This window comes from Pseudomonas sp. DCA-1, from assembly GCF_046523955.1.
GTDB lineage: Bacteria > Pseudomonadota > Gammaproteobacteria > Pseudomonadales > Pseudomonadaceae > Aquipseudomonas > Aquipseudomonas putida_Y.
In genome coordinates this window covers 2,272,791-2,388,133 of sequence record NZ_CP169881.1, presented here as the reverse complement: position 1 = coordinate 2,388,133, position 115,343 = coordinate 2,272,791, and the positions used below count along the sequence as shown (strand labels likewise).

The 115,343-nt window shown below is 61.0% G+C and carries 97 protein-coding genes, 1 tRNA gene and 4 pseudogenes (2 of these 102 cut by a window edge); 55 read left to right on the top strand and 47 right to left on the bottom strand.

Features of this window, described 5'->3' with window-relative positions:
- From nosP to ACE4QZ_RS11105, 13 genes and pseudogenes are all read right to left on the bottom strand, one after another.
- Positions 1-894: the 5' portion of a nitric oxide-sensing protein NosP gene (gene nosP, locus ACE4QZ_RS11165; protein WP_003254110.1), read on the bottom strand. Its footprint begins 270 nt before the window's first position; the window shows 894 of its 1,164 coding nt (coding positions 1-894); it begins with the start codon at positions 892-894; its stop codon lies off the left edge, out of view.
- Between the two features lie 140 nt (positions 895-1,034).
- On the bottom strand, positions 1,035-2,222 hold the full coding sequence (locus ACE4QZ_RS11160; protein ID WP_021784015.1) for a porin: 1,188 nt from the start codon (positions 2,220-2,222) through the stop codon (positions 1,035-1,037).
- Positions 2,223-2,613: 391 nt separating this feature from the next.
- Positions 2,614-3,213, bottom strand: coding sequence for a hypothetical protein (locus ACE4QZ_RS11155; protein WP_021784016.1), 600 nt, complete (start codon positions 3,211-3,213; stop codon positions 2,614-2,616).
- On the bottom strand, positions 3,213-3,911 hold the full coding sequence (locus ACE4QZ_RS11150; RefSeq protein WP_021784017.1) for a hypothetical protein: 699 nt from the start codon (positions 3,909-3,911) through the stop codon (positions 3,213-3,215). The genes ACE4QZ_RS11155 and ACE4QZ_RS11150 overlap by 1 nt, the downstream gene beginning before the upstream one ends.
- Before the next feature lie 93 nt (positions 3,912-4,004).
- Positions 4,005-4,790, bottom strand: coding sequence for a phosphate ABC transporter ATP-binding protein PstB (gene pstB, locus ACE4QZ_RS11145; RefSeq protein WP_021784018.1), 786 nt, complete (start codon positions 4,788-4,790; stop codon positions 4,005-4,007).
- A gap of 50 nt (positions 4,791-4,840) precedes the next feature.
- Positions 4,841-5,734: a phosphate ABC transporter permease PstA gene (gene pstA, locus ACE4QZ_RS11140; RefSeq protein WP_003254119.1), complete on the bottom strand. Its 894-nt coding sequence runs from the start codon at positions 5,732-5,734 to the stop codon at positions 4,841-4,843.
- Positions 5,731-6,699 (bottom strand): phosphate ABC transporter permease subunit PstC, encoded by a 969-nt coding sequence (gene pstC / locus ACE4QZ_RS11135; protein ID WP_004574212.1) that lies wholly within the window; start codon positions 6,697-6,699, stop codon positions 5,731-5,733. The genes pstA and pstC overlap by 4 nt, the downstream gene beginning before the upstream one ends.
- 70 nt (positions 6,700-6,769) lie before the next feature.
- Complete coding sequence (gene pstS, locus ACE4QZ_RS11130; protein ID WP_014591398.1) at positions 6,770-7,801, bottom strand: phosphate ABC transporter substrate-binding protein PstS; 1,032 nt, start codon at positions 7,799-7,801, stop codon at positions 6,770-6,772.
- 217 nt (positions 7,802-8,018) lie between these two features.
- Positions 8,019-8,252 (bottom strand): hypothetical protein, encoded by a 234-nt coding sequence (locus tag ACE4QZ_RS11125; RefSeq protein WP_021784019.1) that lies wholly within the window; start codon positions 8,250-8,252, stop codon positions 8,019-8,021.
- Positions 8,253-8,323: 71 nt separating this feature from the next.
- Positions 8,324-8,749 carry an MAPEG family protein gene (locus ACE4QZ_RS11120; RefSeq protein WP_021784020.1) on the bottom strand — a complete coding sequence of 142 codons (426 nt, stop codon included), beginning with the start codon at positions 8,747-8,749 and terminating at the stop codon, positions 8,324-8,326.
- A complete protein-coding gene (locus ACE4QZ_RS11115; RefSeq protein ID WP_021784021.1) occupies positions 8,746-9,060 on the bottom strand; it encodes a hypothetical protein in 315 nt (104 codons plus the stop codon). Before ACE4QZ_RS11115 ends, ACE4QZ_RS11120 begins: the two co-directional genes overlap by 4 nt.
- Positions 9,061-9,236: 176 nt before the next feature.
- A pseudogene (locus ACE4QZ_RS11110) lies at positions 9,237-10,089 on the bottom strand (IS5 family transposase).
- Positions 10,090-10,206: 117 nt separating this feature from the next.
- A complete protein-coding gene (locus ACE4QZ_RS11105; RefSeq protein ID WP_172402874.1) occupies positions 10,207-11,064 on the bottom strand; it encodes an RHS repeat-associated core domain-containing protein in 858 nt (285 codons plus the stop codon).
- A 937-nt stretch (positions 11,065-12,001) separates the two neighbouring features.
- Here ACE4QZ_RS11105 and ACE4QZ_RS11100 point away from each other — a divergent pair.
- The 4 genes and pseudogenes from ACE4QZ_RS11100 to ACE4QZ_RS11085 all read left to right on the top strand — a co-directional run.
- Positions 12,002-12,210, top strand: a pseudogene (locus ACE4QZ_RS11100) (IS630 family transposase); the annotation flags it as partial.
- Between the two features lie 111 nt (positions 12,211-12,321).
- On the top strand, positions 12,322-13,140 hold the full coding sequence (locus tag ACE4QZ_RS11095) for a helix-turn-helix domain-containing protein (RefSeq protein WP_021784950.1): 819 nt from the start codon (positions 12,322-12,324) through the stop codon (positions 13,138-13,140).
- 206 nt (positions 13,141-13,346) lie between these two features.
- On the top strand, positions 13,347-14,222 hold the full coding sequence (locus tag ACE4QZ_RS11090; protein ID WP_021784951.1) for a universal stress protein: 876 nt from the start codon (positions 13,347-13,349) through the stop codon (positions 14,220-14,222).
- Positions 14,223-14,514: 292 nt separating this feature from the next.
- A complete protein-coding gene (locus tag ACE4QZ_RS11085; RefSeq protein ID WP_021784952.1) occupies positions 14,515-15,741 on the top strand; it encodes an MFS transporter in 1,227 nt (408 codons plus the stop codon).
- Positions 15,742-15,847: 106 nt separating this feature from the next.
- Here the strand turns inward: ACE4QZ_RS11085 and ACE4QZ_RS11080 are convergent, their stop codons facing one another.
- The 4 genes from ACE4QZ_RS11080 to ACE4QZ_RS11065 form a co-directional block, all read right to left on the bottom strand.
- Positions 15,848-16,225: a DUF2493 domain-containing protein gene (locus ACE4QZ_RS11080; RefSeq protein WP_003254146.1), complete on the bottom strand. Its 378-nt coding sequence runs from the start codon at positions 16,223-16,225 to the stop codon at positions 15,848-15,850.
- Between the two features lie 21 nt (positions 16,226-16,246).
- A complete protein-coding gene (mgtA, locus tag ACE4QZ_RS11075) occupies positions 16,247-18,961 on the bottom strand; it encodes a magnesium-translocating P-type ATPase (protein ID WP_103444562.1) in 2,715 nt (904 codons plus the stop codon).
- Between the two features lie 740 nt (positions 18,962-19,701).
- Positions 19,702-21,327, bottom strand: a complete 1,626-nt coding sequence (locus ACE4QZ_RS11070; protein WP_279934946.1) for a methyl-accepting chemotaxis protein — start codon at positions 21,325-21,327, stop codon at positions 19,702-19,704.
- A gap of 248 nt (positions 21,328-21,575) precedes the next feature.
- Positions 21,576-23,066 (bottom strand): PLP-dependent aminotransferase family protein, encoded by a 1,491-nt coding sequence (locus ACE4QZ_RS11065; RefSeq protein WP_279934945.1) that lies wholly within the window; start codon positions 23,064-23,066, stop codon positions 21,576-21,578.
- Here ACE4QZ_RS11065 and ACE4QZ_RS11060 point away from each other — a divergent pair, their 5' ends adjacent.
- On the top strand, positions 23,067-24,833 hold the full coding sequence (locus ACE4QZ_RS11060; RefSeq protein WP_279934944.1) for an NAD(P)H dependent flavin oxidoreductase family protein: 1,767 nt from the start codon (positions 23,067-23,069) through the stop codon (positions 24,831-24,833).
- 19 nt (positions 24,834-24,852) lie between these two features.
- Positions 24,853-24,996, top strand: a pseudogene (locus ACE4QZ_RS11055) (GNAT family N-acetyltransferase); the annotation flags it as partial.
- Positions 24,997-25,042: 46 nt separating this feature from the next.
- Here the strand turns inward: ACE4QZ_RS11055 and dapA are convergent.
- Positions 25,043-25,909, bottom strand: a complete 867-nt coding sequence (dapA, locus tag ACE4QZ_RS11050) for a 4-hydroxy-tetrahydrodipicolinate synthase (protein ID WP_021784957.1) — start codon at positions 25,907-25,909, stop codon at positions 25,043-25,045.
- Positions 25,910-26,359: 450 nt separating this feature from the next.
- Here dapA and ACE4QZ_RS11045 point away from each other — a divergent pair, with 450 nt between their 5' ends.
- Complete coding sequence (locus ACE4QZ_RS11045) at positions 26,360-28,213, top strand: ABC transporter ATP-binding protein (RefSeq protein WP_028697022.1); 1,854 nt, start codon at positions 26,360-26,362, stop codon at positions 28,211-28,213.
- Between the two features lie 77 nt (positions 28,214-28,290).
- On the opposite strand, the gene tssM is transcribed toward ACE4QZ_RS11045, so the two are convergent.
- From tssM to vasI, 3 genes are read right to left on the bottom strand one after another with little or no spacing between them, the layout of a single operon-like run.
- The gene (tssM, locus tag ACE4QZ_RS11040; RefSeq protein ID WP_410480445.1) at positions 28,291-31,917 is read right to left on the bottom strand and encodes a type VI secretion system membrane subunit TssM; all 3,627 of its coding nucleotides are present in this window, start codon (positions 31,915-31,917) and stop codon (positions 28,291-28,293) included.
- Positions 31,914-33,380, bottom strand: a complete 1,467-nt coding sequence (gene tssA, locus ACE4QZ_RS11035; protein ID WP_103444686.1) for a type VI secretion system protein TssA — start codon at positions 33,378-33,380, stop codon at positions 31,914-31,916. Before tssA ends, tssM begins: the two co-directional genes overlap by 4 nt.
- Positions 33,368-34,000: a type VI secretion system-associated protein VasI gene (gene vasI, locus ACE4QZ_RS11030; protein ID WP_172402870.1), complete on the bottom strand. Its 633-nt coding sequence runs from the start codon at positions 33,998-34,000 to the stop codon at positions 33,368-33,370. The genes tssA and vasI overlap by 13 nt, the downstream gene beginning before the upstream one ends.
- A 274-nt stretch (positions 34,001-34,274) precedes the next feature.
- On the opposite strand from vasI, the gene tssB reads away from it, so the two are divergent.
- The 13 genes from tssB (at position 34,275) to ACE4QZ_RS10965 (ending at position 48,494) form a co-directional block, all read left to right on the top strand.
- Positions 34,275-34,778, top strand: coding sequence for a type VI secretion system contractile sheath small subunit (gene tssB, locus ACE4QZ_RS11025; RefSeq protein ID WP_028698376.1), 504 nt, complete (start codon positions 34,275-34,277; stop codon positions 34,776-34,778).
- Between the two features lie 17 nt (positions 34,779-34,795).
- The gene (gene tssC / locus ACE4QZ_RS11020; RefSeq protein WP_101196180.1) at positions 34,796-36,283 is read left to right on the top strand and encodes a type VI secretion system contractile sheath large subunit; all 1,488 of its coding nucleotides are present in this window, start codon (positions 34,796-34,798) and stop codon (positions 36,281-36,283) included.
- Complete coding sequence (gene tssE, locus ACE4QZ_RS11015) at positions 36,280-36,690, top strand: type VI secretion system baseplate subunit TssE (RefSeq protein ID WP_028698378.1); 411 nt, start codon at positions 36,280-36,282, stop codon at positions 36,688-36,690. The genes tssC and tssE overlap by 4 nt, the downstream gene beginning before the upstream one ends.
- A gap of 3 nt (positions 36,691-36,693) precedes the next feature.
- Entirely contained in the window at positions 36,694-38,460 is a 1,767-nt protein-coding gene (gene tssF / locus ACE4QZ_RS11010; protein WP_279935527.1) for a type VI secretion system baseplate subunit TssF, read from the top strand.
- The gene (gene tssG, locus ACE4QZ_RS11005; protein WP_101196181.1) at positions 38,424-39,440 is read left to right on the top strand and encodes a type VI secretion system baseplate subunit TssG; all 1,017 of its coding nucleotides are present in this window, start codon (positions 38,424-38,426) and stop codon (positions 39,438-39,440) included. The genes tssF and tssG overlap by 37 nt, the downstream gene beginning before the upstream one ends.
- A complete protein-coding gene (locus tag ACE4QZ_RS11000; RefSeq protein WP_101196182.1) occupies positions 39,437-39,649 on the top strand; it encodes a hypothetical protein in 213 nt (70 codons plus the stop codon). Before tssG ends, ACE4QZ_RS11000 begins: the two co-directional genes overlap by 4 nt.
- Complete coding sequence (gene tssJ, locus ACE4QZ_RS10995) at positions 39,646-40,443, top strand: type VI secretion system lipoprotein TssJ (protein ID WP_101196183.1); 798 nt, start codon at positions 39,646-39,648, stop codon at positions 40,441-40,443. The genes ACE4QZ_RS11000 and tssJ overlap by 4 nt, the downstream gene beginning before the upstream one ends.
- Positions 40,444-40,492: 49 nt before the next feature.
- Complete coding sequence (gene tssK, locus ACE4QZ_RS10990; protein WP_103444690.1) at positions 40,493-41,830, top strand: type VI secretion system baseplate subunit TssK; 1,338 nt, start codon at positions 40,493-40,495, stop codon at positions 41,828-41,830.
- A 1-nt stretch (position 41,831) separates the two neighbouring features.
- Entirely contained in the window at positions 41,832-42,701 is an 870-nt protein-coding gene (icmH, locus tag ACE4QZ_RS10985) for a type IVB secretion system protein IcmH/DotU (protein ID WP_325950606.1), read from the top strand.
- Between the two features lie 133 nt (positions 42,702-42,834).
- Complete coding sequence (locus ACE4QZ_RS10980) at positions 42,835-43,350, top strand: Hcp family type VI secretion system effector (RefSeq protein ID WP_010954872.1); 516 nt, start codon at positions 42,835-42,837, stop codon at positions 43,348-43,350.
- A 77-nt stretch (positions 43,351-43,427) separates the two neighbouring features.
- Entirely contained in the window at positions 43,428-45,413 is a 1,986-nt protein-coding gene (locus ACE4QZ_RS10975; RefSeq protein ID WP_410480444.1) for a type VI secretion system Vgr family protein, read from the top strand.
- Between the two features lie 46 nt (positions 45,414-45,459).
- Complete coding sequence (locus ACE4QZ_RS10970; protein WP_101196324.1) at positions 45,460-45,891, top strand: DcrB-related protein; 432 nt, start codon at positions 45,460-45,462, stop codon at positions 45,889-45,891.
- Positions 45,892-45,944: 53 nt separating this feature from the next.
- Positions 45,945-48,494, top strand: coding sequence for a PAAR domain-containing protein (locus ACE4QZ_RS10965; RefSeq protein WP_410480443.1), 2,550 nt, complete (start codon positions 45,945-45,947; stop codon positions 48,492-48,494).
- Positions 48,495-48,510: 16 nt separating this feature from the next.
- Here the strand turns inward: ACE4QZ_RS10965 and tnpC are convergent, their stop codons facing one another.
- Both tnpC and tnpB read right to left on the bottom strand, forming a co-directional pair.
- Complete coding sequence (gene tnpC, locus ACE4QZ_RS10960) at positions 48,511-50,067, bottom strand: IS66 family transposase (RefSeq protein ID WP_086250438.1); 1,557 nt, start codon at positions 50,065-50,067, stop codon at positions 48,511-48,513.
- An 18-nt stretch (positions 50,068-50,085) separates the two neighbouring features.
- Positions 50,086-50,445: an IS66 family insertion sequence element accessory protein TnpB gene (tnpB, locus tag ACE4QZ_RS10955; RefSeq protein WP_019437365.1), complete on the bottom strand. Its 360-nt coding sequence runs from the start codon at positions 50,443-50,445 to the stop codon at positions 50,086-50,088.
- 86 nt (positions 50,446-50,531) lie between these two features.
- Here tnpB and ACE4QZ_RS10950 point away from each other — a divergent pair.
- The 3 genes and pseudogenes from ACE4QZ_RS10950 to ACE4QZ_RS10940 all read left to right on the top strand — a co-directional run.
- Positions 50,532-52,283, top strand: a pseudogene (locus ACE4QZ_RS10950) (RHS repeat-associated core domain-containing protein); the annotation flags it as partial.
- A gap of 373 nt (positions 52,284-52,656) precedes the next feature.
- Entirely contained in the window at positions 52,657-53,175 is a 519-nt protein-coding gene (locus tag ACE4QZ_RS10945) for an SMI1/KNR4 family protein (protein WP_004576454.1), read from the top strand.
- A 78-nt stretch (positions 53,176-53,253) separates the two neighbouring features.
- Positions 53,254-54,600, top strand: coding sequence for an RHS repeat protein (locus ACE4QZ_RS10940; protein ID WP_157829271.1), 1,347 nt, complete (start codon positions 53,254-53,256; stop codon positions 54,598-54,600).
- A gap of 72 nt (positions 54,601-54,672) precedes the next feature.
- Here the strand turns inward: ACE4QZ_RS10940 and ACE4QZ_RS10935 are convergent.
- The 7 genes from ACE4QZ_RS10935 to ACE4QZ_RS10905 all read right to left on the bottom strand — a co-directional run bounded on the left by ACE4QZ_RS10935 (position 54,673) and on the right by ACE4QZ_RS10905 (position 59,269).
- Positions 54,673-54,748: transfer RNA gene (locus ACE4QZ_RS10935), tRNA-Gly, on the bottom strand.
- A gap of 63 nt (positions 54,749-54,811) precedes the next feature.
- Positions 54,812-55,372 (bottom strand): CDP-diacylglycerol--glycerol-3-phosphate 3-phosphatidyltransferase, encoded by a 561-nt coding sequence (gene pgsA / locus ACE4QZ_RS10930; protein WP_021783204.1) that lies wholly within the window; start codon positions 55,370-55,372, stop codon positions 54,812-54,814.
- 33 nt (positions 55,373-55,405) lie between these two features.
- Positions 55,406-57,229 carry an excinuclease ABC subunit UvrC gene (gene uvrC / locus ACE4QZ_RS10925; RefSeq protein ID WP_064493178.1) on the bottom strand — a complete coding sequence of 608 codons (1,824 nt, stop codon included), beginning with the start codon at positions 57,227-57,229 and terminating at the stop codon, positions 55,406-55,408.
- Between the two features lie 6 nt (positions 57,230-57,235).
- Entirely contained in the window at positions 57,236-57,874 is a 639-nt protein-coding gene (gene uvrY, locus ACE4QZ_RS10920; protein WP_003251380.1) for a UvrY/SirA/GacA family response regulator transcription factor, read from the bottom strand.
- 63 nt (positions 57,875-57,937) lie between these two features.
- Positions 57,938-58,327 carry a helix-turn-helix domain-containing protein gene (locus ACE4QZ_RS10915; protein ID WP_103462287.1) on the bottom strand — a complete coding sequence of 130 codons (390 nt, stop codon included), beginning with the start codon at positions 58,325-58,327 and terminating at the stop codon, positions 57,938-57,940.
- A gap of 106 nt (positions 58,328-58,433) precedes the next feature.
- Positions 58,434-58,877, bottom strand: coding sequence for a GNAT family N-acetyltransferase (locus ACE4QZ_RS10910; protein WP_021783207.1), 444 nt, complete (start codon positions 58,875-58,877; stop codon positions 58,434-58,436).
- Between the two features lie 5 nt (positions 58,878-58,882).
- On the bottom strand, positions 58,883-59,269 hold the full coding sequence (locus ACE4QZ_RS10905) for a DUF488 domain-containing protein (RefSeq protein WP_021783208.1): 387 nt from the start codon (positions 59,267-59,269) through the stop codon (positions 58,883-58,885).
- A 128-nt stretch (positions 59,270-59,397) separates the two neighbouring features.
- Here ACE4QZ_RS10905 and ACE4QZ_RS10900 point away from each other — a divergent pair, with 128 nt between their 5' ends.
- On the top strand, positions 59,398-61,014 hold the full coding sequence (locus ACE4QZ_RS10900) for an inorganic phosphate transporter (RefSeq protein ID WP_279935447.1): 1,617 nt from the start codon (positions 59,398-59,400) through the stop codon (positions 61,012-61,014).
- A gap of 176 nt (positions 61,015-61,190) precedes the next feature.
- On the opposite strand, the gene ACE4QZ_RS10895 is transcribed toward ACE4QZ_RS10900, so the two are convergent.
- The 3 genes from ACE4QZ_RS10895 to ACE4QZ_RS10885 form a co-directional block, all read right to left on the bottom strand.
- The gene (locus ACE4QZ_RS10895; protein WP_021783210.1) at positions 61,191-61,886 is read right to left on the bottom strand and encodes a glutathione S-transferase N-terminal domain-containing protein; all 696 of its coding nucleotides are present in this window, start codon (positions 61,884-61,886) and stop codon (positions 61,191-61,193) included.
- Positions 61,887-61,973: 87 nt separating this feature from the next.
- A complete protein-coding gene (locus tag ACE4QZ_RS10890) occupies positions 61,974-62,471 on the bottom strand; it encodes a PaaI family thioesterase (RefSeq protein WP_003251394.1) in 498 nt (165 codons plus the stop codon).
- A 57-nt stretch (positions 62,472-62,528) separates the two neighbouring features.
- Positions 62,529-63,911, bottom strand: a complete 1,383-nt coding sequence (locus ACE4QZ_RS10885; RefSeq protein WP_101196322.1) for an amino acid permease — start codon at positions 63,909-63,911, stop codon at positions 62,529-62,531.
- Positions 63,912-64,166: 255 nt separating this feature from the next.
- Between ACE4QZ_RS10885 and gcvA the strand changes: the two genes are divergently transcribed.
- On the top strand, positions 64,167-65,063 hold the full coding sequence (gene gcvA / locus ACE4QZ_RS10880; protein ID WP_003251398.1) for a transcriptional regulator GcvA: 897 nt from the start codon (positions 64,167-64,169) through the stop codon (positions 65,061-65,063).
- Between the two features lie 178 nt (positions 65,064-65,241).
- Positions 65,242-66,492, top strand: coding sequence for an aspartate aminotransferase family protein (locus ACE4QZ_RS10875; RefSeq protein WP_021783212.1), 1,251 nt, complete (start codon positions 65,242-65,244; stop codon positions 66,490-66,492).
- 3 nt (positions 66,493-66,495) lie between these two features.
- Here ACE4QZ_RS10875 and ACE4QZ_RS10870 read toward each other — a convergent pair whose 3' ends face one another.
- Positions 66,496-66,798, bottom strand: coding sequence for a hypothetical protein (locus ACE4QZ_RS10870; protein ID WP_021783213.1), 303 nt, complete (start codon positions 66,796-66,798; stop codon positions 66,496-66,498).
- Positions 66,799-67,009: 211 nt separating this feature from the next.
- Between ACE4QZ_RS10870 and ACE4QZ_RS10865 the strand changes: the two genes are divergently transcribed.
- Together ACE4QZ_RS10865 and fusA are read left to right on the top strand one after the other, a co-directional pair.
- Positions 67,010-67,435 (top strand): hypothetical protein, encoded by a 426-nt coding sequence (locus tag ACE4QZ_RS10865; protein WP_021783214.1) that lies wholly within the window; start codon positions 67,010-67,012, stop codon positions 67,433-67,435.
- A gap of 73 nt (positions 67,436-67,508) precedes the next feature.
- Complete coding sequence (gene fusA, locus ACE4QZ_RS10860; protein ID WP_021783215.1) at positions 67,509-69,620, top strand: elongation factor G; 2,112 nt, start codon at positions 67,509-67,511, stop codon at positions 69,618-69,620.
- Positions 69,621-69,749: 129 nt separating this feature from the next.
- Here fusA and ACE4QZ_RS10855 read toward each other — a convergent pair whose 3' ends face one another.
- From ACE4QZ_RS10855 to ACE4QZ_RS10845, 3 genes are all read right to left on the bottom strand, one after another.
- Positions 69,750-71,192, bottom strand: coding sequence for a SulP family inorganic anion transporter (locus tag ACE4QZ_RS10855; RefSeq protein ID WP_021783216.1), 1,443 nt, complete (start codon positions 71,190-71,192; stop codon positions 69,750-69,752).
- Between the two features lie 82 nt (positions 71,193-71,274).
- Positions 71,275-72,984: a S8/S53 family peptidase gene (locus ACE4QZ_RS10850; RefSeq protein ID WP_021783217.1), complete on the bottom strand. Its 1,710-nt coding sequence runs from the start codon at positions 72,982-72,984 to the stop codon at positions 71,275-71,277.
- A 53-nt stretch (positions 72,985-73,037) separates the two neighbouring features.
- On the bottom strand, positions 73,038-74,213 hold the full coding sequence (locus ACE4QZ_RS10845) for a hypothetical protein (RefSeq protein ID WP_279935445.1): 1,176 nt from the start codon (positions 74,211-74,213) through the stop codon (positions 73,038-73,040).
- 125 nt (positions 74,214-74,338) lie between these two features.
- On the opposite strand from ACE4QZ_RS10845, the gene ACE4QZ_RS10840 reads away from it, so the two are divergent.
- The 16 genes from ACE4QZ_RS10840 to nuoN all read left to right on the top strand — a co-directional run bounded on the left by ACE4QZ_RS10840 (position 74,339) and on the right by nuoN (position 93,619).
- The gene (locus ACE4QZ_RS10840) at positions 74,339-75,103 is read left to right on the top strand and encodes a secretin N-terminal domain-containing protein (protein ID WP_172402879.1); all 765 of its coding nucleotides are present in this window, start codon (positions 74,339-74,341) and stop codon (positions 75,101-75,103) included.
- Positions 75,104-75,593: 490 nt separating this feature from the next.
- Complete coding sequence (aceA, locus tag ACE4QZ_RS10835; protein ID WP_014861668.1) at positions 75,594-76,919, top strand: isocitrate lyase; 1,326 nt, start codon at positions 75,594-75,596, stop codon at positions 76,917-76,919.
- A 701-nt stretch (positions 76,920-77,620) separates the two neighbouring features.
- Positions 77,621-78,283, top strand: a complete 663-nt coding sequence (locus ACE4QZ_RS10830) for a lysoplasmalogenase (RefSeq protein ID WP_021783219.1) — start codon at positions 77,621-77,623, stop codon at positions 78,281-78,283.
- Between the two features lie 382 nt (positions 78,284-78,665).
- Complete coding sequence (locus ACE4QZ_RS10825; RefSeq protein WP_021783220.1) at positions 78,666-79,079, top strand: NADH-quinone oxidoreductase subunit A; 414 nt, start codon at positions 78,666-78,668, stop codon at positions 79,077-79,079.
- Between the two features lie 9 nt (positions 79,080-79,088).
- On the top strand, positions 79,089-79,766 hold the full coding sequence (locus tag ACE4QZ_RS10820) for a NuoB/complex I 20 kDa subunit family protein (RefSeq protein ID WP_003251429.1): 678 nt from the start codon (positions 79,089-79,091) through the stop codon (positions 79,764-79,766).
- 79 nt (positions 79,767-79,845) lie between these two features.
- On the top strand, positions 79,846-81,627 hold the full coding sequence (gene nuoC / locus ACE4QZ_RS10815; protein ID WP_021783221.1) for an NADH-quinone oxidoreductase subunit C/D: 1,782 nt from the start codon (positions 79,846-79,848) through the stop codon (positions 81,625-81,627).
- 2 nt (positions 81,628-81,629) lie between these two features.
- On the top strand, positions 81,630-82,127 hold the full coding sequence (gene nuoE, locus ACE4QZ_RS10810) for an NADH-quinone oxidoreductase subunit NuoE (protein ID WP_003251433.1): 498 nt from the start codon (positions 81,630-81,632) through the stop codon (positions 82,125-82,127).
- Complete coding sequence (gene nuoF, locus ACE4QZ_RS10805) at positions 82,124-83,485, top strand: NADH-quinone oxidoreductase subunit NuoF (RefSeq protein ID WP_021783222.1); 1,362 nt, start codon at positions 82,124-82,126, stop codon at positions 83,483-83,485. Before nuoE ends, nuoF begins: the two co-directional genes overlap by 4 nt.
- 132 nt (positions 83,486-83,617) lie before the next feature.
- Entirely contained in the window at positions 83,618-86,332 is a 2,715-nt protein-coding gene (nuoG, locus tag ACE4QZ_RS10800; protein WP_012051769.1) for an NADH-quinone oxidoreductase subunit NuoG, read from the top strand.
- Positions 86,329-87,336 carry an NADH-quinone oxidoreductase subunit NuoH gene (gene nuoH / locus ACE4QZ_RS10795; protein ID WP_003251440.1) on the top strand — a complete coding sequence of 336 codons (1,008 nt, stop codon included), beginning with the start codon at positions 86,329-86,331 and terminating at the stop codon, positions 87,334-87,336. Before nuoG ends, nuoH begins: the two co-directional genes overlap by 4 nt.
- Positions 87,337-87,347: 11 nt before the next feature.
- Positions 87,348-87,896, top strand: a complete 549-nt coding sequence (gene nuoI, locus ACE4QZ_RS10790) for an NADH-quinone oxidoreductase subunit NuoI (protein ID WP_003251442.1) — start codon at positions 87,348-87,350, stop codon at positions 87,894-87,896.
- 10 nt (positions 87,897-87,906) lie between these two features.
- Positions 87,907-88,407 carry an NADH-quinone oxidoreductase subunit J gene (nuoJ, locus tag ACE4QZ_RS10785; RefSeq protein ID WP_103462286.1) on the top strand — a complete coding sequence of 167 codons (501 nt, stop codon included), beginning with the start codon at positions 87,907-87,909 and terminating at the stop codon, positions 88,405-88,407.
- Positions 88,408-88,410: 3 nt separating this feature from the next.
- Positions 88,411-88,719 (top strand): NADH-quinone oxidoreductase subunit NuoK, encoded by a 309-nt coding sequence (gene nuoK, locus ACE4QZ_RS10780; RefSeq protein WP_003251446.1) that lies wholly within the window; start codon positions 88,411-88,413, stop codon positions 88,717-88,719.
- Entirely contained in the window at positions 88,716-90,569 is a 1,854-nt protein-coding gene (gene nuoL, locus ACE4QZ_RS10775; protein ID WP_176682212.1) for an NADH-quinone oxidoreductase subunit L, read from the top strand. The genes nuoK and nuoL overlap by 4 nt, the downstream gene beginning before the upstream one ends.
- Positions 90,570-90,609: 40 nt before the next feature.
- Complete coding sequence (gene nuoM, locus ACE4QZ_RS10770; protein WP_021783224.1) at positions 90,610-92,142, top strand: NADH-quinone oxidoreductase subunit M; 1,533 nt, start codon at positions 90,610-90,612, stop codon at positions 92,140-92,142.
- 7 nt (positions 92,143-92,149) lie between these two features.
- Positions 92,150-93,619, top strand: coding sequence for an NADH-quinone oxidoreductase subunit NuoN (gene nuoN, locus ACE4QZ_RS10765; RefSeq protein WP_279934798.1), 1,470 nt, complete (start codon positions 92,150-92,152; stop codon positions 93,617-93,619).
- 90 nt (positions 93,620-93,709) lie between these two features.
- Here the strand turns inward: nuoN and ACE4QZ_RS10760 are convergent, their stop codons facing one another.
- The gene (locus tag ACE4QZ_RS10760; RefSeq protein WP_010954906.1) at positions 93,710-93,973 is read right to left on the bottom strand and encodes an ogr/Delta-like zinc finger family protein; all 264 of its coding nucleotides are present in this window, start codon (positions 93,971-93,973) and stop codon (positions 93,710-93,712) included.
- Positions 93,974-94,152: 179 nt separating this feature from the next.
- Between ACE4QZ_RS10760 and ACE4QZ_RS10755 the strand changes: the two genes are divergently transcribed.
- Positions 94,153-94,533 (top strand): helix-turn-helix domain-containing protein, encoded by a 381-nt coding sequence (locus ACE4QZ_RS10755; RefSeq protein ID WP_021783227.1) that lies wholly within the window; start codon positions 94,153-94,155, stop codon positions 94,531-94,533.
- On the opposite strand, the gene ACE4QZ_RS10750 is transcribed toward ACE4QZ_RS10755, so the two are convergent.
- Genes ACE4QZ_RS10750 through ACE4QZ_RS10740 form a run of 3 tightly spaced genes read right to left on the bottom strand, consistent with a single transcriptional unit; the run spans position 94,530 to position 95,492 of the window.
- The gene (locus tag ACE4QZ_RS10750; protein ID WP_021783228.1) at positions 94,530-94,892 is read right to left on the bottom strand and encodes a hypothetical protein; all 363 of its coding nucleotides are present in this window, start codon (positions 94,890-94,892) and stop codon (positions 94,530-94,532) included. The genes ACE4QZ_RS10755 and ACE4QZ_RS10750 overlap by 4 nt on opposite strands.
- Positions 94,885-95,232: a head completion/stabilization protein gene (locus ACE4QZ_RS10745; RefSeq protein ID WP_021783229.1), complete on the bottom strand. Its 348-nt coding sequence runs from the start codon at positions 95,230-95,232 to the stop codon at positions 94,885-94,887. The genes ACE4QZ_RS10750 and ACE4QZ_RS10745 overlap by 8 nt, the downstream gene beginning before the upstream one ends.
- 11 nt (positions 95,233-95,243) lie before the next feature.
- On the bottom strand, positions 95,244-95,492 hold the full coding sequence (locus tag ACE4QZ_RS10740) for a helix-turn-helix domain-containing protein (RefSeq protein ID WP_103469853.1): 249 nt from the start codon (positions 95,490-95,492) through the stop codon (positions 95,244-95,246).
- 220 nt (positions 95,493-95,712) lie between these two features.
- Here ACE4QZ_RS10740 and ACE4QZ_RS10735 point away from each other — a divergent pair, with 220 nt between their 5' ends.
- Complete coding sequence (locus ACE4QZ_RS10735) at positions 95,713-97,776, top strand: TonB-dependent receptor family protein (protein WP_279934793.1); 2,064 nt, start codon at positions 95,713-95,715, stop codon at positions 97,774-97,776.
- Positions 97,777-97,880: 104 nt separating this feature from the next.
- On the opposite strand, the gene chrR is transcribed toward ACE4QZ_RS10735, so the two are convergent.
- Positions 97,881-98,441, bottom strand: coding sequence for a class I chromate reductase ChrR (gene chrR / locus ACE4QZ_RS10730; RefSeq protein WP_274119092.1), 561 nt, complete (start codon positions 98,439-98,441; stop codon positions 97,881-97,883).
- Positions 98,442-98,596: 155 nt separating this feature from the next.
- Here chrR and ACE4QZ_RS10725 point away from each other — a divergent pair, with 155 nt between their 5' ends.
- The gene (locus ACE4QZ_RS10725; RefSeq protein WP_003251457.1) at positions 98,597-98,815 is read left to right on the top strand and encodes a hypothetical protein; all 219 of its coding nucleotides are present in this window, start codon (positions 98,597-98,599) and stop codon (positions 98,813-98,815) included.
- On the opposite strand, the gene ACE4QZ_RS10720 is transcribed toward ACE4QZ_RS10725, so the two are convergent.
- The 4 genes from ACE4QZ_RS10720 to ACE4QZ_RS10705 form a co-directional block, all read right to left on the bottom strand.
- Positions 98,799-101,048 (bottom strand): Orn/Lys/Arg decarboxylase N-terminal domain-containing protein, encoded by a 2,250-nt coding sequence (locus ACE4QZ_RS10720; protein ID WP_031322297.1) that lies wholly within the window; start codon positions 101,046-101,048, stop codon positions 98,799-98,801. The genes ACE4QZ_RS10725 and ACE4QZ_RS10720 overlap by 17 nt on opposite strands.
- Before the next feature lie 646 nt (positions 101,049-101,694).
- Entirely contained in the window at positions 101,695-102,453 is a 759-nt protein-coding gene (gene dnaQ / locus ACE4QZ_RS10715; RefSeq protein WP_274102970.1) for a DNA polymerase III subunit epsilon, read from the bottom strand.
- Between the two features lie 50 nt (positions 102,454-102,503).
- On the bottom strand, positions 102,504-102,950 hold the full coding sequence (gene rnhA / locus ACE4QZ_RS10710; RefSeq protein ID WP_003251460.1) for a ribonuclease HI: 447 nt from the start codon (positions 102,948-102,950) through the stop codon (positions 102,504-102,506).
- 15 nt (positions 102,951-102,965) lie between these two features.
- On the bottom strand, positions 102,966-103,739 hold the full coding sequence (locus tag ACE4QZ_RS10705) for a class I SAM-dependent methyltransferase (protein WP_021783275.1): 774 nt from the start codon (positions 103,737-103,739) through the stop codon (positions 102,966-102,968).
- Between the two features lie 85 nt (positions 103,740-103,824).
- Between ACE4QZ_RS10705 and gloB the strand changes: the two genes are divergently transcribed.
- The 7 genes from gloB to ACE4QZ_RS10670 all read left to right on the top strand — a co-directional run bounded on the left by gloB (position 103,825) and on the right by ACE4QZ_RS10670 (position 113,721).
- Positions 103,825-104,604 (top strand): hydroxyacylglutathione hydrolase, encoded by a 780-nt coding sequence (gloB, locus tag ACE4QZ_RS10700; RefSeq protein WP_084852343.1) that lies wholly within the window; start codon positions 103,825-103,827, stop codon positions 104,602-104,604.
- 100 nt (positions 104,605-104,704) lie between these two features.
- Complete coding sequence (locus ACE4QZ_RS10695; RefSeq protein WP_021783277.1) at positions 104,705-106,135, top strand: lytic transglycosylase domain-containing protein; 1,431 nt, start codon at positions 104,705-104,707, stop codon at positions 106,133-106,135.
- A gap of 219 nt (positions 106,136-106,354) precedes the next feature.
- Entirely contained in the window at positions 106,355-108,184 is a 1,830-nt protein-coding gene (locus ACE4QZ_RS10690; protein WP_198554906.1) for an extracellular solute-binding protein, read from the top strand.
- Positions 108,181-110,016 carry an extracellular solute-binding protein gene (locus ACE4QZ_RS10685; protein WP_021783279.1) on the top strand — a complete coding sequence of 612 codons (1,836 nt, stop codon included), beginning with the start codon at positions 108,181-108,183 and terminating at the stop codon, positions 110,014-110,016. Before ACE4QZ_RS10690 ends, ACE4QZ_RS10685 begins: the two co-directional genes overlap by 4 nt.
- A gap of 1 nt (position 110,017) precedes the next feature.
- Positions 110,018-111,091, top strand: a complete 1,074-nt coding sequence (locus ACE4QZ_RS10680; protein WP_021783280.1) for a microcin C ABC transporter permease YejB — start codon at positions 110,018-110,020, stop codon at positions 111,089-111,091.
- A gap of 1 nt (position 111,092) precedes the next feature.
- Positions 111,093-112,112 carry an ABC transporter permease gene (locus ACE4QZ_RS10675; RefSeq protein ID WP_021783281.1) on the top strand — a complete coding sequence of 340 codons (1,020 nt, stop codon included), beginning with the start codon at positions 111,093-111,095 and terminating at the stop codon, positions 112,110-112,112.
- Position 112,113: 1 nt separating this feature from the next.
- Entirely contained in the window at positions 112,114-113,721 is a 1,608-nt protein-coding gene (locus ACE4QZ_RS10670) for an ABC transporter ATP-binding protein (RefSeq protein ID WP_021783282.1), read from the top strand.
- A gap of 85 nt (positions 113,722-113,806) precedes the next feature.
- On the opposite strand, the gene ACE4QZ_RS10665 is transcribed toward ACE4QZ_RS10670, so the two are convergent.
- Positions 113,807-114,091 (bottom strand): hypothetical protein, encoded by a 285-nt coding sequence (locus ACE4QZ_RS10665; RefSeq protein WP_238090219.1) that lies wholly within the window; start codon positions 114,089-114,091, stop codon positions 113,807-113,809.
- 41 nt (positions 114,092-114,132) lie between these two features.
- Here ACE4QZ_RS10665 and ACE4QZ_RS10660 point away from each other — a divergent pair, with 41 nt between their 5' ends.
- A protein-coding gene (locus ACE4QZ_RS10660; protein ID WP_279934786.1) for an aminotransferase crosses the window boundary here: on the top strand, positions 114,133-115,343 show its beginning. It continues 1,720 nt past the right edge of the window; the window shows 1,211 of its 2,931 coding nt (coding positions 1-1,211); its start codon is at positions 114,133-114,135; its stop codon lies off the right edge, out of view.

Genomic DNA, 115,343 nt, shown 5'->3' with positions numbered 1-115,343 from the left:
CATGGCCGTGAGCACGATGCCGTTCTCCACCGCGCAGTAGAAGCTCAAGCTGAGGTCAGGATGCATTTGCTGGATCGCCCGCACGTAGTACTGATCATGAATGCGCACGGCCAGCGGGTGGGCGGCGAACACCCGGTGATCGAGCGCAGCCACTGGCACGCCGATGTGGCGGGCATATTCCTCGGCCGCCGGCTCGGCATTCAGTTCGAAAACCCGGCGCTGGGCGCTGTCGGCACCGGTTACCACCAGCTTTTCCTGGCGCGGCAGGATGTGATGCGTGGTGAACACTTCGAAGTCGAGCCAGGTGTTGACCAGCACCACCACGGCTGCGCCGTTGTGGAATGTACCGCCGTAATACACATGGGTGCGGTTCAGGTAGTTGTCGTCACCGGCCGAGCCGCCGAAGTGCGGGATATCCCCCAGTGCTGCGCTGAGTGCGGCAAGCACCATTTCCTCGCGGCTGGACAAGCCATCGAGCAGTGTGAGTGCAAAACTGTGGCCCTTGATTGGCGCCAGGGTATTGCTGCGGCAGGTGCCGACCAAGCGCTCGACCATCTGCTGCGCGTCGATCAGGCTGAAGCGCTCCATCTCATCGATCAACGCAGTGGCGATCGAAAAGTGCCGGTGATCGAAGCCCACCGCCGTCACGCAATTGCGGCCGTAGCCCAGCGGGGTGATTTCACCGGCGCTGGTGCAGCCGACCAGGCGTATGCCGCCAAAATCCTGCTCCAACGCTTCGCCCAAAGCCTGCAAGTCGTATTCGGCGGAACAGAAGAACAGCACGAAACCCAAATGCGGGTGCAGCAACTGCCGCGCCAGGTCCTGGGCGGCCAGCCGTGCGTCGGTAGCCTGAGACATGGCACTGACCACACCGTCGTTATGAGCCTGTTGCATCGTGGTCTCCGGCACGGGGTGGCTGAGCGATCAGTTTAAGGAGGTGGTAGCGGGTGACGAATGCTACTTGGGTAGCGGGTGGGCGGTTCCATGGGCGTAAAAGGCCGCGTCAATCGGGGCCGCCTTGCGGCCCCGGGCGCTTACCAGGTCAATACCGCGCCCACGGCAAAGGTATCGGTGTCTTCGTTCTGCGCACTGGTGTCATGCCCGTCGATGGAAAACTGGTTGTACTCGGCCACCAGTTTCAGGTTGTCGTTGATGTCATGGAACAGCGCCACACCCCGGGTCTCGTAGTCCGCACCGCTGTCAACCGCACCATTGCCATCGTCCTTGGTCTTGCCATAGGACAGCGCCACGCGGTTCTTGCCGAACTTGTACGAGCCCTGCAGCAGGTAGCCGTCACTGTCGACATTGCGCAAAACCGGTTCGCCGGCATTGTTGGTGAAGAACGGGTTGATGCCCTTGGCCTGGAACCCCGAGCCGGTCAGCGACCAGCCGCCCATCTTTGCCTGCACCCCGTAACCCACCCCCTTGGAAGTGACCGTCTCTACCGTGGAGTCAGTATTGTCCGAGGTCTGGTAACTGCCGTTTATCCAGCTGTAGATCTGCGCCCCACCCAGGTCGAACTGGTAGGTGATCTCGCTCTCGGTGCGTGGGTTTTCCTGGTAGGCCTTTCCGGTCGGGCTGCTGTCGTTGGTGTCCACCGGGTCCATGATGCCCACCGCCACCCGCAGGCCGTCCATCACTGGCGTGCGGTAGGTGATCTGCGAGGTTGGGAACGGGTACGGGTAACCGCTGCCAATGTTGCCGAATGACACCCCGCCGCCGTCCACCAGCCCCAGGGTGTCGCTGACCTGGCCATAGCCGGCCAGCAGTTCGTCGAGCAGGATGTTGGAACGGGCGAACAGCCCGAAGTCCTTGCCGATCAGCACCTCGCCCCACTCGGGGTTGGCCACCGTGCCGTAAAACTGGCGTACGTCGATGGCGGTGTCGGTGCCGTTGGTTTCACTGTCGTTGATGGTTACCCAGAACGAGGCACGCGCGCCGAGCTTCAGGTCATCCACCTGCTTGCCCATGTTGAAGCCCAGGTAGTTGGGCAAGAAGCCCATCTTCACCCGCGACTGGCGGCGGTCAAACTGCTCGCCCTCGCGGTCGACCTTGCTGTTGACGTAGAAGGCGTTGATATAGCCATCGGTGGAAAACGTCGTCTGGTCCTTGTCGTACAGCATGATCTCGGCTTCGGCGACGCTGCTCAGGCCAAGCGCAGAAAAGCTGGCGATGGCGGCTGCGAGAAAACGAGGCGGCAGGTGCTTATTGTTGTTGTGCATGGCGCGCTCCAAACGGGGACGGGATGTCGGAGGCGATTATCAGAAGTGGGCAAATTGCCAGGAACGCTGCTTTGGCGTGGGGTGGCGAGTGCTTTGGGGCGGGAGGGTGTGGCCCGGTGATTTGGTCCCGGTACCTGCTTGGGTCTGGGTTCGAGACTTAGGACTTAGACATGAGTGGTAGGCAGGTATCAGTACCGCTGCATGAGCGGGTTAGTACGGTCAATTGCAGGCGTGGCTGTGTTGAAGATGCGCGGGGGATGGCACCGGCATTGCCGGTGTTCGCGGCTAAAGCCGCTCCTACAGGTGCCGTGCAAGACCCGAAGGTTGCGAGCGTCTGTGGGAGCGGGTTTACCCGCGAAGGATGCTACGCGGTCGCTGGCATTGCGTCCGTTCAGGAAGCCAGTGCCTGCGAACGCTGGCAAGCGGGCATTTCATAACGGTGCGGTTGCTGCCAGGCCAGCCGTGCCTGCACATCCACCACCGCATCCTTCACCTTCTGCGCCCAGTGCTCATCCTTCGGGCACACCACCACCACGCGGAAACCGTGGTCGACACCTTCCAGGCGCACACCTTCGGAATCATCTACGTGCAGATCAATATCAAAAGCCGAAGGCAGCTTGGAGGGAGAGTTTTCCAGCCCACGTTGGGCCAGGATATGCTGGTGCCGATCACTGTTGACCACGCCATCGACATGAATGCCGTAAAGCATCAGCCACCGGCGGATGTAAGCCGGGGTGCGCCCCGACGAGGTGTAGATCCAGATGCTGCAGCCCTGGCGGCGCAGGTCGCGGATCAGTTCACGGGTGCCGCTGCGCAGGGGCTCACCCAGCCAGCGATGGACGAAACCCGGCAGCTTGCTGTCTTCGGCAGCAGCGTGCTCGGGCAGGCAGGCCAGCGTGTCGTCGATATCGAACGAAATGCGTACCTGGCCACGCTTGAGCTTGCGCTCGATGGCTTGCCGCCCTCGGGCGAACAGTGATGAATGTTGCATCAGCGGCTCCCCTCACAGGCAGGCTCGGGCGTGCCGCTCAGGAAGAACTTGCCGGGCTCAGGCGCCTTCGCTTCCAGGAAAGCGGCGTACTTTTTCTTGATCTTGGGGAGTTCGTACAAAGCCTTGACACCGTGTTTGGCGGAGTTGCGTATGACCGAGGACGGGTTGAAGTAACCCTCGGCGTTATCCAGCGACAGCACGAATGGCGGCAGCCCGGCACGCATCAGCAAATAGCTGACAATAAGCGAACCCGTGCGGTTGTTGCCTTCGATGAACAGCTGCGGCTTGCTGAGGATCCGTACATACACACCCGCGGCCCGCTTCCAGATCGAATCGCTGCGGTACGAGCAGTACCAGTTGTACAAATCCTTGATGCCACCTTCCACGTTGTTGAAAAAATGTGCCTCGGTCGCTGCAAGGTGCGGGGCGAACTCCAGGCGACGGGCCGGATCGCTGCCGCATAGCACGGTGGCATTGATTTCCAGCATCAGGTTCAGCTGTTGCAGGTCGAACAGGTCGATACCGCGGGCGACATAGTCGTCAATCAGCGCATAGCCTTCAACCACATTCAGCAGCACCTCGTCGGTAAACGGGTCCCGCGGTTCGGTGAAATGCTGGCTGAGTTCGGTAAAACGGCCCTGCACCTCGCGCAGTGCGCGCTCTACCGCTGACAGATCAAGACGACGCGTCGCTCGCATTGGTAATCCCGGGTAACACTTTAACGGAAGGTAATGCGGCCAGGTGTTGCAACCGTCCTGGCTGCAACACCTGGCCACCTTGGGCTTGATGACTCAGCTGAACTTGCCGCTGATGTAATCGCTGGTCAGCTGCTCGCGCGGGTTCTGGAAAATCTGCGCGGTTGCGCCCATCTCGACCAGATAGCCGGTGCGGGTGCCCTGGGAAATGTCGACCGAGAAGAACGCGGTGGTGTCGGCCACACGAATCGCCTGCTGCATGTTATGGGTCACCAGCGCGATGGTGTAGTCCTTCTTCAGCTCGACCATCAGCTCTTCCACGCGGCGGGTGGCGATCGGGTCGAGTGCCGAGCAGGGCTCGTCCAGCAACAGCACTTCCGGCTCGGTGGCGATGGCACGGGCGATGCACAGGCGCTGCTGCTGGCCACCGGACAGTGACAGCCCGCTGACCTTGAGCTTGTCCTTCACTTCGTCCCACAGCGCGGCGCCTTGCAAGGCGTGCTTCACGCGATCGCCCAGGTCGCCTTTGTAGCGGTTCAGGCGCAGGCCGAAGGCCACATTGTCGAAGATGCTCATCGAGAACGGGTTGGGCTGCTGGAACACCATGCCGATATAGCGGCGCACCACAACAGGGTCGACGCCCTTGCCGTAGACATCCTGCCCAAGAAAGTGCACATGGCCTTCGAAGCGGAAGCCCTTAACCAGGTCATTCATACGGTTCAAGCTACGCAGCACGGTACTTTTGCCACAGCCCGAAGGGCCGATAAAACCGGTGATCTCGTTTTTCCTGATCGGCACATGGCTGTCACGCACGGCCATGAAGTTACCGTAGAAAATCTTGTCGAGCTTGCAGTCCATGACAATGGGGGCTTCGCTGACCATGGGAGCGGCTCTTTGCGCAGTGGATACGTTCAAGTTGGATGCTCCCTTTCTCAATACTTGGGCTTGCCGAAGACTCGGCTCAAAATGTTGATGACCAGCACGATCATGACCAGCACCAGCGAGGCCGCCCAGGCGAGCTCGAGCTGGTTGTCGAACGGCATGCCGGAGAAGTTGTAGATCAGTACCGCAAGCGAGGCTGTGGGGTTCATCACCGCCAGGTCGCCGTCGTGGTAGATCCAGTAGTTGCTGAACAACGCGGTGAACAGCAGTGGCGCGGTTTCGCCAGCGGCGCGAGCTACGGCCAGCATCACCCCGGTAAGGATGGCCGGCAGGCCGGTGGGCAGGACGATCTTCCAGATCACCTGGGCACGGGTGCAGCCCATGCCATAGGCAGCGTCCTTCATGATCTTGGGCACCATCTTCATCGACTCTTCGGCCGTCAGCACCACGATCGGCAGCATCAGCACCGCCAGGGCCACGCCGCCTGCCGGTGCCGAGTAGGTACCGGTGGTCATCACCACCAGGGCGTAGGCAAACACACCGGCCAGGATCGATGGCAGGCCAGTGAGCATCTTGGCGGCAAAGCGCGCAGCATTGGCCAGCTTGCTGTCGGGGCCGAGCTCGGCCAGGAACACCGCTGCCAGGATACCGACCGGCACAGCGATGGCGGCGGCAATGCCGACCATGACGAAGGTACCGGCCATGGCGTTACCGAAACCACCGCCCATCTCGAAGCCGGTCGGTGGCAGCTCGGTGAACACTTCCAGGTTAAGGCGTGCCCCGCCGCGAGTGATCAGCATGTACAGCACGGAAATCAGCGGCACGCTGGCCACCAGTGCCGCAAACCACGCCAGGGTGGTCAGTACCAGGCTGCGCAGGGCGCGGCCTTCCAGCTTGCGCTGCAGGCTGGGCAACGCGGCTACAGGGGTCGTCAGGTCAGTCATTGTTTGTTACCACGCTGGGCGTAGAGCATGATCATCGAGCCGAGGACGTTCACCAGCAGGGTGATGAACATCAGTACCAGTGCGGCGTACATCAGCACTTCGACCTCGTTCGGGCCGGCTTCCGGGAAGTTCAGCGCCAACAGCGCCGCCAGGGTGTTAGCCGGTGCGAACAAGGACAGGGAAATGGTGTTGGCGTTGCCGACCAGCATGGCCAGCGCCATGGTTTCACCGAGTGCACGGCCAAGACCCAGCACCAGCGAACCGAAGATGCCGGTCGCCGCCGAGGGCACCATCACCTTGAGGATGGCTTCCCAGTGGGTGGTACCCATACCGTAGGCAGCCTGCTTGGTTTTCATCGGTACACTGGTCAGCGCATCCTGGGAAACCGCAGCGATGGTCGGCAGGATCATGATCGCCAGTACCAGCGCCGCAGGCAGCAGGCCTGGGCCACTGAGGGAGGTGCCGAAAAACGGGATCCAGCCCAGCTCGCTGTTCAGCCAGGCGGTCAGCGGGCGAATCGCCGGGATGACCACATAGATGCCCCACAGGCCGTACACCACGCTGGGGATGGCGGCGAGCAGCTCGACGATGGTGCGAAACACCGCGGCAAGCTTGGCCGGAAGGAAATCCTGGGTCAGGAAAATGGCCATGCTGACGCCGAAGAAACCGGCGATCAACAGGGCGATCAAGGCGCTGTAAAGCGTACCCCAGATCGCTGGCAGAATACCGTACTTGCCTTGGTTAACGTCCCAGACGCTGCCGAACAACACGTCAAAACCGTGCTTTTCAATCCCAGGCAGTGCCTTGCGGCCGACTTCGTAGACCAGCGCGAAGACCAGCGCCAGCACCAGCACCACGCCAATGCGCGCAAGCGCACGAAAGGTGCGATCGACCAGAAAGTCTTTCGCAGACGGTGGCTGGCACGCGGAGTCGGGGTTATCCGGTATGGCAAAAGGAGTGTTCATTGGCGAGTTCCGGGACAAGGGACAAACACCCCCGGCATGGCTTCATGCCGATACCGGGAGCGCCTGGGTATTACTGGATGTTGGCGGACGCTTTACGCACCTGGTCGACTACCGACGGCGGCAGCGGGATGTAACCCATCGAGTCGGCGATGGTCTGGCCTTTGGTCAGGCTGTACTCGACCATTTCACGCATGGCCTTGGCTTTTTCCGGGTTGCCGTTGTCCTTGCGGAAAATCATCCAGGTATAGGAAGTGATCGGGTAGGACTTGGCACCGTCCGGGTCAGGCAGCCAGGCCACCAGGTTTTCCGGCATTTTCACCGCAGCCAGTGCTTCGGCACCGCTCTCGGCATTCGGCACGACGTATTGGCCAGCCTTGTTCTGCAACATGGCGAAGTCGACCTTGGCCAGCTTGGCGAAGCCGTACTCGATGTAGCCGATAGCGCCCGGGGTCTGGCGGACGGTGGCGGTTACGCCGTCGTTCTTCGGCGACTTGATGAACTTGTCGGTGGCCGGCCAGTTGACGGTGTTGCCTTCGCCCAGCCCTTGCTTGAAGTCAGCGTTGATGGCCGACAGGTGCTTGGTGAAGACGGCAGTGGTGCCGCTGGAGTCGGCACGCACGACCACGGTGATCGGGGTGGCAGGCAGCTTCAGGTCAGGGTTGGCCGCCGCGATTTGCGGGTCGTTCCACTGGGTGATCTTGCCGAGGAAGATATTGGAGTAGACGTCGCGCGGCAGCTTCAGCCCTTTAGGGTTACCCGGCAGGTTGTAAGCCAGGACGATTTCACCGGCGGTCATTGGCAGCAACTGCACGCCTTCGCCAACCTTGGCAATGTCTGCTTCGCTCATAGCCGAGTCACTGGCGGCGAAGTCGACAGTCTTGTTCAGGAAGTCCTGAACGCCCGCACCGCTGCCCTTGGACTGGTAATCGACGGTGACGCCAGCCGTGTTCTTGCTGAAGTCCTTGAACCAGGTCAGGTAGATCGGTGCAGGGAAGCTGGCGCCCGAACCGGTCAAGCGGACGTTTTCTGCAGCAAAGGCTGCCGAGGTGGCGCAAAGGGAAACCGCAACGGCGAGTGCAGCAGACTTCATCAGGCGTTTCATCAAAAAAGTGCTCCGTGTGATGGCCAGCACACTTTGCATCAGCTGTGTTACAACTTTGTGACTGTTGAATGGCAAGCCGCGCGGTAGAGCTTTTTGCCTGTGCCATCAGCCGCTGAGCCGGGACCCTGAAACGGTTCCAGCCTCATCGCAAACGCTTGAATGTGGCGATAGACCCTGCAAAGCAGCACCAGAAACAAGAACGGGCCACAGCAGGCGATCAACCAATACTGGCGAGATCTGCATCACCGGCATCCCCACAGCGGTTGCGGCATGCACATTCGAACTCGGCTTGGGCACGGGTGGAAAAGTTCAGGCTCAGACGCATCTTGTCTTGCGTGTCATAGAGGTCGTACCCCTCCGCCAGTGCGGCAGGAAAGCCAAGCCGTCGAGGATAAGCCTCTTTCTTGGGTGGCACTGCGGGAACCACAACGAAGCGTGTCTGCATGATCATCCCCTTCGGCAGTGCTTAAGTATTAGTACTGCTATGTGAAAGCATCAAGATGACTCATGCAATATTTTGGGTCAGCCGACTATTTTCGCTGCGATGAGTGAGCAGAAGCCCAGCAGGCAAATGACCCCGATGCCATAGAACAACGTTCTCCATGGCTGCAGGCCCCGCAGATAGGCCAGCGTATGCAGGACCCTGGCAACCGTGAACACCGTACTCAGCCACAGCACCGGTTGCGTGGCTGCTTCCAACGCGACAGCCAGCCCGCCGAGGGCAAAGAATATGGGAATGTTCTCCAGATCATTGGCCCATACCTTGGCAGCACGTGTCACCTGCGGGCGTTCAACGGCCTGGGCGACGCGCCTGAACACGGCAGCGTCCTCCGGGTTGGTGAACGCGACGAAGCGCAAGCGGTGATAGCCCTGATAGCAGGAAACCAGGAACATCTTGAGGAACAGCACCACCACGCACAGCGCATAGACCTGCAGAGCACCGCTCATGGCTGGCGCCCCTCGGCAACGCCTCTGGTTACCAGGTACAGCAACGGCCCCAGCGAAACGAACATGACGGTCAGCATCAGGTAAGGCAGCACCGCGATCCCGGCTCTGCCGCGCACGCGGTTGTCTCTCATCATCCAGCAACCGGCCAGCCCGGCCATCAGGTACAGGTCGATGACCACCTGGGCGGTGTCCGGCCGCGCCAGCAGTGCCAACCCGAATGCCAGCAGCGATTGCTCGGCAATCAGCAGCGTCCAGCCGGTGTACAGCGAAAACAGCACCAGTACCGCCAGCGCGCAGATACGCAAGCCCATATGGCTCTCCTTGATAGGGTTTGCCGGCACAGTAGTGATAGGGTTGCTTGCACTCAATGACCCGTGAGGTCATGGACATTGCACTCAAGGACGATCAGGGCAACGTATGATCATCGCCCACTGCCTTTGCTCAATCCAGAAGGCTGCCCAAATTACCGGGCTACTTGAAACCTTCCCTAGGCACTGTATGAAAAGTAATGTCGTAGACACCGCCGCCAGCAAGCCAGCGAGACCATCGCAGCGAAGCTTTCCGCCAGCTTGCAATAGCGTGTACCCAGACGGCGGTGCTCCTTCAATCAACCCAATAGACGTTCGATAGAATTGCGTTGCCGATACTTGGGCCTGTCAAACAGCCGCGGCAAACCCGGCTTCGGCATACGTTTCATGTCACGTAGCGGAATCACCGGTTGCATCCGATAGCGGTCGCAGCATTGCCGCAAGGATTCTGCGTCATACCCTTTGTCGGCCAAGAGCAAACGGCAACGATTGTGTGGCCGGCCTCGACTCGAAGGGATGTGGACACCGTCCAGCAGTCGTTGAACATGGGAGATGTCGCTGGCGTTTCCGCCTGAGAGCGTGAAGTGGAGTGGGATGCCACGAGCGTCACTGACCATGTGAATTTTCGTCGCCAACCCGCCCCGGCTTCGTCCAAGTGCGTGGTCCGTTGGTTCTTCGCCCCCCTTTTTTGCCTGCGCCTGAAGAGGCACGGGTGGCTCTCACGGCGGTTGAGTCGATGCACCAAGTGTTCAAGTCAATCAGGCCCTGCGCATTGAGCTTGAGGTGTAACCGCGTGAGCATCTTGTTGAAAATTCCTTGATTTCGCCAGTCTCGAAATCGTTGATAGACCGTCGACCAAGGCCCGAATCGTTCTGGCATGTCCCGCCAGGTTGCACCGGAGCACAGCACCCATAAAACGCCGTTGAGCATCAAGCGATCATCGACTCTTGGGCGTCCTGTACGTCGATGTGCGGTGAAGAGGTCCGCGACTATTTCCCATTCTGCATCGGAAAGTTCGTATCGCTTGGACATGGCAGAATCCTTCGCCTAAAAAGCGAGAAATCTACGGAAAATCGGCTTCCAGAGACTCCAGTGAGGTTTCAAAGGTCTTCATACAGAACCTAAGCTTACACAAGGTTCCACTGCCCCTCAAAATGGCGCCTCGTTAGGCCTAAGAAGCACTACAGAATCTCTTATACCTGACCGGACTGCAATTAAATGATATGCAGGCTCCCTGATGACAATTTCTAAATTTCTACGCATCTCTGCGACGCCCTCACGCACTCTAATCGAATAGTCTCGCCCTAATTTGAGGCGACTGGCGTATTTGATATAAACTCCGTATAACTCTGGTGTTTTCCCGCGCATCCAAAGACTTCGAGCGTACATAAAAGGGTGGTACGGATCAGGAGCAAGATAGAATCCCTTTCCAAACAGTTGAGCATGGCTGGAACCTTGAAACGCTGGATCAAGCCCTGACATCAAGCTGGGGCCATGCTCCTTCGAACTTCCGTGAGCTCCAAGATAATCCCAGTCACTGATGTCCTCCACACCAGGCGCACTAGAAGCAAGCGACGGTGCGGAGGCAGACCTCGCTCTCGTTTCTCGGGTATATATTTTGGTCTGGCTTGTAGTAACCGCGTTGAATAACCGACCCGCCCCTTTCGCTTCCTTAATGAAGCCAGCTTTTAGGCCAGCCCACCTGAAGAATCGAGATAAAAATGTTGGCACTGGAAAACGCCCGCTCGGGTCTCGTAAATTTATTGGATCCCCAAGGCAATAACAATAAGAATTAGTCCCACCCCGCCCGAACGGACTCATACTGTCTGGGGAGTTGAAACGCATTAAGACAGGATTGAGCCCTCGATGGCCATTACCCAACAGATAGTGCCCAGTTACTGGATCTTCTCGCTCGCCATTAAATGCAATTAACTGTGAACATCCCGAGCAGTATCCATAAGGTGTATAGCTGAGAGCCCGCCACAACTGGCATTGACTTTCATCCATGCTATTTTTAATTTTTCGTGCCATCAGCGTGCACCTCAAAGCTGCCTTTAGCACGACTGTCTCATAACAAGCCTGAAACCACTACTGGCATAAATACCAGTTTTCATGCTGACAAACTCCTGCTATGCGTGTAACGCTTATATAGCCAACGGAGGAAGAAGAGGACAGGATCAGGAGCACCAAGCACCATGATCTATTCGGTGGACCGTTATCTGGTAGAAATCCGAGCCCCATTGAAATCTACCCATTAAATCCAGCATCATTTCAGAAGTCCCCTAGTAGCAGATCTATCAGTTTCTCCTGAGCGACACCCAGGTGGAGATCAACAAACATTATTTGAAAAATTGTGCTTATTTGTTGAACAAGACGGGGGTCCGTCGGAAATTCATACCTGCAATGATAGCGCTGAAGATAAGTATTCCGATCGCGGAAAACATGACCCAGCGAACAACCTGCTTCCAATCGCCAGACCTCCAACAAAGAGGCGTTGGCGCCCCACCCTGTCACCGAGGATGCCCGCACCCAATAGCAAGCCAGCGACGATCGATGGATACATGTTGACGATCAAAAACTTGTCGGTAGTGGATGTATCGAGATGCATGGGTGAGGGTCAGAAGCGCGATCTAGAGAACGGCCATACCGATCGCGACCAACAGCAGCGCAAAAGACAGCACGAATAGTACTAGCCAGCGCCGAGGGTTGTTAGCCAGGAAGTTCTCCTTGCCACCAACACCCGACATCCATGTCGTCATTTCCTCAAGCACATCCAAGGCTAGCTGAGTAGTATCCCATTGCAAAAAACAACGAGACAATCTGTTAATTCATGTTGCACAGCATCAGGAAATCCCGCAGAAGGCGAGTTTGATCGAAAAAACAGCTGAGGGAAACGCCTCTCTTCAAACAGTTATTCAAGCGACATCAACGTATTTCATATACACTCACTCCGACCTTCAACTCCTGGATTAACTTAGTTGAGCGCATTTTTCGGGATATCACTGTTTACCCACGCGACGGCAGCCTCAGTTCGACATGCGAATTGGCCGGTTCCATTAATACATTTTTAGCGCTGCACAACGCTCAGCCCTACCGGTATGTATGGCGCGCAAAAGGCGAAACATCTTGCGCAAGATCCAGAAAGGGGACTGACGAGCCTTCCGATCACGCCTAGGCAGCACTCGCGGCGGCCTGACAACCACCAACACAAACGCCGCGCAAATTGATAGGGTTGCTTGTACTCAAGGACGATCAGGGCAACGCATGAATCATCATCTGTTCCATCGCAGCACCCCTGCCCCACACATCTCAGCGGGCCAGCATCTTCGCGAACTGCGCCGTCAGGCCAAACTCAGCCAGCTGGAACTGGCGCTGCTGACGGGACTGTCGCAGCGTCATCTGAGCTGTGTGGAAACAGGACGCGCCAAAGCCAGCCCAGGCACCTTGCATGCCCTCCTGTCGGCCCTGGATGCACCGCTGGAGCGGTGCAACGAAGTGTTCGTTGCTGCAGGATACGCGCCCCGCTACGCCGCCACACCACTCGATGCGCCTGAACTGGCCTTGGTGAATACTGCCATCGAGCATATTCTGCAGGTGAACAACCCCGCTCCGGCGATCGTCATCGACAGCAACTGGGACGTCATCGCCGCCAATGCCAGTACCGGCCTGCTGCTGGCGATGGCCGGTGTCAGCGCACAGCCGGCGACCGGCCTCAACCTGCTGCAGACACTGCTGTGCCCCGGTGGTCTGGGTGATCATATGGCCAACGCGCCGGAAATCCGCGCTGCTGCCTGGCACCGCGCATCCAGGGAGGCCGCAGGCAATCCGGCACTGGCAGCGCGCTTGCGCGACTTGCCGCCCCCGGCAAGCCCGTGCCAGATGGCAACAGCCACCCCTTTGCTGCTGACCCGCGTGAACACCCCGTATGGCGAGCTGAGGTTCCTGTCCACGTTCACCACCTTCGGCATGCCGCTGGATGTCACCGTGCAGTCACTGCGCATCGAACACCTGATCCCCGCCGACGCACAGACCCGGCAAAGCATGCAGGCAGCGTTCGAGCAGTGGTCGGCCGTTACTGCCTGAACGTCAGGGTCTGGCTGCGCCCGGTTGCGTGCTGTTGCCGGCATGATCCGCCGCCGCACCTACACGTCATTGACCCAAATCAAGCCCTCGCGCCGAGTTCGCGCGACGATGGCTGCACGCAAGGAATGACTCAAGCACCGCCAGGCGCACAGTGCTCAAGGTTTACCGCTTGATCGCTGTGCGCGGCCTTGGCCAAGGAGCCCCACATGAACCCGCTGAAACACATACTGGTTGCCACCGACCTTTCCCCACATGCCCGCAACGCCGCTGAGCGCGCTGCCTACCTGAGCGATGCGCAACAGGCCTCGCTGGACCTGCTCTACGTTGCCAACCCGGCACCCTTCGAGCGCCTCAAACAGTTGGTGACGCCTGATGACGATCTGTTGAAACGCGTACTGGATTGCGCAGGCGAGAAAACCCACGCACTGGCAGCACTGCTGTTCCAGCGTTACGGTATCTCCGCTGGCGTGCAGGTCGCCGGCGGCTCGGTGATCACGGAGATCAACCGGGTGGTGCAGGACAAGCACAGCGACCTGCTGGTGTGTGGGGCCAGGGGCCAGAGCGTGGCGCGGCGCCTGCTGCTGGGTTCAACCGTGCAGAAAATGCTCAACCACATGCCCTGCCCTTTGCTCGTGGTCAAGCCGGCCCCTCGTGATGCCTACCGCACTGTGCTGGTGCCAGTCGATTTTTCGCCCGTTTCACTGCGCACCCTCAAACTGGCCAAGGCCATTGCCCCGCAAGCGGAGATCATTCTGCTGCATGTGTACGAAGCCCCGTTTGAAGCCAGCGTGCGCTTCGCCCATATCGACCACGGCACCCTCACCCACTACCGCAATGTCATTCGCAAGGATGCAGAAGCACAACTCGCGGCGTTGAGTGAGGCTGCCGGCATGGCCGATGCACGGCAGGTCCTGGTGCACGGTAACCCGGGCTGGTGCATTGTCGAGCAGGAGCAGGAGCTGGAGTGCGACCTGATTGTGGTCGGCAAGCAGGGAGCAAGCGCGCTGGAGGAGCTGCTGGTCGGCAGCGTCACCAAGCATGTGCTGAACGAATCACTGTGTGATGTGCTGGTGGCACCATAGGCGGCATAAGCACGCTGCACTGCCGCCTGTTGCACCTGTCCGGGTCAAGCACAAGCGCCCTTGGCTAGCCTGACGGCGAACGGGTTAGGGAATAAAGCCCCCGCCCATAGCATTCGCAAGCGGGACGCCATTGCTCAGAGCAGCCGCTCTACGCAAGACGTTTCATCGATTGCGCTGATGATTACTATCGAGCGGCCTGCCTGTCGGCCAGGCAAGGCCGTCTCTACAATCGCCTGCAAATCCCCCCGCTCTTGCGCCTGCTACAGGCGAGATCCCTCATGGAACCTAACCCATGCCAAGCAACAGCCAGGCCCCTCGCGGCCTTCCCGAACACAATCAACAGAGTGTCACCCAGCAATGGCTGGCAATCCTCTCGGTAGCCGTGGGTGCGTTCGCCCTGGTCACCAGTGAGTTCCTCCCGGTGGGGGTGCTAAACGATGTGGCCAGCGACCTTGGCATCAGTGCAGGCCTTGCCGGCCTGATGGTGACCTTGCCCGGCATCATGGCTGCATTGGCCGCCCCATTGATTTCCGTAGGCGTGGGCGCGCTGGACCGGCGCTACCTGCTGATCGGCCTGACGCTGATCATGATCATTGCCAACGCCATCGTGGCCTACGCCGGCGACTTCAGCCTGCTGTTGGCCGGCCGTGTGCTACTGGGTATCAGTATTGGCGGCTTCTGGGCCACAGCCATCGCCCTCAGCGGCCGCCTGGCACCTGAAGGGATGGGCGTAGCCAAAGCCAACTCCATCATCATGGCGGGCGTAACCCTGGCGACGGTAGTGGGCGTGCCTGTGGGCACCTGGCTGAGTGGCCTGATGGGCTGGCGCATGACGTTCCTGGTCACTGCACTGGTAGGCGTACCGGTGCTGCTGGCACAGGTATTCCTGCTGCCGCGGCTGATGCCGGAAAAGGCCATCCGCATTCGCGACCTGCCGGCGTTGTTCATCAACCCGCAAGCACGGGTCGGCTTGATCGCCGTATTGCTGATCGGCCTGGCACACTTTGCTGCGTACACCTATGTCGCACCGTTTTTCAAACAGAATGCCGGCTTTGACGGGCCTACGATCGGTTCATTATTGCTGTTGTATGGCGTGGCCGGCTTCATGGGTAACATCTTCGCCGGCTTTGCTGCCAACCGCAGCGTGCGGCATACGCTGATGCTGGTCGCGCTCATGATCGCAGTCAGCACCGCCCTGTTCCCGCACTTCGCCACCGGCATGACGGGTGCCGCGATGCTGATCGCACTGTGGGGCTTTGCCTTCGGTGCGTTCCCGGCTTGCGCCAATATCTGGATGTTTGTCGTGGCGCCCAAGGACGTCGAGCGTGGCATGCCACTGTTCGTGGCCATGTTCCAGGTAATCATTGCCGTGGGCTCGTTCTTCGGCGGGCAAGTCGTAGACCATATGGGCACTGCGGTACTGCTGAGCCTGGCCACGGCGCTGGTGGGCTGTGGCTTTGTCACCGTGCTGGTGCTGGGGCGCAACGTCAGCAACGATCTGGCGACGCAGCCAGGCTGAGCAGCCGCCCAGGGCGGCTGCGCAATGCTTGAGGCCGTGAAACCGAGGCGCCTGCTTCGCGGGCAAGCCCGCTCCCACAGGTACCGCACGGCCCCAGGCGCTTGCATTAGCTGCAATCGCCCCGCTCAGGCTGACGTGGTTGCCTGGCGCACATCACCTGAACCTCGGCGCCACGGGCCCTGGCCAGCAGCTCCTCGGTGTCATCCCCGCCGGGCAAGGCAAGCAACAAGTCAGGGCGGCTGTCATTGAGCATGAACAGATTGCGCAAGCGTTCGGCCTGCTTGCCGTGCAGCTGCCAGTTTGGCGGGTAACGCACCAGATCGGCGCCATGCTCGCGTGCCCAGCTTTCAATTTCCCCGCCAAGAAACTGGCTGCCACCGTGGATCAACACCCGGATCGGCCGCTGGCGCTGGACGTCGTCCAAGGCCTGCCGGCAGCGCCGGGTGTCTGCGTAATTGCGTCCTGCACAGATCAGTACTCGCATGGTCGGCTCTCCTTGAATGACTCAGAACCACTGGCCGAAACGGCGGATGTAGAGGGTCTTCATGGCCTGGGCGACCACGCAGTAGCCCAGCAGGGTAGCGACCAGCCAAGGGAAGTACTCCCACGGCAGCGGCACCAGGCCAACCATCGCGCCCACAGGAGAGAACGGGATATAGATACCCAATACCATGACCAGCCCTGTTGCCAATACCACCGGCAATGCAGCGGTGCTCTGGAAGAACGGCACCTTGCGAGTGCGCAGCATGTGCACTACCAGCGTCTGGGACAGCAACCCCTCGATGAACCAGCCGGACTGGAACAGCGCCTGCATTTCGACGCTGTTGGCGGCGAACACGTACCACATCAGGGCGAACGTGGTGATGTCGAAGATCGACGACGTAGGACCTATCCACAACATGAATCGGCCGATGTTGCGGGCATCCCATTTGCGTGGCTTGCTGAGGAACTCCTTGTCCATGCGGTCCCAGGGCAACGACAGCTGGGAAAAGTCGTACATCAGATTCTGTAGCAACAAGTGAATCGCCAGCATCGGCAGGAACGGAATGAACGCACTGGCCACCAGGACCGAGAACACGTTGCCGAAGTTGGAGCTGGCAGTCATGCACAGGTACTTCATGATGTTGCCGAAGGTTTCGCGGCCTTTGAGCACGCCCTCCTCGAGCACCATCAGGCTCTTTTCCAGCAAAATGATGTCGGCTGATTCCTTGGCGATGTCGGTGCCGCTGTCCACCGAGATACCGACGTCAGCGTCGCGCAGGGCGGCGGCGTCGTTGATGCCGTCGCCAAGGAAGCCCACGGTGTGACCATTGGCCTGCAGGGCCTTGAGCACCCGTGATTTCTGCAGCGGGGTGAGCTTGGCGAAGACGGTGCGCTCCTCCACCTGAAGCTTCAGGGTGGTGTCGTCCATGCCCTCGATGTCCTGGCCGAGCAAGGGCTGGCCTGGCGCCAGGCCCACTTCACGGCAGACCTTGGACGTGACCACCGGGTTGTCGCCGGTCAGTACCTTTACCTGCACGCCCATGTCGCGCAAGGCGGCGATGGCCGGGCCGGCAGTTTCCTTGGGGGGGTCGAGGAAGGTCAGCAAGCCCTGGATGACCAGATCGCGCTCATCTTCGGTGTGATACTGCGCCTTGCCTTCGGCCGCCGGGATCTCCCGGGTGGCAACCACCAGCACGCGGAAGCCGTCCTGGTTGAAGGCATCGACCCTGGCCATCAGCTGCTGGCGACGGCACGGATCAAGGGCAACGACCTTGTCGCCTTTCTGCACATGGGTGGCGATGGCGAGCATCTCCTCGACCGCCCCTTTGCTTACCAGCAGGTGATCGCCCAAGGCATTCTTCACCACCACTGACAGGCGGCGGCGGATGAAGTCGAACGGCAGTTCGTCGACCTTTGCGTAGGCGTAAGGCGCCTGGAACTGGTGGTCCTGGCCGGCGAAATGCAGCACGGCCTGGTCCATCAGGTTGCGGATGCCGCTTTGGTGATAGCTGTTGAGCCAGGCCAGTTCGAGGATGTGCTTGTCGGTTTGGCCGTCGAAGCGCACATGGTGCTCGAGGATGATCCGATCCTGGGTGAGCGTACCGGTCTTGTCGGTGCACAGCACATCCATGGAGCCGAGGTTCTGGATGGCGTTCAGGCGTTTGACCACCACCTTGCGCCGGGCCATGGCCACGGCGCCCTTGGCCAGGTTGGCGCTGACGATCATCGGCAGCATTTCCGGGGTCAGGCCCACTGCCACGGCAAGCGCGAAGAGGAAGGCATCACCCCAGTCGCCTTTCACCACTCCGTTGATCATGAATACCACTGGCACCATCACCAGCATGAAGCGGATCAACAGGCTGCTGACGCTGTTCACGCCGCGGTCAAAAGCGGTCTGGCTGCGCGAACCGGCAATGGCCTTGGCCAGCGAGCCAAAATAAGTGCGTCGGCCGGTGGCGACCACCACGGCGCGGGCGCGGCCACTGACCACATTGGTACCCATGAAGCAGATGTTCGGCAACTCGAGCAGGTTGTCCTGGCGGCCGCCATGCTCGGCGGCGGACTTCTGCGCGACATTGCCCAAGGTGTCGTACTTTTCGACCGGCAACGCTTCGCCAGTGAGCACGGCCTGGCTGATAAACAGGTCACGCGCTTCGAGCAGGCGGATATCGGCGGGAATCATGTCACCTGCAGAAAGCTGCACGATGTCGCCAGCCACCAGTTCGTCCATGGGCACTTCGCGCAGGCGCGGGGCTTGGCCGACCTGCTCGCGACGCAACACAGTGGCGGTAGTGCGCACCATTGCCTTGAGCGCGTCGGCAGCCTTGTTCGAGCGGTACTCCTGCCAGAAGCGCAGCAGGCTGCTGAGGCTGACCATGGTCATGATGATGATGACCTTGGTCAGGTCGGCGTCGTCTGCTTCGCCTGCGCTGACCGGCAGCCAGTAGTCGGTGACAAAGCTGATCCCGGCCAGGGTCAGCAGTACATAGATGAACGGGTTGTTCAGGGCCTTGAGCAGCTGCACCAGGGCGTGGGGTTGCGGGTCGTGGGCAACCTGGTTGGCCCCATCGCGCGCCAGGCGCTTGGCGGCTTCGTGCTCGGTCAGGCCCTGTTCGCTGGCATCGAGATTAGCGAGGGTGACGGCCAGGCCATTGCGCGCTTCACGGGCGGCGCGGGTGGACAGGCGGGTTTCGCGTTCGGCCTTGGCCGATGAGGTGTTACGGTGTTTGACAGTCATGTTGCTGTGCTCCTGCCGCTGCGGCGGCACGACACACAGACGTTTCACTCAGGCGGTGAACGAAGGCATGTCGGGTCGCTGAATAATGCTGGTTCTTTCCGACAGTTGTCTGTCCGCTGCCGAGAGTCGGAAGTTGTTTCGGCAGCGAACTTTCTACTCGCGCAATCCATGGTTTGATTCCTTTTCATGAACACAGGGCAATAGTTATCCCGCGAACTTTTAACGTAAAAAGTTCGAGCACAAAGATACCGTTCAATATCTTTTATTCAGTGAGAAGTGCGGGGGCTCAAGCGTGCATGAAGACGCGCCAGCACCCCGTAACTACTTGGGGGGTGCTGGTGGTGGTCAAGGTAGCCGTGCAGACGCCGCGGCCAGGCGCGGGCCTGCCGCGGTGCAAGGCACGCAGGCTGGCGATGTGAAACGAATGAAGTGAGGTTCATGAGCTTGCCTCCAACCGGCCAACACCGGCGGCGGCAAGTCTCGGGGAGCATCAGGCTCTGGCGCGGCTTGCCCGACCGGGGTGTCGGGACCGGTGTTCCGGTTCAAGTGCCTGACCGGGCCATACGGCAGGGGTCAGGCAGCGACTAGATACTGTGTCCATTGAATTCTTCAGTGAAGGGAAAAAAGGCCCCGTGCTCGGGGCGGTCGAACTTTATTCAAGCGTAGTATCGAAGTCAACCCGCAAGGGGAACTTTAAATAAGTTTAACCTTATCTTAATGTTCCACGCAGGCGCAGCGCCTCAAACCTTGAACCGCCCCACCAACGCCGTCATCTCCCCCACCAGCCCCGACAACGCCTTGCTCGCCTCGCTGGTCTGCTGCGCACCCGCAGCGGAATGGTTAGACAGTTCGCGGATGTTCAGCAAGTTGCGGTCTACTTCCCGCGCCACCTGAGCCTGCTCTTCGGCCGCACTGGCAATGACCAGATTGCGCTCGTTGATTTCGCCGATCGCACTGTAGATGCCCTCCAGCACTTGCCCCGAGGCCAGGGTCACGTCCAGTGTCGACTGGGCGCGGTTGGTGCTGGTCTGCATGGAAGCCACCGCAGCTTCGGTCCCCGCCTGTACGCTGCCGATCATCTGCTCGATTTCCTGGGTCGATTGTTGCGTGCGGTAGGCCAGTGTGCGCACCTCATCCGCCACCACCGCAAAGCCGCGCCCGGCCTCACCGGCACGGGCCGCCTCGATGGCAGCATTGAGCGCCAGCAGGTTGGTCTGCTCGGACACCGAGCGGATCACTTCCAGCACCTTGCCGATGTCCCGCACCTGCCCCACCAACTGCTGCAGGTGCGCACTGCTGGTCTGGATTTCGCGGGTCATGGCTTCGGTGCCGTCGATATTTTCACTGACTTGCCGGCGGCTTTGCGCGGCCAGCTGGTTGGATTCACTGGTGGTTTGCGAGGTGGTGATCGCGTTGCGCGCAACCTCCTCCACTGCCGTGGTCATTTCGGTCACGGCAGTCGCGGCCTGCTCCAGCTCCTGCCCCTGCTGACGCAGGTTGTTGGCGCTTTCCTCGGTGACCGCGTTCAACGCCGTGGCGGCGGCGTCCAGCTGCCGGGCACAGTTGTTGATCTGCCCAAGGGTGTCGCGCTGGCTCTGCTGCATGCGCTGTAGCTCATGGAACAGTTGGCCGATCTCGTTGTTGCCCTGCCCTTGCACCGGCACACTCAGGTCGCCACTGGCAATGCGCTGGAAATGCCCACCGGCTTCACGCAGGGGGTGCAACACACGCTGGGCAATGAACGCCCAGCACAGCACCGCCAGCACCACGGTCACGCCCAGCAGGCACAGGCTCAGCAATTGTGCCCGGGCCAGACGCCGGTCGGACTCGAGCATGATTTGCTGGCCACGTTCGCTCAGTGTGGTCACCAGCTGCTGGCGCAGGGTTTGCAACCGCCCCATGGCATTACCGGCATCGCTGTTGACCTTGAAATACTGCTCCAGCGAACGCTGGCGGGTCGCTTCACGCTGCCCAGCCACCGCCTTGGCGTATTCGGCAAAGGTAGCCTGCAGCTCGGTTGCCAACCCGCGAAGGGCGGGTTCGCGGGCGTTTTCGACAAATTCGTCGACCAGCGCCTGGCTCTTGTTGTTCAGCTCCACCGACAGCGCCATGCGTTTGCCTGCACTCTCGTCATGGCCACCCAACTGCTCGATAAAACCCGAAGACACGTTGGCGCTGGAACGAATCGCCATCAGCAACGCATTGTTCAAACGGTCCGACTGGTGCGCAGTCTGGTCCAGTTCAGTGATCTGCTGGTCGCTACCCAAGGCAGCCCACCAGGCACTGGCGGTCGAAAACAGCAGGGTCAGGCTGAACAGCGACAACACCCAGAACATTCCGGTGCGAATTTTCAGGTTGGCAAGCATGCGGGCAGTACTCCTTGTTGGCACCACTTCTGATCGATGATTCGAGGGTGGGTGTGCTGCTATCGGAGGTACTGGCGCAGGCTTGAGGCGCCGCGATGCGGTTATGTGCGGTAACCGAACGGAATGCGTTGAGACCCAGAGGCCTCGAAACCCTTGAGGGCATAACCCTTTTGCATAAATCCTGAGGCCAGCGCGATCACTGTGGGAGCGGGCTTGCCCGCGAACACGGGCGAAGCCCGTGCCATCCGCTACCGCGCCTTGCCAATCGCTTTCGCTGCGTCTGCCAGGCGTTGGGTCGCCTGCCGGATCTCATCGGCATCCAGCGACGCAAACCCCAGGCGCAAGGCGTTCTCGGCATGGCCAAACGGTGAAAACTGTCGCCCACTGCGCACCACCAGGTCCCGTTCCAGCGCTTTGTCGACCAACTGATCCACGTTGATCTCATCGGCAAACCTCACCCACAACGCCAGACCACCTTCTGGCGCCTGCACGCTGATCTGCTCACCGAACGCATCGCGCAAACACCCCAACAAGGTCTCACGCCGGCGCCGGTACTCGCGGTTGACCCGGCGCAAGTGCTTCTTCAGTTCGCCATCATTGATCAGGTCCGCCAACATCTGCTGCATGACTGCATCGCCCTGCCCCAGGGTCAACATCGCCCTGCGTTCCAGCACGGTTGTCACTTCCACCGGTGCCACGATATAGCTGCAACGGAACGTGCTGCCCAAAGGCTTGGACAGTGAGCCAATGTAAATCACGTGCCGCTGCTGGCGGTCGCTGGCCAACGGCAGATAAGGCCGCCCGGCAAAGTGGTATTCGTAGTCGTAATCTTCTTCGACCACGCAAAAGGCATGCTGGCGGGCCAGCTCCAGCAGCTGTTGCCTGCGCCCGGCTGGCAGGCTGACCGTGGTCGGGAACTGGTGATGGGGTGTTATGTACATCATCCGCACCTTGTGCTGCCGGCACAGGGCATCTAGCTGATCGACCCGGCACCCCTCATGGTCCAGCTCCACAGTCACCAGGCGGGCACCCAGCTGACGGAAGATCTCCCAGGCGGGGGGGTAACTCAGGCGCTCGACCAGCACAACGTCACCCGGCTTGAGCAACACACTGGCCACCAGGGACAGCGACATCTGCACCCCCTGGGTCAGGCAGATATGCTCGGCGCCAACGTTCAGGCTGCGATTGTGCCGCAGCATATCGGCCAGGGCGCTGCGCAGATTGCGGCTGCTGCACTCGCTGCCATGGCGCACGCTGTTGCTGGTGAAGCTGCTGCGCAAGGCATTGCGGTAATAACGGTGCAGTACAGCCTGTGGCAGCAGGCGGTGGTCACAGGCGCCGTTGTCGAAGAACAAGGCCCCTGGCCGCCCTTGCTGCGCTACAGCCTGTTCGTTCGCCTTGAAGTAGGCAACGGCAGGCTCCTCTGGCAGCGCCAGAGCAAAAGGCCGCACGGCACTGGGCACGGCCGCGGTGCCTGGCGCCAGTTGCTGGCTGACGAAGGTGCCCCGGCGTTGCACGCTTTGCAGCCAACCCTTGGTTTCGGCTTCCTCATAAGCAAGGATCACGGTCTTGCGATTGACGTTCAGCAATTGCGCCATCTCCCGCGTGCCCGGCAACGGCGTGCCAGGGCGCAGGCGACCCTCGCTGATTGCGGCCACCAGCCCTTCGACGATCTGCCGGTACGAAGCCTGTGCCCCATCGAGCCTGAGCAGTGGCTGCCATTTACGAAGCTGGACCATATGAAATATCCAAAACTGGAGGTTCTGCTGGTCCTGGACTATAGCAACAATCGAACCTCCATTTGCCCCGAGGTGCTCATGCAAAGCCGCCACGTCATTGAATTGTCGCCCTCGGGCAAAACCTTCGAAGCCAGCCAGGAGCTGCTGCTCGATGCCATGCTCGCCAGCGGCCTGCCGGTACCCTTTTCATGCCGCCGCGGCGCCTGCGGCTCGTGCAAGGTCAAGGTGGTCTCAGGGCAGCATCAGGACAAGCAGCGGGATGCGGACACACCGCCGCCTTCCTACCCCTTGGCCGCCGACGAGATGTTGCTGTGCCAGAGCCACGCCTGCAGCGACATGCGCCTGGAAATACCCGGCTGGTCACTGGACGCCCCGGCACTGGAAACCCAGGCACAGGTTGTTGGCAAGCGCGCGCTGAGCGCAGATATCGTCGAGCTGGTGTTGCAGCCTGCTCAGCCACTGGAGGTGCGGGCGGGCCAGTACATGCGGTTCCAGCTGGACAACGGCGACAGCCGCTGTTTCTCCATTGCCAACCTGCCTGCCCAGGAACAAGGGCAACTGGTGTTTCACATCCGCAAGGTCAGCGGTGGGCTGTTCACCGAAGGTTTGCTGCCCACCCTGCAAGCAGGTGCAACGGTAAAGCTCGAAGGCCCGTTGGGCGCCTGTACCTGGCAGCACGATGACCAGCGCCCGCTGATCCTTTTCGCCACCGGCACAGGTTACGCCGGCATCAAGCCGCTGCTGCTGACGGCCTTGGCCGGCGATGCCGAAGTCACGCTGTACTGGGGCGGCTCTTCGCCGGCGGATTTCTATGACCGCGAATTTCTCGATGTGTCCAGCCGTGTGCACCCGCACTTTCGCTGGCAACCGGTGCTCTCGGCCCAGGCACGTATACAACAGGTGGCGCTCAGCCAGACGCATCGCTGGGACGAAACCCAGGTATATGCCTGTGGCAATGCCACGATGATCACCCAGGCCCGCGAGCAATGCCTTGCAGCAGGGGTACAACCCCATCGCTTTGTGGCCGAGGCCTTTGTCGCCAGCGGTGCACTGACAACGCAGGCTTCATCAGCCAGCACGCTGCACCCTCAGCTGGAAAAGGTCGGCCCACGTTATTCGCTGGACGGCATGCTCGCAGCCCGCGAACAGTCGGTACGGGCCGTGGCCGCCATTGCCAGCCAACTACAGGTCGGCATGACCACCGCCCAGGCACTGGAGATGGCCGCGCATACCCTGCAGGCGATGGGCGCCTCACACACCTGGCACCCCACCTACATCCGTTTTGGTGACGATACCGTGCGTACGCCACGGCAAGGCATTGACCTTCAACGTGTGCTACGTACCACGGACATCGTCGTGGTCGACGTTGGGCCGGTATGGGATGGCTATGAAGGTGACTATGGCGATACCTTCGTGTTTGGCCAGCACGCTTTGCACCACGCCTGCGTGGAGGCACTGCATGAGGTGTTCGACGAGACCCGTCAGGCCTGGGGCCGCGGGTTGACCGGGCGTGAACTGTATGACTTCGCCGAGCGCAGTGCCCAAGCCAAAGGTTGGCAGCTGGAGCGCAACCTGGCCGGGCATCGCATCGCCGACTTCCCGCATGTGTTGTATAGCCAGGACAAGCTGGCCGAGGTGGAGATTGTCCCGAGCGAGGTGGTGTGGGTGCTGGAGATACAGCTGTGCCACCCTACCGAACCTGTCGGGGCATTCTTCGAAGACATCCTGATTGGCGAACGCAAGCCGGGCGCTGCCACGGCAGCTTGAGGCCGCAATCAACGCACACCATGCCAGAGCTGAGGTGATGACGGTAAAGGCGTCATTGTCTTCTGTACCCGCCTACCAACGCTACGGCTTCACCCTGGCAGGCAACGTGGGTGAGTTTGCCGGGCTGGTGTATCAGCCAGTGGAAAAGCGCCTGCCGGCCCAGGCCCAGAGCGTGGCTGCTCTTCAACCCGCCATCAACCGCTGCCGCTTCACGCGTCGAGTGAACACAGCACGCTTTGCAGCTTGCTTCGGGTGGGATCCGTACACGCCTGCATGGGCTCGCGCAGCTCGTCTGCAATCAGGCTTTGCAGCTGCAACGCCGCCTTGACCACAGCCGGGTTGGGCTCGGCAAAGGCCACCTTGATCCAGGGCAGCAACTGGTAGAACGTGCCACGCGCGGCGGCCCAATCACCGCTGTCGACCTGCTGCACCATGCGTACGTACAGGTCGGCGCGAACATGTGCGGAGGCCGAAATGGCCCCTGCCCCACCCAGGCACAGGTTATTGAAGATTTGCAGGTCTTCACCGGCCAGCACCTGGGCGTGGCCGTCTTCGATCAGGGCCATGGTCGTCTCGCTGTCACCGCCACAGTCTTTCACTGCCGCAATGCGTGGATGGCGCACGATACGGCGCAGGGTTTCGCGTTCGATGCGTACGCCGGTGCGGTAGGGAATGTCGTAGACGATCACTGGCACGCTGGCGGCATCGGCCACGGTGGCGAAGAAGGCTTCGATGCCAGCCTGCGAAGGGCGAATGTAGCAAGGTGCGGGAACCAGCAGCCCGCCAATGTCACGCTGCTGGATTTCAGCCTGGAAGGCCAGCAACTCACGCAGGTTGTAACCTGACAGGCCCATCACCACCCTGCCAGGCTCCACCCAGGCCAGCATGGCATCCAGCACCGCCAGTTGCTCGGCCTTGGACAGCGCCGCCGCCTCACCCGTGGTCCCACACACCACAAAACCGGTCACACCGTCTTCGAGCAACTTCTTCACCAGCTTTTCCAGGCCTGGGAAGTCAATTTCATTAGCGCGCATTGGCGTGACGAGGGCGATCCAGATACCACGGAAATTCGACATGCAAAAACTCCTGATGTTGACCGAAAGTCAGCGTCAGCAGGGCGAAGAGTGGAAGTGGTGGCAGGGATACCTGGCGCCTTCTGTCTCGTCAGCCCACCTGACGAGACAGCGCGCCTCGGTCAGATGAGCGGCTGTTTCTTGGATTTCTTGGCAACGGCAACGCACGCGTCTGCCTGAGCGATGAAGCCCGAAGCGGAAATGGCGTGGTTGGATGTGGACATGCTGGCAAGCCCGTTGCGTAGGTATGGCTGGATAATGGCGGGAAAAGTCGCCACAGGCAAGCCCGCAGTCGCACGCTTCAGATCAGGCCTTGCTTCACCGCTATAGCAATGCAGTGGGTTTCAGGCGCCGACCACACGGACCTGCTTCAGCGGCGCCTACCTACAGGCGAATGCTTTGATGTGCTGTATGGTTACCGGTTAAGCAAAAACCGTTTTTTCGGAGACAAGCATGCTGCGTATCTTTGAACGTAGGCTCGACCCCTTCCCACCCGACGAGGTACCACCGCCGCCCGTTGGCCTGTTGCGCTTCATGTGGGCTTGTACCCGCGGCGCCCGTGGCTACATCCTGGCGCTGGCGCTGCTCAGTGCCGGGGTGTCGATATACGAAGCCTGGCTATTCGCGTTCCTGGGCCAGGTGGTCGACCTGCTCGCGTCCTGGCAGGCAGGCGGTACTGTTGGCCCCGAGGAAAGCCGTGTGCTGTGGGGGATCGGCATCGTCCTAGTGGTCAGCATCGGGCTGGTGGCGCTGCGCACCATGGTTCAGCACCAGGTGCTGGCGATCAACCTGCCGCTGCGGCTGCGTTGGGATTTTCACCGCCTGATGTTGCGCCAGAGCTTGTCGTTCTTTTCTGACGAGTTTTCTGGCCGGGTCACAACCAAGGTGATGCAGACGGCACTGGCAGTGCGCGATGTGCTGTTCACCCTTATCGAAATCCTGCCCGGGATTGGCGTGTATTTCATCGCGATCATTGCCCTGGCCGGCGGCTTTGCCCTGAAACTGATGCTGCCCTTCATTGCCTGGGTCGTGCTGTTCGGTTTGGCCATGCTGTATTTCGTACCCCGGTTGGGCAAGGTCGGCCAGGAGCAGGCCAATGCCCGGTCGTCGATGACCGGGCGGGTTTCTGACGCTTACACCAACATCACCACGGTAAAACTGTTTTCGCACTCCAACCGCGAAGCGCACTTTGCGCGCGCAGCCATGGAAGACTTCAAGCAGACCGGTTTTCGCCAGATGCGCCTGGTGAGCCAGTTCGAAATCGTCAACCAGGCGCTGGTGGTGGGCTTGATCTTTGGTGCCGGTGGCTATGCACTGTGGCTGTGGCACCAGGGACAGGTCGGCACCGGGGCCGTGGCGGCGATTACCGCCATGGCCTTGCGCGTCAACGGTATGTCGCACTGGATCATGTGGGAAATTACCTCGCTGTTCGAAAACATCGGCACCGTGCAGGACGGTATGGCCACCCTCACCCGCGGCCCCAAGGTGCAGGATGTGCCGGGTGCTGCAGAACTGGTCACCACGGGTGGCGCGGTGAGCTTCGACAAGGTCAGTTTCAACTACAACGGTGAGCGCCAGGTGCTCAATGAGCTGACGCTGCACATTCGTCCGGGCGAAAAAGTCGGCCTGGTCGGCCGCTCCGGCGCCGGCAAGTCCACCTTGATCAACCTGTTGCTGCGCTTCTACGACGTGGACAAAGGGGAAATACGCATCGACGGGCAGAACGTCGCCAAGGTCACGCAAGACAGCCTGCGCAGCGCCATCGGCATGGTCACGCAGGACACCTCGCTGTTGCACCGTTCGATTCGCGACAACATTGCCTATGGCCGCCCCGATGCCACCGAAGCACAGATCCGCGCCGCTGCGGCCAGTGCCCAGGCCGATGGTTTCATCAGCCAGCTCAGCGACCGCCAGGGCAACAGCGGTTACGACACCCTGGTGGGTGAACGCGGCATCAAGCTGTCTGGCGGCCAGCGCCAGCGCATTGCAATTGCCCGGGTGATGCTGAAGAACGCACCGATCCTGCTGCTGGACGAAGCCACCAGCGCGCTGGACTCGGAGGTGGAGGTGGCCATTCAGGAGAGCCTGGATGAGATGATGCAGGGCAAGACCGTTATCGCCATCGCCCACCGGTTGTCGACGATCGCAGCCATGGACCGGCTGATCGTGATGGATGAAGGGCGCATCATCGAGCAAGGCACCCATGCCGAACTGTTGGCTAAAAAGGGTACCTATGCACGGTTGTGGCAGCACCAGAGTGGCGGATTCCTGGGTGAGGATCAGGGCGTGGCCGAGGCTGTGGAGTAAGTAAAGGCCGGGGGCAGCCAGCGCATACCCAGGTTTCGAAAGCTTGCCCAGTCAATGAACTGCGCCCCTGACGATGCTCATGGTCGCCGCCCATCCGATAGCACCGCCTGCACCACACTGGCTGGCTGTTGCAATAGGCCTCGGGGCAAGCGGAAGCCTTTGAATGGTTGCTGGGTAATGGGATTGAAGGCTTTTTCAGCGTTAAGCCGATAGCGCATCACGCCATCTCCGGTCCTGAAGCTCAGATCCACGCTGGTCGCAGTCCGGCCATTGAGCGCGCCGCGGCTGAGCAAGCGGAACATCGACCAAGGGCCACGGTATTCCAGGCTGCTGCTGTTGCCATTTTGCCTTAGCAAGGTGAGATTGCTACGGACCTGCTGCCCCAGGGTATTGGGCCAGACAATACCGGTGATCTGGCTTGGGCCGTGGGTGTAGGAAATCAGCTGGCCATCCAGATCCAACAGGCTGGTGCGTTGATTTGCACTAAGCCCCAACGGCTCGATACTGAACTGCACGCTGAGGTTACCGCGCTGATCAAAGAACGTTTCGCGGATGCGATCGGCCCGTTCCAGCTGCTCGATCACATCGGTACGGATCAGGGAGCGCCCCTGCAAACCATCCTGCAAGGCTTCCAGATTGTCCTTGAGGAAAAGCTTCAGGTATTGATCCTGGAACTGCTGCAGTCGCCCATTCGGTCCGAAGAACGCTTCAAAGTCTTCCAGCGAAGCGTCGGGTGCCCTGACTACGAAAGGGTAGCGCTCTGCCAGGCGCTGCTGGAAGAAGCTGTAGACTTCAGCATCCCATCGCCGCTCCAACTCGCGCAACGCTTCAACGTTCAGCACCTGCGCCGTTTGATCTGCCACCTTTCTAACGTGATGATTGATTGGCTCCGGCAAGCCAGTGGCAACGCGTTGCAAGGTGCCGATGGGGTCGTGCCCGGTCATTGAAAAGCGTTGATGCACTGCGTGCAGCGCAGCCTTGCCTCGGTCTGGGCTACCCTGTACCGCCTTGGCATAGTCGTGGACGGCGACTATGGCTGCGTGGGTTTCATCGTAGTAGCTCGGTTTTTCGCCTGCAGCGTGCAACATGGCGCTCAAGCCTGCAAACGCCCGCTGGATGACCAGCGCCTGTTGTTGCTCAGGCTTGCTGTTGACCGAAACTGGCGAAGGGGCCTCATCCGCCACGCCAACATTAACCGGTGATAACAGCGAACTGTTGTCGCGAACCGTCTCCAGCAATCGGTGCAACGGCGCCGCTGGCCCAGCCAACTGTTCAAGGATCGTGACGCCATGATCCAGGTCTCGAAAATCCGCCACGGAGAATGCGTTCAAGGCGCGGCGCCAGCTGTCGATGTAGTCGGCGCTGTACAGGTTGCGCAGGCGCTCGTTCAGCGCAGCCTGGTCGGCATCGGAGTAATCCAGTTGAGCACGTTCCCCCAGTACCCACTGGTCGATCATGGCCATTTCCGTAAAGCGCTGACTACGCGGTTCAAAGTACTCCTTGAAGCCTTTGGCGGTGAGCATTGGCGCCAGCAAAACACCATTGTCGCCCTGGCTCGAGCCGGAAGACAGCTGGTAAACGACATCGAACGCAGGCCCCACCTGATGACGCAGGTCCAGACCGGTATGCAACTGTTCCTGGGCCTGCTGCTTCAGGCCCGCATACACGCGTTGTGGCAACGGCACCTTACGCAATGTCTGCTGCACGTGGCTGACACGCTGGCGATACTGCGGCAGGTCGGTATCCGCGTAGGCCAGCGCATACTTCAGGTGCCGCATGAGGTCTCGTTGCAGCTGCCCCTGGCCGGGGAAGGCCTGTTGCCATTGTTGCGCCATCCAGTCCTCGACCCATTCCGCTCGACGGTTCCGGCGATCCTCAAGCATCCGGTAAACCCGGAGCGCGGTCATTTGCTGCTCGCTGCCGGGGGGCGCCGCATCCATGGCCTCGATCACGCCGCTGGCCAACGCAGGCAAGAAGCGCCTGGACAACAAGCTGAGGTACGCCTCATCCACGGTCGGCCCGATGGTACGGCCCTGGTACAGCCCCAGATCAGCAACACCCGGCCACGCAGCACGGTAGTCGCCAAACACTGCTACCGCATCGCGGATCTGGTCCAGCGGCTCCAGCAAGTTGCGCCCGGTCGGGTCCAGACGCTGATCCACTTCGTGATGGCTGTACTCCCGGCTCTTGGCCAGCACGCTGGCGGCCTTGACGCCATTGATGTCGAAGTAACGATGCCAGCTGGCGATGGCGACGCAGAAGGCCAGAACGCCTACAGAAGAACCCACCCACAGCAGTTGGCGCTTGCGCCGAGCTACCCTGACGTTATCGCCGGCAAGGCCGGCCTCTTTGTAGATGACCCGTCCAAAGGCCTGTTGAATGAAGTAGGCCAACGCCTTGCCCTGCGTCTTGCCCTCAACCAAGGGGAGGCTGGTCTTGTAAGGCTGCGCCGCCTCACGGACAAAGGCGTTGCGCACGTCACCGTGCTGGACGACTGACGACCAATACACACCGCGCACCAGCGCCGGGGTGGTGAAACGGTCACTTGCCAAGGTCTCGCGCAGAAAGCCCAACAGTACTGGGCGCAACCCGAGCAACTGCCTATGCAGTGAGTAGAGACGTGAACGCAACGCAGGGCTACCCGGCACGTCCAGCTGATCGATCACCTGCTCGAACAGCTGCTCCAGCAACCGATCGTAATGTTCGCCATACTCGCCTAGCCAAGCGTCGAAGGTATCGACCGCATCCAGCTTGAACGTGAATCCAAACAGGCTGTTGCGCTTGGCGGCCGAAAGCTTGCTGTAGAATTGGTCGAAGCCGTCCAGCAGATCGAATTTGCTCAACACGACATAAAGCGGCAAGCGCGAGCCCAACTGGCTGCTCACCTCGTAAAGACGTGTGCGCAGCAGGTGGGCAAGGGCCGTGCGTTGCTCGACGGTACCGTGCAGTAGCGCAGGCAGGTCGACAACCAGCACCAGGCCGTTGAGGGCTCTCTGGCTTCGATTGCGCTGCAGCCAATCCAGCAGATGCTGCCACAAGTTGGCTTGGGTTCCAGGCGGTACCGAGGACTCAGCGTCACTGGAGCCACTGCTCAGCGAATCTACGGGACCGTTCTGGCTGATAAAGGCACCGGGCGGGTCGATGATCACCGCATCATTGCTGATCCACCATCCCACGGGGTAGGCGAGCGCCTGCGCAGGCCGGCCTCGTGCCTGGGCCTTGTCGATGCGGGTCAACGAGAAACTTTGATCGGTGCAGTCAATAAAGCTGCTCTTGCCGGCCTGCCTGGCGCCCAGCACGAGGTACCACGGCAATCGGTACAGCGCGCGACGCCCACCGGCATTGTCCAGATAGCGTGCGAGCGCTTGGCTCAACCCCTTCTCTTGTGCGTGAACGAACGGTAGCGCCGGGTCCGCCTCGGCGTCCATTGCCTGCTGACGCTCTGCTTGCAAGCGGCGAAAGCGCGTTCTCAACACGACCAACCAGCACAACAGCACCATCAACAAGAGCACCAGGCTGGCCACACTACGATGCACCACACTGGCCAACGGCTGCTGATCGCGCCACGTCCATTGCGGGCCGAGCCACCAGATGGCAACCAGCATCAGCACAGCACCAAGCCCAAGTAGCAGCGGCATTGCCAGACCGATACGGGTCATGAGCGGCCAGCCCCAACGTTTGAGGTACTTCCAGAGTTGATTCATCGAGGCTCCTGCTCCTTGTTCCGATCGGCCAGCACGTGGGAGGACGCGTATTGTTGAAGCCGCTGGAATACCTCGGGCTCCCAGTCGCTGGCGGTGGTTTGCTGCATCGTTCGCGCGACCCCGGCGCACAGGTCCTGGGCTAACCAGGACACGCCTCGTGCGGCCAACAGATCAGCTGCGATGACGGTGGTATGACAGCGCTCGCGAGGGGCTCGAAAATCTGCCTGCATCCCCTGCAGCCTTAGCAACACCGGTTCTACGCCGCCGCTTTCCAGCTGGCTGACCAGTTCTTCGCGAAGGCTGGCGAACTCTTGGGAGGCTGCCGCTTGCTCGGACTGCCCGTCTGCCCTTTTGAGCCAGGCCAGGCATTGGTCGTCGACAAACACCTGACCGTCGCTGAAGCACAGCTGCTGCAGCGCTGGCATGCGCAGCACGAAACGAGCGGTCGCCGCACGGATGGCCTCAGCCACTTCGCCCATCGCCAGCCGCGACGCGGCGGTCGCGGCAAGAAAGCTGCCGCGAATCCAGAAGGGAGAAGCCGTCACACTTTTTTCAACTCGCTGGAGCAACGCCGCGTCGATTACGGTGCCGGCGATGGCATCCTCGTAGTCACTGGCAATATCCCGTGGTACTGCCATCAACTCTGTACGGCTGCCCTGCCGGGTTTGCGGTGCGGCCTGAATGTGGGCCCACAGGCCGAAGCGGCGCAGTTGATAGCCGGTAGGGTCGTACGGGTCCTGCTGGTTGATCAGCTCGGCCATGCTCAACATGGCTCGGCGCGTCTCGCGCTCGTTACCGATCGACATGCGGGGTTTTGGCGTGGCGATGACATCAGCCTGCGGCGCAGGTTGCGGGCTCTCCACCGGCGCCTTGGGCGCATCGCGCTCGCCAATACCATTGGCAAGCGCCGTGTGTTTGTGCAACAGGCGCTCCAGCTCACCCAGAACAGCCGGGTCAAGCTGGGCAGCTTGCTGCTGACACATCAAACGGGCCAATGCACGCTTCGCCGCTGCGGCGTGAGCCGCGGTGTACGTGAAACGATCAAGGCGCGGCAGCGCATCGATCAAGCGATTGAACAACAGGCCAACGATCTTGCGCTTGGTCAGGAAGCCTTTCGGGCCAGGCGTTGGATGAGCGGTTTCCCAATAGTTGTCGATCATTCCGCCCAGCAACGCCAAGGTGAACCCCCAGCGCTCCCAACAGCCACTGCGCAGCCACGCAACGCTCAAGTGCGCGACGATCCGCAGATGCTTGCACTGTCGCTCCAGGTACTGAGCAGAGGCCTCCTCGATGTAGTTCCAGTCGATAGACGCTTCCTGCAGCCCACCCAGCTTGACCATCTCCTGGTCAATGGCCTGGTAGGTTTCGTCTTCCACATCGAACAGTCCCGCCGGCACCTGGGTATCGATGGGTGCGAGCAACCGTGTGACTTCTTGCGCCTCGACCTCAGCTACCAGCGACATGTCTTGCGAGCCTCGTCGATAAGCGGGTCCAACCCCTGAGCGTCAAAAACGAGTCCATCAACGGCAGGGTTGTCGCTCTCTACGTGAATGCGATGGGCCCCGATCAATTGCCTGATCTGCTCGATACCCGGCAAGCCTCTGCCGGCGTCGAGCACTTGGCCGTTTTCCATCACTTGCCACGGTGTGGGTACAGTAGCGCCCCGCTCCCCTAGCAACCGTACCTGCACTCGGCTGGCATCGACGGGTTGGGCGGTGACCAGTTGCAACCTCGAGATGTTCTGCACGCAGCTGATGATCAGGTAGGGGTGCGGTGCAACTGAAGCAATCGCAGGGGCAGAGATCATGAGCCCGCCTTCTTCAGAGCGGAGGCGAAACCTCAAGTCCTCGGGCGCCCGCCCCGTCTCATGGATCAATACGCGACGCACCGTGGGTGCCTCCAGCTCCTGCGCTGACCACTGTCGGTGCGGCGTGAATCCCGGCGTACCCGCCGCCTGATCGAAACACGCCAGGCGCTCGATATTGGACACGATCCGTGAGCAGTCCTGCGATGCGCGGGTTAAGGCAGGCATTAACAAAAACAGTAATGAAAGTCCGACGCCACCTGCATAACGAATAATCATCTCACCTTAACTCTCCCGCTCAATAGCACACATACACGAGCATTAACCCGGCCACCCCAACAACAAAAAAAGGCTAGTACACAAACTCACCATTATTCAAGAAATTATTTTGTTACATATTAGAACTCGACGCTCGGCGATTATCAAGCGCATGGTTTTTAAGCAACTCACAACTCAAACTCCAGGCATCATGTTTACCCCATGTTTAACACACAAGCCTTACTTGTAGGAAACGTCCTACATATAAAACCCACACTGGGAAATATATATAACCATGACTAAATCCTCAGGCTCCGTTGCACCCAAAGAACGCATCAACATCAAATATGTGCCCGCCACCGGTGACGAGCAGGCCGAGGTAGAGCTGCCGCACAAGATGATGGTGCTGGGCGACTTCGGCCTCGATGACAGCCGCTCCCTCGAAGACCGTCAGGTCATGCGCATCGATAAACACACCTTCAACAACGTGTTGAATGACGCCGATGTGAGCCTGGCCATGTCGGTGCCCTCCGCGCTTGACGCTACTCCGGATGCAGAGCTGGCAGTCAAACTGCAATTCAAGTCCATCCAGGACTTCGGCCCAGATCGCATCGCACGCCAGGTGCCCGAGCTGAACAAGCTGCTGCAGTTGCGTGAAGCGCTGGTTGCCCTGAAAGGCCCGCTGGGCAACGTGCCCACCTTCCGCAAACAGCTGCAGCAGCTTCTGAACGACGCGCATGCCCGCAAGCAACTCGCGCAAGAACTCGACCTGGTGCTTGAAGCGCCAAAAGCAGACTGAGACAACGGAGCGTCCCCATGCCAAAGCCAAGCACAACTGTCACTGTTGAAACACAGGCCGAAACACTGAGCAATGCCACCTTGCTCGACCAGATCATGGCAGAGACCAAGTTGGTTCCCACACAAGAGGGTTACCAAGTGGCCAGGCAGGGTGTATCCGCCTTCATTGCCGAAATTCTAAAAAACAATGACCCAGATCAATTGATCAACAAACACCGCGTCGACCAGATGATTGCCGAGCTGGATCGGGTCCTCAGCAAGCAGATGGATGCCATTCTGCATGAACCCGCGTTCCAGCAACTTGAATCCTCGTGGCGCAGCCTCAAACTTCTGGTCGACCGCACGGACTTTCGCGAGAATATCAAGCTCGAAGTCTTGCACGTCAGCAAGGAAGACTTGCTCGATGACTTCGAGAACGCCGCCGACATTACCTGCAGTGGTATTTACAAACACGTCTATACCGCCGGTTACGGCCAGTTCGGTGGCGAGCCGGTCGCGGCAATGGTTGGTAACTACAACTTCGGCCCCTCTTCGCCTGATATCAAACTGTTGAGCTACATGGCGTCAGTCGGTGCCATGTCGCATGCGCCCTTCATTGCGGCACCCTCCCCAGAGTTTTTCAACCTGAGCAGCTTCGAAGCGCTACCCAATCTGAAGGAAATCAAAGACATCTTCGCCGGCCCAAGGCATGCCAAGTGGCGCGCGTTCCGCGAGAGCGAAGATGCCCGCCACATCGCGCTGACCGGGCCGCGCTTCATGCTGCGCTCCGCCTACCATCACCAGGACCAGCCGATCAGCAGCTTCAATTACGATGAGAACATCAACGGCCGGCACGACAATTACCTGTGGGGCAGCTCAGCCTTCCTGTTGGCCAGCTGCATCAACGACAGCTTTGCCCGCTACCGCTGGTGTCCCAACATCATCGGCCCACAATCGGGTGGTGCCGTCGAAGACCTGCCGGTGCATCTGTACGAATCGCTGGGGCAGCTGCAGGCCAAGATCCCTACCGAGGTACTGATTTCCGACCGCAAGGAATTCGAGCTGGCCGAAGAGGGCTTTATCGCCCTGACCATGCGCAAGGACAGCGACAACGCCGCGTTCTTCTCAGCCAACTCGGTGCAGAAGCCGAAAAACTTCCCCAAGACACCCGAAGGCCTGCAGGCACAGACCAACTACAAGCTCGGCACCCAACTGCCGTACCTGTTCATCGTCAATCGCCTGGCTCACTACATCAAGGTGTTGCAGCGCGAGCAGATCGGCAGCTGGAAGGAGCGACGCGACCTTGAGTCCGAACTCAACAAATGGATCAAGCAATACGTCGCCGACCAGGAAAACCCTTCGGCCGATGTGCGCAGCCGTCGGCCGCTGCGTGCTGCCAGGGTCGAGGTCTCGGACGTGGCGGGTGATCCGGGCTGGTACCAGGTCTCGCTCGCCGTGCGCCCGCACTTCAAGTACATGGGCGCGAACTTCGAAATTTCCCTGGTAGGCCGGCTCGACACGCAATGAGTGGTTTCTTCGATCGCTTGATGGCGGACCCGTCCGCCATCCGGGAGCCGTCTCGCCAGGAAAACGCTTCGCACAAGTTCGCGGCCATCAAGCGTCACCTCGAAACGTTGCTGAACGCTCGCCAGGGTTGCTCCCAAAGCAGCCCCGACCTGGGCCTGCGCGACTTCAACGGGCATGACGTCAGCAGCGGCGACCTGCTGCAGCAAGTGAGCGCCGATATCCGCCGTACCCTCCAGCGCTTTGAACCGCGCATCCACGTGCGCGCGCTCAAAGCGGTACCCGATTGTCACGCCCCGTTGGAACTGCATTTCAGGCTCGACTGCCAGGTGCAGGTCAACAACCAGGCAGAGCAGTTGCAGCTGGAGCTGCTGGTAAACGGACACAACCGCTACACCCGAGTGAGGTGACCCATGTCACTGAAGGACAGATTCAGCGAAGAACTGCGTTACCTGCACGAGTTGGGAAACGACTTCGCCAAGGACAACCCTCAGCTTGCCCGGCTGCTAGGCAAGGCGGGCAGCGACCCTGATGTCGAGCGGTTGATGGAAGCCTTTGCGTTTCTAACGGCCAAACTTCGGCTGAAGCTGGAAGATGACCTGCCAGAACTCACCCACCCCATGCTGCAGATACTGTGGCCCAACTACCTGCGCCCGTTGCCCAGCGCCACGATTATCCGATTCTCGCCACGCAAACAATCGCTCAGCCAGTCACAGCACATTCCCAAAGGTGCAAGGTTGTTCTCGAAACCCGTCGACGCCGTGCCCTGCGAGTTTCGTACCTGCACGGGAGTGAGCCTTCATCCATTTGAAATCAGCGCCGTCAGCGCAACCCAGACACTCGACAGTTCTGTGGTTCGCATCGGCCTGCAAACCTTGGTCGAACGGCCACTGAATACGTTGGGCTGCACGCGTCTGGACTTCCACCTGAGCGGCGACAACCGCACCGCTCTGACGCTTTATCTATGGATCTCTCAATACCTCAAACACGTCAGCGTGATCATGAACGGCGAGGTGCGCCGGCTACCGGCCAACAGCATCGGGTTCCCAGGTTTCAGCCCTGAGGAGGCCTTGCTGCCCTACCCGCAAAACGTGTTCGATGGCTACCGGATTCTGCAGGAATACTTCGTGTTCCCGAAGCGCTTCCACTTCTTCAGCATTACCGGCCTGGAAAAGCTATGGCCGGCACAAGCCTGCCAGCAGGTGGGCATCGAGTTGCATTTCACGCGTCAACTGCCAGACCCCCTGCGCGTTGGCTCAGAAGATTTCAGCCTGTTCTGCACCCCGGCGGTCAACCTGTTCAAGCACAGTGCCGAGCCCATCGACCTGGCCAGCGAGTCTGCCCAGGTAGAGCTGAAGCCCAGAAGCGAGGCGCAGTCCGCTTACGAAATCTTCAGTGTCGACAAAGTCATCAGCACCCGAACGACCACTGACGGAAGTACCGGGGAGCACCTGCGGACTTTTCGCCCTTTCGAATCGTTCGCCCACGAAATCGAGCATGCCCAAGGCCGCACGGCGCTCTACTACCGCTACCAACTCGAAGAGTCCCTGCGCGGCGATGGCGTGACCCACCGCATCGCCTTCGTGCGCGCCGATGCCAACAACTATATAGGTGAGCTTGAAACTGCATCCATCGACCTGACCTGCACCAACAGGGACTTGCCGCTGGCGCTGGGCGTGGATGACATCAACGTCCTCACCGAAGTCACGCCGCCCCTGGCGACCTATACCAACATCTGCGCCCCCACCCGCCCCTACCGGCCCGTGCTGGATGGCCAGTTGCAGTGGGCGTTGATCTCCAACATGTCGCTCAACTACCTGTCGCTGCTGTCGGTCGAGCCGCTCAAGGCGGTTATTCGCACCTACGACTTCGCGGCGTTGCACGACATCCAGCAAGCGCGCACTACCCACAAACGCCTCGACGGTATTCGCGAAATCCACACACAGCCCATGGACTGGCTGATCAAGGGGCAACCCATTCGCGGCCTGCACACCCGGCTGAAACTGGACCAGACCGCCTTCCTCTGCGAAGGCGACCTCTACCTGTTCGGCTGCGTGCTCGCGCACTTCTTCGCCCTGTACGCCAGCATCAATTCCTTCCATCAACTGGAAGTGATCAACACCACCAACAACGAGCACTACACATGGCCCATCCAGACCGGCAAGCAACCGCTGATCTAGCCGACAAGCTGCTCGCCAACGCGCACCAGTACAACTTCTTCCAGTTGCTGGAGCGGTTGCATGGCCTGCACGGCGACGACCTGGAACCGCGTTGGGCGGATGAGGCCACCCGGCTGCGCGTACGGCTGGCCTGCGACCCGCGCCTGACCTTTCCCGTCGCTGATGTGTACAAGGCCGAGCGTATGCCCGGGGAGGATGAGCGCTATCGCGTGTGCACCACGTTCATGGGGCTGCACGGTACCGACTCGCCCTTGCCCACCTATTACCTGGAGCAAGTGGCTTATGAACATGCCCAGGGTGTAGGCGTGCGGCCGGCCTTCTTCGACTTCTTCAACCACTACCTGCTCAGCCTGCTGTACCGAATCTGGCGCAAGTACCGCTATTACATCCGTTTTCAACCCGGTGCGCGCGACGGGTTCTCCCAGTACATGTTTGCCCTGCTCGGGCTGAACGACAAACAGCTGCGCGGCGACACGACACTGCCCTGGAGCCGCCTGCTCAGCTTTGCCGGGGTTATCGCCAGCCGCAGCCGCGCACCGGGTACCGTCGCCGGCATCATCGCCCACTGCTTCGATCTGACGCACGTGCAGATCCGCGAATTCGAGACGCGCTCGGTCACCACCAACAGCAAACAGCTTGTAAGCCTCGGGCACAGCAACGGCGAGCTTGGCAGCACGTTCATGGTCGGCAGCCGCACCCGCACCCGCAGCAGCAAGTTCACCATCGTCATCAGCGAACTCGACCAGGCGCAGCTGCATGACTTGCTGCCCAGCGGCATCAACTTCGGTCGCTTGCGCGCCTTGATTGATTTTCTGCTGCGCGATGGCCTGGCGTATGACCTGGAGCTGCGCCTGAAACAAAACGCACTGTCGCCGTTCTGCCTGCACCGCAGCCAAGGCGCCTACCTGGGCTGGACCAGCTTTGTCGATGACCACGATGGCCAGATCAGTCCCGTTGTCCGCTTCCGGGGGCGCTCATGAGCACATTGACCTTGTGCATCATCAATCTCGACCAGGTGCAGCACACCGTCACCCTGCGTCACCGGTTCGATCGCACGGGCGGCACCATCGGCAGCGACGGGGCCGATTGGGTGATCAAAGACCCCATGGCGGCGTTCGAGGCGCTGGCTGATGCGGCGCCATCAACCGCGAACCCGCTGCAACATCTGACGGCGGGAGAGCGCACATGAGCCGCCTGGCCTTCTTGATGGCGCCTTTGCTGATCGTGCTGGTCGGGCTGCCTGGTTGCAAGTCCTTGAGCAGAGCCACCAAGGTGGTGCTGGACCACTCGTTACCGATCGGGCCGCCCAAGGACGCCCCAACCCAAGTCGCGTTCAGCATCAACGTCAGCCCAACGCTCAACGGCAACCCGAACAGTACCGACGTGGCGGCCATCCCCGAGAGCATACTGGAACCCAGCCCCTACGCAGTCACCTTGAGCGCCGGCGATCCGCACGCACTGACCGACAAAGTCGGGACTCTGTTCGAATACCTGCAAGTGCAATTCCCCGCCATGTCCCCCGTGGAAACCGGCGAAGAGGACCTGAGCGAATGGGCTCGCTCCCCGATGGAAGAAAGCTCGCCCGGCAGCTATGACGACCCCACGGTGGTGCTCACACTGCCGGGCAGCAAGGCCGAAGCCAGCGTGCCTGTCGCCACACCGATTGCCATCAAGATCCTGCAACTGCGCGATGACTCGCTGCTGCGCAACAGCGTGTACCAACTGCTGGACGATGACCCCGCCAAGGCACTGCGCAGTACCTACATCCGCGATGACGATTACCTGCTGAACCCAGGCCAGTTCAAGTTCATACCGTTTGAGCCCATCGAGCCCGAGACCCGCTTCGTCGCGGTGATCGGCGACTACAGAAACCAGGAGAACGCGACCTGGCAGCAAGTGTTGCGGATTCCGCCACGCGGCCACCAGATCATTCTCTCAGTGCTGGTCAATGACGCGCAGATTCTGCTCAAGGAGGAGGAATGACAGCGCCTCTGCACCCTATCCCCCTTACTCACGCTGACACGGAGCGCTCATGAGTTCACGTAACCCCGTTCTGTGGCCCGAAGGCCTGTTCGTCAAACCACAACATTTCCAACAAGCTGCGCGGGCCAGTGAAGCGGCCTTGCATCAGCGCCTTGGCAGCCTCAACGCGGCCTTCTACGGCTTCAGCGAACTGCAGTTGAGCAACGAATACCTGAGCCTGGGCAAGGTCGCCATCACCAAGGCGCGGGGCATCATGCCCGATGGCACAGTGTTCGATATTCCTGCCGATCTGCCGCCGCCTCCACCCCTGGAAATCGAGGACGACGGTTCGAAAGACAGCGAGATATTCCTGTGCTTGCCGCTGCGTACCGAGGGGGGCCGTGAAGTCAGCTGGCCCGACAATGCCGCCAACTTCCGCTACAACGCTCAGGCAGAGGAGATCAAGGATACCCACAGCGCCGACGGTGACCTGGTGCAGGTCGACCTGGCCGTGCCCAACCTGCAGCTCAAGCGTAAAGCCGATGACAGCAGTGCCTACACCCGCCTGGCCCTGGCACGTATTCTGGAACGGCGCCCCGACGGTAGCCTGCAATTGGATGAAGCGTTCTACCCCACCAGCGTTTCGGTGCGGGCAGTGCCGGCCCTTCAGCGTTTCCTTGAAGAAATCACCAACACCCTGCGCGAGCGTGCGCGCAATCTCGCCGCCCGCATTGGCGCTTCGGGCCAGTCGGGTATCGCCGACATTCGCGACTTCAACCTGCTGCAGGCCATGAACCGCTGGTGGCCATGCTTCAACCACCTGGCCAGGCAAGGACAAACACACCCCGAGCAGTTGTACCTGTCCATGAGCCAGGCCTGTGGCGAATTCGTCACCTTCACCGACGAGAACCGGCTGCCGCAGGAATACCCGGCCTACCACCACACCGCACTGCGTACCTCGTTCAAGCCCCTGGAGGACACGCTCCGTCGAGCCCTGAGCACGGTCCTGCAACCCCGCGCCGTGTCACTGCCGCTGGAGACCCTGGACTTTGGTGTGATGACGACCACGCTGGAAGACCGGCGCCTGATCGACGAAGCCGATTTCATCATCGCCGTGCGCGCCAACCTGCCGCCGCAGACGTTGCGCCAGATGTTCATACAGAAAGCCAAGGTCACCTCACTCGAGTCCTTGAATGACCTGGTGCCTTTGCAACTGCCGGGCATCCCGCTGCTGCCCTTGCCTGTCGCACCACGCGACCTGCCCTTCCATGCGGGCTTCAGCTACTTCGAACTGGACCGCCGTGCCCCCGCCTGGGCCTGCATGAAGATGGCCAACGGCTTCGGCTTCCACGTTGCAGGTGAGTTCCCAGGGCTTGAACTGCAGTTCTGGGCGATCAGGGGTGAATGATATGGAAAACAGTAACCCTACCCTCAACGACGCGAAGCACGTTGCGGATACGGATTTGCACTCGATGCTTGAGAAGTCGCTGCCCAACGACGCACCCGCACCTGCAGCTTCCACTGCATCTGCACAGGAGCAGAAGCCGGAACCTGCATATCAGGGCTACCCCGCGGATCCGGAGTTTCAGCTCAGGGGTGGCTGCGCCAATCTCATGCTGGATGCCGCGGCGCCCTTGTTCGGGCTGGTCATGCGCCTGCGCACGCTCGATGAACTGCCCAACATCAAAGATGTGCATCAGCAAGTACGTATTCAGATCGACAGCATCCGGGAAGAAATACGCCAGCACGGCTATGAGCCCGCCCAGCTGTTGGCGTACTCCTACGGCCTGTGCCTGTACATCGATGAAGCGGTGATGGATCGGCCCTGGGGCAAAAGCAGTTGCTGGAGCCACGAGCCGCTGCTCAGCATCTTTCACGACGAGACCTGGGGTGGGGAAAAAATCTTCACCGTGATTACCCGCCTGATGCAGGAGCCCAAGCGTTATCAGGACGTACTGGAGTTCATGTACTTCGCCCTGTGCCTTGGGCTGAAGGGCAAGTATGCGCTCGCGCCGAAAGGCGAAGAAACACTCAACGCACTGATTCACCAACTGCACGGGATCATCCGCGAACTGCGCGGCCCCACCCCCGAAGAAGTCTGCGACCCCTACACCAACGTCGCCCCAAAAAACTTCCGCATGAGCCGGATATGGCCGTGGTGGAGCCCGTTGGTCATCTCCGCCATCGCCATGGCCGTGGCCTACGGGATCTACAGCTATCGCCTGCACCTGATCACAACCGAGGTGCTGGAGTCGCTGAACGGCATTTTGCAGCAATAGCCAACCGTGACACAGCACCACTGAGTTCAACGAATTCGCGAGGTTTTTGCCTCGCTGACAAGCCCATCGTTTCCGATGGCCACGCCACCTGTGGTGCGCGTGCTTTACCCACATGGACGCAGGAGTAACTGCCATGCCAACACCCGCTTACATCAAGATCGTAGGCCAGACCCAAGGCAACATCACCGCTGGCGCCTTCACCGCTGACTCCGTCGGCAACGTGTTCCAACAAGGCCATGAAGATCAGATTCTGGTTCAGGAAATCAAGCATGAGGTGACTACGCCCACTGACCCCCAGAGCGGTCAACCGAGTGGCCAGCGCGTGCATAAGCCTTTCATATTCACCAGTTCACTGAACAAAGCTACCCCCCTGATGTATCAGGCACTTGCCACCGGCGAAATGCTGCCAACGGTCGAGGTCAGCTGGTATCGCACCTCCTCGGAAGGCAAACAAGAGCATTTTTTCACCACCACGCTCGAAGACGCCACCATCGTCAGCATCAATACCGTGCTTCCCCACGCACTCGACAAAGACAATGAAAACTACACCCAACTGGTTGAAGTATCGCTGGCGTATCGAAAGATCACGTGGGCTCACGATGTAGCCAACACCGAAGGCTCTGACGACTGGCGCGCACCCGCCGCCTGACCTGTGCAAATGCCCCGGGCAGGCGGCCATGCCCGCCCGGGCTTTGTGTTGATTCAGACGGCGGACAAGGATCTTTTATGCCTAGCCAATCTGATTTGCGCTACAGCTTTGAGGCTCTCGTTGGCAAAGCTGAATTCGAAGTGGTGTCGTTCGAACTCCGAGAGGGCATCAGCGCACCCTTTGAACTGGAGCTGAAACTGATCAGCTTCGAAAACGATATCGACTTCGGCCATTTGCTCGACAAACCCGTGCTCTTCACCATCTTGGACGGAGAACGCCCGGTACGGTACGTGCACGGCCTTGTCAGCAGCTTCAGCCAGGGCGAGAGCGGCTTCTACCGCACTTACTATCACGCCTTGGTCGAACCGCAACTGGCCCGCGCAAGGCTGCGCTCGAACTGGCGCATCTTCCAGCACAAGACCGTTCCGCAAATTCTCGAGCTGATGCTCAAGCGCCAGGGCATCGACCAGTACGAACTACGCGCCAGCATGGACCATCAGGTGCGCGAATTCTGCGTTCAGGCCGGTGAGACGGACTTGGCGTTCATCGCCCGCCTTGCCGCTGAAGAAGGCTTCGTCTACCGCTTTGCGCACAGTGAAAAGCTGCACAAGCTGATCATCACCGATCGGCTGCAATCACTCGGGCTGATCAGCCGTGGGACCATCAAGGACGAGGCGGACGACGAGGGCTTCTTTGATGCCGACGAGCCCGTAGACCCTGACAGCGTCCTGTACCAAGCCAACAGCGGTGGCGATCAAGCCATACCCTGCCTTCAGCGCTTGCGCTACAGCGAGCAGGTGCGCACCGCTCGCCAGGTGCAGCGCGACCACACCTTCACCCACCCGGCCTACCGCCAGGAGCACAGAGCCGCCGGGCCCTTCCTGGAGCATCAGAGCAAAGATTACGAATACTTCGATTACCCAGGCCGCTACAAACGCGATGCCGTGGGCAAGCCGTTCACCGAAAACCGCATCACAGCGCTGCGCCATGATGTGCGTATCGCCGAGGTCCAGGGCGATGACGTGCGCCTGCAACCGGGGCTTAGTTTCACCCTGACCGGTCACCCACGTGACGACCTCAATGCGCATTGGCGGGTGAACACGGTTACCCATAAAGGCCACCAGTTCACCAGCCTGCAGGAAGAAGCTGCCGGGGCCGATGTAAGCACGCGCTACGAGCAGACCGCAGTGCTGGTTCCCGGTCGGACCGAATGGCGCCCTGCGCCATTGAAAAAACCGCGAATCGACGGGCCGCACATGGCCACCGTCGTCGGCCCGCCTGGCGAGGAAATCTACTGCGATGAATGGGGCCGGGTAAAAGTCAGTTTCCCCTGGGACCGCGAAAGCCAGAACAACGAGTTCAGTTCGTGCTGGCTGCGGGTGTCTCAAGGCTGGGCGGGGGGCAGCTGGGGCTCGATGGCCATCCCCCGGATCGGCCAGGACGTGATCATCCATTACGTCAACGGCGACCCCGACCAGCCGATGATCACCGGGCGCACTTACTGCGGTGACCAACTGCCGCCTTACGACCTGCCCGATCACAAGACCCGCATGACCATCAAGAGCCAGACCCACAAGGGGGAAGGTTTCAACGAGCTGCGTTTCGAGGATGAGCTGGGCAAGGAGGAAGTGTTCATCCATGCCCAGAGAGATCAGAACACTTTGGTCAATCACAACCAGTCCCTCTCTGTGGGCGTCGATCGCACCCAACAGGTTGGCCAGGACGAATCGGTCGCCATTGGCCGCAATCGTCTGCGCGTCGTCAAGGCCAACGACACCTTGAAAGTGGGGGGTGGCAAAAACGACCTCATCGCAGGCGACTACGAAGTCGAAGCGGGCAACTCGCTACGCCTCAAATGCGGCAAGACCCTTATCGAAATGCACGCCAATGGCACGCTGAACATCACCTGCGAGACCTTCAACTTCACCGCACAGCAGACCGGGCAGATCAACACCCTGGCGGCAAAGCTCGACCTCAACCCAACGGGTGGTTCGTCGGGCGCGGGCGCGAACGGGCGCGACAGCGACTCACTCAAGGCTGACGTGGATGGGCATTTCGACTAGCGCTCGCACAGCCACCCTGCACTGAACTCGAAAAGGACTACCCGAGATGACCCAATACCTGACGCACGATGTAATTCTCGATCTGGGTGATGAAGCCCCCGAGGACTTGACGCTGAACATGCTGCGCTTCCCCAACAGACAAACCACGTTGGTGATCGCTCGCAGCCCTGTTGCAACCACCAAGACCCTGGATGAGGCCTTGGAGGAGCAACTGAACGTATTACGGAAGAAGTCAAAGGCGCTGACCATTACGCCCGCGAAAGTGACCCGCCTTGGAAGCAATGAGCATCCCATCGACAGTCGGGAAATGGCCATCCAGTTCATGGTCGGCGACAAGCCCCACTACCAGCTTCAGGCGGCCTGCCTGATACCGGGGCAGCAACGGATGCTGGTGCTCAACTACAGCAAGCCTGGGCCTTTGAGTGACGACGATATCAGCCACTGGCGCGCGCTTAAAGACGAGCTCCGATTTGCCTGAGCCTCTCCACGCCCCAGGACAAGGACTTTCGGATTGCTAGGAGCTTACCGCCAATGGCGCAGACCGTTCACGCCGCCCGAATGGGCGACGCAATTCTTCATCCATCGCTTGCCGCTGAAATGATCAGCGCAGTTGCCGAGGCCGTTATCTATGCAGCGGCCACCGCGGCCGTCGCCGCAGCCATCAGCTTGGCCGTGGTTGGCACCGTAGCCACTGGCGGTGCGGCTGGCGTCGCCATCGCCGCCGTCGCGGGTGTGGCAGTCGGCGCAATGAGCACCCTTTCCGTCGGCGAAGACCAGACTGTCGGCGATGCCATCTCCAGCTTTTGCGACAGCCTTGGCAACAGCGTGGTCTCGCCCGATCCCTACGGAAAAATCGAGAGCGGGTCAACCAATGTGCTCATTAACAGTGAGCCCGCTGCGCGCGCGGCCGGCACCACGGGCCCACCTGGAGGCGGCGCAGCCGATACTGAACAAGAGGAACCGTCCATCCTGGAGAACGTTGGTTCCATGGCCATGGCTGCGGTGCCTTATCTCGTCCCGTTCGTGGGGCTGGGGATGGCCATACGTGACATCTTCAACCCGCCCGTCACCACAGCGGCCGACCCAGGCTCGGAGCCTGCGAAAGGAGACAAGATCAGCTGTTCGCGCCACCCGCCCCTGCCCGACACCTTCATTGCGCAAGGCTCGGACAAGGTATTCATCAATGGCCAACCCGCAGCGCGTTCAGGTGACAAGACCACCTGCGATGCCACGATTGATGTGAATGAAAACGTATCGCCCAATGTGCGCATTGGTGGCGGTACGGCGACGGTCCGGGACATTCGCAACGGCAAGAGCAAGATTGCGATGTTTACCGGGATTATTGCGGGGATGCTTGTTTCACGGAGAATCAGGCTGCCCCGTAGACGCCCCCCAACCGCACCGGTACCAAGACCCAAATCCAAAGGTTGCCCATATAAGGGTAACCCCGTGCTCGTTTCCGCAGGTAGCAAGGTCCTTGTAGGCTCCGAGGAAGTTGACTTCAGTCTTCCCGGCTTGGTGGGTATTGAATGGGCACGAAGCTACGACAGCAATGATAGACGTCCCGACGGCCTATTAGGCATGGGATGGTGCGTACCGTATGAGGTTGAGCTCATGCGTGTGCCACACCCCCATGGGGGAGAACTGTGGATTTACATTGACGAGGAAGGTAACCGACTGGAACTGGGACGCCTCAGTGCCGGTGATGCCTTCGTCAGTGCCGTGGACGGCTTGGCCTTCTTCCAGCTGGAGGAAGGCCAGACCGTTGTCGAAGATATCCATGACGGGCTCTATCAGGTCTTCGATACAGATCCACTGAATCCCAAACGCTCACGCCTGATCAGGCTCGGCGACCGCAATCTCAATTGCCTCGACCTGCTGTACGACGAACAAGGGCGCCTGAAAGCCCTCTATGACAAGTACGGCCAAACGGTCGTGCAGCTTCACTATGCCGCCAGGCATCCCCAGCGTGTCAGTGAATTATCACGGGTGTTCCTGAAAAACGGTGGAACACCGACGGTAGAACACAGCGAACTGCTGGTCAGCTATCGCTACACCGACAGCGGGCTACTGCATGAGGTACTGGATGCAACGGGACAACGGGTCCGCCGCTTCACTTATACCCCCGAGGGCTACCTCAACAGTCATCAGCGGGCTAGCGGTGCTGTCCGCGAGTACGAATGGGCCCGCTTCGACAGTCCCGTAAAGCGCCCTACTCCCAAGCGCCTGGACGGCACGCCCTACCGCTTGCCTCCACTGTTGGAGCCCCAACCGGATCACGAGTGGCGGGTGATTCGTCACTGGGGCAGCGATGGTGAGGAGTACCGGTTCGAGTACAACCTGGAAGCCGGTGAAACCCTCGTCACGGACAACCTCGGCCGCCGTGATCACTACTATTGGGGGCCATTTTACGAGGTCTATAAACACATCGATCCGCTCGGCAATTGCTGGCAAGAGGAGACCATCGCCGGCCAACTGCTGAAAAGCATCGACCCACAAGGAGGCGAATGGCGCTACAGCTACGACGATATCGGCCGCCTGATCGAAACCCGCGACCCCCTCGGCCGCAGCGAACACATCAAATACCTGCGACATTGGGCACTGCCCGTCCAGGTCACCGATACAGCCGGGCGAACTCGGCAATACGGCTACGACAGCCACGGCAATCTGCTCTGGCAGCAGGACCCGCTGGGGCGCGAGTCACAGTACCAATACGACCCGGAAGGCCGTGTCACCCAGGTCACCGATCCCCTCGAAAAGAGCAAGTACCTGAGCTGGAACACGTGCGGTCAGTTGCTCAGCTACCGCGACTGCAGCAATGCCCAGACGCTGTATCAATACGACGCCCATGGCCGCTTGCGCGAAAGCATCAATGCCCGGGGTGAACACACCCACTTCCGCTACGACGCACGTGGTTATCTGGTCGAAAGCGAACGCCCGGACGGTCGCATTGATCGTTATGAAATTGATGTCGCTGGTCAACTGACGCGCTATATCGACCCTGCCCAGAAAACCCTGCAATTTCGCTACGACCCCAGCGGCCGGTTGGTCGGAGTGCGATCCATGAACCCCACCTTCTAAAAGATAGGGCCTCAGCTTACCGTGGTATCTCTGGCGAGCAGTTCCATGGCAGCAAGGCTTCGTAGTCTGAGACCGACGACGCATACGGCAGGCGCTCAAGTACGTGGCGCAGCCACGTATAGGGCTCCTGGCCGTTGACCTTGGCGGTCTCGACCAAGCTGTATATCTGCGCACTTGCCGTGGCGCCCTTGGGCGTGTCACTGAACAGCCAAGCCTTACGCCCAATGACAAACGGTTTTATCGCGCGCTCTGCCAGGTTGTTGTCGATTGGCAAATGGCCCGCTTCGACATACCGTTCCAGGCGGCTCCAGTTGTTTGCCAGGTAATGCACCGCCTTGCCCAATACGCTTTGCGGCGTCACCTGGGCGTACGTCTTGTCCAGCCAGCTTTTCAGCTGACCGAGGATCGGTAAGCTTCTTTCCTGGCGACCGATGAACCGCTGTTCGTCGCTGACCTCCTTGAGGTCGCGCTCGATGTCATACAGCTTATTGATCATCGTCAGCGCCACATCGGCTCGTCCGGTCTTACCCTTGGGCTGCACCTTTTGTGCTTCGACGAACTTGCGGCGCGCGTGAACCATGCATGCCAGTCGCTCGATACCGGGCTGCAACGCCAAAGCGTTGTAACCCGCATAATCGTCGGTCATCACATAGCCGCGATAGCCTTGCAGCAGACGCAATGGTACTTCCTGCGCACGGCTGGTGGTGTAGTCGAACAGCACAACTTGTCGATCAGGCGGGCCACTGGCTTGCACCCACATCCAGGATTGGCTGGTCGGGTCTCGATCCGGTTCTTTCAACACCTGGACGCGAGTCTCATCGCAATGAATCACCGGACTTTCCAGCAGCCGATCACGCATCAGGTTCAACAGCGGCTGGAAGTATTTACTGCACTGGATCACCCAACGCGCCAGGGTTTGTCGTGGAATCTCGATGCCGTGGCGGGACAGCACACTTTCAAACCTGTGTAGCGGCAAGCCATCGACGTACTTGGTCGTCAGCAGCATGGCCAGCACGCTTGGGCTGGCCATGCTTTTTTCGATTAACTGGGCGGGCTTGTCAGCAGTGACAGGAGCAGTCTCGCAACCACGGCAGCCATAGATCTTGCGCACGTGTTTGAGTACGCGGATCTGCATCGGCACGATATCGAGCTGCTCGCTGGTTTCTTCGCCGATGACATGCTTGCGGCAACCGCAGGTGCAGGTCAGTTCGTGTTCGGGCAACTCATGGATAACTTCGATACGTGGCAGATTAGCCGCCAGTGGCTTGCGCTTGCCACGGCGCTTGACCGGGACAACGACTTCTTCATCGGCATCATCGACTACAGCCAGCAGAGGGTCATTTTCCGCTTCATCGAACATGGCCAGTTGCGGCGTTTTGGGATCGACGGTTTGCTCGGACTTGCGGCCAAAGAAACGGTCACGCCATAACTTGATTTGTTCTTTCAGATCGTCAATTTGGACGATGTGGGCCTGATTGACTTCCTGCTCGCGCAAACGGGCAGCATAGCTCTCAAGCAATAATTGCTTGAGCAGGGCAGGATCGTCTGGGAGATTGTCGGGCACGGAAATCATGCCGCGGATTATACCGGGTCAGGCGACGTAGCGCGGAGTCAAAACCTGATGAGGACGGTTGCGCCAAAGGTCGAAACCGTCGAGCAGCCAATTGAGTTCTTGGACGGTCAGGACAATCGCTTCGTCGCTGGGCTCAGGCGACATTTTGAAGCGCTCGGCTTCCAGGCGCTTGAGCCAGAGGCAGAAGCCGTTGCGCTCCCAGTACAACACTTTGATCCGATTACGCGCCTTGTTGAGGAAGACGAAGAGCACGGGGTCGAACACGGCGACTTTGATATCCAGTTCTACCAAGGCAGTAAGGCCGTCGATGGACTTTCGAAAGTCCACAGGCTTGGGGTAGAGGTAGACTTTTTCGACTTTGCTGTCGGGGCGCATCATGCAGGGCTGGCTCCAGAAGGAAATCGGGAGCACAGCATCGGGCATCAGGTAAGCGCTTTGAATGTGGGGTTCATGGAGCACTTACGTTGGTCGAGCGTACGGACGCCATGGGCTACAGCGTGAAATTCCGCTACGACGCCTATGGTCGGCTACTGCAACTTACCAACGAGAATGACGAGTCATACCGCTTCGGCTGGGACGAACTGGACCGGCTGGTGGCACAAAAAGACCTGGATGGCAGTGGCCGCCTCTATGCCTACAACGTGCTGGATGAGGTCGTTCGTCTTACTCATGTGCCCTCGCCTGACGAGCAGCCGCCGCTGTCTGACAACGCCCCGCCGACACGGACGACTGCCATCCGCCACGACTTCGAGCGTGACGCCATCGGCCGGCTTGTCAGCAAGCGCACTGAAGATGGCACTACCGACTACTGCTACGACGCGGCCGACAATCTGCTGTCCATCACCTTCACAGACAACAAAGGAGAAAAACAGCAACTCGACTACACCTACGACGCCAACGGGCAACTGCTCAGCGAAACCAACAGCGCTGGCTTGCTGCAGTACCGCTACGACGAACTGGGCAATCTGCAGACCCTGGTCCTGCCCGACCAACGCGAACTCAACCACCTGTACTACGGCAGCGGGCACCTGCACCAGATCAACCTGAACGGCCGGGTGATCAGCGATTTCGAGCGTGATGCGGTGCACGACGAGGTCCTGCGCACCCAAGGCAAACTGGTCACCCGCACGCGCTACGACACCAGCGGTCGCCTGGCCGGAAAGGCTATTCACTACCGCGATGCCCCTGCTGAAGTGCTGCCGCTGCTGGACAAGGCCTATCGCTACGATGCCAGCGACAACCTGGTTGCCGAGGTACTGACCCAAACCCAGCGCCGAGGGATGACCAACGCTGCCAATGACGAAAACGCGCATCTCGAACAAATCATCGGCCGCTTTCATGACCTACCCCACACGGGCAAGACTTATTCGGGACACAACCGTTACGGCTACGACCTCAACGAGCAACTGCAAACCGTCCAGCAGTCACGCCCCAACTGGCAAGCCACGCAGGTCGAGGATTTCAAGTACGACAAGGCCGGCAATCTGTTCGACGGCCCCAAGCTCAATGGCCTGATCAAGCACAACCGGGTTTTGGTGTATCAGGACAAGCGCTACCGCTACGACCGCTTTGGGCGGCTGTGTGAGAAGCGGATCGGTAGCAATTGGGTGCAGTATTTCGAGTATGACGCCGAACAGCGGCTGGTTTGCGTGGAGCAGTACCGCAGTGGCGAGCGTGAGCGGGTGGTGTTTGCCTATGACCCTTTGGGGAGGCGGATCAGCAAGGAGGTTTACCAGAGGGACTATCCAGAGCCTCGCCGGCGGGTGCTGTTTCACTGGCAAGGGTTGCGCTTACTTCAAGAAGTGCAGAGTGGGTTGGCTAGTTTGTATGTGTATGCCACTCCGGATAGCTATGAACCACTAGCACGCATCGACGGCAAATTGGGTAGTGAAACGACACATTACTTTCACACCAACTTGGCAGGTCTACCAGAGCAGCTAACTGATCCTAGTGGCCTGACTATCTGGCAGAGCAATTATAAAGGTTGGGGAAAAGCACCTGATGAGTGGGGCAGCCCGCAGCAGGCGCGAGAGCAGAATTTACGACTTCAAGGCCAATATCTAGATAGAGAAACAGCTCTACACTACAATACATTTAGATTCTATGACTCAGACATAGGACGCTTTACACAACCTGACCCCATACACCTCAAGGGAGGCACAAATCTTTACCAATACGGGCCGAACCGCTTAATCTATATCGACCCACTCGGACTCAACCGCTTACCGATAATTTTCCTTCCCGAAGGCGGAGATGTTCTTCATCCGGGGTCAGTTAACCCTGGTAATCCGGAAGGGATTTACAAAATCAAAGCTACTGGAAATTATGCTGACGATAAGGCAGCTCTCTACAAAAAGGCAAAAATCAATGAACCAATGTCTTCACGATGGATCGGCCACCACATTGAATATCACCCAAAATCCAATGAAATGTCCATGCAACTTGTTAATCCAAAGTATCATCGGCATCCCCACATAGGTGGCGCACATGAATTCAGCTTTATCACTGGCTTTAAATATGGAACAGCCGAAGCTATAGCTGAGGCAACAAAAAGAAACGCCACCTACACTAGGCCGAAAGGAGCACAGCATGGCACAGCCAAAAATATTTGCCCTTAACAAACTTACATTCAACGACTCTTACCCAGGACTGGATATCACCACAATTGAGTCAATGCTACCCTCAAAATTTAAAGGCAGGGAGCATTTTATCGACTTCTACTCAAGGTACAACGGAGGATACTTTGATGGAGGAGCATTCATATACAGAGATTTATTTTACAAAATAACAACCAAAGATCCCAATCTTTTTGAAATAGAGTCTTTCCATTACATTGAGACACCAGGCATTCTCCAACATCCAAGACTCCTGTCGATAACCGAGGTTATTAACAACAAAAAAATCAGCTATCCACGAAACCCTGAATTTTTCCAAAACAACATCCCGTTCGCCGGAAATTGCGGAGACAATGACTTCTGGCTTGACACCGTAACCGGCAGTGTGAAATACACCGCGATGGAAGATGATATAGGCCCCAACAATGCAATATTAGTAGCACCAAGCTTTTTAGATTTCTACACTCAAATCCAAGGCAGTCGAAGAAATTAGCAGATATGCCGCGAGTTCACCCAGGTCACCGATGCCCTCGAAAAGAGCAAATACCTGAGCTGGAACACGTGCGGTCAGTTGCTCAGCTACCGCGACTGCAGCAATGCCCAGACGCTGTATCACTACGACGACCATGGCCGCTTGCGCGAAAGCATCAATGCCCGGGGTGAACACACCCACTTCCGCTACGACGCACGTGGTTATCTGGTCGAAAGCGAACGCCCGGACGGTCGCATTGATCGTTATGAAATTGATGTCGCTGGTCAACTGACGCGCTATATCGACCCTGCCCAGAAAACCCTGCAATTTCGCTACGACCCCAGCGGCCGGTTGGTCGAGCGTACGGACGCCATGGGCTACAGCGTGAAATTCCGCTACGACGCCTATGGTCGGCTACTGCAACTTACCAACGAGAATGACGAGTCATACCGCTTCGGCTGGGACGAACTGGACCGGCTGGTGGCACAAAAAGACCTGGATGGCAGTGGCCGCCTCTATGCCTACAACGTGCTGGATGACAACGCCCCGCCGACACGGACGACTGCCATCCGCCATGACTTCGAGCGTGACGCCATCGGCCGGCTTGTCAGCAAGCGCACTGAAGATGGCACCACCGACTATCGCTACGACGCGGCCGACAATCTGTTGTCCATCACCTTCACAGACAATCAAGGCAAGAAGCAGCAACTCGACTACACCTACGGCGCCAACGGGCAACTGCTCAGCGAAACCAACAGCGCTGGCTTGCTGCAGTACCGCTACGACGAACTGGGCAACCTGCAGACGCTAGTCCTGCCCGACCAGCGCGAACTCAACCACCTGTACTACGGCAGCGGACACCTGCACCAGATCAACCTGAATGGCCGGGTGATCAGCGATTTCGAGCGTGATGCGGTGCACGACGAGGTCCTGCGCACCCAAGGCAAACTGGTCACCCGCACGCGCTACGACACCAGCGGTCGCCTGGCCGGCAAGGCTATTCACTACCGCGACGCCCCTGCTGAAGTGCTGCCACTGCTGGACAAGGCCTATCGCTACGATGCCAGCGACAACCTGATTGCCGAGGTACTGACCCAGATCCAGCGCCGCGGGATGACCAATGCTGCCAATGACGAAAACGCGCATCTTGAACAGATCATCGGCCGCTTTCATGACCTACCTCACACGGGCAAGACTTATTCGGGACACAACCGTTACGGCTACGACCTCAAAAGCATCAATGCCCGGGGTAAACACACCCACTTCCGCTACGACGCACGTGGTTATCTGGTAGAAAGCGAACGTCCAGGCGGTCGCATTGACCGCTATGAAATTGATGTCGCTGGTCAACTGACGCGCTACGTCGACCCTGCCCAGAAAACCCTGCAATTTCGCTACGCCCCCAGCGACCGTTTGGTCGAAACCGGGGCAATAGCCGAGATATAAAATTCAGGCATAAAAAAAGAGGCCTTGAAGGCCTCTTCTTTTTGATCCCAGCGACACACTGAGGATCGAATTTGGAGCGGGAAACGAGACTCGAACTCGCGACCCCGACCTTGGCAAGGTCGTACTCTACCAACTGAGCTATTCCCGCGTCGTGATGGGTGCCATTCTAGCGATTTCTAAAACAGCGTCAACCCCTTGATTCAAAAAACTTTTATTTTTTTTCCGAACCTTCGCGCAGGTGCGGCCAGGCGGCCAACAGGTAGTGCACCATCGACCAAAGCGTCAGCCCCGCTGCCACCAGCAGCAGCCCGTAGCCCAGGATCACCCAGAACGTTACCGCTGGCGGGTTGCCCAGCAGGATCACCAGCGCCAGCATCTGCGCCGCAGTCTTCCACTTACCGAGGTTGGACACCGCCACATGTGCTCGCGCCCCTAGCTCAGCCATCCACTCGCGCAGCGCAGACACCACGATCTCGCGACCGATGATGACCGCCGCCGGCAGGGTCAGCCAGAAGTTGGCGTGGGTCTGCACCAGCAGCACCAGGGCCACTGCCACCATCAGCTTGTCAGCCACCGGGTCGAGAAAGGCGCCGAACGGCGTGCTCTGCTGCAGTCGACGCGCCAGGTAGCCGTCCAGCCAATCGGTGGCGGCGGCAACCGCGAATACGCTGCTGGCAGCCATGTAGCTCCACTCATAGGGCATATAGAAGAGCAGAATGAAGCACGGAATGAGCAGGACGCGTAGAACGGTGAGCAGGTTTGGAATATTCATCGGTACGACTGGCCGCAAGTTGAGCCCGGCATTCTACTCGCTATGCAGGCTGGCATAAATTGATTCGGCAAGCTTTTTACTGATGCCGGGGGCTTTGGCGATTTCATCGATACTGGCGCGGTTGAGCTCCTGCAGGCCGCCGAAATGTTTCAGCAGGTCGCGGCGGCGCTTGGGCCCTACCCCGGCCACATCTTCAAGGCTGGAGACTCGACGGGCCTTGCCACGGCGGGCGCGGTGGCCGGTGATAGCGAAGCGGTGGGCTTCGTCGCGGATCTGCTGGATCAGGTGCAAGGCCGATGAATCGCCCTTGAGGGTGAATTCGTGATGCACATCGTTCAGGTACAGGGTTTCGAAACCCGCCTTGCGTGTGACGCCCTTGGCCACACCGAGCAGGGTCAGGTCGGTGAAGCCCAGCTCCTGCATCACATCGCGGGCCATGTTCAGCTGGCCCTTGCCACCGTCCACCAGCAGCACGTCGGGCAACTTGCCCTCACCGTCCTTGATGCGCCCATAGCGGCGGGTCAGGGCCTGATGCATGGCCGCGTAATCGTCACCTGCGGTGACGCCTTCGATGTTGAAGCGGCGGTAGTCGGACTTGATCGGCCCTTCAGGGCCGAACACCACGCAACTGGCCACGGTAGCTTCACCACTGGAGTGGCTGATGTCGTAGCATTCCAGGCGTTGCGGCACTTCATCCAGGCCCAGCACTTCGGCCAGGGCCTCGAAGCGCGCAGCCATGTGCTGGCGGTTGGCCAGGCGGGCATTCAGCGCCTGCTCGGCATTGGTCACTGCCAGTTGTTGCCAGCGGGCGCGGGTACCACGCACCCGGTGGCTAATGGTCAGTTCGCGGCCACGCAGCGTGTGCAGTGCTTCGGTGATGGCATTGAAGTCTTCGTGCACAACATTGACGATCAACTCGCCGGGCAGCTCGCGCTCTGCGTTGCCCAAGTAGTACTGGGACAGGAATGCGGCCATGACCTCGGCCACCTCCTCCTCGATGCCCACCTGCGGGAAGAAGTTCTTGCTGCCCAGTACTCGCCCGCCGCGCACGCTGATCAGGTGCACACAGGCGCCACCCGGGTTGACGAAGGCGGCGATGACGTCGACATCACCGCTGCCGCCCTCGATGTACTGCTGGTCCTGCACGCGGCGCAACAGGGCGATCTGGTCGCGCAGCTCGGCGGCTTTTTCGAAATCGAGGGCCATGGCGGCCTTCTCCATCTCGGCGTTCAACTCATTGCCCAGTTGCTGGCTACGCCCTTCCAGAAACATCACCGAATGGCGCACGTCCTCTGCGTATTCCTCGGCAGTCACCAGGTCGGTGCAGGGCCCTTTGCAACGTTTTATCTGGTATTGCAGGCAGGGTCGGGTGCGGTTGGCGTAGTAGCTATCTTCGCACTGACGCACTGAAAAAGCCTTTTGCAGCAGGCTGAGGCTTTCGCGAATGGCCCCGGCGCTGGGGTACGGGCCAAAATAACGGCCCTTGGCCTTTTTTGCCCCCCGGTGAATGCCCAGGCGCGGAAACTCGCCATCGGACAGAAACACGTAGGGGTAGGACTTATCGTCGCGCAGCAGGATGTTGTACGGCGGCCGCCATTCCTTGATCAGGTTCTGCTCCAGCAGCAACGCCTCGGTTTCGTTGGCGGTGATGGTGGTTTCAACCTGGGCGATGCGCGCAACCAGCGCGGCGGTCTTGGGGGCAAGGCCAGTCTTGCGGAAATAGCTGGCCAGGCGCTTCTTCAGGTTCTTGGCCTTGCCCACGTAAAGCAGCCGGGCTTCGCCGTCGAACATCCGGTAAACGCCCGGGCGACCGCTGCAGGTCGCCAGGAATGCGCTGGCATCAAAGACTTGGGACATGAGGTTTTACAGGCTTGCGTCAACCATACCGTGGCGAACGGCCAGCAAGGTCAATTCGACGTCACTGGTGACCGAGAGTTTTTCAAAGATCCGATAACGGTAAGTATTGACGGTCTTGGGCGAGAGGCACAACTTGTCGGAGATGATCTGCACCTTCTGGCAGCCGACGATCATCAGGGCAATCTGGATTTCCCGTTCGGACAACGCGTCGAACGGAGAGCCCTGCGGCTGGAACGGTTTCAGCGCCAGCTGCTGGGCGATCTGCGGGCTGATATAGCGCTGGCCGGCAAAGGCCAGACGAATGGCTTGGACCATTTCGTCAAGGCCCGCACCCTTGGTCAGGTAACCGGCAGCGCCGGCCTGCAACAAGCGTGTGGGGAACGGGTCTTCCTCGCACACAGTCACCGCCACTACCTTGATGTCAGGGTGGCTGCGCAGCAGTTTTCGGGTGGCCTCCAAGCCGCCGATGCCGGGCATTTTTACATCCATCAGCACAACGTCCGGCTTCAGCTCCCGGGCCAGTTTCAGTGCCGACTCGCCCGAGTCTCCCTCACCCACCACCTGCAGGCCGTCGATGTCGGCCAACATCCGTGTAATACCGGTTCGTACCAGATCGTGATCATCGACCACTAAGACCCTAATCAAGCACACACCTCGTCAGCAGGGCGATTGGATCCCGCCACCTTAACAAAATTTTTCACGGTGGGCCTAACGCATTGCATCCTTCAGAAACAACTGACGTTCGACGGTGAGAGGCCTCACGATTTGCCGGGGCTTGGCGTCGTTGGCCAACCGCCCCAAAAGGTGCAAGAGCGCCGCCTGATCGTCCAACGGTAATTCCCGAAAAGCCCCCAGCAAACCGGACTCATCCGCGCTCAAACCTTCGAGCGCTGTCGGGGTGCGCAGGCCGCTGAGTACGTACTGCGCATCCACCCCCCTGGCCGCCAATGCCGCCAGGTAATCGACCCGCGGTGTGCGTTCACCGCTTTCGTACTTGCCCTGAGCGTTGGGCTCGACCCCACCGATATCGCCAAATACACGCTGGGTCATACCTAGCCGCTCACGCTCTTCCCGCAGCCGCGGACCGATTCCGTTCATAGAGGCTTCTCCTTTTCCCTAATATCCTCAACACGGTCTACCCGCCTGCAGGCAGCCGTAAACGTTTGGATCCACTATGCCCATGCGCTGCGGTCGCGACAAGCCATCATTTAGCTACTACGTTGATATCCCGCTGCATCCGCACAAAGCAATCGTCTTCACCCATCTCGACGAAGCCGTGACGCTGGTACAGCAGGCGGGCCGGGTTGCTGCGGAACACCATCAGCCGCAACAAGGGAAGGCGCCGCTGACTGGCCCATAGCGCCAGTTCTTCCAGCACCCAGCTACCGACGCCCCGCCCACGGTGTTCAGGCAACAGGTGCAACTCGCGGATGAACAGTGCCTGGCGGTCCTGGCTGAGGCTGCAAAAACCCAACAGGGTGTCGTCTTCGATCACCAGCCACTGCTCGCGCCAGCCCCAGGCTGCGTCGAAGGCTTCTTCGATCCACAGCAGGTCGTATTCGCGGTAGTAGGGCAACATGGCGCGGCGCGTGAGGTCGCGGGCGAAGGTGCAGTGGATGTCTTTGGCGGGAATCAACTGTAAGGGCATCGCACTCATTGGGCATAACACACCGGCGAACTGCCAGGGCCACACCTGTCCAGTTCGGTTTCCAACCAATCGGCCAGCACCCGGGCATTGTTGTGCTCGCTGTCCTTGCCGGCATAAAGCAACGTCAGCGTGCCCTTCCTGGCCATGTCCAGCAGCGGATACCAGTGCTCGGGGTGGGCTGCCAGCGCTTGCTGGTACCGCTGGGTAAAACCGGCGAAATCCACTTCACCCTGGTGGAACGCCTTACGCAATTCATTCGAAGGTGCCACTTCGCGCAACCACTGCCCATGGAGGTCTTCCTTGCGTTTGTTGCGCGGCCACAGGCGGTCGACCAGTACACGCTGGCCATCTTCATCCTCAACCGCATCATAGACACGCTTGCAGCGAATCATGGGCGTCTCCTGCCATTACCGTCCGTCTTGAGCCTAGATAATTCATTGATCGAGGTCACGGCCGGGTTACGAATTGTTTCTATGCTCAAGGCCTTCGGCACTTTCGCCCAACGCCAACCGGAGCCCCCATGGCAACCCCGTCAGTGGCCAGCAGCCCACTACTGGCCCAACACGACGCCCGCCCGCAGCTCTCCCACAAGCCTGGGCGTGCCACCTTAACGTTGTTCTTCAGCCTGCTGCTGGCTGGTATCGCCTACACCGCCTGGAGCCTCAAGCAGGATGTGACCGCAAGCGGTACGGTCATTACCACGGCCACACCGTTCCTTCTGCTGGGCCTGGCGCTGCTGATTGCCCTGGGCTTCGAGTTCGTCAACGGCTTCCACGACACCGCCAACGCGGTAGCCACAGTGATATACACCCATTCGTTGCCGGCCCCGGTCGCGGTGGTGTGGTCTGGGCTGTGCAACTTCCTGGGCGTGCTTTTCTCCAGTGGCGCGGTGGCGTTCGGCATCATCGCCCTGCTACCGGTAGAGCTGATTCTGCAGGTCGGCTCTTCGGCCGGCTTTGCCATGGTTTTCGCCCTGCTGCTGGCGGCGATCATCTGGAACCTTGGCACCTGGTGGCTGGGCCTGCCGGCATCGTCCTCGCACACCCTGATTGGCTCGATCATCGGCGTGGGCGTAGCCAATGCGCTGATGCATGGGCGTGACGGCACCAGCGGCGTGGATTGGGCCCAAGCCAGCAAGGTGGGTTATGCCCTGCTGTTCTCACCGCTGATCGGTTTTGCTTGCGCAGCCCTGTTGCTGCTGGCCCTGCGCGCGCAGGTCAAACGCAAGGCCCTGTACCAGGCACCGGAAGGCCAGACACCGCCACCGTGGTGGATCCGCAGCCTACTGATTCTGACCTGCACCGGGGTATCGTTTGCCCACGGCTCCAACGACGGCCAGAAAGGCATGGGGCTGATCATGCTGATTCTGGTCGGCACCCTGCCAATGGCTTACGCGCTGAACAAGACCATGCCCAACGAGCAGGCTCTGCAGTTTTCCGCTGTCGCTGAGGTAACCCGCCAGGCACTGGTACGCAGCGCCCCGCAAGCGGCCCCGGCTGACCCGCGCCAGGTACTGACCCTGTTCATTGCCGAACCCAAGGCCAGCCCGCACCTGGTACCAGCGCTGGCGGCGCTGACCGGTATGATCGGCGAAGAAGTCAAAGGCTATGGCTCGCTCAAGCGCATACCGGCTGAAGCCATGGCCAACGTGCGTAACGACATGTACCTGACCAGTGAAGCCATCCGCCTCATGGAGAAAAACCACCTGGTGACTTTCGATGCCGACACCCACAGCCATGTGCAACGCTTCAAGACCCAGTTGGACGACGCCACCCGCTATATTCCGCTATGGGTGAAGGTAGCTGTAGCCATTGCGCTGGGGCTGGGGACCATGGTTGGCTGGCGACGTATTGTGGTCACCGTTGGCGAGAAGATCGGCAAGACCCACCTCAGCTATGCCCAAGGCGCATCGGCCGAAGTGGTGGCGATGTGCACCATTGGCGCAGCAGATATGTTCGGGCTGCCGGTGTCGACCACGCATGTGCTGAGTTCGGGGGTGGCCGGGGCCATGGTGGCCAATGGGTCGGGGATTCAGAAGCGCACGTTGTTCAATCTGCTGATGGCCTGGGTGCTGACCTTGCCAGCGGCAATGCTGTTGGCTGGCAGCCTGTACTGGCTGCTGAACCACATCTTCTGAACCCGTACGCCGTCGGGTGTAGGAGCGGGTTTACCCGCGAATACGGTAGCGGCGGCAACCGTGAACGGCGGGTGGATATTGGCCTGCAGGCCCGGCCCTTTCGCGGGTAAACCCGCTCCTACGGGCGACCGGCAGGCGTTTCGAAGTTTGCGCAAGGCTGTCCCTGCACAGGTTGATCAGCCCGGGATTTTCAGGCCACGCTGCACGGCTGGCCGTTCCAGGAAATTCGCCAGCACGCGCTGCACTTCCTTGAATTGGTCGAAGCCCACCAGGTCACGGGCGTTGTAGCGCTCCACCAGGTTACGCACCCAAGGGAAGATGGCGATGTCGGCGATGCTGTATTCCTCAGCCATCCACTGCCGACCTTTCAAATGCCGATCCAGCACGCCCAGCAGCCGCTTGGACTCGTTGACATAGCGGTCGCGCGGGCGCTTGTCTTCATATTCCTTGCCAGCAAAGAAATGGAAGAACCCGACCTGGCCGAACATCGGCCCGATGCCGCCCATCTGGAACATCAGCCACTGCAGGGTCTGGTAGCGGTGAGCGGGGTCCTGGCTGAGCAGCTGGCCGCTCTTCTCCGCCAGATACTGCAAGATCGCCCCCGATTCAAACAGCGCCAGCGGCTGACCGCCCGGCCCGTTCGGGTCGAGGATGGCGGGGATCTTGTTGTTCGCGCTGAGCGAGATGAATTCGGGGCTCAATTGGTCGTCATTGTCGAAGCTAACCTTGTGCGCCTCGTAAGCCAAGCCAATCTCTTCGAGCATGATCGACACCTTCACCCCATTGGGCGTCGGCAACGAGTACAACTGCAGGCGTTCGGGATGTTTGGCGGGCCATTTGCGGGTAATGGGGAAAGCACTGAGTTCGGTCATGATCAACCTTGCCAAGGGAATGAACCTGTCACTCTAGAGACATCCCCAGCCGCTGACCATCACCGACCACTCATCAGCATTGGCAGCTCAGGCCTGGCCGTGGGCCTTGAGCTTGAGCTTTTCGGTATCGACGCGGACAAACACGGAGTCGGCGGTCACCGTCAGTACATCCTCTGCCCAGACTTCGCAGATGACCCGGCTCTTGCGCCCCACTTCGCCTTCGACACGCGCCTTGAGCAACAGCTCGACGCCCATCGGCGTAGGTTTCAGGTAGGTCAGGTTGAGCGTGCCGGTAACGCAGTCGATACGCGGCAAGCTGCCCGGCTCGCGGCCTTCGTTACGGTAGTGGTAGGCCATCGCCGTCCAGTTGGAGTGGCAGTCGACCAGCATCGCCAGCAGGCCACCGTAAACCAGGCCAGGCCAGCCGATGAAGGTGCTGTCGGGCGAGTGCCGGCACACCAGGTGAACACCGTCGGCGTCCCAGTGGCTTTGCAGGTGCAGGCCGCTGGGGTGGGAACAGCCGCAGCCGTAGCAGGTACCCTCAGGGGCCGCGAGGGCTTGAAGGGAAAGTGTGTGATCAGTCATACGCTTCCTGTGCTTGTTGGAATGGGGGCGCGCAACGCCCCCATTAAAGCAGAAACATCAGGCCGTCTGGGCAACCATCCTGGCACGCCGCTGGGTCAGCGAAACCAGCAGGATGAACGCGGTCACACCTGCGGTCATCAGCGTTTCGTAGCGGTAGGCATCGCTGAACAGCATGTAGCCCAGCACCATGACGATGGTGCCGATCACCAGCCAGGTCAGCCATGGGAACAGCCACATCTTCAGCTCCAGCGGGCGCCCTTCACGCTCGGCACGGGCACGCATGCGCAGCTGCGACACGGCAATGACCAGGTACACCAGCAAGGCGATGGCGCCGGTGGTCGACAGCAGGAAGCCAAACACCTTGCCCGGGAACACGTAGTTGACGAAGCAGCCTGCAAAACCTGCCAGGGTGGAGAGGATCACCGCCACGGTCGGCACGCCGGAACCGGAAATGCGCTTGGTCACGCTAAGCGCCTGCCCACGCGCGCCAAGCGAATAGAGCATGCGCGACGCGGTGTAGAGCCCCGAGTTCATGCAGCTTGTCACCGCCACCAGCACCACCAGGTCAACCAGCAGCTTGGCGCCCGGCACGTTCAGCACTTCCAGTACACGCTGGAACGACCCTACTGCTTTCAGGCCGGGGTCGTTCCAGGCCACCAGCGACACCACCAGGAAGATCGACGCCAGGTAGAAGATGGCGATGCGGTACACCACCAGGTTGGTGGCGCGGCGAATCTTGTCTTTCGGGTTGGCGGTTTCGTCAGCCGCGATGGTGACGATTTCGGCACCGAAGAACGAGAAGATGGTGATCAGCACGCCCCCAAGTACCGTCCCGAAGCCATTGGGCATGAAACCACCGCTGTCCCACAGCCGGCTGACCCCGGACACTTCCGCCAGCGGCCAGAAGCCGAACACCGCCAAGGTGCACACCACGATGAAGCCAATGATCGCGACCACTTTGACCAGCGCGAACCAGTACTCGAAGGCACCGAAGTTCTTCACGCTGACCAGGTTGGTGCAGGACAGCACCAGCATGATCAGGAAAGCGAACAGCCAGGAAGGCACGCCAGGGAAGTAGGCATGCAGGATGTCAGCACCGGCAATGGCTTCCACCGGAATGATCAACACCCAGAACCACCAGTACAACCAGCCGATGGTAAAGCCCGCCCAAGGGCCAATGGCTTCCGAGGCGTAGGTGGAAAATGAGCCGCTGTTGGGGTTTGCGATGGCCATTTCACCCAGCATGCGCATCACCAGCAAGACCAGCAGGCCAGTCATGGCGTAGGAGATGAGGATGGCCGGGCCGGCGGTGGCAATGGCGTTGGAGGACCCGATGAACAACCCGGCGCCGATGATGCCGGCAATGGAGATCATGGAAACCTGACGGGAAGTCAGGCCGTGCTGCAGTGAGCGCTGTTTCTTGTTGTCTTGCGAAGCCATGAAGAACCCTCGAATGGGTCGGCCGCAGCAAAGCGGCTGAAGGTCTGAGCAGAATTCTTATAAATTTCTGATGTGTGTTGTTGTTGTTTTGCAGATGACGGAAGCGGGTATTGACCTCCTCTTCGCATGACCGGTTGTAATCGTTGATCCAGGTCAGTATTAATCTATAGGCCGGGGTCAACAAACGACCTTTTCGAACCACATAATTCCTTTATGGAATGAACTCCTTCCTTTTTTGCTCGGTATTCGCCCGTCATGTCCAAACGCCTGATGCCTTCGACCACCGCCCTTCAGTGCTTCGAAGCGGCCGCCCGCCACCTCAGCTTCACCCGCGCGGCCCAGGAACTGCACCTGACCCAGAGCGCCGTCAGCAAGCAAGTCGCGCAGCTTGAGGACATGCTCTCGCACTCGCTGTTCCAGCGCATTCGCCGGCGCCTGCACCTGACCCCGGCCGGCGCGCTGTACCTCACCGAAGTGAACAAGATCCTCACCCAGATCGACATATCCAGCCGCTACATCCTCAGCTACGGCGACGAAACCGAAGTGCTGCGCATCGCCACCCAGCCGACCTTCGGCGCCCGCTGGCTGGTGCCCAGGCTCAAGGGTTTTGGTGACCGCTACCCACGCATTCACCTGGATGTGCGCAACGAGCTGGAGCCATTCGACCTGGTTCAGGCCAAGGCTGACGTCGCCTTTTTCTTCGGCCAGGGCACCTGGCCCGGGGCAACCTGCATCGAGTTGTTCAGCGAAGAAGTGGTGCCCGTGTGCAGCCCGCAGCTGCTGGCCAGCCACCGTTTCGACAGCGCCCAGGCGCTGACTGAGCACCGGCTGTTGCAATGCGTTTCGCGGCCGGAGGCCTGGCATGAGTGGTTCCTGGGGCTTGGGCTGCATAGCCAGAACAGCTACCACGGGCCGCGCTTCGACACGTTCTACCTGTGCATACGCGCTGCCATCTCCGGCTGCGGCATAGCCCTGATTCCCCGCTATCTGGTGGCCGAAGAGCTGAGCGAAGGCAAGCTGGTGGTGGCCTGGGACCACCCTGTGGCAAGCAACGGTAGGCACTTCATTGCGCATGCCGAGCATGCGGCCGAAGTGCCCAAGATCAGGGCCTTTGTGCAGTGGATCCGGGAGCGGGTGGCAGAGGGGGATTGATTTGACCTGCCCCGGCCTCTGGTAGAAGCGGGCTTGCCCGCGAAGAGGCCGGCACAGCCAACCAGAAAACCAGCCAGATCACGAATCCATGGAATGACCGCAATCGAATAATTCGTTTGCGGAATAACCTGCCGACACGCTTGGATAATAAGAAACTCGAACAAGGTCCGCGTGCCCCATGAACCAGGAAAGTATCAGCCAATCCATTGCCATCGTTCACCCGATCACACTTTCCCATGGCCGTAATGCCGAAGTCTGGGACACTGACGGCAAACGTTACATCGACTTTGTCGGCGGTATCGGCGTGCTCAACCTGGGCCACTGCAACCCCGCTGTAGTCGAGGCCATCCAGGCTCAGGCCACCCGCCTGACCCACTACGCCTTCAACGCGGCCCCTCACGGCCCGTATCTGACACTGATGGAGCAACTGAGCCAGTTCGTCCCGGTCAACTACCCACTGGCCGGCATGCTCACCAACAGCGGCGCGGAAGCGGCGGAAAACGCCCTGAAAGTGGCCCGTGGCGCCACCGGCAAACGCGCCATCATCGCATTCGACGGCGGCTTCCATGGCCGCACCCTGGCCACCCTGAACCTCAATGGCAAGGTCGCCCCCTACAAGCAGCGGGTCGGTGAACTGCCCGGGCCGGTGTACCACCTGCCCTACCCCAGCGCGGATACCGGGGTTACCTGCGAGCAGGCGCTCAAGGCCATGGACCGCCTGTTCAGCGTCGAGCTGGCGGTGGAGGACGTCGCGGCGTTCATCTTCGAACCAGTACAGGGCGAAGGCGGCTTCCTTGCCCTGGACCCGGCCTTCGCCCAAGCCCTGCGCCGCTTCTGCGACGAGCGCGGCATCCTGATCATCATCGACGAGATCCAGTCGGGCTTCGGCCGTACCGGCCAGCGCTTCGCGTTCTCGCGCCTGGGCATCGAACCCGACCTGCTGTTGCTGGCCAAGAGCATTGCTGGCGGTATGCCGCTGGGTGCAGTGGTCGGGCGCAAGGAATTGATGGCGGCGCTGCCCAAGGGCGGCCTGGGTGGCACCTATTCAGGCAACCCGATTGCCTGCGCGGCGGCCTTGGCCAGCCTGGCGCAGATGACCGACGAAAACGTTGCAACCTGGGGTGAACGGCAGGAGCAGGCCATCGTCAGCCGTCATGAGCGCTGGAAGGCCTCGGGCCTGAGCCCATACATCGGCCGCCTGACCGGCGTGGGCGCCATGCGAGGGATCGAGTTCGTCAATGCCGATGGCAGCCCGGCACCGGTACAACTGGCCCAGGTGATGGAAGCGGCCCGAGCCAAGGGCCTGCTGCTGATGCCCAGCGGCAAGGCGCGGCACATCATTCGCCTGCTGGCACCGCTGACCATCGAGGCCGAGGTGCTCGAGGAAGGGCTGGATATCCTCGAGCAGTGCCTGGCAGAACTGAGCTGAGGCTTACAGGCCCAGCTCTTGCGGGGTGAGCATGTCGGACTCGAAGGCGATCCAGCCGCCTTCCAGTTCGGCATGGCCGTTGACGATCGGGCCGTAATAGGTCAGGCCATTCTCCAGGGTCACGCAAATATGCGTGGCCGGTTTCTCAGGGGCCGCGAGCGTACCGACGAAATGCACCTTCTTCAGGGTTTCGGTCACCGCTTCCAGACCCACGCGCATGCTGGGGTTTTCCGAAGCCTCGGTATCTCCGCCACGGTCTTCAGCGCTGATGGTCACGGTGGCGATGTACGGGTACTTGGTGCTCAAACGGGGTTACCTCGGTGGGTGTATAGGCGTAGGGGCGCGTAGAGTACGGCAGGCAGTCTCTGTTGTCTCTACTGGCCTCTTCGCGGGCACGCCCGCTCCCACAGGGATCGCATGTTGCTTGGGGTATGCGGGGCACCTGCAACAGGTGATCTGAATGCCCCGATCTGTTAGGGTGCCCGCCGATGCACGCCACACCACACGAGGATCCCGAGTGAGCGCCGAAGAACCCCTGATCGCCGACCTGTTCGAAGTCGACAAACGCCTGTCCCTCAAGCCCGTCGTGGACTTCAACAGCTACCTGCGCAACGCCTTCGGCGAGGGCCCATGCCACTGCCACCGCTGTGTAGAAGGCGCCGACCAAAGCACCTACAGCCACGCGCACAACTTCACCTTCGAAGGCCGCCAGTGGCACCGCCGGTTCGCCAGCACCGCCGGCAGCGACGTCGCCCAGGTGTTGAAAAAAGCCTGGCTGTCGTACACCAAGGCTGATCTCAACCTGGTCGGTGCGCTGGACCTGACCACCCTCAAGACCTTTACCGAGGCCGCCCTGCACGCGCGCCTGCTGGCCTTGCTGCCGGCCAGCGGCCTGGCCCGCGAAGTGGATGGCCAGTGGATGCTGCTAGCCCAGACCGACTGACAGCCCGGCGGCAGGGCAGGATTCCACCGGTCTGCTAACTTGGTGGAATCCGCCCACCCACAGGTAGTCCGCCATGGCCCGCACAACGCCCATCGAGCTGTACCGCAATATCGGCATCGTCGCCCACGTGGATGCCGGCAAGACCACGACCACCGAGCGAATCCTGTTCTACACCGGGGTCAACCACAAGATGGGCGAAGTGCACGATGGCGCGGCGACCATGGACTGGATGGCCCAGGAGCAGGAACGCGGCATCACCATCACCTCGGCGGCGACCACGGCGTTCTGGCAAGGTTCGACCAAGCAGTTCGCCCACAAGTACCGTTTCAACATCATCGACACCCCAGGCCACGTCGATTTCACCATCGAGGTGGAGCGCTCATTGCGCGTGCTCGATGGCGCGGTCGTGGTATTCAGCGGCGCGGACGGCGTCGAGCCGCAGTCCGAGACCGTCTGGCGCCAGGCCAACAAGTATCACGTGCCGCGCCTGGCCTACATCAACAAGATGGACCGCCAGGGGGCCGACTTCCTGCGCGTGGTCAAGCAGATCGATCAGCGCCTGGGGCACCACCCGGTCCCCATCCAGCTGGCCATCGGCAGCGAAGAGAACTTCATTGGCCAGATCGACCTGGTGAAGATGAAGGCCATCTACTGGAACGATGCCGACCAGGGCACCAGTTACCGCGAAGAAGATATTCCAGCCGATCTGCAGGAGCTTGCCGACGAATGGCGCGCGCACATGATCGAAGCTGCGGCCGAAGCCAATGACGAGCTGACCATGAAGTTTCTCGATGGCGAGGAGCTGAGCATCGAAGAGATCAAGGCCGGGTTGCGCCAGCGCACCATTGCCAACGAAATCGTGCCCACCATCCTCGGCTCATCGTTCAAGAACAAGGGCGTGCCGCTGATGCTCGACGCGGTGATCGACTACCTGCCCGCCCCGTCGGAAATTCCGGCAATCAAGGGCACCGACCCCGACGACGAAGAAAAGCACCTGGAACGCCACGCCGACGACAATGAACCGTTCTCGGCACTGGCCTTCAAGATCGCCACCGACCCGTTCGTCGGCACCCTCACCTTCGCCCGGGTGTATTCCGGTGTGCTCAGCTCCGGCAACGCGGTGCTCAACTCCGTCAAGGGCAAAAAAGAGCGCATTGGCCGCATGGTGCAAATGCACGCCAACCAACGCGCTGAAATCAAGGACGTGTGCGCCGGCGATATCGCCGCACTGATCGGCATGAAGGACGTGACCACCGGCGATACCCTGTGCGACATGGACAAGCCGATCATTCTCGAACGCATGGACTTCCCCGACCCGGTGATTTCCGTAGCAGTAGAGCCGAAAACCAAGGCCGACCAGGAAAAAATGGGGATCGCGCTGGGCAAGCTGGCCCAGGAAGACCCCTCATTCCGCGTGCGTACCGATGAAGAGACCGGCCAGACCATCATCTCGGGCATGGGCGAGCTGCACCTGGACATCATCGTCGACCGCATGCGCCGCGAGTTCAACGTCGAGGCCAACATCGGCAAGCCACAGGTGGCCTACCGCGAGAAGATCCGCAACACCTGCGAGATCGAGGGCCGCTTCGTTCGCCAATCCGGCGGCCGCGGCCAGTACGGCCATTGCTGGATCCGTTTTGCTCCCGGCGATGAAGGCAAAGAAGGCCTGGAGTTCATCAACGAGATTGTCGGCGGCGTAGTACCGCGCGAGTACATCCCGGCCATCCAGAAGGGTATCGAGGAGCAAATGAAGAACGGCGTGCTTGCCGGCTACCCACTGATCAACCTCAAGGCCGCCGTGTTCGACGGCTCGTACCACGATGTCGACTCCAACGAGATGGCCTACAAGATCGCCGCATCAATGGCCACCAAGCAGTTGTCGCAGAAAGGTGGCGCAGTGTTGCTGGAGCCGGTGATGAAGGTTGAGGTGGTGACGCCGGAGGAGTATCAGGGCGACATCCTCGGCGACTTGAGCCGACGTCGCGGCATGATCCAGGACGGTGATGAAACGCCGGCTGGCAAGGTGATCCGTGCCGAAGTTCCGCTGGGCGAAATGTTCGGCTACGCCACCTCGATGCGCTCGATGACCCAGGGCCGGGCAAGCTTCTCGATGGAGTTCACCCGCTATGCCGAGGCCCCGGCGAGCATTGCCGACGGCATCGTCAAGAAGAGCCGCGGAGAGTAAGCGGTTCTCCGGTACCGGCCTCTTCGCGGGCACGCCCGCTCCCACCGGGGGCGCACAATGTTTGGGCCTGCGGCCTTTCTGTGGGAGCGGGCGTGCCCGCGAAGAAGCCGGTACAGGCCACAATCAAGCTCAGTGCTGCTCGCCAGCCCGCTTCAACAGCTTCTTGCACCGATCCGACAAATGCACCACGCGCAAATGCTTGCCCGCCTTGGCATAGCGCTCACGCAGGGTTTTCAGCGCCGCAACCGCCGAATAATCGACAAAGCTCAAATGCTGGCAATCCAGCGTGACCTGGGCCGGGTCCCCGGCCGTGTCGAACTGGTTGAGGAACGAGGTGGTCGAGGCGAAGAACAGCGTGCCATGTAACTGATAACGCTTGCCGCCCCCCGCGTCCTCATGGGTGTCGGCATACAGCTCGCGTGCATGCTGCCAGGCAAAGTTGAGCGCCGCGATGATGATACCGAACAGCACCGCCATGGCCAGGTCAGTGAACACCGTGACCACGGTCACCGCAATGATCGCCAGCACATCATTCACCGGCACCTTGTGCAACACCCGCAACGACGCCCAGGCAAAGGTCTGCTGGGCCACCACGAACATCACACCAACCAGCGCCGCCAGTGGAATACGCTCGATCAGCGGCGACAGGAACAGCACGAACAGCAGAATCATCACGCCGGCTACTACACCCGACAACCGGCCCCGGCCATTGGAACTGAGGTTGATCACCGTCTGCCCGATCATCGCGCAGCCGCCCATGCCGCCGCACAGGCCCGACACCATGTTCGCAGCGCCCAGTGCCACACACTCGCGATCCGGGAAGCCACGGCTCTCGGTGATTTCATCGGTCAGGTTGAGGGTGAGCAGGGTTTCCAGCAGGCCGACCATGGCCATCAGCACCGCATAAGGGGCGATGATCTTCAGGGTTTCCAGATTCCAGGGCACATCCGGCAGGGCCAGCCCAGGCAGGCCACCAGCGATGTGCGCCATGTCACCCAGGGTGCGGGTCGGCAGCCCGAGCAAGTACACCAACAGGCCGACACCGAGGATCGCCACCAGAGCCGGCGGCACCGCGCGGGTCAGTTTCGGCAGCACATAAACCACCGCCATGGTCAGCGCCACCAGGCCGACCATCAGGTACAGCGGCGTGCCGGTGAGCCAGTGTTCGCCGTCCTTGAAATGCTCCAGCTGGGCCATGGCGATGACGATGGCCAGGCCGTTTACGAAGCCGAGCATGACCGGGTATGGCACCAGGCGCACCAGCTTGCCCAAGCGCAGCACGCCAAACAGGATCATTACCACGCCACCCAGCAGCACCGTGGCCAGCAGGTACTGCGCACCGTGCTGCACCACCAGCGCGACGATCACCACCGCCATCGAGCCAGCAGCGCCGGAGATCATCCCCGGCCGCCCGCCGAACAGCGCCGTCAGGGTACAAATGATGAACGCGCCATACAGGCCCATCAGCGGGTTGAGGTGGGCCACCAGGGCAAAGGCGATGCACTCGGGGACCAAGGCGAACGAGGTGGTGAGGCCGGCGAGCAGGTCGGCGCGTAGTCGGGCGGGCTTCATGGGCTTCCTGTGGTTCAGTCCGGAGGACGATTTAAAAACGAGGGGCGGGATGTTACGGAAATTGTCGGACAGCGGCCACCGCTCAACGCACACGTTCCAGGCTCTGCACGGCCAGGTCCAGCGCACGCTGCATGTCCAGGCGCGCCGAACGGCCAAGATCCGGGTCGTTCAGGCGGCCACCACGCTCTGAGGGCAGGATCGGCGCCGTCAGGTCTTCGGCATCCATCGCTTCAAAATCCTGTTCGACGCCCAGGGTCAAGGCACTGCGCCGCAACAGCATGCGCACCTGTTCCGGGGTAAGTGCCGGGTTGATCGACAGCATCGTCGCCACAGTGGCAGTCACCAAAGGTGTTGCGTACGACGTGCCGCAATGCGCAGCCTCGGCCGACACTGGGCGTATGCAGGCAGCAGCACTGACGTCCACACGCATGTCGATATTGGAGCTGTGACGCTTGCGCACATGATCGTGGGCTTCAACTGCCGTAGCCTTGTCACTGCGCTGATGCCCGCCCACCACCAGCAATTGTTCGGTGATGAACGACGAAGGCAGGCGATATTCATCGGTCCCCGACCAGGACGCACCATTGCCCGCCGAATTTACCACCACCACGTCAGGGTGCTCCTTGCGCAGCCAGAGGAAGAACTCCTCAAGTAACTCCTCGTAGCCGCTCATCGCCAGCCCGGAGCGCACCAGCGAATCGACCTCATCACCCTTCACATTGCGTGCCCCGACCCGGTGAATGCCCCAGCTCCAGTTCAACACCCGCACGCCATCTTCGACCAGGTTCACCGATGCAGCGATGTTGGCGGTGATACCGGCATCCGAGTTGCGCTCTACCACCACCTCGAAGCCAGGGCTGTGCTTACCCAGCCCCGGCAAAAAGCCCTCACCCTGCGCAGCGAGAATGCCTGCAACATGGCTGCCGTGGCTTGCCGGGCGATCACCGTCGCGAGCGTATAGGCATGTCTGGCCTTTTTCGCAGCCCCCCTGATAATGGCTGAACCCTGGGGCGTCGAAGTCCACTTCGCGCTCGATTACCCCGACCCGCACGGGCTTCACCGGCAAGCCAGATGCGGCAATCCGGCGCCGGTAGAAATACAGCGCGTCCATGAAGCGGTTGGCGGCCCATTCATCCGCCTGGTCGATGGCCCGGTTGCCGCGCCCATTGCCCTCCTCCCCGCGCTCAGGGCCGGACTCTTCGACAATCACGGCATCCACGCTGACTTCACTGCCCATGCGCAGGACCATCGCATCGCGCTGCACCAGATCATCTACCGGCAAGCGCAGCTGGTAGACATTCAGCGGCGGTATGGCACCGACAACCAGGGCGCCGTATTTACCGGCGATGCGCCGGGCCTCGCCGAGGCCGTCGTGTTTTTCTTCGATCAACAGGCTGACCAGGTCGACGTAGGTGGTCAGGCCGTCCATGTTCTTCGCCACTTCATCGGGCCCTGCGGCGATCACATGACTGCGTTGGCGGGTCAGCCATACCGGGTTGCTCGTGCGGCCGCCATCGACCAGCCAGAGCGGGGCGCTGCGCTGGGCTGGCCTCGCCAGCTTCAGCGTTAGCCGGTCACCTTGTCGCTCGATATCGGCTTCTGACAGCCGCGTGCCGCCCAGCCATACCGTTGGCAGATTTGCCCGGAGCCCTTCGGCACGCAGACACCATTTTTGCCGGCTATCGCTGAACAAGTCACCGCAACGCTGCAGCTGCTTGATGCGCAGCGTGTCTGCTGCAGCCTGTGCACCAAGACTGCAAAGCCATAACAGCAAGATCAGGACACCCTTCATGCAATCACCCCACGCGCTCCCTGTGAGTGCGACTTACGGGGCACCTCAAAGGTTCACCTGTGGCTGGCAACTGCCTGGTCGCGGGCGAGCCATTCGGCCATGGAAGTATCCTCCAACGCGTACTCGCCACGATTGGCCTTCCATACCAGCTCCTTGTCGCGCAGGGCATCAAGGGCCTTCTGTACGTTTGCCGTGTTGACGTTGGCTACCGCCTGGGCCTGCTCCAGCTTGCGGCTGACCTCAACCAGGGTTTGCTCGGTAAACGGGGAAAACGGCTGCCGGCCGAGCGTGCGCTCGGCCATGACCTCCAGCACTGCCTGCTGCAACGGCGTAAGTTCGTTCCAAGCGCTTTCGTAGTCACTCCACACCCCGGCTTGATGATTCAGCGCCCCATTGCGCAGCAGTTCACCCAGGTTGCCCGCCTCACCCAGGCCGACGCTAACTTCGGCCAACAGTTTGTTGAGCATTTCCGGGCGCCGGCCGACCAATTCGAACGCGTATGCCAGGTCCTCTATCTTGAACTGGTTACTGTCGGCCAGGCGACGGTTCCACAAGGCGGTGATGAATTCGACATATTCACGCCCCAGCAACGGAAAGGGCGTGATGCTGGCACCAAAGAATGGCTGCTTGCTCTTGAGTACCAGGTTGGCCAGCTTGTCGCGACTAGAGCCCGTGAACACCAGCCGCAAGCCGTCCGGACGGTCGCCACGATTAAGGTGGTCACGCGCGGCTTTCAGCGCGAACATTGCATTGAGGCCATCTTCGCTGTTAAGGGCGTGCTGAGCCTCGTCGATGATCAGCACTACCAGTTGCCCTGACACTTGGTGCAACACGGCAAGCGCCTGGGCCAGGGTAGTACCCGCAGGCAGTTGCGGGCGGGTGAAATCCCAGCTCAGGGTGCGCAGCAGGTTGATCTTGTCGATACCGGCCTTTTTCGCAGTCCTGGCCAGCGCACCTTCGAATCTGGCCAGTGCTGTACCGATGGCGCCACTGATGAGCTGCGCAGGGGCGGCGTCGCGATCCGACCACAGGTCGACGTAAACCGGTAGCCAGCCGCGCTGTATGCATTCTGGTATGAAGTCGTTGTTGAGGAAGGTGCTCTTGCCCGTACGCCGCGGCGCGGCCAAGAACATGCCCGAGCTGTAATCGACCAAAGACTCGCCGGCCAAGTCTTGGGCCAGTGCGTTGGCCAACTGATTACGGCGCAGGAGCGGACGGACGGGAGACATGCAATTAACCTCAATTATCTTGCCTACTATAATTTATAGCCTACAAGATAAATCAGGATAAAACGACCCTCTGCAACAGTGCCGGCGTGATCCAGATCCGGCAAAAAGTCAGCAAGTTTGCCATCATGTTGGTTTCACCTGCGGAGATCATGGACATGCCGCTACGCCCCCTTTTCGCCTCCCTGTTGCTGGCCGCCAGCCTCAGTGCCCATGCTGCCACCGAGGTGGTGCCACTTCAGCATCGTAGCAGCGCCGAATTGCTGCCCGCCCTGCAGGCATTCATCGGCAAGGACGGCACGGTCAGCGCCTTCGAGAACAAACTGATCGTCAACGCCAGCCCCGAGCGCATCGACGACCTGCGCGCCCTGCTGCAACAGCTGGATACCGCGCCCAAACGCCTGCTGATCAGCGTCGACAACAATGACAGCAACTTCCAGGACAACCGCGGCAACGCTCGCGTCATTCACTACGGCACCAGCAACCGCGACGGCGGCATGCAGCAGGTACAAGCCAGCGAAGGGCAACCGGCACTGATCCAGGTGGGCCAGAGCATCCCCATTACCAGCACCAGCACAGACGGCTATGGGCGCATTCAAAGCAACACCGAATATCGCAACGTGACCCAAGGCTTCTACGTGACCCCCAGCCTGAGCGGCGAAACGGTTCGTCTGCAAATAAGCAGCAATAATGACCGCATCAGCCAGGAACGTGCAGATGTAGTGAAAGTACAAAGTACCGACACGACAGTCACTGGCAAGCTCGGCGAGTGGATCACCCTGGCGGGGTTCAATCAGCAGAGCCAAGCCGACCGCAGCGCGTCAAGCCATACGTACAGCACCCAACGGGGTGAAAACATGACATTGCGTGTCAAAGTCGACCTTGTTGACTGATCTCAGGCAATTCAAGGCTTCGACCAAAGGCCTTCAAACTGACTGCCAAGTCGCATTAGACCAAAGATGTAGTAACCACAAAAAAGCACTACAAAACATTTGACAGGGTCTTTTTCCCAAGGGCATGATGGCCTCGCTCCCGCTAATCAGGGGCCCTGGCAAGGGCCTTCGGGGCGCGCTCCTTCCACCCTTGGAGGCGCCTCGTGTCTATACGGCCCACAAGGCGGTTCGACGGGATTGCGACTGCAACGAAGAAGTTGTCCCGAGGGACGGAAGCGCATCACCGCAGTACTGGCAATCGCGTAGCACCGCAGCAAGGCAACCACGAGCCGACCTGCCCGGAGCACACCTTCGCCTGGCCTGCCCAACCTTCCCCTTCGAGCCTTCGCGTTCGCCGCCGCAACCTGCGAACAGGACAGCCGCCAGGCACCTGATCTGCCCAGAGCATCAGCACAATTAACCCAAGATCGATGCGACGAGGTTTATTTCCATGGCACTGACACGCGAACAGCAAATTGCAGCCCTCGAGAAAGACTGGGCCGAGAACCCGCGCTGGAAAGGCGTGACCCGTACCTACACCGCCGCTGATGTCGTTCGCCTGCGTGGCTCCGTGCAACCTGAGCACACCTTTGCCCGTCAGGGTGCAGAAAAACTGTGGAAGCTGGTTACCGAAGGTGCTCACCCGTCCTTCCGCCCCGACAAAGATTTCGTCAACTGCATGGGCGCCCTGACTGGCGGCCAGGCTGTACAACAGGTCAAGGCCGGCATCCAGGCCATCTACCTGTCCGGCTGGCAGGTTGCCGCCGACAACAACTCGGCCGAATCGATGTACCCTGACCAGTCGCTGTACCCGGTCGACTCGGTACCGACCGTGGTCAAGCGCATCAACAACGCGTTCCGCCGCGCCGACCAGATCCAGTGGAAAGCCGGCAAGAACCCGGGCGACGAAGGCTACATCGACTACTTCGCGCCAATCGTGGCTGACGCCGAAGCCGGTTTCGGTGGCGTGCTGAACGCCTACGAGCTGATGAAGAACATGATCGAAGCAGGCGCCGCCGGCGTGCACTTCGAAGACCAGCTGGCCTCGGTAAAAAAATGCGGCCACATGGGTGGCAAGGTACTGGTACCCACCCAGGAAGCCGTACAGAAGCTGGTGGCTGCTCGCCTGGCCGCTGACGTGTCGGGCGTACCGACCATCATCCTGGCCCGTACCGATGCCAACGCCGCCGACCTGCTGACCAGCGACTGCGACCCGTACGACCAGCCGTTCGTGGTTGGCGAGCGCACCCGTGAAGGCTTCTACAAGGTCCGCGCCGGCCTCGATCAGGCCATTGCCCGCGGCCTGGCCTACGCCCCGTACGCCGACCTGATCTGGTGTGAAACCGCCAAGCCGGACCTGGACGAAGCCCGCCGCTTCGCCGAGGCGATCAAGAAGGAGTACCCGGACCAGATCCTGTCCTACAACTGCTCGCCTTCCTTCAACTGGAAGAAAAACCTGGACGACGCCACCATCGCCAAGTTCCAGCGCGAACTGTCGGCCATGGGCTACAAGCATCAGTTCATCACCCTGGCCGGCATCCACAACATGTGGCACGGCATGTTCAACCTGGCGCACGACTACGCCCGCAACGACATGACCGCCTACGTGAAGCTGCAGGAGCAGGAATTCGCTGACGCCAGCAAGGGCTACACCTTCGTGGCGCACCAGCAGGAAGTGGGCACCGGCTACTTTGACGACATGACCACCGTGATCCAGGGTGGCGCTTCGTCGGTGACTGCACTGACCGGTTCGACCGAGGAAGAGCAGTTCCACTGATAGTGGCTTGCGGTTGAACAAAGGCCCGGGGCTGTGAAGCCCTGGGCCTTTGTTTTCGTCTGCACCGGCCCGACCGAAAATGCACAGAACCTGTAGGAGCAACTGCCTTGCTCAGGTTTTGAATAGCTTGCGCAGTCGCTTGTAGGAGCGGGTTTACCCGCGAAGAGGCCCACCCAGGCGATGCATCGCTCAAGCCTTGGTGCAAAGGCCGAGGTTCAGCGAGTATCCGCACCGGAATCAATGCCGAATCAAGCCATGTCCGTAGCGCCTCCGGCTCATGCATCGAGGCAAGACAGGTGATTTAAGCGCGATTACGTCAGGGCGGCGCAATGATCGGTTTGAATTTTGGGGTGATGCGCAGATCGAGCGCCGCCCGCGCGGCGCATCGCGAGCTGCGCTCGCTCCTACGTTTGTTTCGGGCCAATTATTCCTGTGCCATTTGCGCGCGAACGCCTTGGCGCATGGCGCATTATCACGTCGTACAAACAAGGCGGTCGCGCGCGCCTGCAACAGGCGTGACTGGCCCGAAACAAACGTAGGAGCGAGCGCAGCTCGCGATGCGCCGCGCGGGCGGCGCTCGATCTCACAGCCTCTGCATTCCTTTCGCCAAGCCCACAGCAGCCCTAACACAACCCAAGGCATCACCGGCAAAACCCCAGATCAGGTCTATGCTTGGGGCAGCCCAGCAGCAAGGACCGCCCATGCCTCGCCCAAGCCACCTGATGATTTTCGCCCTGGCCGCCGCTACCCTCTATATATATGCACTGGCCAGCGACAACACCCTGCTCGCCCTCATGGCCAAACCCATCCCGGTGCTGGCCTTGATTGCCTGGCTGCACAACACCCCGGTCTCGCCTTATCGCAAGTGGATCTCGATCGGCCTGGGCTTCTCGGTACTCGGCGACATCCTGCTGGCCATCCCTGCGGACCTGTTCGTGTTTGGCCTGGTCGCCTTCCTCTGCGCCCACCTGGCCTACCTGCGCGCCTATTGCGGCATTACCCTGCGCCCTGCCTTGCCTGCGCTGGCATTCAGCGCCATCGCTGGCATCACACTGCTAGGCGTGCTGACCAGCCATGGCCTCGGCCCGCTGCTGATCCCGGTCACGCTGTACATCTTGGCCATCAGTGCGATGCTCTGGCGCGCCCTGGCCTGCAGCGGCCCGGCCGCGCTGGGTGCCGGCCTGTTCGTATTCTCCGACAGCCTGATCGGTATCGACCGCTTCGTCAGCCCGTTCGCCGCCGCACCGTACCTGATCATCCTCGCCTACTGGCTCGGCCAATGGGCCATCGCTTCATCAGTCGGTCATCGCTCAACCGATAAAGTATTGACCCAGAGCGGTGCGCGCAGTAGCGAAAGCTGCTAGAACAAGGGTTTTTTGCAATTGCAAGTAGGGGGATCGCCAGATGAACTTTACAAGGCGCAGAACAGCCAAATTCGAAGGCAGCAGCTCAAATGATATTAATTATCATTACTGGCCGTGCAATTCGTTACCCGCCGCAAGAAACATAATTAACAAAACCGCACGTAATGCCCGAATCTCAAGGCTCTCAGCCAGTTACGAACGATTTTTGTACTTAATCCTACGAATAAATTTGCGACAGAAATTTTACTTGCACCAGGTTTACCCATAAAATCAGCGGGATTGATTCGGCTGCGACATTTGGTCACTGCATGTGCGACGCCAAGTCGCCGCTCTACACTTATTTCAGACTGCAGAGCTGGGTCTCTGTATAAGGATCTCTAGCATGTCCGATTCGACAGGACTCATCGCCCACAACTGGGGCTTTGCCATCTTCCTCCTGGGTGTCGTCGGCCTGTGCGCCTTCATGCTCGGCCTGTCCAGCCTGCTCGGTAGCAAGGCCTGGGGCCGCGCCAAGAACGAACCCTTCGAATCCGGCATGCTGCCCGTCGGCAGCGCCCGCCTGCGCCTGTCCGCCAAATTCTATCTGGTCGCGATGCTGTTCGTGATCTTCGATATCGAAGCCCTCTTTCTCTTTGCATGGTCTGTGTCCGTCCGCGAAAGCGGCTGGACCGGATTCGTCGAAGCACTCGTTTTCATAGCAATTCTGTTGGCAGGTCTTGTCTACCTATGGCGCGTCGGGGCACTTGATTGGGCTCCCGAAGGTCGCCGCAAGCGGCAAGCGAAGCTGAAACAATGAGGCTTTGGCATGCAATACAATCTCACCAGAATCGATCCGGATGCGCCCAACGAGCAGTACCCGGTCGGTGAACGGGAAACCGTCACCGATCAACTGCTAGAAGACCAGGTCCACAAGAACATCTTCATGGGTAAACTTGAAGATGTGCTGCGTGGTGCGGTCAATTGGGGTCGCAAAAACTCCCTCTGGCCGTACAACTTCGGCCTGTCCTGCTGCTACGTGGAAATGACCACGGCCTTCACGGCACCCCACGACATCGCCCGCTTCGGCGCCGAAGTCATCCGGGCCTCGCCGCGGCAGGCCGACTTCATGGTCATTGCCGGTACCTGCTTCGTGAAGATGGCGCCGATCATCCAGCGCCTGTACGAGCAGATGCTCGAGCCGAAGTGGGTCATTTCCATGGGTTCGTGCGCCAACTCCGGTGGTATGTACGACATCTACTCGGTCGTTCAGGGGGTCGACAAGTTCCTCCCCGTGGACGTCTATGTGCCTGGCTGCCCGCCACGCCCTGAGGCTTTCCTGCAAGGCTTGATGCTGCTGCAGGAGTCGATCGGCCAAGAACGACGCCCGCTTTCCTGGGTTGTTGGTGATCAAGGTATTTACCGTGCCGAGATGCCAGCCCAGAAAGACCTGCGTCGTGAGCAGCGCATTGCAGTAACCAACCTGCGCAGCCCCGACGAAGTCTGATCCAGCGACCTGCCGCCCGCTCCCGAAGGAGCCGGCGGCCTGGCTTCATTCTTAACGTTGACCCAAAGCGACCGAGACCATGACAGCGGACAACGCTATTTTTATTCCGCCCTACAAGGCTGACGACCAGGATGTGGTCGTCGAACTGAACAACCGTTTTGGCGCCGAAGCATTCGTCGCCCAGGAGACCCGCACCGGCATGCCCGTGCTGTGGGTAAAACGCGCCCAGCTCAAAGAGGTGCTCAGTTTCCTGCGCGGCGTCGCCAAGCCTTACAGCATGCTGTACGACCTGCATGGCGTCGACGAGCGCCTGCGCACCCAGCGCCGTGGCCTGCCAGCCGCCGATTTCAGCGTGTTCTACCACCTGTTGTCGATCGAGCGTAACAGCGATGTGATGATCAAGGTGTCGCTCAGCGAAGGCGACCTGAACCTGCCGACCGTGACGGGCATCTGGCCAAACGCCAACTGGTACGAGCGCGAAGTCTGGGACATGTTCGGCATCGACTTTGCCGGCCACCCGCACCTCAGCCGCATCATGATGCCGCCGACCTGGGAAGGTCACCCGCTGCGCAAGGACTACCCTGCCCGTGCGACCGAGTTCGACCCCTACAGCCTGACCCTGGCCAAGCAGCAGCTTGAAGAGGAATCGGCACGTTTCAACCCGGAAGCCTGGGGCATGAAGCGTCAGGGCGCCAACGAGGACTACATGTTCCTCAACCTCGGCCCCAACCACCCTTCGGCGCACGGTGCGTTCCGTATCGTCCTGCAGCTGGACGGTGAAGAGATCGTCGACTGCGTACCGGACATCGGCTACCACCACCGTGGCGCCGAGAAAATGGCCGAGCGCCAGTCCTGGCACAGCTTCATCCCCTATACCGACCGTATCGATTACCTCGGCGGGGTGATGAACAACCTGCCGTACGTGCTTGCGGTCGAGAAGCTGGCCGGCATCCAGGTGCCGCAGAAGGTCGACGTGATTCGCATCATGCTGGCCGAGTTCTTCCGCATCACCAGCCACCTGCTGTTCCTGGGCACCTACATCCAGGACGTCGGCGCCATGACTCCGGTGTTCTTCACCTTCACCGACCGCCAGCGCGCCTACACCGTGATCGAAGCGATCACCGGTTTCCGCCTGCACCCGGCCTGGTACCGCATCGGTGGCGTCGCCCACGACCTGCCACGTGGCTGGGACAAGCTGGTCAAGGACTTTGTCGAGTGGCTGCCCAAGCGCCTCGACGAATACACCAAGGCCGCCCTGCAAAACAGCATCCTCAAGGGCCGTACCATCGGCGTTGCCGCGTACAACACCAAGGAAGCGCTGGAATGGGGCACCACCGGTGCCGGCCTGCGCGCCACCGGTTGCAACTTCGACCTGCGTAAAGCCCGCCCTTACTCCGGCTACGAAAACTTCGAATTCGAAGTACCGCTGGCCCACAACGGCGATGCCTATGATCGCTGCATGGTCCGTGTCGAGGAGATGCGTCAGAGTATCCGCATCATCGATCAGTGCCTGCGCAACATGCCGGAAGGCCCGTACAAGGCGGATCACCCGCTGACCACGCCGCCTCCGAAAGAGCGCACCCTGCAGCATATCGAAACCCTGATCACGCACTTCCTGCAAGTCTCGTGGGGCCCGGTCATGCCGGCCAACGAGTCGTTCCAGATGATCGAGGCGACCAAGGGCATCAACAGTTACTACCTGACGAGCGATGGCGGCACCATGAGCTACCGCACCCGGATCCGTACCCCGAGCTACCCGCACCTGCAGCAGATCCCATCGGTGATCAAAGGCAGCATGGTCGCCGACCTCATTGCGTACCTGGGCAGTATCGACTTCGTTATGGCTGACGTGGACCGCTAAGCATGAACAGCACGCTTATCCAGACAGACCGTTTCGCCCTGAGCGAAACCGAGCGCTCGGCCATCGAGCACGAAATGCATCACTACGAGGACCCGCGCGCGGCGTCCATCGAAGCCCTGAAGATCGTCCAGAAGGAGCGTGGCTGGGTGCCGGACGGCGCCATCCACGCCATCGGCGAAGTGCTGGGCATTCCGGCCAGCGACGTCGAGGGTGTCGCCACCTTCTACAGCCAGATTTTCCGCCAGCCGGTCGGCCGCCACATCATCCGCGTGTGCGACAGCATGGTCTGCTACATCGGCGGCCATGAGTCGGTGGTCAGCCAGATCCAGAGCGAGCTGGGCATCGGCCTCGGCCAGACCACCGCCGACGGTCGCTTCACCCTGCTGCCCGTGTGCTGCCTGGGCAACTGCGACAAGGCACCGGCCCTGATGATCGACGATGACACCTTTGGCGATGTGCAGCCGGCTGGCGTTTCCAAACTGCTGGAGGGTTACGTATGACCATTACTTCCTTCGGCCCGGCCAACCGCATCGCGCGCTCGGCCGAAACCCACCCGCTGACCTGGCGCCTGCGTGACGACGGCGAGCCGGTCTGGCTGGCCGAGTACGAATCGAAGAACGGCTACGCTGCAGCCCGCAAGGCGCTGGCGCAGATGTCCGCCGACGATATCGTGCAAAGCGTCAAGGACTCCGGCCTCAAGGGCCGTGGCGGTGCAGGCTTCCCCACTGGTGTGAAGTGGGGCCTGATGCCCAAAGACGAATCCATGAACATCCGCTACCTGCTGTGCAACGCGGACGAAATGGAGCCGAACACCTGGAAGGACCGCATGCTGATGGAGCAACAGCCCCATCTGCTGGTCGAGGGCATGCTGATCAGCGCCCGCGCACTGAAGGCCTATCGTGGCTACATCTTCCTGCGTGGCGAATACACCACCGCAGCGAAAAACCTAAACCGCGCCATCGATGAAGCCAAGGCCGCCGGCCTGCTGGGCAAGAACATCCTGGGCAGCGGTTTCGATTTCGAGCTGTTCGTGCACACCGGTGCCGGCCGCTACATCTGCGGTGAAGAAACCGCGCTGATCAACTCGCTGGAAGGCCGCCGCGCCAACCCGCGCTCCAAGCCGCCCTTCCCTGCCGCCGTTGGCGTGTGGGGCAAGCCGACCTGCGTGAACAACGTCGAAACCCTGTGCAACGTCCCGGCCATCGTCGCCAACGGCAACGACTGGTACAAGTCGCTGGCCCGCGAAGGCAGCGAAGACCATGGCACCAAGCTGATGGGCTTCTCCGGCAAGGTGAAGAACCCAGGCCTGTGGGAGCTGCCATTCGGCGTTACCGCGCGCGAACTGTTCGAAGACTACGCCGGTGGAATGCGCGATGGCTTCAAGCTCAAGTGCTGGCAGCCAGGCGGCGCCGGTACCGGCTTCCTGCTGCCCGAGCACCTCGACGCGCAAATGTACGCCGGTGGCATCGCCAAGGTCGGCACCCGTATGGGTACTGGCCTGGCCATGGCGGTCGACGACAGCATCAACATGGTGTCGCTGCTGCGCAACATGGAAGAGTTCTTCGCCCGCGAATCGTGCGGCTGGTGTACCCCATGCCGTGACGGCCTGCCGTGGAGCGTGAAGATGCTGCGCGCACTGGAAAAAGGCCAGGGCCGCGCCGAAGACATCGAGACGCTGCTGGGGCTGGTCAACTTCCTCGGCCCAGGCCGTACCTTCTGTGCTCACGCACCGGGTGCCGTCGAGCCGCTGGGCAGTGCCATCAAATACTTCCGCTCGGAGTTCGAGGCCGGTGTGGCGCCAGAAAGCGCTGCAACCCTGCGCCCGGACCTGGCGAAGCCGATCGTGGTCGGCGCATAACAAGATGATTAGGCGGGTGGTCCGTGCCACTCGCCAGCTTACCGGCAGGCCCGAGCAATCGAGGCGTGTCGCAAGCTCACCGATTTCCATTAGCCACGCCCGCTCACGCGGGCCAACGAAGAACTTTGAACAATGGCCACTATCCACGTAGACGGCAAAGCGCTCGAAGTCAACGGTGCAGACAACCTGTTACAGGCATGTCTGTCGCTCGGCCTCGACATCCCTTATTTCTGCTGGCACCCGGCGCTTGGTAGCGTTGGTGCCTGCCGGCAGTGCGCAGTCAAGCAGTACACCGACGAGAACGACACCCGTGGTCGTATCGTCATGTCCTGCATGACCCCTGCTTCCGACGGCACCTGGATCTCCATCGACGATGAAGAGTCGAAGGCGTTCCGCGCCAGCGTCGTCGAATGGCTGATGACCAACCACCCGCACGACTGCCCGGTGTGCGAGGAAGGCGGTCACTGCCACCTGCAGGACATGACGGTAATGACCGGCCACAACGAGCGCCGCTACCGTTTCACCAAGCGTACCCACCAGAACCAGGACCTCGGCCCGTTCATCGCCCATGAGATGAACCGCTGCATCGCCTGCTACCGCTGCGTGCGCTACTACAAGGACTACGCCGGTGGTACCGACCTGGGCGTCTACGGCGCCCACGACAACGTGTACTTCGGCCGCGTCGAAGACGGCGTGCTGGAAAGCGAGTTCTCCGGCAACCTGACCGAGGTCTGCCCGACCGGCGTATTCACCGACAAGACCCACTCCGAGCGCTACAACCGCAAGTGGGACATGCAGTTCGCCCCAAGCATCTGCCATGGCTGCTCCAGTGGCTGCAACATCAGCCCGGGTGAGCGCTACGGCGAACTGCGCCGTATCGAAAACCGCTTCAACGGTTCGGTCAACCAGTACTTCCTGTGCGACCGCGGCCGCTTCGGCTACGGCTACGTCAACCGCAAGGACCGCCCGCGCCAGCCACAACTGGCCGACGGCACCAAGCTGGGCCTGGACGCCGCCCTGGACAAGGCCGCCGACCTGCTGCGCGGCCGTACCATCGTCGGTATCGGCTCGCCACGCGCCAGCCTCGAAAGCAACTACGGCCTGCGTGAGCTGGTCGGCGCCGAGTACTTCTACTCGGGCATGGAAGCTGGCGAACTGGCCCGCGTACGCCTGGCACTGAACGTGCTGAACAACAGTCCGCTGCCAGTACCGACCCTGCGCGACATCGAAGACCACGACGCCGTGTTCGTGCTCGGTGAAGACCTGACCCAGACCGCTGCCCGCGTTGCCCTGGCCGTACGCCAGGCCACCAAAGGCAAGGCCGAGGCCATGGCCGAAGCGATGAAAGTGCAGCCTTGGCTCGACGCTGCTGTGAAGAACATTGGCCAGCACGCGCTGTACCCACTGTTCATCGCGTCCCTGGCTGAAACCAAGCTGGACGACGTCGCCGAAGAATGCGTCCACGCTGCGCCGGCCGACCTGGCCCGCATCGGTTTCGCCGTGGCCCACGCCATCGACCCGAGCGCCCCTGCCGTCGCCGGCCTGGACGACGAAGCCAAGGCCCTGGCCCAGCGCATCGCCGACGCCCTGGTCGCCGCCAAGCGCCCACTGGTCGTTGCCGGTACGTCGCTGGCCGACCCAGCTCTGATCGAAGCCGCCGCTAACATCGCCAAGGCCCTGAAGCTGCGCGAGAAAAACGGCTCGCTGAGCCTGGTGGTACCTGAGGCCAACAGCCTTGGCCTGGCCATGCTCGGTGGCGAGTCGGTCGATGCCGCGCTGGACGCGGTCATCAGCGGCAAGGCCGATGCCATCGTGGTGCTGGAAAACGACCTGTACGCCCGCGTACCGGCCGCCAAGGTCGATGCAGCCCTGGCTGCGGCCAAGGTGGTGATCGTTGCCGACCACTCCAAAACTGCCACCGTCGACCGCGCCCACCTGGTGCTGCCGGCCGCCTCGTTCGCCGAGGGTGACGGTACCCTGGTCAGCCAGGAAGGCCGTGCCCAGCGCTTCTTCCAGGTGTTCGACCCGCAGTACCTGGACAGCAGCATCCAGATCCACGAAGGCTGGCGCTGGATGCACGCCCTGCGTGCCACCCTGCTGAACAAGCCGGTCGACTGGACCCAGCTGGACCACGTCACCAGCGCCTGCGCCGAAGCCGCTCCGCAACTGGCCGGCATCGTCAACGCCGCGCCAAGCGCTGCGTTCCGCATCAAGGGCATGAAGCTGGCCCGTGAGCCGCTGCGCTACTCCGGCCGCACCGCGATGCGCGCCAACATCAGCGTGCACGAGCCACGCACCCCGCAAGACAAGGACACCGCGTTCGCCTTCTCCATGGAAGGCTACTCGGGTTCGGCCGAACCGCGCCAGCAGGTGCCGTTCGCCTGGTCGCCGGGCTGGAACTCGCCGCAAGCCTGGAACAAGTTCCAGGACGAGGTCGGTGGCCACCTGCGTGCCGGTGACCCGGGCGTGCGCCTGATCGAATCGCAAGGCGACCGCCTGAACTGGTTCAACGCTATTCCGGGTGCCTTCAACCCGGCCCGTGGCACCTGGACTGCCGTGCCGTTCTTCCACCTGTTCGGCAGCGAAGAAAGCTCCTCGCGCGCCGCTCCGGTTCAAGAACGCATCCCGGCTGCCTACGTGGCCCTGGCCAAGTCCGAAGCCGACCGCCTGGGCGTCAACGAGGGTGCCCTGCTGAGCCTGAACGTCGCCGGTGTGGCCCTGCGCCTGCCGCTGCGTATCAATGAAGAGCTGGGCGCAGGCCTGGTCGCGTTGCCGAAAGGCCTGGCTGGCATTCCGCCTGCCATCTTCGGTGCATCCGTCGAAGGTCTGCAGGAGGCAGCACAATGAGCTGGTTCACCCCCGAAGTGATCGATGTGATCCTCACCGTGCTGCGGGCCATCGTGGTCCTGCTGGCGGTGGTGGTCTGCGGCGCGCTGCTCAGCTTCGTCGAGCGGCGCCTGCTGGGCTGGTGGCAGGACCGTTACGGTCCGAACCGCGTTGGCCCGTTCGGCATGTTCCAGATCGCTGCCGACATGCTGAAGATGTTCTTCAAGGAAGACTGGAACCCGCCCTTCGTCGACCGCGTGATCTTCACCCTGGCACCGGTAGTGGCCATGAGCGCCCTGCTGATCGCCTTCGTGGTCATCCCGATCACCCCGACCTGGGGCGTTGCCGACCTGAACATCGGCCTGCTGTTCTTCTTCGCCATGGCCGGCCTGTCGGTCTACGCGGTGCTGTTCGCCGGCTGGTCGTCGAACAACAAGTACGCCTTGCTGGGCAGCTTGCGTGCTTCGGCACAGACCGTGTCGTACGAAGTGTTCCTGGGCCTGGCGCTGATGGGCGTGGTGGTGCAGGTGGGCTCGTTCAACATGCGCGACATCGTTGAGTACCAGGCGCAGAACCTGTGGTTCATCATTCCGCAGTTCTTCGGCTTCTGCACCTTCTTCATCGCTGGCGTCGCCGTGACTCACCGTCACCCGTTCGACCAGCCGGAAGCAGAACAGGAACTGGCCGACGGCTACCACATCGAGTATGCCGGCATGAAGTGGGGCATGTTCTTCGTCGGTGAGTACATCGGCATCATCCTCATCTCGGCGCTGCTGGTAACCCTGTTCTTCGGTGGCTGGCACGGCCCGTTCGGCATCCTGCCGCAACTGTCGTTCCTGTGGTTCGCCCTGAAGACCGCGTTCTTCATCATGCTGTTCATCCTGCTGCGCGCCTCGATCCCGCGCCCACGCTATGACCAGGTGATGGACTTCAGCTGGAAGTTCTGCCTGCCGCTGACCCTGATCAATTTGCTGGTGACCGCTGCGATCGTGCTCTACAACACGCCAGCCGTCGCGGCCCAGTGAGGATTTGACCCATGTTCAAGTATATCGGCGACATCGTTAAGGGCACCGGCACCCAGCTGCGCAGCCTGGCAATGGTGTTCTCCCACGGGTTTCGTAAGCGCGACACCCTGCAGTACCCCGAAGAACCCGTGTACCTGCCGCCGCGTTACCGCGGCCGCATCGTCCTCACCCGCGACCCCGATGGCGAGGAGCGCTGCGTAGCGTGCAACCTCTGCGCGGTGGCCTGCCCGGTCGGCTGCATTTCGCTGCAGAAGGCCGAGACAGAGGACGGCCGCTGGTACCCGGAGTTCTTCCGCATCAACTTCTCGCGTTGCATTTTCTGCGGCCTGTGTGAAGAAGCGTGCCCGACCACCGCGATCCAGCTGACTCCGGATTTCGAAATGGCCGAGTTCAAGCGTCAGGACCTGGTGTACGAGAAAGAAGATCTGCTGATCTCCGGCCCCGGCAAGAACCCTGACTACAACTTCTACCGTGTTGCGGGTATGGCAATCGCTGGCAAGCCGAAGGGCTCTGCACAGAACGAAGCCGAGCCGATCAACGTGAAGAGCTTGCTCCCATAAGGACAGAAAGATGGAATTCGCTTTCTACTTCGCAGCCGGGATCGCCGTGGTCTCCACCCTTCGGGTGGTAACTGGCACCAACCCCGTGCACGCCTTGCTTTACCTGATCATTTCGCTGATTTCCGTGGCCATGATCTTCTTCGCCCTGGGTGCGCCGTTTGCCGGCGCCCTGGAAGTGATCGCATACGCCGGCGCCATCATGGTGCTGTTCGTGTTCGTGGTGATGATGCTCAACCTCGGGCCGGCTTCGGTCGCCCAGGAACGGGGCTGGCTCAAGCCCGGTATCTGGGCCGGGCCGGTAATCCTCGGCACCCTGCTGCTGGCGGAGCTGCTGTACGTGCTGTTCGTCACCCCGAGTGGCGCCGGCATCAGCGGTACCACCGTGGGCCCGAAAGCCGTGGGCATCAGCCTGTTCGGCCCTTACCTGCTGGTGGTCGAACTGGCGTCGATGCTGCTGCTGGCTGCAGCCGTCACCGCCTTCCACCTGGGCCGCAACGAGGCGAAGGAGTAAATCATGGGTGCTATCCCTCTCGAGCATGGTCTGGCGGTCGCCGGCATCCTGTTCTGCTTAGGTCTGGTTGGCCTGATGGTCCGCCGCAACATCCTCTTCGTGCTCATGAGCCTGGAAGTCATGATGAACGCCTCTGCCCTGGCGTTCGTCGTCGCCGGTGCCCGTTGGGTCCAGCCCGACGGCCAGGTGATGTTCATTCTGGTGATCAGCCTGGCAGCCGCCGAGGCCAGCATTGGCCTGGCCATCCTGCTGCAGCTGTATCGCCGCTTCCACACTCTCGACATCGATGCTGCCAGTGAGATGCGCGGATGAACCTTCTCTTCCTGACTTTCGTCTTTCCCCTCATCGGCTTCCTGCTGCTGTCGTTCTCGCGCGGACGGTTCTCGGAGAACCTGTCCGCCCTGATCGGCGTCGGCTCGGTAGGCCTGTCGGCCGCCACGGCCGCTTACGTCATCTGGCAGTTCAACGTCGCCCCGCCTGAGGGCGGCGCGTACAGCCAGCTGCTGTGGCAGTGGATGTCGGTGGATGGCTTCGCGCCGAACTTCACCCTGTACCTGGACGGCCTGTCGGTCACCATGCTCGGCGTAGTGACCGGTGTCGGTTTCCTGATCCACCTGTTCGCGTCCTGGTACATGCGTGGCGAAGCCGGCTACTCGCGCTTCTTCTCGTACACCAACCTGTTCATCGCCAGCATGCTGTTCCTGATCCTCGGCGATAACCTGCTGTTCATCTACTTCGGCTGGGAAGGCGTGGGCCTGTGCTCGTACCTGTTGATCGGTTTCTACTACAGCAACCGCAACAACGGTAACGCGGCACTCAAGGCATTCATCGTCACCCGTATCGGCGACGTGTTCATGGCCATCGGCCTGTTCATCCTGTTCGCCCAGCTGGGCACCCTGAACGTGCAGGAACTGCTGGTGCTGGCACCGCAGAAGTTCCAGGCTGGCGACACCTGGATGGTCCTGGCAACACTGATGCTGCTGGGTGGCGCGGTGGGTAAATCGGCCCAGCTGCCACTGCAGACCTGGCTGGCCGACGCGATGGCGGGCCCAACCCCGGTTTCGGCACTGATCCACGCCGCTACCATGGTAACCGCGGGCGTGTACCTGATCGCCCGTACCAACGGCCTGTTCCTGCTGGCGCCAGACATCCTGCACCTGGTAGGTGTGGTCGGTGGCGTGACCCTGGTACTGGCCGGCTTCGCCGCGCTGGTACAGACCGACATCAAGCGTATCCTCGCCTACTCGACCATGAGCCAGATCGGCTACATGTTCCTGGCCCTGGGCGTGGGTGCCTGGGACGCGGCAATCTTCCACCTGATGACCCACGCCTTCTTCAAGGCCCTGCTGTTCCTTGCCTCCGGTGCGGTGATCGTTGCCTGCCACCACGAGCAGAACATCTTCAAGATGGGCGGCCTGTGGAAGAAACTGCCGCTGGCCTACGCCAGCTTCGTGGTCGGTGGCGCGGCACTGGCGGCCCTGCCGATCGTGACCGTGGGCTTCTACTCCAAGGACGAGATCCTCTGGGAAGCCTTCGCCAGCGGCAACACCGGCCTGCTGTATGCCGGCCTGGTTGGCGCGTTCATGACCTCGCTGTACACCTTCCGCCTGATCTTCATCGCCTTCCACGGCGAAGCCAAGACCGAAGCCCACGCGGGCCACGGCATCAGCCACTGGCTGCCGCTGGGCGTGCTGATCGTGCTGTCGACCTTCGTTGGCGCCTGGATCACCCCACCGCTGGCGGGTGTGCTGCCGGAAAGCGCCGGCCATGCCGGTGGCGAAGCCAAGCACGCGCTGGAGATCACCTCGGGTGCCATCGCCATCGCCGGTATCCTGCTGGCCGCCCTGCTGTTCCTGGGCAAGCGCCACTTCGTCAGCGCCGTAGCCAACAGTGGCATCGGTCGCGTCCTGTCGGCCTGGTGGTTCGCTGCCTGGGGCTTCGACTGGATCTACGACAAGCTTTTCGTCAAACCGTACCTGCTGATCAGCCACATCCTGCGCAAGGACCCGGTTGACCGCACCATCGGCCTGATTCCTCGGATGGCGCGTGGCGGCCACGTTGCCATGAGCAAGACCGAGACCGGCCAACTGCGCTGGTACACCGCCTCTATCGCCGTGGGTGCCGTGCTGGTGCTCGGTGCTGTGGTAGTGGCTGCGGTATGACTATGAATCTTGCGACTTTGCCAAAGGAAACCAACCCGTCATGATTTTGCCTTGGCTGATCCTGATCCCCTTCATCGGCGGCTTCCTGTGCTGGCTGGGTGAGCGCTTCGGCGCCACCCTGCCGCGCTGGATCGCGCTGCTGACCATGTCCCTGCTGCTTGGCATCGGCCTGTGGCTGTGGGGTACCGGCGACTACACCCTTGCGCCCGCCCCGGGCGCCGAACCGGCCTGGGCCCTGGAATACAAAGTCCAGTGGATCCAGCGCTTCGGCATCAGCATCCACCTGGCCCTTGACGGCCTGTCGCTGCTGATGATCCTGCTCACCGGCCTGCTCGGTGTGCTGTCGGTACTGTGTTCCTGGAAAGAGATCCAGCGCCACGTCGGCTTCTTCCACCTCAACCTGATGTGGATCCTCGGCGGCGTGGTCGGTGTGTTCCTGGCCCTGGACCTGTTCCTGTTCTTCTTCTTCTGGGAAATGATGCTGGTGCCGATGTACTTCCTCATCGCGCTCTGGGGTCACAGCTCGGCAGACGGCAAGAAGACCCGGATCTACGCGGCTACCAAGTTCTTCATCTTCACCCAGGCCAGCGGCCTGATCATGCTGGTAGCGATCCTGGGCCTGGTGCTGGTCAACTACAACACCACTGGCGTGCTCACCTTCAACTACAGCGACCTGCTCAAGGCCGAGCTGCCACCCGGTATCGAGTACCTGCTGATGCTGGGCTTCTTCATCGCCTTCGCGGTGAAGCTGCCGGTGGTGCCGTTCCACTCCTGGCTGCCTGACGCTCACGCCCAGGCACCGACCGCAGGTTCGGTGGACCTGGCGGGTATCTTGCTGAAGACTGCAGCCTACGGCCTGCTGCGCTTCGCCCTGCCGCTGTTCCCGAACGCCTCGGCCGAGTTCGCGCCGATCGCCATGACCCTGGGCCTGATCGGTATCTTCTACGGTGCCTTCCTGGCCTTCGCACAAACCGACATCAAGCGCCTGATCGCCTTCTCCAGCGTCTCGCACATGGGCTTCGTGCTGATCGGTATCTACTCCGGCAGCCAGCAGGCCCTGCAAGGTGCAGTGATCCAGATGCTGGCCCACGGCCTGTCGGCTGCGGCGCTGTTCATCCTGTCCGGTCAGCTGTACGAGCGCCTGCACACCCGTGACATGCGTCAGATGGGTGGCCTGTGGCACCGCATCGCTTACCTGCCGGCCATCAGCCTGTTCTTCGCAGCGGCATCGCTGGGCCTGCCAGGCACCGGCAACTTCGTCGGCGAGTTCCTGATCCTGATCGGCAGCTTCGTGCACGTACCATGGATCACCGTGATTGCCACCACCGGCCTGGTGTTCGGTTCGGTGTACTCGCTGATCATGATCCACCGCGCCTACTTTGGCCCGGCCAAGGCCGACACCGTGCTGGCCGGCATGGACGGTCGCGAACTGATCATGGTTCTGGGTCTGGCGGTATTGCTGATCCTGCTGGGCGTGTATCCGCAGCCGTTCCTCGACACCTCTGCCGCCACCATGAGTGGTGTGCAGCAGTGGCTCGGATCCGCTTTCACTCAACTCGCTTCGGCCCGGTAAGAGCGCTATGGAATTCACCACTCAACACTTCATCGCATTGGCGCCGATGCTGATCACCACCATCACCACGGTGGTGGTGATGCTGGCGATCGCCTGGAAGCGCAACCACTCGCAGACCTTCCTGCTGTCCACCGTGGGGCTGAACCTGGCCCTGCTGTCGATCTTGCCGGCGCTGAAGGTCGCGCCGCTGGCGGTCACCTCGCTGATCACCATCGACAAGTTCGCCTGCCTGTACATGGCGATCATCCTCATAGCGACACTGGCCTGCGTCACCCTCGCCCACGCCTACCTCGGCGAAGGCTCCAAGGGTTTCCCGGGCAACCGTGAAGAACTGTACCTGTTGCTGCTGATGTCGGCCCTCGGTGGCCTGGTGCTGGTCAGCGCCAACCACCTGGCGGGCCTGTTCATCGGCCTGGAGCTGCTGTCGGTACCGGTTTACGGCTTGGTGGCGTATGCCTTCTTCAACAAGCGATCGCTGGAAGCCGGTATCAAGTACATGGTGCTGTCGGCCGCAGGCTCGGCTTTCCTGCTGTTCGGCATGGCCCTGCTGTACGCCGACGCCGGCAGCCTGAGCTTCGACCAGATCGGCATGGCCCTGGCTACCACCAGCATGCCAAGCCTGGTGGCCCAGCTGGGCCTGGGCATGATGCTGGTCGGCCTGGCCTTCAAGCTGTCGCTGGTACCGTTCCATCTGTGGACCCCGGACGTGTACGAAGGCGCTCCGGCGCCGGTCGCCGCGTTCCTGGCAACCGCCAGCAAGGTCGCAGTATTCGCCGTTGTCGTACGCCTGTTCATGCTCTCCCCTGCTGCCAGCAGCGGCGTGCTCAGCACTGTACTGGCGGTGATTGCCGTAGCCTCGATCCTGATTGGTAACCTGCTGGCGCTGACCCAGAGCAACCTCAAGCGTCTGCTGGGTTACTCGTCCATCGCCCACTTCGGTTATCTGGTCATCGCGTTGGTCGCCAGCAAGGGCCTGGCCCTGGAAGCCATGGGCGTGTACCTGGTCACCTACGTGATCACCAGCCTGGGCGCCTTCGGCGTCATCACCCTGATGTCCTCGCCATACGGCGGCCGCGACGCCGATGCACTGTACGAGTACCGTGGCCTGTTCTGGCGCCGCCCGTACCTGACCGCGGTACTGACCGTGATGATGCTGTCGCTGGCGGGTATCCCGCTGACCGCCGGCTTCATCGGCAAGTTCTACATCATCGCTACCGGCGTCGAATCGCACCTGTGGTGGTTGGTCGGTGCGCTGGTGATCGGTAGCGCCATCGGCGTGTACTACTACCTGCGCGTCATGGTTACCCTGTACCTGGTCGAGCCGAACCTGCGCCGTCACGACGCCCCGCTGAAGTGGGAACAACGCACCGGCGGCGTCATGCTGCTGGCTATCGCCATTCTCGCTTTCGTACTTGGCGTGTACCCGCAACCCCTGCTGGACCTGGTTCAGCAAGCGGGCCTGCAACTGATCGGTTGATCACCCCGGCAGCCCCAATAACAGAAAACACCCCGCCTAGGCGGGGTGTTTTTTTATCTGCACCTTTTGTTACCTGTTCCCAATGGTGCCTCACTCACTCGGGCTGCCTTGGCCTGCACCCGGCAAAGCGGCCTTGCGCAAATCACCATTGGCCGAAGGCAGGTACACTTCCGGGTTGGGCATGCCGCTGGGAGAAAGTTCATGGGTCATTTCGAATTCAGCGCGTACTGACCATCCACACGCCTCGGTGGTGCATTGCAAATAAGCGATTCGCAGGAAAATATGGCGCCCTTCGCTAGTACGTATACGCATCCGGCTGTGGCAATGCGGGCAAACCAGCTTGTAAGTACTCACGGCAAGTACCTGCTAGCATTGCTCAGGCTAGCCTGTGTGTCAGTATTGGCTGCAACTGTGGGTGTATTCTTCAATTTGGTGGTTCTCACTGCAGAAGTGCTCCTTAAAACGCAGGGCTGTATTCATAACGAGTAGTTTAAGCCCATGGAATATCATTAAACCAGTCATGGATATTTGTTATGAGTACTCACGGACTTGCTGCGGTGCTCACGCGCCTTAAGCTTCTCACTGATGCACAAACTGATGCCGAGTTGTCACGTGCACTGTCGGTCAGCCCGCAAACGCTGAGCAGCTGGAAGGTTCGCGAAAGCATTCCTTACTCACTTTGCATAGACATTGCCAAAAAGTATGCATGCTCACTGGACTGGCTATTGCTGGGCCAAGCCGAGCACAACGCCGCCGCCCCAAGTGATGCGGGCTGGGAGTGCGATATGCTCGAACGGCTACGCACGCTCTCGCCCTGCGATCGTCAGGCCATCCTGCTGCTCATCAAGGACAAGCAGCGCATCCAGCAGTTGGAACAGCAACTGAGTGAGCTCGGCGGCGCAGCCAGTGGCTAACCTCGACGGCGCCAGCGCTGGATAAGTTCGCGTGGGTCGAGTGTATCCAGCCAGACCATGACCTTGAGGCTGATGGGGATCACCACCACAGCGGCCACGAATGCCGCCATGCCCCGGCTCAGCAAAGGCACCAATGACGAAACCAGTGGCTCGAACAAATGGCCCACGCCCACGGTCACGAATAGCAGCAGCAGTTTCTTGGCCAGTGTCAGGCGCCTGGCCTCACTCGTGATCAATCGATCGCGTGCCGCGCTCACCAACAATGCTCCCAGTAGCGCGGCGAACAGCACATCGCCATCCACACCCAGGAACGCCACCAATGCTGGGGCCAGGCTGTCGAAAACAGATACCTCAGGCATGGGCCTGCCCTCCGCGCGGAACAGGCAGGCAGGTGGTTGAACCCAGGCTATACATGACCGCCGCTTCGACAAAACGGATGTAGCACACCCGCAAGGCACGCCCATGATCATGCCCGGCTACATCATCGAGGCGCTTGTAACCCCGCTCTCGCAGTACTGACCGCCAGCGGGCGAATTCGCGTGCTGCCTCGATAGCAGCGCAGCGCGCGGCCACTTCCAAAGCAGCTTCACTGACAGACCGCGGCAGTTGCAGGTGCTCCCGCAACCTGCACAAATCCACCCGCGGCCAGAACGGGTCATGGCAATCGGCAAAGCGCGGTAGCCGAGGATCGTTGCTCATGCGCTACCCCCTTACTGCTCGGCCAGCATGCCGTAGCGAATGGCCTTGATCACAGCGGCCACCCGGGTAGGCACTTCAAATTTGCGCAGGATGTTGGACACGTGAAAATTCACCGTCGACTCCTTGCATTCAAGGATCTGGCCGATCTCCCAAGAGCTCTTGCCATAAGCACACCACAACAGCACTTGCTGTTCACGTGGCGTTAGACGAACCGGGGCGTCCGCCAAGGGTTGCTGCAAGTGTCGAGCGTTGTCAGTCATGTTTGAACTCCACGGGTGATTGAGCGGGGCATCACTGCCTACCTGCAGTCACCTTACGAAGCGCAGGCCACCCGCCTCCACCGCCGGGGTTTGTAAAGAACTTTCATACAAGACCGCGTGACGAAGGATGCGCACGATTTGCCGACTTTCTGCGTGCTCCAAGCCGCATTTCGCTCGTCTCAACGCCGTTGTCCATTCGCCTTTCGCCTGGAGTCGTACAATGCGTTCCGATTTACCCCTCTCATCCCGCCTCGCTCTGCTGGCGGCCCTGACTGCCACCCAGCCCGCGCTGGGGGCATCCGCGGTCGAATTGGGCCGGGTGCTGATCACCGATGAGGAGCAGAACGAGCTGACGGCTGCCGGCGAGCGCCTGCGTGAAGTACCGGGAGCCAGCAACCTGGTAGACATGCAGCGCGTGGGGCAAGGTCGCGTGGCCAGCAACCAGGACGTGCTGGCCTACCAACCTGGGGTGTTCGCCCAATCGGCAGGCAACGATGGCATCAAGTTGTCGATACGCGGCTCGGGCATCAACCGTGCACCGGGGGCGCACGGTTCTGGCGTATACACGATGTTCGACGGCCTGCCGCTGACCGGCCCGGGCGGCACGCCTTACGAGTTGTTCGAACCGCTGTGGCTGAGCCGTGCCGAAGTGCTGCGTGGCGCCAATGGCTTTGACCAAGGCTCCCTGGCCTTGGGCGGTGCCATCAACTACGTCACCCACACCGGCTACAACGCGCCTGCACTGCAAGTACGCTACGAGGTCGGTAGCCGCGGCTACCAGCATCGGCACATCAGTTCGGGCCAGGTGCTGGGCGATCTCGACTATTACGTGGCCCTGACCGATTCGGAATACGACGGCTACCAGGCGCACAGCAGTGGCAGCGCCAAGGGCATTGCCGCCAATGTCGGTTACCGCTTCAACCCCAACCTGGAAACCCGCTTCTACCTGCGCTACCGGGAAACTGAAAACGAACTGCCCGGGCGCCTCACCAAAGACCAGATCAAGCACCACCCGCGCGCGGCCAACCCCTCTTATCTGGCCCGCGACGACAGCCGCCCGCAGCCAGGCAGCACCTGGGTGGGCAACAAGACCACCTTCTACCTCGACGACGAGGCGCGCCTGGAAGCCGGCCTGGTCTATCACGACTACCCGATGGACCTGCGCGAAGGCCCCATGCGCCTGAAGGTCGCCTATACCGATGTCAGCGGTACGCTGAACTATTTCCGCCGCGACACACTGTTCGGGCGCGAGAGCAAGACCACCGTCGGTTGGCGTACCACCAAGCACCTGCCCAACAGCGGCGCTTCGCAATTTACTCGCAATGGCGATGTGTTCGGCGAGCGCACCCGCGACTTCACCTACCAGGGCTCGGACACCGTGCTGCATGTTGGCAACGATCTGGAACTGGTCCCCAACCTGTGGCTGAGCACCGGCCTGGCCATGATCTACACACGCCGCGAAAGTGACGTGACCTACCCCGCTGAAGGCGGCAAGGTGAGCATGCATGACTGGGACTATGCACCCCGCCTGGGGCTGCGCTACGACATCCGCCCGGACTTGCAGGTGTACGGCAACCTGAGCCGCTCGGTAGAGCCGCCCCATCCCTGGGCCCTGATCTGGAGTGCGCCCACAGCGAACCAACCGATCGAAATGCAAAACCAGACCGCCACCACACTGGAATTGGGCACACGCGGCGAATCGGCATTGGGGCATTGGGACCTAGCGTGGTACTACTCGCAGGTTCGCCATGAATTGCTGGCGGTGGAAATCGTGCAAGGCGCCCCGGCCAAGGAATTCAACGCCAGCGCTACCGTGCACCAAGGCGTGGAAGCCGGCCTCGACAGCACCCTGTGGGAGCGCGCGGGCACTGGCAAGCTGAGCGTGCGCCAGGCCTACACCTTCAGCGACTTCCACTACCGTGATGACGACAGGTTTGGCGACAACCGTCTGCCCGGTATCCCCATGCACTACTACCAGGCCGAGCTGCGCTATGACTGGCCGAGCGGCTTCTATGCCGGGGTCAACACGCAAATGGCCTCGAAGGTGCAAGTGGACTACGCCAACAGCTACCACGCGGATGAATATGCCTTGCTCGGCGCGCGCGTTGGCTGGGACTCACCGAAACAGGACTGGCAGACCTGGCTGGATCTGCGCAACCTGACCAACCAGCGCTATGCAGCGACCGTGACGCCGGCCTACAACGACGCAGGCAAGGACAATGCCCGTTCGACACCGGGCGAAGGGTTTGGCGTATACGCCGGGGTTGCCTACAGCTTCCGCTGACGGGTAGGAGCGGGTTTACCCGCGAATGCGTCGGCAAATTCAATGACGCATTCGCGGGTAAAACCGCTCCTACGGGGGGGGCGCTGCACAGCATGATTCGGGGTTCAGACCGCCCTGTTCAACTTCACCCATGAAGCAAACTTGTCGACAAACGCCTGCAAGAACGGTCGCGTCTTGTCGTTGAGCTTGCCCGAATCCTCGAACAGGCTCGCCGCGCCGCCAATGTAAGCCTCGGGCATCTGCATGCAGGGCATGTCGAGAAACACCAGCGACTGGCGCACCGCATGGTTGGCGCCAAAGCCCCCAATAGCCCCCGGCGACACACTCACCACCGCCGTCGGCTTGCCGCTCCAGGCACTTTGCCCGTAAGGACGCGAGCCCACATCGATGGCATTTTTCAGGCAGCCCGGCACCGAGCGGTTGTATTCCGGGGTGACGAACAGCACCGCATCACTGCGGCGGATCTCATCGCGAAAACGCTTCCAGGTCTGCGGTGGCGCCTCGGCTTCGATATCTTCGTTGTACAGCGGCAAGTCGCCAATCTCGACAATTCTCAGGGCAAGGCTGGACGGCGCCAGCTCCGAAAGTGCGCGGGCGACCTTGCGGTTGTAGGACTCCTTGCGCAAGCTACCGACGACAACTGCTACCGAATACACCTGGCTCATGGCAATTCCAACCTTTGCGGGGTAAAGAGACGTTGTAGTTATAGATGACCGTTCTCCGGCGCCTAAGTTTTTTTCCGCAGGGCGAAAACTTCCGAGGCTGTTTCACGGTCTATGCCTTCATACATTTCCTACGTAATTCAGAGGTTTCCACCCAAATGGCAGCAGTAATGGTCGGCCAATTCCACGCCCGTGACGCCGAAGGCCGCATCTACCCCGTGCACGAGTTTCAGGAGTCCACCCTGCAACTCGACGGCAGCACGCTGGGCGCCCCCATCACCACCTATCGCCTGGCCATCGGCGACAAGGTCAACCACCTGGGTGATAACCGTTTCGAACTGGCACGCTCCGGCGTCGAGATCACGCGCATTCCGTGATGCAATCCACGGTGTAGCGGCCCCCTTCGTGCTGCAGGCCGTGCACATCGGCGACAAACCCGGGAAAGCCTTGGTTGAATGCTCGGGCGAATGCCAGGTAGTCAAGGATCGAGCGGGTCGCCTCGGTGAACCGCTCACCCGGCATGATCAGCGGGATGCCAGGCGGGTACGGCACCAGCATTACCGCTGCCACACGCCCCAGCAGTGCCTCGATCGGCACCGCCTCTACCTCCCCACGCACCATTTTGTCATAGGCCTGGGCCGGGCTTACCGCCACTTCCGGCAAATGGGTGAACAGCCGCTTCAGCTGTTTGGCCGTGGCATTGGCGCGATAGCAGTCATGTAACTGGTCGCACAGGTCGCGCAGGCCCATGCCCTGGTAGCGTAAGGCGTCGGCAGCCCCCACGCTCGGCAGGCAACTGCTGAGCGGGGTGTTGCCGTCATAGTGGCGCTTGAACTCCAGCAGCTCGGTGAGCAGGGTGCTCCACTTGCCCTTGGTGATGCCCATGGAAAACAGTACCAGGAAACTGTACAGGCCCGTTTTTTCCACCACCAGCCCGCGTTCCCAGAGAAACTTGCTGACTACCGCCGCCGGGATGCCGCGCGCGCCCAGCACACCGTCTGCGCTCAGCCCCGGCATTACCAAGGTCACTTTCAACGGGTCGAGCAGCACATAATCGGCCGCCACTTCAGCAAACCCATGCCATTGCGCGCCCGGCTGCAGCAACCAGTCCTGCGCAGCCAGACGGGGGATGCCCTCGGCGCTAGGCGGCTGCCAGATGCTGAACCACCAGTCCTCTGCGGCAATGTGCTCACGCAGGTTGGCCAGGGCACGACGAAAACTCAACGCTTCGTCGAACATCTCCTGCAGCAGCGAGCGTCCGGCCGGCCCTTCCATCATGGTCGAAGCCACATCCAGCGAGGCGAGAATGCTGTATTGCGGCGAGGTAGAGATGTGCATCATGAACGCTTCGTTGAAACGGTCCCGGTCCAGCTGCCGCCTGGCGCCGTCCTGCACATGAATCATTGAGGCCTGGCTGAACGCCGCCAGCAGCTTGTGGGTGGAATGGGTGCTGAACACCAGCGGGCTGTCTGCCGCGCACGCGGTGCCCATGGCGTAGCGCCCGGTGAAGAAGTCGTGGAATGCGGCATAGGCAAACCAGGCCTCGTCGAAGTGCAGCACCTCGACACTGGTACCCAGGGCCTGCTTGATCAGCCCGGCGTGGTAACACAGCCCGTCGTAGGTGGAGTTGGTCACGACCGCCAGCTTGATGCGCTGCCCACGATCACGGGCAAGGGGGTTGGCCTGGATCTTCGCAGCGATCGCCTCGGGGCTGAACTCGCTGAGCGGGATCGGCCCGATGATGCCCAGTTCGTTGCGCTCCGGGCACAGGTACAGCGGGATGGCCCCCGTCATGATGATCGCGTGCACTACCGACTTGTGACAATTGCGATCCACCAGTACCAGGTCGTCACGGCCGACCATGGCGTGCCAGACAATCTTGTTGGCCGTGGAGGTGCCATTGATGACGAAGAAGGTATGGTCGGCACCGAAGTTGCGCGCCGCCCTGGCCTCGGCTTCGGCCAGTGGGCCTGTGTGGTCGAGCAGCGAACCCAGCTCCGGTACGGAAACGGACAGGTCCGAGCGCAGGGTGTTTTCCCCGAAGAACTGGTGAAAGGCTTGGCCTACCGGGCTTTTATGATAGGCCACACCGCCACCATGGCCCGGGGTGTGCCAGGAATAGTTGGACTGCGCGGTGTGCTGCACCAGTGCCTTGAAGAACGGCGGTAGCAGGCCATCGAGGTAGGTGTGTGCAGCACGCGCCACCTGGCGGGCGAGAAACGGCACGGTGTCTTCGAACAGGTAAAGGATGCCACGCAACTGGTTGAGTTCGCTCATGGCTTCGGCGGGGGCATTTTCCAAGGTCACCTGCTCGCCCAGGGCAAAGATCGGCAGGTTGGGGGCGCGCAGACGGGCCAGGCGGATCAGCTCGGCCATGTTCTGCAACAAATGGGTGTTCTCGCCAACGCCCTCGGCAGCAATCAGCATGCAGGCCAGGCCGTGGTGGGTGGCGGCGACCAGGCGTGCTTCGGCGTGGTCAGCTGCGGCGAGAATGGCAAAGCCATCCTGGCGCAGTTCCTCGGCGATGCCCCGCACGCGCTCGCCGGCAACATTGTCGGCCTTGATGGCGCGGTGGACGATGAGGATCGGGAACTTGAGGTCCTTGTACATCAGGCGGCTACCTCCGAAGGACATGGCGTCCATTTCAGGGTAGTTGACGTGCCTGCCTTGAGTGTTGGGTGTTGCTGAGATCGAGCGCCGCCCGCGCGGCGCATCGCGAGCTGCGCTCGCTCCTACGTTTGTTTCGGGCCAATTATTCCTGGGGGATTTGCGCGCGAACGCCCTGGTGCATGGCTCGATATCGCGTCGTACGAGCAAGGCGGTCGCGCGCGCCTGTCACAGGCGTTACTGGCCAATTATTCCTGTGGGATATTCGCGCGAACGCCCTGGTGCATGGCTCGATATCGCGTCGTACGAGCAAGGCGGTCGCGCGCGCCTGCACAGGCGTTACTGGCCAATTATTCCTATGGGATATTCGCGCGAACGCCCTGGTGCATGGCTCGATATCGCGTCGTACGAGCAAGGCGGTCGCGCGCGCCTGTCACAGGCATTACTGGCCAATTATTCCTATGGGATATTCGCGCGAACGCCCTGGTGCATGGCTCGATATCGCGTCGTACGAGCAAGGCGGTCGCGCGCGCCTGTCACAGGCGTTACTGGCCCGAAACAAACGTAGGAGCGAGCGCAGCTCGCGATGCGCCGCGCGGGCGGCGCTCGATCTCAGCAACACCCCACAACCCACGGCAAGCCCAGCGCCTCAACCCGCAGGTATCTCGGTCAGGGCCTGCCACAGCGAAGGCCCACCTGCCGATTTGGCAACCGCTGCCAGACGCTCGGCATGCGCCTCCAGCTCCTCGGCGCTGGCCATGATCACCCGCCCCGGGGTACGCCCGACAATCCGGCGAATCTCGCTGCCGCCAACCCCCTGCCCGTCATCATCTGCATCTGCACCATGGCCAGCCAGCGACAAACTGGTCTGGCCACCGGTCATGGCCAGGTAAACGTCTGCCAGCAGTTCCGAGTCGAGCAGTGCGCCGTGCAGCTCACGGCCCGAGTTATCGATGTCGTAGCGTTTGCACAGCGCATCCAGGCTGTTGCGCTGCCCTGGGTGGCGCGAACGTGCCAGCAGCAGGGTATCCAGAATAGTGCAGTGCTGCGAAATGTCAGCGCGGTCCTGCTGGCCCAGCAAGGCGAATTCGTTGTTGATGAAGCCAACGTCGAACGCCGCGTTGTGGATGACCAGCGTGGCACCCTGGATGAAGTCGAAGAACTCTTCGGCAACATCGCCAAAGCGTGGCTTGCCAACCAGGAAGGCATCCGTGATGCCGTGAACGTTGATCGCGCCCTCGTCACTCTCGCGGTCGGGCTGCAGGTAGACGTGGAAGTGCCGCCCGGTCAGGCGCCGGCCGATGACCTCGACACAGCCGATCTCGATGATCCGGTGGCCTTCGCCAACCGGCATACCCGTGGTTTCGGTATCGAGAATGACGAACCGTTTATCTTGCTGCTGCTCCACGCGGGCGCTCCAACTTGCATCCGTTACAAAGGCCGCGATTGTACCCCAGCTCAACGCTGGGCGCGCACCTCATCGACCCCACGGTTGGCCAGCTGGTCGGCGCGTTCGTTGCCGGGGTGGCCGATATGGCCGCGCACCCACTTCCAGGTCACCTTGTGGCGGTTGACCTGCTCATCGAGCTGCTGCCACAGGTCGGCATTCTTCACCGGCTCTTTGGCCGCCGTCTTCCAGCCGCGCTTCTTCCAGTTGACCATCCACTCGTTGATGCCCTTCATCACGTACTGCGAGTCGGTGGTCAGTACCACCTCGCATTCACGCTTGAGCGACATCAGGCCCTGGATCGCGGCCATCAGCTCCATGCGGTTGTTGGTGGTCTCACGCTCGCCGCCCCATAGTTCCTTCTCGACGCCCTTGTAGATCATCAGCACGCCCCAGCCACCCGGGCCAGGGTTGCCCTTGCAGGCACCATCAGTAAACATCTCGACGCTATCGCTCATGTACCACTCTTGAATTCAGTGCTTGTCAGTTTCGGGGTTGGCTGCGGTGCGGTTGACTTTCGCCAGTGGCAGCGGCAGCAGCTTGCCCATTGGCTCGCGGCGTTCCGGCCGCAATGGCCGCAGGCCCACCACCATCTTGCGCGCCACCAGCAGGTACACCCCGCCACCGAAGCCCTGCCAGCCGCCGGCCAGTCGTTCCCAGCCTTCAAGGCGTTGCTGCCAGGCCGGTGAGGCAAGCGGCGGACGATAGCACCCGAAGCGGCGTTTCTCCAGCGCGAAGCCCAGCAGGTTGAGCCAGTCGCCCACCCGTGACGGCGAGATGCAGCGCGCCTTGCGCAGAGCATCGTGACTGAAGAAATGGCGCATGCCCCAGCTGCTCCACGGGTTGATCCCCACGATCAGCAGGTGCCCGCCCGGGCGCACGGCACTGGCGGCCTCGCGCAGCAGGCCATGGGGCGACAGACAGAAGTCCAGCCCATGCTGCAGCACCACCACATCGGCAGCGTGCTCGCTCAACGGCCAGGCCTGCTCTTCGCAGACAATCTCCACCCCCGGCAACGGCGCACCAAGGCGCACGTTACGCTGCACCTGGGGGGCTCTGGGCGGTGGCTCGGCGCAAGGCCCGTAATGTACGAGATAACCGCCAAAGAAGCGCCCGAGCTCTTCTTCCAGCAGTTTGTCCTCCTCCATGAGCATCAGTTGGCCGAGTGGGCCATTGAACCACTCACGGGCCAGGCTGATCAGCTCGACCCAGTCCGGGTCGGCCTGAGCAAAGGCTTGGTCGGTCATTGCGCTCTCCCTCGAAGGTTCTCCCACCGCGCCATCGCGGCTAAGATGCCCTCATGTGCCACGCTAGGCGAATCGGATCCGCACCATGATACAGATCGATGCTCTCCCCGCTTTCTCCGACAACTACATCTGGTTGTTACAGGATACTGCCAAACGCCGTTGTGCGGTGGTCGACCCGGGCGATGCCGGCCCGGTGGAACGCTGGCTGGCTGCCAACCCCGAGTGGGTGCTGAGCGACATCCTCGTCACCCACCACCACAATGACCACGTCGGCGGGGTGGAACGGCTCAGGCAATTGACCGGTGCACGGGTCTGTGGCCCGGCCAACGAGCGCATTCCCGGCCGCGACCTGGCACTGGACGAAGGCGACAGGGTCGACGTGCTGGGTGTGACATTCCAGGTACTGGCAGTACCCGGCCACACCCTGGGGCATATCGCCTTCTTCAGCGACCAGCCAGCAACGCCCGTCCTGTTCAGTGGCGACACCCTGTTCGCCGCCGGTTGCGGACGCATGTTCGAGGGTACACCCGAACAGATGCAGCCCGCCCTCGCCCGCCTGGCGGCCCTGCCAGCGCAGACAGAAGTGTACTGCGCCCACGAATACACCCTCAGCAACCTGCGCTTCGCCAAAGCTGTAGAGCCGAGCAATCCGCACGTTCAGCAACGGTTTGAGGACGTTACCCGTTTACGCGCCGAAAATCGCATCAGCCTGCCCTCAACGATTGGCCTGGAGCGCCTGACCAACCCCTTTCTGCGCACCTCTGAAACATTAGTTAAACAAAAAGCAGACGAATGGAAGGGACATTCAAACACCTCGCATGTCGCTGTTTTTGCTGCCTTGAGGTCTTGGAAGGACAGCTTCTGATAACCGCAAGATATATCGCAAGTGAGGGTCAAAGGTTGACCGGGGCCGGAGCGGTTTCTAGAATCGCCGAAATTTTTCGCCCGGATACCTGTGTCAGCCGATGTCTTCCCGTAGCCGCAGAACCTCTCATTCCGTCGCCCTGACGCGCCTGGCCCAAATCAGTGCGCTGGCCTTGGCAGCCACGCTGGTGGGCTGCCAGAGCACCCGTCAGCTCGACGAATCCGATAGCGTTCGCGCGCACAACTACCAGGCGCGGATCAAGCACAAACCTTCCCCGCTGCTGGTCAAGCCGGCCGAGCAGGCACCGCAGGATGTCTGGGAGCGCATGCGCCAGGGCTTCGCCCTGCAGGACAGCATCGATGTCAACCCGCGCATCGAGCAGCAGCGTTTGTGGTTCGCCAGCAACCCGTCCTTCATAGAGAGCGCCGGGGAACGTGGCAGCCTCTACCTGCACTACATCGTCGAACGCCTTGAAGAACGCGACATGCCGCTGGAGCTGGCCCTGCTGCCCGCCATCGAAAGCGCCTACAACCCCATGGCCTACTCACGCGCCAGCGCTGCCGGCATGTGGCAGTTCATGCCGGCTACCGGTCGTCACTTCAACCTGCGCCAGACCAATTTCTATGACGGCCGCCGCGATGTCACCGCGTCGACCAACGCCGCGCTGGATTACCTGACCCGCCTGCACGACATGTTCAACGGCGACTGGCTGTTGGCCCTGGCGGCCTACAATGCCGGCGAAGGCACCGTCAGCCGAGCCATCGAGCGCAACGAAAAGCTCGGCCTGCCGACCGACTACTGGAACCTGCCGCTGCCACAGGAAACCCGCGACTACGTGCCCAAGTTGCTGGCGCTGTCGCAGGTGGTGTCCACGCCAGAAGCCTATGGCATCAATCTCACCCCGATCGCCAACGAACCGTACTTCGAAGCGGTGGCGATCAAAGATCGCCTGGACCTTACCCGGGTCGCGGCCTTCGCCAACATCGACGAGGACGAGCTGATCCAGCTCAACCCGGCATTCAAGAAGCGCATGACTGTCGATGGCCCGAAACAGCTGCTGGTGCCCACCGCCAAGGCGCAGTTGCTCAGTGCCAGCCTGTCCAACCTCAACCCCGAGCAGCTGGTCAGCCTGCAACCACCGAAAGCAGCGTTTGCCAGGGCTGTGGCTGAAGCCAAGGCACCGGTGGCGGCACGCAGCTACCGGGTCAAGCGTGGCGATAACCTGAGCGTCATCGCCAGGGCCAACCGCGTATCGGTCAAGGACATCAAGCGCTGGAACCGCTTGTCCGGCAACAGTCTGCGCGCTGGCCAGGTTCTGGCCCTGCGTGGTGGCAGTGCTCCGAGCGCCGCCGGCAACCGGGTCGCAGCATCCGGAAAGCGCTCCACCAAATACAAGGTGCGCAAGGGCGACTCCCTGTACCTGGTGGCCAAGCGCTTCAATGTGGAAATGAAGCACCTCAAGCGCTGGAACCCACGCAGCGGCCACGCCCTCAAGCCAGGCCAGACACTGACCGTCTACGTCGGGCATTGAGTCGTTACAGGGGCTGCTTTGCAGCCATTCGCGGGCACGCCCGCTCCCACAGGTTTTTCACAGCCCTGAAAGCCAGTGCCGTACCTGTGGGAGCGGGCGTGCCCGCGAATGGGCCTGAAAACCCAGCCACTGGAAAACCCCAGCCCCTCTCTTTTTCCAATCCCACCAAGCTGTTACTGTACTCGATCAAAGCCCAACGCCTCTGGATCGGATGCCGACTTGATACGTCCCCTCCTGCTGTCACTCAGCCTGGCCTTGAGCTTTCCCGCAGCCGCGATGGTGAGCGAAAGCCACGGATACGCGCAGTTCGGCACGCTCAAGTACCCAGCCACCTTCACCCACTTCGACTGGGTCAACCCGCAAGCGCCCAAGGGCGGCACATTGCGGGCCATGGCTTTTGGCACCTTCGACACACTCAACCCCTACACCTTCAAGGGGTCGAGCCCGATTACCACGCCCAACTTCCAGCAGTACGGCATCAGCGAGCTGAACGAGCCACTGATGGTAGGCACCGGCCAATACGACCCGTCTGGTGACGAGCCGACCTCCAGCTACGGCCTGATCGCCCGCTCGGTGGAATACAGTGAGGACCGCAGCTGGGTGGTGTTCAACCTGCGCCCGGAGGCCCGCTGGCATGACGGCCAGCCGATCACCTCGGCTGACGTGGCCTTCTCCTACCGCACGCTGCTCAAGGATGGCCACCCGATCTACCGCACCAACCTGCAGGAAGTGCAGCGGGTAGATATCCTCGGCCCGCTACGCATCCGCTTCGTGTTCAAACGCGCCGGCAACCCGCTGCTGATTCTGCGTCTGGGCGAAATGCCTGTGCTGCCTAAACACTACTGGCAGAAGCGCGACTTCAAGGCCACCACCTTCGAGCCCCCGTTGGGCAGCGGCCCCTACCGCATCACCCAGGTACAACCCGGGCGACGCCTGGTGTTCGAACGGGTGAAGAACTACTGGGGCAAAGACCTGGCGGTCAACCGTGGCAAGTACAATTTCAATCGGGTGGAATACGAGTTCTATCGCGACGCCACGGTGGCCTTCGAAGCATTCAAGGCCGGCGAGTTCGACATCTATATCGAGCACCAGGCAAAAAACTGGGCCAACGGTTACAACTTCCCTGCCGTGCGCCGGGGTGAAGTGATCAAGGCACAAATCCCGCACAGTATCCCCACGCAAACACAGGGCCTGTTCATGAACAGCCGCAGGGCCGCGTTCAGCGACCCGCGGGTACGCCAGGCACTGGGGCTGATGCTGGACTTCGAGTGGACCAACCGCGCGCTGTTCAGCAGCGCCTACCGCCGCTCGACCAGCTACTACCCCAACAGCGAGTTCGCCGCCAGCGGCCTGCCCACCGGCAAGGAGTGGCTGCTGCTGGCGCCGTTCCGTGACCAGTTGCCCGCCAAGCTGTTCAGCGAACCCTACAAGGTCAGCCACACCGATGGCCGGGGTATCAGCCGCCAGACCCTGCGCCAGGCCCTGGGCCTGCTCGCCGAGGCCGGCTGGAAACTGCACGGCCAGCGCCTGGTCAACAGCAAGGGCCAGCAATTACGCATGGAACTGCTGCTGGTAAACCCCAACCTTGAACGCATCCTGCAACCTTATGTCGAAAACCTGTCCAGCATCGGCATCGATGCGCGCTTGCGTACCGTGGACCGCGCCCAGTACAAACAACGCCTGGACCAGTTCGATTTCGACATGATTCTGATGACACTGAACCAGACCCTGAGCCCCGGCCTCGAACAGTGGCTGTACTTCCATTCCAGCCAAGCCACGACAAAGGGCAGCAAGAACTATGCTGGGGTCAAGGACCCGGTAGTCGACCACCTGCTCGACACCCTGCTCGCCGCCCGTACCCGCGATGACCAGGTCGCCGCTGCCCGCGCCCTGGACCGCGTGCTTTCATGGCACTACTACATGATCCCCAACTGGTACCTCGACAACCATCGCCTGGCCTACCGCAACCGGTTCGCCTTCGTCACCACGCCGCCCTACACCCTTGGGCTGAACAGCTGGTGGATCAAGACTTCGGAGAAAGCCCAATGACGCCAACGCACCGTCTGCGCCGGCTGGCAGGCAGCCTGTTGCTCGCCTGCCTGAGCCTTCCCGCGCTGGCCGCACCGCAGCACGCGCTCACCCTTTACGATGAGCCACCCAAGTACCCCGCCGACTTCAAGCACTTCGACTACGTCAACCCGGATGCGCCCAAGGGGGGCACCTTCCGCCAGTCCAGCTTCGGCGGCTTCGACAGCCTCAACCCGTTCATCAACAAAGGCGTGGCGGCCGAGAACATCGGCATTATCTACGACACCCTGATGCGCCAGAGCCAGGATGAACCGTTCACCGAATACGGCTTGGTTGCCGGTAAGATCGAAAAGGCTCCGGACAACAGCTGGGTGCGCTTCTATCTGCGCCCCGAAGCGCGCTTCCATGACGGCCATCCGATGCGCGCCGACGACGTGGTGTTCACGTTCAACGCCCTGATCAAGGACGGCGCCCCGCTGTACCGCCAGTACTACGCCGACGTTGCCGAAGTGGTCGCCGAAGACCCGCTGAAGGTGCTGTTCAAGTTCAAGCACACCAACAACCGCGAACTGCCGCTGATTCTCGGCCAGTTGCCGGTATTGCCCAAGCACTGGTACGAAAACCGCGAATTCAACCGCGGCAACCTGGAGATCCCGCTGGGCAGCGGCCCGTACAAGGTCGCCAAGGTCAAGGCCGGGCGCTCGGTGCGCTACGAGCGGGTCAAGGACTACTGGGCCAAGGACCTGCCGATCAACCGGGGCTTCTACAACTTCGATGTCATGACCTTCGACTCCTACCGCGACACCACCGTCGCCCTTCAAGCACTCAAGGCCGGGGCGTTCGACTATGCCCTGGAAGTCAGCGCAAAGAACTGGGCCACCGCCTACGACGTGCCTGCCGTGCGCGAGGGTCGCCTGATCAAGGAGGAGCTGCCCAACGGCAACCCCACCGGCATGCAGGGTTTCATCTTCAACATCCGCCGCCCAGTGTTCCAGGATGTTCGCGTGCGCCAGGCACTAAGCCTGCTGCTGGACTACGAGTGGACCAACAAACAGCTGTTCAACGGCGCCTATACCCGCACCAGCAGCTACTTCGACAACTCGGAAATGGCCGCCCATGGACTGCCCAGCCCCAACGAGCTCAAAATCCTCGAACCACTGCGCGGCAAAGTGCCCGAGCAAGTGTTTACCGAGGTCTTCCACAACCCGGTCAGTGACGGCAGCGGCATGATCCGCGAGCAACAGCGCCAGGCCTACAAGTTGTTGCAGGACGCGGGCTGGAAAATCGTCGACGACAAGATGGTCGACGCCCAAGGCAAGCCGGTAAGCATCGAATTCCTGCTGGCGCAGACCGAGTTCGAGCGCATCCTGCTGCCCTTCAAACGCAACCTTGCCGACCTCGGTATCGAGCTGAACATCCGCCGGGTCGACGTTTCGCAATACATCACCCGCCTGCGTTCTCGGGACTACGACATGATCGTCGGCGGTTATCCGCAGTCCAATTCGCCGGGCAACGAACAGCGCGAGTTCTGGTCCAGTGCCGCCGCCGACAACCCCGGCAGCCGCAACTTCATCGGCCTGCGCGACCCGGCCATTGACCAGTTGGTGGAACAGTTGATCAACGCCGACTCGCGCCAGAGCCTGATCGACCACTGCCGCGCCCTCGACCGCGTGTTGCTGTGGGGCTACTACGTGATCCCCAACTGGCACATCAAGACCTGGCGTGTGGCCTACTGGAACCACATCGGCCACCCGAACGTGTCGCCCAAGTACGACATCGGCATCGACACCTGGTGGATCAAGCCCGAGGTAACTCCGGCGGTCAGCGAAGACCCTGTGGACGAGGCCAACTGAGATGCTGGCCTACATCCTGCGCCGCCTGCTGCTGATCATTCCGACCCTGTTCGGCATCCTCATCATCAACTTCATCATCGTCCAGGCCGCCCCCGGTGGCCCGGTCGAGCAGATGATCGCCAAGCTCGAAGGCTTCGAAGGCGCCACCAGCCGCATTGCAGGTGGCGGCGCCGAGGTTTCCGTGGCCGGCTCCAACTACCGCGGCGCCCAGGGCCTGGACCCGGCGCTGATCGCTGAAATCGAGCGCATGTACGGCTTCGACAAGTCGCCACCCGAACGCTTGTGGATCATGATCAAGAACTACGCCCGGCTGGACTTCGGCGACAGTTTCTTCCGCGATGCCAAGGTGATCGACCTGATCGCCGAGAAGATGCCGGTTTCGATCTCGCTGGGGCTGTGGAGCACGCTGATCATGTACCTGGTGTCGATCCCGCTGGGGATCGCCAAGGCCGTGCGCCACGGCAGCCACTTCGACGTGTGGACCAGCTCAGCGATCATCGTCGGCTACGCCATCCCGGCGTTCCTGTTCGCCATCCTGCTGATCGTGCTGTTCGCCGGTGGCAGCTACTTCGACTGGTTCCCGCTGCGTGGCCTCACCTCCAACAACTTCGACGAACTGAGCACCACCGGCAAGGTGCTGGACTACTTCTGGCACCTGGTACTGCCGATCACCGCACTGGTCATCGGTAACTTCGCCACCATGACCCTGCTGACCAAGAACAGCTTCCTCGACGAGATCAACAAACAGTACGTGGTCACCGCCAAGGCCAAGGGCCTGAGCCGATCACGGGTGCTGTACGGCCACGTGTTCCGCAACGCCATGCTGCTGGTGATCGCCGGCTTCCCTTCGGCGTTCATCGGCATCTTCTTCACCGGCTCCTTGCTGATCGAGGTGATCTTCAGCCTCGACGGCCTGGGCCTGATGAGTTTTGAAGCGGCCATCAACCGCGACTACCCGGTGGTCTTCGGTACCCTGTTCATCTTCACCCTGTTAGGGCTGGTGGTGAAACTGATCGGCGACCTGACCTACACCCTGGTCGATCCACGCATCGACTTTGCCAGCCGGGAGCACTGACATGGCCTTGTCCCCCCTCAACCGCCGGCGCTTCGAGCGTTTCAAGGCCAACCGCCGTGGCTGGTGGTCACTGTGGCTGTTCCTGATTCTGTTCGGGCTGAGCCTGGGCGCCGAGCTGATCGCCAACGACAAACCGATCGCCGTCCGTTACGACGGCGAATGGTACTTCCCGGCGTTCAAGCGCTACCCGGAAACCACCTTCGGCGGCGAATTCCCGCTGGAAGCCAACTACAAGAGCCCCTACATCCGCGAACTGCTGGCGAAGAAAGACAGCTTCGTGCTGTGGGCGCCCATCCCGTTCAGCTACCAGAGCATCAACTATGACCTGCGTGTCCCCGCCCCTGCCCCACCTTCGGCGGACAACTGGCTGGGCACCGACGACCAGGGCCGCGACGTGCTGGCACGGGTGATCTACGGCTTCCGCATTTCGGTTCTGTTTGCTCTCACCTTGACCGTGGCCAGCTCCATTATCGGCGTCATCGCCGGCGCCTTGCAGGGGTTCTACGGTGGCTGGGTCGACCTGACCGGGCAACGCTTTCTGGAAATCTGGTCCGGCCTGCCTGTGCTGTACCTGCTGATCATCCTGGCCAGCTTCGTGCAGCCCAACTTCTGGTGGCTGCTGGGCATCATGTTGCTGTTCTCGTGGATGAGCCTGGTGGACGTGGTACGCGCCGAGTTCCTGCGCGGACGCAATCTGGAATACGTGCGCGCCGCCCGCGCGCTGGGCATGCGCAACGGGGCGATCATGTACCGGCACATCCTGCCTAATGCCATGATCTCGACCATGACCTTCATGCCGTTCATTCTCACCGGCGCCATCGGCACCCTCACAGCCCTGGACTTCCTCGGCTTCGGCCTGCCTGCCGGTTCGCCTTCCTTGGGCGAGCTGGTGGCGCAGGGCAAGTCCAACCTGCAGGCCCCGTGGCTGGGTATCAGCGCCTTTGCCGTGCTGGCGCTGATGCTGAGCCTGCTGGTGTTCATCGGCGAATCCGCCCGCGATGCCTTCGACCCGAGGAAGTGACATGAGTGAACAGAACCTGATCGAAGTGCGGAACCTGGCCGTGGAATTCGTGACCGGGGACCAGGTCAACCGGGTGGTGGGCGGCGTCAGCTTCGATATCCGCAAAGGCGAGACACTGGCTCTGGTGGGCGAAAGTGGCTCGGGTAAATCGGTCACCGCACACTCGATTTTGCGCCTGCTGCCCTACCCCCTGGCCCGCCACCCCAGCGGCAGCATCCACTACGAAGGCAAGGACTTGCTGCAGCAGAACGAGAAGACCCTGCAACGCATTCGCGGTAACCGCATTGCGATGATCTTCCAGGAGCCGATGACCTCGCTCAACCCGCTGCATTGCATCGAGAAGCAGATCAACGAAATCCTCCTGCTGCACAAGGGCCTGACCGGCAAGGAAGCGACTGCGCGCACGCTGGAGCTGCTGGATATGGTCGGCATTCCCGAGCCGCACAAGCGCCTCAAGGCCCTGCCCCACGAGTTGTCGGGCGGACAGCGCCAGCGGGTAATGATCGCCATGGCGCTGGCCAACGAGCCCGAGCTGCTGATTGCCGACGAGCCGACCACGGCGCTGGATGTGACCGTGCAGTTGAAGATCCTCGAACTGCTCAAGGAACTGCAGGCGCGGCTGGGCATGGCCCTGTTGCTGATCAGCCATGACCTGAACCTGGTGCGACGCATCGCCCATCGTGTGTGTGTGATGCAGCACGGGCAGATCGTGGAGCAGGCCGAATGCGCCACGCTGTTCAGCGCCCCGCAGCACCACTACACGCAGATGCTCATCAATGCCGAGCCCAGCGGGCTGCCGGCGCACAACCCGGTGGGCGCGCCGTTGCTGGAGGTGGATGAGCTCAAGGTCTGGTTCCCGATCAAGAAGGGCTTTCTGCAGCGCACGGTCGATCATGTGAAGGCGGTGGACGGGGTCAACTTCAGCTTGCCCCAGGGCCAGACGCTGGGCATTGTTGGCGAATCCGGGTCGGGCAAGTCCACATTGGGCCTGGCCATCTTGCGGCTGATCTCCAGCCAAGGCGGCATTCGCTTTCATGGGCAGAACCTCGAAGGGCTTAACCAGAAAGCAGTGCGCCCCCTGCGGCGCGAGATGCAGGTAGTGTTCCAGGATCCGTTTGGCAGCCTGAGCCCGCGCATGTGCGTGGCGGACATTGTGGGTGAAGGGTTGCGCATTCACGGCATTGGCACCGCGCAGGAACAGGAAGCGGCGATTATCGCGGCCCTGGAGGAAGTAGGCCTGGACCCACGCACGCGGCATCGCTACCCCCATGAGTTCTCTGGTGGGCAGCGCCAGCGCATTGCCATTGCCCGGGCGCTGGTGTTGAAGCCAGCGCTGATTCTGCTGGATGAACCCACGTCGGCACTGGACCGCACCGTGCAGCGGCAGGTAGTGGAATTGCTGCGTAACCTGCAGCAAAAGTACAACCTGACGTACCTGTTCATCAGCCATGACCTGGCGGTGGTCAAGGCGCTGAGCCACCAGTTGATGGTGATCAAGCATGGGCAGGTGGTGGAGCAAGGGGATGCGCAGGCGATCTTCCATGCGCCGCAGCATCCGTATACCCGGCAGTTGCTGGAGGCGGCGTTTTTGGAGGTTGAGGGTTCGTAGGGAATGGGTGGGTGTTCGCCTTGGTTCTTGCGGTGTTGCGTAGATCGAGCGCCGCGCGGGCGGCGCATCGCGAGCAAGCTCGCTCCTACATTTGTTTCGGGCCAGTATCGCCTGTGCCTGCGCGCGCGACCGCCTTGTTTGTTCCCCACGATGTCGAGTTGAGCGCCAAGGGGACGCGCGCGTCTGCCCCAGGAATAATTGGCCCGAAACAAATGTAGGAGCGAGCTTGCTCGCGATGCGCCGCGCGGGCGGCGCTCGATCTACGCAACACCACAAAAACCAAGGCAGGCGCCTTGCCGCCCTGACGCAATGCAGCAGTGATCAATTTTTCTGACAATAATCGTCTTCCATCATCAGCCGGATCGGGCATAAATTCTCCACCGTCACCTCCCAGTACCCACGGTAGAGCCCATGTCCAGCCCCCAACCCCAGCCCGCTTCCCCCGCCCTGGCCACCCTGATCCAGCGCTCCGGCCTGCCCAGCCCAACGCTGAGCGAAGCCCAGGCACACGCTGTGCTGCAGGCCCACTACGGCCTTGCCGGCAACCTGTCGCTACTGGGCAGCCAGCAAGACCTGAACTTTCGCGTGGTCACGCCGCAAGGTGGCTATGTGCTGAAGGCCTGCCACGGCAGCTATGCCCAGCTGGAGCTTGAAGCCCAGCACGCCGCCCTGGCCTTCCTGCGCGATCAAGGCTTGCCGGTACCCGCCGTGCGCTCAGCCCACAACGGCATGGGGCTGCTGGAACTGGACATCGACGCGCAACCACTGCGCCTGCGCCTGCTCGATTACATCGAAGGCCAACCGCTGACCCGCCTCAAGCACATGGAGCCACGCCTGATGGCCGAGCTGGGCGGGCTCTGTGCAAAGCTGGACAAGGCGCTTGCCCATTTCGACCACCCAGGCCTTGCGCGCACCTTGCAATGGGACCCGCAGCATGCCGGGGCACTGATCGATCACCTGCTGCCGGTGCTGCAGGACAGCGGGCTACGCGCCCGCATCGAACACACCACGCGACAGGCCAACGAGCGCCTGATGCCGCTGGTCGATCAACTGCCCAGTCAGGCCGTGCATTTGGACATCACCGACGACAACACCGTGTGGGCCCGTGATGCCCAGCGTCAGTGGCAACTGCAAGGCGTGATCGATTTTGGCGACCTGCTGCGCACCTGGCGTATCGCCGACCTGTCGGTGACCTGCGCTGCGCTGTTGCACCACGCCGAGGGCGACCCGCTGCGCATCCTGCCAGCCGTGCAGGCCTACCAGGCGCTCAACCCGCTGACCGAGGCCGAACTGCGCGCCCTGTGGCCGCTGGTACTGAACCGCGCTGCCGTACTGGTGCTGAGCAGCGAACAACAGCTAGCCGTCGACCCGGGCAACCAGTACACCCGCGACAACATTGCCCACGAATGGGAAATTTTCGACACGGCCACCGCCGTGCCTTTCGCCCTGATGGAGGCGGCCATTCTGCAGGCTGCGGGCCTGCAACCCGCGGCGCCGCACTTGAACGGCTGCGCCCCCCTGCTCCCCGAGCTGGCCGGGCAGGCTGTCACACGGGTGGACCTGGGGGTACTCAGCGAACACTTCGAGGCCGGTAACTGGGAACAACCCGGTTACGACCAGCA

What these genes read in the sequence shown, in the direction of transcription:
- ACE4QZ_RS11000 (WP_101196182.1), top strand. Translation starts at nt 39,437, where the DNA reads ATGAGCACATTGACCTTGTGCATCATCAATCTCGACCAGGTGCAGCAC.
- tnpB (WP_019437365.1), bottom strand. Translation starts at nt 50,445, where the DNA reads ATGATGCGCCCCGACAGCAAAGTCGAAAAAGTCTACCTCTACCCCAAG.
- ACE4QZ_RS11150 (WP_021784017.1), bottom strand. Translation starts at nt 3,911, where the DNA reads ATGCGAGCGACGCGTCGTCTTGATCTGTCAGCGGTAGAGCGCGCACTG.
- nuoE (WP_003251433.1), top strand. Translation starts at nt 81,630, where the DNA reads ATGAACAGCACGCTTATCCAGACAGACCGTTTCGCCCTGAGCGAAACC.
- tnpC (WP_086250438.1), bottom strand. Translation starts at nt 50,067, where the DNA reads ATGATTTCCGTGCCCGACAATCTCCCAGACGATCCTGCCCTGCTCAAG.
- ACE4QZ_RS11080 (WP_003254146.1), bottom strand. Translation starts at nt 16,225, where the DNA reads ATGCGAGTACTGATCTGTGCAGGACGCAATTACGCAGACACCCGGCGC.
- nuoG (WP_012051769.1), top strand. Translation starts at nt 83,618, where the DNA reads ATGGCCACTATCCACGTAGACGGCAAAGCGCTCGAAGTCAACGGTGCA.
- nuoN (WP_279934798.1), top strand. Translation starts at nt 92,150, where the DNA reads ATGGAATTCACCACTCAACACTTCATCGCATTGGCGCCGATGCTGATC.
- pstC (WP_004574212.1), bottom strand. Translation starts at nt 6,699, where the DNA reads ATGAACACTCCTTTTGCCATACCGGATAACCCCGACTCCGCGTGCCAG.
- ACE4QZ_RS10965 (WP_410480443.1), top strand. Translation starts at nt 45,945, where the DNA reads ATGGCGCAGACCGTTCACGCCGCCCGAATGGGCGACGCAATTCTTCAT.
- ACE4QZ_RS10740 (WP_103469853.1), bottom strand. Translation starts at nt 95,492, where the DNA reads ATGACTGACAACGCTCGACACTTGCAGCAACCCTTGGCGGACGCCCCG.
- ACE4QZ_RS10840 (WP_172402879.1), top strand. Translation starts at nt 74,339, where the DNA reads ATGTTGGTTTCACCTGCGGAGATCATGGACATGCCGCTACGCCCCCTT.
- ACE4QZ_RS10720 (WP_031322297.1), bottom strand. Translation starts at nt 101,048, where the DNA reads ATGTACAAGGACCTCAAGTTCCCGATCCTCATCGTCCACCGCGCCATC.
- fusA (WP_021783215.1), top strand. Translation starts at nt 67,509, where the DNA reads ATGGCCCGCACAACGCCCATCGAGCTGTACCGCAATATCGGCATCGTC.
- gloB (WP_084852343.1), top strand. Translation starts at nt 103,825, where the DNA reads ATGATACAGATCGATGCTCTCCCCGCTTTCTCCGACAACTACATCTGG.
- ACE4QZ_RS10685 (WP_021783279.1), top strand. Translation starts at nt 108,181, where the DNA reads ATGACGCCAACGCACCGTCTGCGCCGGCTGGCAGGCAGCCTGTTGCTC.
- ACE4QZ_RS10755 (WP_021783227.1), top strand. Translation starts at nt 94,153, where the DNA reads ATGAGTACTCACGGACTTGCTGCGGTGCTCACGCGCCTTAAGCTTCTC.
- ACE4QZ_RS11160 (WP_021784015.1), bottom strand. Translation starts at nt 2,222, where the DNA reads ATGCACAACAACAATAAGCACCTGCCGCCTCGTTTTCTCGCAGCCGCC.
- ACE4QZ_RS10875 (WP_021783212.1), top strand. Translation starts at nt 65,242, where the DNA reads ATGAACCAGGAAAGTATCAGCCAATCCATTGCCATCGTTCACCCGATC.
- ACE4QZ_RS10695 (WP_021783277.1), top strand. Translation starts at nt 104,705, where the DNA reads ATGTCTTCCCGTAGCCGCAGAACCTCTCATTCCGTCGCCCTGACGCGC.
- ACE4QZ_RS10900 (WP_279935447.1), top strand. Translation starts at nt 59,398, where the DNA reads ATGGCAACCCCGTCAGTGGCCAGCAGCCCACTACTGGCCCAACACGAC.
- ACE4QZ_RS10820 (WP_003251429.1), top strand. Translation starts at nt 79,089, where the DNA reads ATGCAATACAATCTCACCAGAATCGATCCGGATGCGCCCAACGAGCAG.
- ACE4QZ_RS10850 (WP_021783217.1), bottom strand. Translation starts at nt 72,984, where the DNA reads ATGAAGGGTGTCCTGATCTTGCTGTTATGGCTTTGCAGTCTTGGTGCA.
- tssA (WP_103444686.1), bottom strand. Translation starts at nt 33,380, where the DNA reads ATGTCGCTGGTAGCTGAGGTCGAGGCGCAAGAAGTCACACGGTTGCTC.
- ACE4QZ_RS11060 (WP_279934944.1), top strand. Translation starts at nt 23,067, where the DNA reads ATGAAATATCCAAAACTGGAGGTTCTGCTGGTCCTGGACTATAGCAAC.
- ACE4QZ_RS11120 (WP_021784020.1), bottom strand. Translation starts at nt 8,749, where the DNA reads ATGAGCGGTGCTCTGCAGGTCTATGCGCTGTGCGTGGTGGTGCTGTTC.
- nuoF (WP_021783222.1), top strand. Translation starts at nt 82,124, where the DNA reads ATGACCATTACTTCCTTCGGCCCGGCCAACCGCATCGCGCGCTCGGCC.
- pstB (WP_021784018.1), bottom strand. Translation starts at nt 4,790, where the DNA reads ATGGTCAGCGAAGCCCCCATTGTCATGGACTGCAAGCTCGACAAGATT.
- ACE4QZ_RS10975 (WP_410480444.1), top strand. Translation starts at nt 43,428, where the DNA reads ATGCCTAGCCAATCTGATTTGCGCTACAGCTTTGAGGCTCTCGTTGGC.
- vasI (WP_172402870.1), bottom strand. Translation starts at nt 34,000, where the DNA reads ATGATTATTCGTTATGCAGGTGGCGTCGGACTTTCATTACTGTTTTTG.
- ACE4QZ_RS10830 (WP_021783219.1), top strand. Translation starts at nt 77,621, where the DNA reads ATGCCTCGCCCAAGCCACCTGATGATTTTCGCCCTGGCCGCCGCTACC.
- ACE4QZ_RS10945 (WP_004576454.1), top strand. Translation starts at nt 52,657, where the DNA reads ATGGCACAGCCAAAAATATTTGCCCTTAACAAACTTACATTCAACGAC.
- tssM (WP_410480445.1), bottom strand. Translation starts at nt 31,917, where the DNA reads ATGAATCAACTCTGGAAGTACCTCAAACGTTGGGGCTGGCCGCTCATG.
- nuoK (WP_003251446.1), top strand. Translation starts at nt 88,411, where the DNA reads ATGGGTGCTATCCCTCTCGAGCATGGTCTGGCGGTCGCCGGCATCCTG.
- ACE4QZ_RS10735 (WP_279934793.1), top strand. Translation starts at nt 95,713, where the DNA reads ATGCGTTCCGATTTACCCCTCTCATCCCGCCTCGCTCTGCTGGCGGCC.
- ACE4QZ_RS11090 (WP_021784951.1), top strand. Translation starts at nt 13,347, where the DNA reads ATGAACCCGCTGAAACACATACTGGTTGCCACCGACCTTTCCCCACAT.
- ACE4QZ_RS11045 (WP_028697022.1), top strand. Translation starts at nt 26,360, where the DNA reads ATGCTGCGTATCTTTGAACGTAGGCTCGACCCCTTCCCACCCGACGAG.
- ACE4QZ_RS11095 (WP_021784950.1), top strand. Translation starts at nt 12,322, where the DNA reads ATGAATCATCATCTGTTCCATCGCAGCACCCCTGCCCCACACATCTCA.
- chrR (WP_274119092.1), bottom strand. Translation starts at nt 98,441, where the DNA reads ATGAGCCAGGTGTATTCGGTAGCAGTTGTCGTCGGTAGCTTGCGCAAG.
- ACE4QZ_RS10750 (WP_021783228.1), bottom strand. Translation starts at nt 94,892, where the DNA reads ATGCCTGAGGTATCTGTTTTCGACAGCCTGGCCCCAGCATTGGTGGCG.
- ACE4QZ_RS10885 (WP_101196322.1), bottom strand. Translation starts at nt 63,911, where the DNA reads ATGGCTTCGCAAGACAACAAGAAACAGCGCTCACTGCAGCACGGCCTG.
- ACE4QZ_RS10910 (WP_021783207.1), bottom strand. Translation starts at nt 58,877, where the DNA reads ATGCCCTTACAGTTGATTCCCGCCAAAGACATCCACTGCACCTTCGCC.
- ACE4QZ_RS11085 (WP_021784952.1), top strand. Translation starts at nt 14,515, where the DNA reads ATGCCAAGCAACAGCCAGGCCCCTCGCGGCCTTCCCGAACACAATCAA.
- ACE4QZ_RS10915 (WP_103462287.1), bottom strand. Translation starts at nt 58,327, where the DNA reads ATGAACGGAATCGGTCCGCGGCTGCGGGAAGAGCGTGAGCGGCTAGGT.
- uvrC (WP_064493178.1), bottom strand. Translation starts at nt 57,229, where the DNA reads ATGTCCCAAGTCTTTGATGCCAGCGCATTCCTGGCGACCTGCAGCGGT.
- ACE4QZ_RS10845 (WP_279935445.1), bottom strand. Translation starts at nt 74,213, where the DNA reads ATGTCTCCCGTCCGTCCGCTCCTGCGCCGTAATCAGTTGGCCAACGCA.
- ACE4QZ_RS10665 (WP_238090219.1), bottom strand. Translation starts at nt 114,091, where the DNA reads ATGCCCGATCCGGCTGATGATGGAAGACGATTATTGTCAGAAAAATTG.
- mgtA (WP_103444562.1), bottom strand. Translation starts at nt 18,961, where the DNA reads ATGACTGTCAAACACCGTAACACCTCATCGGCCAAGGCCGAACGCGAA.
- nuoH (WP_003251440.1), top strand. Translation starts at nt 86,329, where the DNA reads ATGAGCTGGTTCACCCCCGAAGTGATCGATGTGATCCTCACCGTGCTG.
- nuoC (WP_021783221.1), top strand. Translation starts at nt 79,846, where the DNA reads ATGACAGCGGACAACGCTATTTTTATTCCGCCCTACAAGGCTGACGAC.
- pgsA (WP_021783204.1), bottom strand. Translation starts at nt 55,372, where the DNA reads ATGAATATTCCAAACCTGCTCACCGTTCTACGCGTCCTGCTCATTCCG.
- ACE4QZ_RS10890 (WP_003251394.1), bottom strand. Translation starts at nt 62,471, where the DNA reads ATGACTGATCACACACTTTCCCTTCAAGCCCTCGCGGCCCCTGAGGGT.
- tssJ (WP_101196183.1), top strand. Translation starts at nt 39,646, where the DNA reads ATGAGCCGCCTGGCCTTCTTGATGGCGCCTTTGCTGATCGTGCTGGTC.
- ACE4QZ_RS10670 (WP_021783282.1), top strand. Translation starts at nt 112,114, where the DNA reads ATGAGTGAACAGAACCTGATCGAAGTGCGGAACCTGGCCGTGGAATTC.
- ACE4QZ_RS10745 (WP_021783229.1), bottom strand. Translation starts at nt 95,232, where the DNA reads ATGAGCAACGATCCTCGGCTACCGCGCTTTGCCGATTGCCATGACCCG.
- ACE4QZ_RS10905 (WP_021783208.1), bottom strand. Translation starts at nt 59,269, where the DNA reads ATGATTCGCTGCAAGCGTGTCTATGATGCGGTTGAGGATGAAGATGGC.
- ACE4QZ_RS10675 (WP_021783281.1), top strand. Translation starts at nt 111,093, where the DNA reads ATGGCCTTGTCCCCCCTCAACCGCCGGCGCTTCGAGCGTTTCAAGGCC.
- nuoL (WP_176682212.1), top strand. Translation starts at nt 88,716, where the DNA reads ATGAACCTTCTCTTCCTGACTTTCGTCTTTCCCCTCATCGGCTTCCTG.
- nuoJ (WP_103462286.1), top strand. Translation starts at nt 87,907, where the DNA reads ATGGAATTCGCTTTCTACTTCGCAGCCGGGATCGCCGTGGTCTCCACC.
- ACE4QZ_RS10855 (WP_021783216.1), bottom strand. Translation starts at nt 71,192, where the DNA reads ATGAAGCCCGCCCGACTACGCGCCGACCTGCTCGCCGGCCTCACCACC.
- pstA (WP_003254119.1), bottom strand. Translation starts at nt 5,734, where the DNA reads ATGACTGACCTGACGACCCCTGTAGCCGCGTTGCCCAGCCTGCAGCGC.
- dapA (WP_021784957.1), bottom strand. Translation starts at nt 25,909, where the DNA reads ATGTCGAATTTCCGTGGTATCTGGATCGCCCTCGTCACGCCAATGCGC.
- tssC (WP_101196180.1), top strand. Translation starts at nt 34,796, where the DNA reads ATGCCAAAGCCAAGCACAACTGTCACTGTTGAAACACAGGCCGAAACA.
- ACE4QZ_RS11070 (WP_279934946.1), bottom strand. Translation starts at nt 21,327, where the DNA reads ATGCTTGCCAACCTGAAAATTCGCACCGGAATGTTCTGGGTGTTGTCG.
- tssG (WP_101196181.1), top strand. Translation starts at nt 38,424, where the DNA reads ATGGCCCATCCAGACCGGCAAGCAACCGCTGATCTAGCCGACAAGCTG.
- ACE4QZ_RS11125 (WP_021784019.1), bottom strand. Translation starts at nt 8,252, where the DNA reads ATGATCATGCAGACACGCTTCGTTGTGGTTCCCGCAGTGCCACCCAAG.
- ACE4QZ_RS10825 (WP_021783220.1), top strand. Translation starts at nt 78,666, where the DNA reads ATGTCCGATTCGACAGGACTCATCGCCCACAACTGGGGCTTTGCCATC.
- tssF (WP_279935527.1), top strand. Translation starts at nt 36,694, where the DNA reads ATGTCACTGAAGGACAGATTCAGCGAAGAACTGCGTTACCTGCACGAG.
- gcvA (WP_003251398.1), top strand. Translation starts at nt 64,167, where the DNA reads ATGTCCAAACGCCTGATGCCTTCGACCACCGCCCTTCAGTGCTTCGAA.
- pstS (WP_014591398.1), bottom strand. Translation starts at nt 7,801, where the DNA reads ATGAAACGCCTGATGAAGTCTGCTGCACTCGCCGTTGCGGTTTCCCTT.
- ACE4QZ_RS11115 (WP_021784021.1), bottom strand. Translation starts at nt 9,060, where the DNA reads ATGGGCTTGCGTATCTGCGCGCTGGCGGTACTGGTGCTGTTTTCGCTG.
- ACE4QZ_RS11155 (WP_021784016.1), bottom strand. Translation starts at nt 3,213, where the DNA reads ATGCAACATTCATCACTGTTCGCCCGAGGGCGGCAAGCCATCGAGCGC.
- aceA (WP_014861668.1), top strand. Translation starts at nt 75,594, where the DNA reads ATGGCACTGACACGCGAACAGCAAATTGCAGCCCTCGAGAAAGACTGG.
- nuoI (WP_003251442.1), top strand. Translation starts at nt 87,348, where the DNA reads ATGTTCAAGTATATCGGCGACATCGTTAAGGGCACCGGCACCCAGCTG.
- ACE4QZ_RS10680 (WP_021783280.1), top strand. Translation starts at nt 110,018, where the DNA reads ATGCTGGCCTACATCCTGCGCCGCCTGCTGCTGATCATTCCGACCCTG.
- ACE4QZ_RS11105 (WP_172402874.1), bottom strand. Translation starts at nt 11,064, where the DNA reads ATGGATGAAAGTCAATGCCAGTTGTGGCGGGCTCTCAGCTATACACCT.
- ACE4QZ_RS10980 (WP_010954872.1), top strand. Translation starts at nt 42,835, where the DNA reads ATGCCAACACCCGCTTACATCAAGATCGTAGGCCAGACCCAAGGCAAC.
- ACE4QZ_RS10725 (WP_003251457.1), top strand. Translation starts at nt 98,597, where the DNA reads ATGGCAGCAGTAATGGTCGGCCAATTCCACGCCCGTGACGCCGAAGGC.
- nuoM (WP_021783224.1), top strand. Translation starts at nt 90,610, where the DNA reads ATGATTTTGCCTTGGCTGATCCTGATCCCCTTCATCGGCGGCTTCCTG.
- tssE (WP_028698378.1), top strand. Translation starts at nt 36,280, where the DNA reads ATGAGTGGTTTCTTCGATCGCTTGATGGCGGACCCGTCCGCCATCCGG.
- icmH (WP_325950606.1), top strand. Translation starts at nt 41,832, where the DNA reads ATGGAAAACAGTAACCCTACCCTCAACGACGCGAAGCACGTTGCGGAT.
- tssK (WP_103444690.1), top strand. Translation starts at nt 40,493, where the DNA reads ATGAGTTCACGTAACCCCGTTCTGTGGCCCGAAGGCCTGTTCGTCAAA.
- ACE4QZ_RS10895 (WP_021783210.1), bottom strand. Translation starts at nt 61,886, where the DNA reads ATGACCGAACTCAGTGCTTTCCCCATTACCCGCAAATGGCCCGCCAAA.
- ACE4QZ_RS10705 (WP_021783275.1), bottom strand. Translation starts at nt 103,739, where the DNA reads ATGACCGACCAAGCCTTTGCTCAGGCCGACCCGGACTGGGTCGAGCTG.
- tssB (WP_028698376.1), top strand. Translation starts at nt 34,275, where the DNA reads ATGACTAAATCCTCAGGCTCCGTTGCACCCAAAGAACGCATCAACATC.
- rnhA (WP_003251460.1), bottom strand. Translation starts at nt 102,950, where the DNA reads ATGAGCGATAGCGTCGAGATGTTTACTGATGGTGCCTGCAAGGGCAAC.
- ACE4QZ_RS10970 (WP_101196324.1), top strand. Translation starts at nt 45,460, where the DNA reads ATGACCCAATACCTGACGCACGATGTAATTCTCGATCTGGGTGATGAA.
- ACE4QZ_RS11065 (WP_279934945.1), bottom strand. Translation starts at nt 23,066, where the DNA reads ATGGTCCAGCTTCGTAAATGGCAGCCACTGCTCAGGCTCGATGGGGCA.